Origin of the sequence: Micromonospora sp. A202, assembly GCF_006715105.1 — a bacterium.
Taxonomy (GTDB): domain Bacteria; phylum Actinomycetota; class Actinomycetes; order Mycobacteriales; family Micromonosporaceae; genus Micromonospora; species Micromonospora zamorensis.
The window spans coordinates 2,888,012-3,000,207 of record NZ_VFMP01000001.1; the positions used below are offsets into that span (position 1 = coordinate 2,888,012).

The 112,196-nt window shown below is 70.8% G+C and carries 113 protein-coding genes and 2 pseudogenes (2 of these 115 running past the window's edge); 67 read left to right on the plus strand and 48 right to left on the minus strand.

Features of this window, described 5'->3' with window-relative positions; genetic code table 11:
• From FBZ33_RS13365 to FBZ33_RS13380, 4 genes are all read right to left on the minus strand, one after another.
• A protein-coding gene (locus tag FBZ33_RS13365) for an FtsK/SpoIIIE domain-containing protein (RefSeq protein ID WP_141909296.1) crosses the window boundary here: on the minus strand, positions 1 to 258 show its start. 2,418 nt of this gene lie to the left of the window's left edge; only the first 258 of its 2,676 coding nucleotides appear in the window; the start codon lies at positions 256 to 258; its stop codon lies off the left edge, out of view.
• Positions 251 to 1,417: a hypothetical protein gene (locus tag FBZ33_RS13370; RefSeq protein WP_141909297.1), complete on the minus strand. Its 1,167-nt coding sequence runs from the start codon at positions 1,415 to 1,417 to the stop codon at positions 251 to 253. Before FBZ33_RS13370 ends, FBZ33_RS13365 begins: the two co-directional genes overlap by 8 nt.
• Positions 1,418 to 1,423: 6 nt before the next feature.
• A complete protein-coding gene (locus FBZ33_RS13375) occupies positions 1,424 to 1,684 on the minus strand; it encodes a hypothetical protein (RefSeq protein ID WP_088948039.1) in 261 nt (86 codons plus the stop codon).
• Positions 1,685 to 1,836: 152 nt separating this feature from the next.
• Complete coding sequence (locus FBZ33_RS13380; protein ID WP_185755292.1) at positions 1,837 to 2,229, minus strand: hypothetical protein; 393 nt, start codon at positions 2,227 to 2,229, stop codon at positions 1,837 to 1,839.
• 141 nt (positions 2,230 to 2,370) lie between these two features.
• Between FBZ33_RS13380 and FBZ33_RS13385 the strand changes: the two genes are divergently transcribed.
• Genes FBZ33_RS13385 through FBZ33_RS13395 form a run of 3 tightly spaced genes read left to right on the plus strand, consistent with a single transcriptional unit; the run spans position 2,371 to position 5,476 of the window.
• Entirely contained in the window at positions 2,371 to 4,926 is a 2,556-nt protein-coding gene (locus tag FBZ33_RS13385) for an ATP-dependent Clp protease ATP-binding subunit (protein ID WP_141909298.1), read from the plus strand.
• Positions 4,923 to 5,126, plus strand: coding sequence for a hypothetical protein (locus tag FBZ33_RS13390; RefSeq protein WP_088948042.1), 204 nt, complete (start codon positions 4,923 to 4,925; stop codon positions 5,124 to 5,126). The genes FBZ33_RS13385 and FBZ33_RS13390 overlap by 4 nt, the downstream gene beginning before the upstream one ends.
• Positions 5,126 to 5,476 (plus strand): DUF3140 domain-containing protein, encoded by a 351-nt coding sequence (locus FBZ33_RS13395; protein WP_141909299.1) that lies wholly within the window; start codon positions 5,126 to 5,128, stop codon positions 5,474 to 5,476. Before FBZ33_RS13390 ends, FBZ33_RS13395 begins: the two co-directional genes overlap by 1 nt.
• A 53-nt stretch (positions 5,477 to 5,529) precedes the next feature.
• Here the strand turns inward: FBZ33_RS13395 and FBZ33_RS13400 are convergent, their stop codons facing one another.
• The 3 genes from FBZ33_RS13400 to FBZ33_RS13410 form a co-directional block, all read right to left on the minus strand.
• Positions 5,530 to 5,775 carry a hypothetical protein gene (locus tag FBZ33_RS13400; RefSeq protein ID WP_099853230.1) on the minus strand — a complete coding sequence of 82 codons (246 nt, stop codon included), beginning with the start codon at positions 5,773 to 5,775 and terminating at the stop codon, positions 5,530 to 5,532.
• A 57-nt stretch (positions 5,776 to 5,832) separates the two neighbouring features.
• Positions 5,833 to 6,813, minus strand: coding sequence for a LysR family transcriptional regulator (locus FBZ33_RS13405; RefSeq protein WP_088948045.1), 981 nt, complete (start codon positions 6,811 to 6,813; stop codon positions 5,833 to 5,835).
• A gap of 86 nt (positions 6,814 to 6,899) precedes the next feature.
• A complete protein-coding gene (locus tag FBZ33_RS13410) occupies positions 6,900 to 7,502 on the minus strand; it encodes a hemerythrin domain-containing protein (protein WP_099853234.1) in 603 nt (200 codons plus the stop codon).
• A gap of 205 nt (positions 7,503 to 7,707) precedes the next feature.
• Here FBZ33_RS13410 and FBZ33_RS13415 point away from each other — a divergent pair, with 205 nt between their 5' ends.
• On the plus strand, positions 7,708 to 9,036 hold the full coding sequence (locus FBZ33_RS13415; protein WP_099853237.1) for a M20/M25/M40 family metallo-hydrolase: 1,329 nt from the start codon (positions 7,708 to 7,710) through the stop codon (positions 9,034 to 9,036).
• Positions 9,037 to 9,094: 58 nt separating this feature from the next.
• The gene (locus tag FBZ33_RS13420) at positions 9,095 to 9,757 is read left to right on the plus strand and encodes a hypothetical protein (protein ID WP_141909300.1); all 663 of its coding nucleotides are present in this window, start codon (positions 9,095 to 9,097) and stop codon (positions 9,755 to 9,757) included.
• Positions 9,758 to 9,809: 52 nt separating this feature from the next.
• Here FBZ33_RS13420 and FBZ33_RS13425 read toward each other — a convergent pair whose 3' ends face one another.
• On the minus strand, positions 9,810 to 10,001 hold the full coding sequence (locus tag FBZ33_RS13425) for a DUF5703 family protein (protein WP_013734349.1): 192 nt from the start codon (positions 9,999 to 10,001) through the stop codon (positions 9,810 to 9,812).
• A gap of 259 nt (positions 10,002 to 10,260) precedes the next feature.
• A complete protein-coding gene (locus FBZ33_RS13430; protein ID WP_088948054.1) occupies positions 10,261 to 11,232 on the minus strand; it encodes an aldo/keto reductase in 972 nt (323 codons plus the stop codon).
• A 186-nt stretch (positions 11,233 to 11,418) separates the two neighbouring features.
• Between FBZ33_RS13430 and FBZ33_RS13435 the strand changes: the two genes are divergently transcribed.
• From FBZ33_RS13435 to FBZ33_RS13490, 12 genes and pseudogenes are all read left to right on the plus strand, one after another.
• Positions 11,419 to 12,471, plus strand: a complete 1,053-nt coding sequence (locus FBZ33_RS13435) for an LLM class F420-dependent oxidoreductase (protein WP_030332780.1) — start codon at positions 11,419 to 11,421, stop codon at positions 12,469 to 12,471.
• Positions 12,468 to 13,304 carry an undecaprenyl-diphosphate phosphatase gene (locus FBZ33_RS13440; RefSeq protein ID WP_088948055.1) on the plus strand — a complete coding sequence of 279 codons (837 nt, stop codon included), beginning with the start codon at positions 12,468 to 12,470 and terminating at the stop codon, positions 13,302 to 13,304. The genes FBZ33_RS13435 and FBZ33_RS13440 overlap by 4 nt, the downstream gene beginning before the upstream one ends.
• 171 nt (positions 13,305 to 13,475) lie before the next feature.
• A complete protein-coding gene (locus FBZ33_RS13445; RefSeq protein ID WP_141909301.1) occupies positions 13,476 to 14,933 on the plus strand; it encodes a sugar porter family MFS transporter in 1,458 nt (485 codons plus the stop codon).
• Between the two features lie 173 nt (positions 14,934 to 15,106).
• Positions 15,107 to 15,409, plus strand: a complete 303-nt coding sequence (locus FBZ33_RS13450; RefSeq protein WP_141909302.1) for an urease subunit gamma — start codon at positions 15,107 to 15,109, stop codon at positions 15,407 to 15,409.
• Between the two features lie 43 nt (positions 15,410 to 15,452).
• Positions 15,453 to 15,788 (plus strand): annotated as a pseudogene (locus tag FBZ33_RS13455) (urease subunit beta); the annotation flags it as partial.
• Positions 15,789 to 15,962: 174 nt separating this feature from the next.
• Positions 15,963 to 17,681, plus strand: coding sequence for an urease subunit alpha (locus tag FBZ33_RS13460; RefSeq protein WP_141909303.1), 1,719 nt, complete (start codon positions 15,963 to 15,965; stop codon positions 17,679 to 17,681).
• Positions 17,682 to 17,742: 61 nt separating this feature from the next.
• The gene (gene ureE / locus FBZ33_RS13465) at positions 17,743 to 18,306 is read left to right on the plus strand and encodes a hypothetical protein (RefSeq protein WP_099853254.1); all 564 of its coding nucleotides are present in this window, start codon (positions 17,743 to 17,745) and stop codon (positions 18,304 to 18,306) included.
• Positions 18,307 to 18,328: 22 nt separating this feature from the next.
• Complete coding sequence (locus FBZ33_RS13470) at positions 18,329 to 19,006, plus strand: urease accessory protein UreF (RefSeq protein ID WP_231927378.1); 678 nt, start codon at positions 18,329 to 18,331, stop codon at positions 19,004 to 19,006.
• 66 nt (positions 19,007 to 19,072) lie between these two features.
• A complete protein-coding gene (ureG, locus tag FBZ33_RS13475; protein ID WP_099853259.1) occupies positions 19,073 to 19,702 on the plus strand; it encodes an urease accessory protein UreG in 630 nt (209 codons plus the stop codon).
• On the plus strand, positions 19,699 to 20,616 hold the full coding sequence (locus FBZ33_RS13480; protein WP_141909304.1) for an urease accessory protein UreD: 918 nt from the start codon (positions 19,699 to 19,701) through the stop codon (positions 20,614 to 20,616). Before ureG ends, FBZ33_RS13480 begins: the two co-directional genes overlap by 4 nt.
• Before the next feature lie 21 nt (positions 20,617 to 20,637).
• Positions 20,638 to 21,663 (plus strand): urea transporter, encoded by a 1,026-nt coding sequence (yut, locus tag FBZ33_RS13485; RefSeq protein WP_141909305.1) that lies wholly within the window; start codon positions 20,638 to 20,640, stop codon positions 21,661 to 21,663.
• 27 nt (positions 21,664 to 21,690) lie between these two features.
• Entirely contained in the window at positions 21,691 to 23,352 is a 1,662-nt protein-coding gene (locus FBZ33_RS13490; RefSeq protein WP_255508843.1) for an ammonium transporter, read from the plus strand.
• Between the two features lie 25 nt (positions 23,353 to 23,377).
• Here FBZ33_RS13490 and FBZ33_RS13495 read toward each other — a convergent pair whose 3' ends face one another.
• Positions 23,378 to 24,106, minus strand: a complete 729-nt coding sequence (locus FBZ33_RS13495) for a YoaK family protein (protein ID WP_141909306.1) — start codon at positions 24,104 to 24,106, stop codon at positions 23,378 to 23,380.
• Positions 24,107 to 24,265: 159 nt separating this feature from the next.
• Between FBZ33_RS13495 and FBZ33_RS13500 the strand changes: the two genes are divergently transcribed.
• The 4 genes from FBZ33_RS13500 to mshC all read left to right on the plus strand — a co-directional run bounded on the left by FBZ33_RS13500 (position 24,266) and on the right by mshC (position 27,808).
• The gene (locus tag FBZ33_RS13500) at positions 24,266 to 24,988 is read left to right on the plus strand and encodes an MSMEG_4193 family putative phosphomutase (RefSeq protein WP_141909307.1); all 723 of its coding nucleotides are present in this window, start codon (positions 24,266 to 24,268) and stop codon (positions 24,986 to 24,988) included.
• 115 nt (positions 24,989 to 25,103) lie between these two features.
• Positions 25,104 to 25,688: a DUF3090 domain-containing protein gene (locus FBZ33_RS13505; RefSeq protein ID WP_088948067.1), complete on the plus strand. Its 585-nt coding sequence runs from the start codon at positions 25,104 to 25,106 to the stop codon at positions 25,686 to 25,688.
• Entirely contained in the window at positions 25,685 to 26,503 is an 819-nt protein-coding gene (locus FBZ33_RS13510) for an SCO1664 family protein (RefSeq protein WP_141909308.1), read from the plus strand. Before FBZ33_RS13505 ends, FBZ33_RS13510 begins: the two co-directional genes overlap by 4 nt.
• Positions 26,504 to 26,569: 66 nt before the next feature.
• The gene (mshC, locus tag FBZ33_RS13515; RefSeq protein WP_141909309.1) at positions 26,570 to 27,808 is read left to right on the plus strand and encodes a cysteine--1-D-myo-inosityl 2-amino-2-deoxy-alpha-D-glucopyranoside ligase; all 1,239 of its coding nucleotides are present in this window, start codon (positions 26,570 to 26,572) and stop codon (positions 27,806 to 27,808) included.
• 230 nt (positions 27,809 to 28,038) lie between these two features.
• Here mshC and FBZ33_RS13520 read toward each other — a convergent pair whose 3' ends face one another.
• A complete protein-coding gene (locus FBZ33_RS13520; RefSeq protein ID WP_141909310.1) occupies positions 28,039 to 28,830 on the minus strand; it encodes a GntR family transcriptional regulator in 792 nt (263 codons plus the stop codon).
• A 126-nt stretch (positions 28,831 to 28,956) separates the two neighbouring features.
• Complete coding sequence (locus FBZ33_RS13525; protein WP_030332815.1) at positions 28,957 to 29,826, minus strand: PAC2 family protein; 870 nt, start codon at positions 29,824 to 29,826, stop codon at positions 28,957 to 28,959.
• 277 nt (positions 29,827 to 30,103) lie between these two features.
• Between FBZ33_RS13525 and metH the strand changes: the two genes are divergently transcribed.
• Positions 30,104 to 33,604: a methionine synthase gene (gene metH, locus FBZ33_RS13530; protein ID WP_370453087.1), complete on the plus strand. Its 3,501-nt coding sequence runs from the start codon at positions 30,104 to 30,106 to the stop codon at positions 33,602 to 33,604.
• Between the two features lie 211 nt (positions 33,605 to 33,815).
• On the opposite strand, the gene FBZ33_RS13535 is transcribed toward metH, so the two are convergent.
• Positions 33,816 to 34,250: a hypothetical protein gene (locus tag FBZ33_RS13535; protein WP_141909311.1), complete on the minus strand. Its 435-nt coding sequence runs from the start codon at positions 34,248 to 34,250 to the stop codon at positions 33,816 to 33,818.
• Positions 34,251 to 34,378: 128 nt separating this feature from the next.
• Here FBZ33_RS13535 and FBZ33_RS13540 point away from each other — a divergent pair, with 128 nt between their 5' ends.
• Positions 34,379 to 34,996, plus strand: a complete 618-nt coding sequence (locus FBZ33_RS13540; RefSeq protein ID WP_141909312.1) for a DUF2625 family protein — start codon at positions 34,379 to 34,381, stop codon at positions 34,994 to 34,996.
• On the opposite strand, the gene FBZ33_RS32755 is transcribed toward FBZ33_RS13540, so the two are convergent.
• Positions 34,993 to 35,139, minus strand: coding sequence for a hypothetical protein (locus tag FBZ33_RS32755; protein ID WP_185755294.1), 147 nt, complete (start codon positions 35,137 to 35,139; stop codon positions 34,993 to 34,995). The genes FBZ33_RS13540 and FBZ33_RS32755 overlap by 4 nt on opposite strands.
• A 98-nt stretch (positions 35,140 to 35,237) precedes the next feature.
• Positions 35,238 to 35,696, minus strand: a complete 459-nt coding sequence (locus tag FBZ33_RS13545) for a hypothetical protein (RefSeq protein ID WP_141909313.1) — start codon at positions 35,694 to 35,696, stop codon at positions 35,238 to 35,240.
• A 1,213-nt stretch (positions 35,697 to 36,909) separates the two neighbouring features.
• Here FBZ33_RS13545 and FBZ33_RS13550 point away from each other — a divergent pair.
• The 6 genes from FBZ33_RS13550 (at position 36,910) to FBZ33_RS13575 (ending at position 40,148) form a co-directional block, all read left to right on the plus strand.
• Positions 36,910 to 37,236, plus strand: a complete 327-nt coding sequence (locus FBZ33_RS13550; protein WP_141909314.1) for a hypothetical protein — start codon at positions 36,910 to 36,912, stop codon at positions 37,234 to 37,236.
• Between the two features lie 226 nt (positions 37,237 to 37,462).
• Entirely contained in the window at positions 37,463 to 38,149 is a 687-nt protein-coding gene (locus FBZ33_RS13555; RefSeq protein ID WP_141909315.1) for a Type 1 glutamine amidotransferase-like domain-containing protein, read from the plus strand.
• 330 nt (positions 38,150 to 38,479) lie between these two features.
• Positions 38,480 to 38,836 (plus strand): winged helix-turn-helix domain-containing protein, encoded by a 357-nt coding sequence (locus FBZ33_RS13560; RefSeq protein ID WP_141909316.1) that lies wholly within the window; start codon positions 38,480 to 38,482, stop codon positions 38,834 to 38,836.
• Entirely contained in the window at positions 38,837 to 39,064 is a 228-nt protein-coding gene (locus tag FBZ33_RS13565) for a hypothetical protein (protein ID WP_088948075.1), read from the plus strand.
• Positions 39,061 to 39,651: a CDP-alcohol phosphatidyltransferase family protein gene (locus tag FBZ33_RS13570; protein WP_141909317.1), complete on the plus strand. Its 591-nt coding sequence runs from the start codon at positions 39,061 to 39,063 to the stop codon at positions 39,649 to 39,651. The genes FBZ33_RS13565 and FBZ33_RS13570 overlap by 4 nt, the downstream gene beginning before the upstream one ends.
• The gene (locus FBZ33_RS13575; RefSeq protein WP_141909318.1) at positions 39,648 to 40,148 is read left to right on the plus strand and encodes a hypothetical protein; all 501 of its coding nucleotides are present in this window, start codon (positions 39,648 to 39,650) and stop codon (positions 40,146 to 40,148) included. Before FBZ33_RS13570 ends, FBZ33_RS13575 begins: the two co-directional genes overlap by 4 nt.
• 241 nt (positions 40,149 to 40,389) lie before the next feature.
• Here the strand turns inward: FBZ33_RS13575 and FBZ33_RS13585 are convergent, their stop codons facing one another.
• Positions 40,390 to 40,884, minus strand: coding sequence for a GNAT family N-acetyltransferase (locus tag FBZ33_RS13585; RefSeq protein WP_141909319.1), 495 nt, complete (start codon positions 40,882 to 40,884; stop codon positions 40,390 to 40,392).
• 185 nt (positions 40,885 to 41,069) lie between these two features.
• Here FBZ33_RS13585 and FBZ33_RS13590 point away from each other — a divergent pair, with 185 nt between their 5' ends.
• Positions 41,070 to 41,273, plus strand: coding sequence for a hypothetical protein (locus FBZ33_RS13590; protein WP_141909320.1), 204 nt, complete (start codon positions 41,070 to 41,072; stop codon positions 41,271 to 41,273).
• Positions 41,274 to 41,318: 45 nt separating this feature from the next.
• Positions 41,319 to 41,759, plus strand: a complete 441-nt coding sequence (locus FBZ33_RS13595; RefSeq protein ID WP_141909321.1) for a GNAT family N-acetyltransferase — start codon at positions 41,319 to 41,321, stop codon at positions 41,757 to 41,759.
• On the opposite strand, the gene FBZ33_RS13600 is transcribed toward FBZ33_RS13595, so the two are convergent.
• Complete coding sequence (locus FBZ33_RS13600) at positions 41,756 to 42,670, minus strand: NAD(P)-dependent oxidoreductase (protein WP_141909322.1); 915 nt, start codon at positions 42,668 to 42,670, stop codon at positions 41,756 to 41,758. The two genes, FBZ33_RS13595 and FBZ33_RS13600, sit on opposite strands and share 4 nt — an antisense overlap.
• 272 nt (positions 42,671 to 42,942) lie before the next feature.
• On the opposite strand from FBZ33_RS13600, the gene FBZ33_RS13605 reads away from it, so the two are divergent.
• Positions 42,943 to 43,527: a hypothetical protein gene (locus tag FBZ33_RS13605; RefSeq protein ID WP_088948084.1), complete on the plus strand. Its 585-nt coding sequence runs from the start codon at positions 42,943 to 42,945 to the stop codon at positions 43,525 to 43,527.
• A gap of 119 nt (positions 43,528 to 43,646) precedes the next feature.
• On the opposite strand, the gene FBZ33_RS13610 is transcribed toward FBZ33_RS13605, so the two are convergent.
• From FBZ33_RS13610 to FBZ33_RS13630, 5 genes are all read right to left on the minus strand, one after another.
• Positions 43,647 to 46,475: a PQQ-dependent sugar dehydrogenase gene (locus FBZ33_RS13610; protein ID WP_141909323.1), complete on the minus strand. Its 2,829-nt coding sequence runs from the start codon at positions 46,473 to 46,475 to the stop codon at positions 43,647 to 43,649.
• Positions 46,476 to 46,563: 88 nt separating this feature from the next.
• On the minus strand, positions 46,564 to 47,742 hold the full coding sequence (locus FBZ33_RS13615; RefSeq protein ID WP_141909324.1) for a ThuA domain-containing protein: 1,179 nt from the start codon (positions 47,740 to 47,742) through the stop codon (positions 46,564 to 46,566).
• A gap of 424 nt (positions 47,743 to 48,166) precedes the next feature.
• Positions 48,167 to 49,150, minus strand: coding sequence for an Lrp/AsnC family transcriptional regulator (locus FBZ33_RS13620; RefSeq protein WP_221629464.1), 984 nt, complete (start codon positions 49,148 to 49,150; stop codon positions 48,167 to 48,169).
• 70 nt (positions 49,151 to 49,220) lie between these two features.
• The gene (locus tag FBZ33_RS13625) at positions 49,221 to 50,792 is read right to left on the minus strand and encodes an MFS transporter (RefSeq protein ID WP_141909325.1); all 1,572 of its coding nucleotides are present in this window, start codon (positions 50,790 to 50,792) and stop codon (positions 49,221 to 49,223) included.
• Between the two features lie 224 nt (positions 50,793 to 51,016).
• The gene (locus FBZ33_RS13630; protein WP_141909326.1) at positions 51,017 to 51,637 is read right to left on the minus strand and encodes a TetR/AcrR family transcriptional regulator; all 621 of its coding nucleotides are present in this window, start codon (positions 51,635 to 51,637) and stop codon (positions 51,017 to 51,019) included.
• A gap of 109 nt (positions 51,638 to 51,746) precedes the next feature.
• On the opposite strand from FBZ33_RS13630, the gene FBZ33_RS13635 reads away from it, so the two are divergent.
• The 3 genes from FBZ33_RS13635 (at position 51,747) to FBZ33_RS13645 (ending at position 54,828) form a co-directional block, all read left to right on the plus strand.
• Positions 51,747 to 52,220 carry a MarR family winged helix-turn-helix transcriptional regulator gene (locus FBZ33_RS13635; RefSeq protein WP_221629465.1) on the plus strand — a complete coding sequence of 158 codons (474 nt, stop codon included), beginning with the start codon at positions 51,747 to 51,749 and terminating at the stop codon, positions 52,218 to 52,220.
• Complete coding sequence (locus tag FBZ33_RS13640) at positions 52,217 to 53,860, plus strand: MDR family MFS transporter (protein ID WP_141909327.1); 1,644 nt, start codon at positions 52,217 to 52,219, stop codon at positions 53,858 to 53,860. The genes FBZ33_RS13635 and FBZ33_RS13640 overlap by 4 nt, the downstream gene beginning before the upstream one ends.
• A 104-nt stretch (positions 53,861 to 53,964) precedes the next feature.
• A complete protein-coding gene (locus FBZ33_RS13645) occupies positions 53,965 to 54,828 on the plus strand; it encodes a phosphatase PAP2 family protein (RefSeq protein WP_255508845.1) in 864 nt (287 codons plus the stop codon).
• A 13-nt stretch (positions 54,829 to 54,841) separates the two neighbouring features.
• Here the strand turns inward: FBZ33_RS13645 and FBZ33_RS13650 are convergent, their stop codons facing one another.
• Positions 54,842 to 55,651 carry a CPBP family intramembrane glutamic endopeptidase gene (locus FBZ33_RS13650; RefSeq protein ID WP_185755296.1) on the minus strand — a complete coding sequence of 270 codons (810 nt, stop codon included), beginning with the start codon at positions 55,649 to 55,651 and terminating at the stop codon, positions 54,842 to 54,844.
• A gap of 37 nt (positions 55,652 to 55,688) precedes the next feature.
• Complete coding sequence (locus FBZ33_RS13655; protein ID WP_141909329.1) at positions 55,689 to 56,432, minus strand: cyclopropane-fatty-acyl-phospholipid synthase family protein; 744 nt, start codon at positions 56,430 to 56,432, stop codon at positions 55,689 to 55,691.
• A 76-nt stretch (positions 56,433 to 56,508) separates the two neighbouring features.
• Between FBZ33_RS13655 and mug the strand changes: the two genes are divergently transcribed.
• Positions 56,509 to 57,078, plus strand: a complete 570-nt coding sequence (gene mug / locus FBZ33_RS13660; RefSeq protein WP_141912643.1) for a G/U mismatch-specific DNA glycosylase — start codon at positions 56,509 to 56,511, stop codon at positions 57,076 to 57,078.
• Here the strand turns inward: mug and FBZ33_RS13665 are convergent.
• Positions 57,075 to 57,590, minus strand: a complete 516-nt coding sequence (locus FBZ33_RS13665) for an SRPBCC family protein (protein ID WP_141909330.1) — start codon at positions 57,588 to 57,590, stop codon at positions 57,075 to 57,077. The two genes, mug and FBZ33_RS13665, sit on opposite strands and share 4 nt — an antisense overlap.
• Positions 57,587 to 57,949, minus strand: coding sequence for a metalloregulator ArsR/SmtB family transcription factor (locus tag FBZ33_RS13670; protein ID WP_172862031.1), 363 nt, complete (start codon positions 57,947 to 57,949; stop codon positions 57,587 to 57,589). Before FBZ33_RS13670 ends, FBZ33_RS13665 begins: the two co-directional genes overlap by 4 nt.
• Before the next feature lie 112 nt (positions 57,950 to 58,061).
• On the opposite strand from FBZ33_RS13670, the gene FBZ33_RS13675 reads away from it, so the two are divergent.
• Positions 58,062 to 59,162 carry a calcium:proton antiporter gene (locus tag FBZ33_RS13675; protein ID WP_099853335.1) on the plus strand — a complete coding sequence of 367 codons (1,101 nt, stop codon included), beginning with the start codon at positions 58,062 to 58,064 and terminating at the stop codon, positions 59,160 to 59,162.
• Positions 59,163 to 59,165: 3 nt separating this feature from the next.
• Here FBZ33_RS13675 and FBZ33_RS13680 read toward each other — a convergent pair whose 3' ends face one another.
• Together FBZ33_RS13680 and FBZ33_RS13685 are read right to left on the minus strand one after the other, a co-directional pair.
• The gene (locus FBZ33_RS13680) at positions 59,166 to 60,413 is read right to left on the minus strand and encodes an RNA polymerase sigma factor (protein WP_141909331.1); all 1,248 of its coding nucleotides are present in this window, start codon (positions 60,411 to 60,413) and stop codon (positions 59,166 to 59,168) included.
• 3 nt (positions 60,414 to 60,416) lie between these two features.
• Positions 60,417 to 60,809, minus strand: coding sequence for a YciI family protein (locus tag FBZ33_RS13685; protein WP_231927465.1), 393 nt, complete (start codon positions 60,807 to 60,809; stop codon positions 60,417 to 60,419).
• A 507-nt stretch (positions 60,810 to 61,316) separates the two neighbouring features.
• On the opposite strand from FBZ33_RS13685, the gene FBZ33_RS13690 reads away from it, so the two are divergent.
• Together FBZ33_RS13690 and FBZ33_RS13695 are read left to right on the plus strand one after the other, a co-directional pair.
• Positions 61,317 to 62,060 (plus strand): neutral zinc metallopeptidase, encoded by a 744-nt coding sequence (locus FBZ33_RS13690; protein WP_141909332.1) that lies wholly within the window; start codon positions 61,317 to 61,319, stop codon positions 62,058 to 62,060.
• 120 nt (positions 62,061 to 62,180) lie between these two features.
• Entirely contained in the window at positions 62,181 to 62,837 is a 657-nt protein-coding gene (locus FBZ33_RS13695; protein ID WP_141912645.1) for an HAD family phosphatase, read from the plus strand.
• A gap of 14 nt (positions 62,838 to 62,851) precedes the next feature.
• On the opposite strand, the gene FBZ33_RS13700 is transcribed toward FBZ33_RS13695, so the two are convergent.
• The 5 genes from FBZ33_RS13700 to FBZ33_RS13720 form a co-directional block, all read right to left on the minus strand.
• Complete coding sequence (locus FBZ33_RS13700; RefSeq protein ID WP_088948100.1) at positions 62,852 to 63,229, minus strand: carboxymuconolactone decarboxylase family protein; 378 nt, start codon at positions 63,227 to 63,229, stop codon at positions 62,852 to 62,854.
• Between the two features lie 159 nt (positions 63,230 to 63,388).
• Positions 63,389 to 65,944 carry an ABC transporter permease gene (locus FBZ33_RS13705; RefSeq protein WP_141909333.1) on the minus strand — a complete coding sequence of 852 codons (2,556 nt, stop codon included), beginning with the start codon at positions 65,942 to 65,944 and terminating at the stop codon, positions 63,389 to 63,391.
• A complete protein-coding gene (locus tag FBZ33_RS13710; protein ID WP_141909334.1) occupies positions 65,944 to 66,711 on the minus strand; it encodes an ABC transporter ATP-binding protein in 768 nt (255 codons plus the stop codon). The genes FBZ33_RS13705 and FBZ33_RS13710 overlap by 1 nt, the downstream gene beginning before the upstream one ends.
• Before the next feature lie 361 nt (positions 66,712 to 67,072).
• A complete protein-coding gene (locus FBZ33_RS13715; RefSeq protein WP_141909335.1) occupies positions 67,073 to 67,759 on the minus strand; it encodes a response regulator transcription factor in 687 nt (228 codons plus the stop codon).
• Positions 67,760 to 67,976: 217 nt separating this feature from the next.
• A complete protein-coding gene (locus tag FBZ33_RS13720) occupies positions 67,977 to 68,891 on the minus strand; it encodes a PD-(D/E)XK nuclease family protein (RefSeq protein WP_141909336.1) in 915 nt (304 codons plus the stop codon).
• 140 nt (positions 68,892 to 69,031) lie between these two features.
• On the opposite strand from FBZ33_RS13720, the gene FBZ33_RS13725 reads away from it, so the two are divergent.
• Genes FBZ33_RS13725 through FBZ33_RS13735 form a run of 3 tightly spaced genes read left to right on the plus strand, consistent with a single transcriptional unit; the run spans position 69,032 to position 71,806 of the window.
• The gene (locus FBZ33_RS13725; RefSeq protein ID WP_370453088.1) at positions 69,032 to 70,123 is read left to right on the plus strand and encodes a M50 family metallopeptidase; all 1,092 of its coding nucleotides are present in this window, start codon (positions 69,032 to 69,034) and stop codon (positions 70,121 to 70,123) included.
• Entirely contained in the window at positions 70,120 to 71,187 is a 1,068-nt protein-coding gene (locus FBZ33_RS13730; protein ID WP_141909338.1) for a tRNA (adenine-N1)-methyltransferase, read from the plus strand. Before FBZ33_RS13725 ends, FBZ33_RS13730 begins: the two co-directional genes overlap by 4 nt.
• Before the next feature lie 46 nt (positions 71,188 to 71,233).
• Positions 71,234 to 71,806, plus strand: a complete 573-nt coding sequence (locus FBZ33_RS13735; RefSeq protein WP_088948107.1) for a hypothetical protein — start codon at positions 71,234 to 71,236, stop codon at positions 71,804 to 71,806.
• A gap of 53 nt (positions 71,807 to 71,859) precedes the next feature.
• Here the strand turns inward: FBZ33_RS13735 and FBZ33_RS13740 are convergent, their stop codons facing one another.
• Positions 71,860 to 72,150: a ferredoxin gene (locus tag FBZ33_RS13740; RefSeq protein ID WP_074309704.1), complete on the minus strand. Its 291-nt coding sequence runs from the start codon at positions 72,148 to 72,150 to the stop codon at positions 71,860 to 71,862.
• A 177-nt stretch (positions 72,151 to 72,327) separates the two neighbouring features.
• On the opposite strand from FBZ33_RS13740, the gene arc reads away from it, so the two are divergent.
• The 6 genes from arc (at position 72,328) to prcA (ending at position 78,545) form a co-directional block, all read left to right on the plus strand.
• Positions 72,328 to 74,112 carry a proteasome ATPase gene (arc, locus tag FBZ33_RS13745; protein ID WP_088948109.1) on the plus strand — a complete coding sequence of 595 codons (1,785 nt, stop codon included), beginning with the start codon at positions 72,328 to 72,330 and terminating at the stop codon, positions 74,110 to 74,112.
• 237 nt (positions 74,113 to 74,349) lie between these two features.
• Positions 74,350 to 75,867, plus strand: a complete 1,518-nt coding sequence (gene dop, locus FBZ33_RS13750) for a depupylase/deamidase Dop (protein ID WP_088948110.1) — start codon at positions 74,350 to 74,352, stop codon at positions 75,865 to 75,867.
• Positions 75,868 to 75,971: 104 nt separating this feature from the next.
• Complete coding sequence (locus FBZ33_RS13755; protein WP_030332902.1) at positions 75,972 to 76,187, plus strand: ubiquitin-like protein Pup; 216 nt, start codon at positions 75,972 to 75,974, stop codon at positions 76,185 to 76,187.
• A gap of 186 nt (positions 76,188 to 76,373) precedes the next feature.
• Positions 76,374 to 76,895, plus strand: coding sequence for an endonuclease VII domain-containing protein (locus FBZ33_RS13760; RefSeq protein WP_255508846.1), 522 nt, complete (start codon positions 76,374 to 76,376; stop codon positions 76,893 to 76,895).
• Positions 76,814 to 77,653: a proteasome subunit beta gene (gene prcB / locus FBZ33_RS13765; protein ID WP_185755297.1), complete on the plus strand. Its 840-nt coding sequence runs from the start codon at positions 76,814 to 76,816 to the stop codon at positions 77,651 to 77,653. The genes FBZ33_RS13760 and prcB overlap by 82 nt, the downstream gene beginning before the upstream one ends.
• A 61-nt stretch (positions 77,654 to 77,714) precedes the next feature.
• Positions 77,715 to 78,545: a proteasome subunit alpha gene (gene prcA / locus FBZ33_RS13770; RefSeq protein ID WP_141909341.1), complete on the plus strand. Its 831-nt coding sequence runs from the start codon at positions 77,715 to 77,717 to the stop codon at positions 78,543 to 78,545.
• Between the two features lie 111 nt (positions 78,546 to 78,656).
• Here the strand turns inward: prcA and FBZ33_RS13775 are convergent, their stop codons facing one another.
• Positions 78,657 to 79,142, minus strand: a complete 486-nt coding sequence (locus tag FBZ33_RS13775; RefSeq protein ID WP_141909342.1) for a hypothetical protein — start codon at positions 79,140 to 79,142, stop codon at positions 78,657 to 78,659.
• The gene (gene rfbB / locus FBZ33_RS13780) at positions 79,139 to 80,140 is read right to left on the minus strand and encodes a dTDP-glucose 4,6-dehydratase (RefSeq protein ID WP_141909343.1); all 1,002 of its coding nucleotides are present in this window, start codon (positions 80,138 to 80,140) and stop codon (positions 79,139 to 79,141) included. Before rfbB ends, FBZ33_RS13775 begins: the two co-directional genes overlap by 4 nt.
• Positions 80,141 to 80,210: 70 nt before the next feature.
• Between rfbB and FBZ33_RS13785 the strand changes: the two genes are divergently transcribed.
• From FBZ33_RS13785 to FBZ33_RS13795, 3 genes are all read left to right on the plus strand, one after another.
• Positions 80,211 to 80,396 (plus strand): hypothetical protein, encoded by a 186-nt coding sequence (locus FBZ33_RS13785; RefSeq protein WP_370453007.1) that lies wholly within the window; start codon positions 80,211 to 80,213, stop codon positions 80,394 to 80,396.
• A 68-nt stretch (positions 80,397 to 80,464) separates the two neighbouring features.
• Positions 80,465 to 81,823, plus strand: coding sequence for a Pup--protein ligase (pafA, locus tag FBZ33_RS13790; protein WP_141909344.1), 1,359 nt, complete (start codon positions 80,465 to 80,467; stop codon positions 81,821 to 81,823).
• Positions 81,824 to 81,925: 102 nt separating this feature from the next.
• A complete protein-coding gene (locus tag FBZ33_RS13795; RefSeq protein WP_088948118.1) occupies positions 81,926 to 82,120 on the plus strand; it encodes a hypothetical protein in 195 nt (64 codons plus the stop codon).
• A gap of 28 nt (positions 82,121 to 82,148) precedes the next feature.
• Here FBZ33_RS13795 and FBZ33_RS13800 read toward each other — a convergent pair whose 3' ends face one another.
• The gene (locus FBZ33_RS13800) at positions 82,149 to 83,234 is read right to left on the minus strand and encodes a DUF3866 family protein (RefSeq protein WP_141909345.1); all 1,086 of its coding nucleotides are present in this window, start codon (positions 83,232 to 83,234) and stop codon (positions 82,149 to 82,151) included.
• 61 nt (positions 83,235 to 83,295) lie between these two features.
• The gene (locus FBZ33_RS13805; protein ID WP_141909346.1) at positions 83,296 to 84,303 is read right to left on the minus strand and encodes a cation diffusion facilitator family transporter; all 1,008 of its coding nucleotides are present in this window, start codon (positions 84,301 to 84,303) and stop codon (positions 83,296 to 83,298) included.
• A gap of 117 nt (positions 84,304 to 84,420) precedes the next feature.
• Between FBZ33_RS13805 and FBZ33_RS13810 the strand changes: the two genes are divergently transcribed.
• The 7 genes from FBZ33_RS13810 to FBZ33_RS13840 all read left to right on the plus strand — a co-directional run bounded on the left by FBZ33_RS13810 (position 84,421) and on the right by FBZ33_RS13840 (position 89,667).
• Positions 84,421 to 85,419 carry a YafY family protein gene (locus FBZ33_RS13810; RefSeq protein WP_141909347.1) on the plus strand — a complete coding sequence of 333 codons (999 nt, stop codon included), beginning with the start codon at positions 84,421 to 84,423 and terminating at the stop codon, positions 85,417 to 85,419.
• Positions 85,416 to 86,471, plus strand: a complete 1,056-nt coding sequence (locus tag FBZ33_RS13815) for a YafY family protein (RefSeq protein ID WP_141909348.1) — start codon at positions 85,416 to 85,418, stop codon at positions 86,469 to 86,471. The genes FBZ33_RS13810 and FBZ33_RS13815 overlap by 4 nt, the downstream gene beginning before the upstream one ends.
• Before the next feature lie 10 nt (positions 86,472 to 86,481).
• The gene (locus FBZ33_RS13820) at positions 86,482 to 86,727 is read left to right on the plus strand and encodes a hypothetical protein (RefSeq protein WP_088948122.1); all 246 of its coding nucleotides are present in this window, start codon (positions 86,482 to 86,484) and stop codon (positions 86,725 to 86,727) included.
• A gap of 157 nt (positions 86,728 to 86,884) precedes the next feature.
• The gene (gene tatA / locus FBZ33_RS13825; RefSeq protein ID WP_088948123.1) at positions 86,885 to 87,199 is read left to right on the plus strand and encodes a Sec-independent protein translocase subunit TatA; all 315 of its coding nucleotides are present in this window, start codon (positions 86,885 to 86,887) and stop codon (positions 87,197 to 87,199) included.
• 18 nt (positions 87,200 to 87,217) lie between these two features.
• Positions 87,218 to 88,168: a twin-arginine translocase subunit TatC gene (gene tatC / locus FBZ33_RS13830; protein WP_141909349.1), complete on the plus strand. Its 951-nt coding sequence runs from the start codon at positions 87,218 to 87,220 to the stop codon at positions 88,166 to 88,168.
• 115 nt (positions 88,169 to 88,283) lie between these two features.
• Complete coding sequence (locus tag FBZ33_RS13835; protein ID WP_141909350.1) at positions 88,284 to 88,679, plus strand: DUF3592 domain-containing protein; 396 nt, start codon at positions 88,284 to 88,286, stop codon at positions 88,677 to 88,679.
• 64 nt (positions 88,680 to 88,743) lie between these two features.
• Positions 88,744 to 89,667 (plus strand): diacylglycerol kinase family protein, encoded by a 924-nt coding sequence (locus FBZ33_RS13840; protein WP_141909351.1) that lies wholly within the window; start codon positions 88,744 to 88,746, stop codon positions 89,665 to 89,667.
• Here FBZ33_RS13840 and FBZ33_RS13845 read toward each other — a convergent pair.
• Positions 89,630 to 90,547 (minus strand): DMT family transporter, encoded by a 918-nt coding sequence (locus FBZ33_RS13845; RefSeq protein WP_370453008.1) that lies wholly within the window; start codon positions 90,545 to 90,547, stop codon positions 89,630 to 89,632. The genes FBZ33_RS13840 and FBZ33_RS13845 overlap by 38 nt on opposite strands.
• A 143-nt stretch (positions 90,548 to 90,690) precedes the next feature.
• Between FBZ33_RS13845 and FBZ33_RS13850 the strand changes: the two genes are divergently transcribed.
• On the plus strand, positions 90,691 to 90,999 hold the full coding sequence (locus FBZ33_RS13850; protein ID WP_088948128.1) for a hypothetical protein: 309 nt from the start codon (positions 90,691 to 90,693) through the stop codon (positions 90,997 to 90,999).
• Positions 90,996 to 91,394, plus strand: coding sequence for a PIN domain-containing protein (locus tag FBZ33_RS13855; RefSeq protein ID WP_141909352.1), 399 nt, complete (start codon positions 90,996 to 90,998; stop codon positions 91,392 to 91,394). The genes FBZ33_RS13850 and FBZ33_RS13855 overlap by 4 nt, the downstream gene beginning before the upstream one ends.
• Before the next feature lie 17 nt (positions 91,395 to 91,411).
• Here the strand turns inward: FBZ33_RS13855 and FBZ33_RS13860 are convergent, their stop codons facing one another.
• Positions 91,412 to 92,176, minus strand: a complete 765-nt coding sequence (locus FBZ33_RS13860) for an HAD family hydrolase (RefSeq protein ID WP_088951735.1) — start codon at positions 92,174 to 92,176, stop codon at positions 91,412 to 91,414.
• 86 nt (positions 92,177 to 92,262) lie between these two features.
• Here FBZ33_RS13860 and FBZ33_RS13865 point away from each other — a divergent pair, with 86 nt between their 5' ends.
• Both FBZ33_RS13865 and FBZ33_RS13870 read left to right on the plus strand, forming a co-directional pair.
• Positions 92,263 to 95,064: an RNA helicase gene (locus FBZ33_RS13865; RefSeq protein WP_141909353.1), complete on the plus strand. Its 2,802-nt coding sequence runs from the start codon at positions 92,263 to 92,265 to the stop codon at positions 95,062 to 95,064.
• 164 nt (positions 95,065 to 95,228) lie between these two features.
• A complete protein-coding gene (locus FBZ33_RS13870; protein WP_141909354.1) occupies positions 95,229 to 96,113 on the plus strand; it encodes an MHYT domain-containing protein in 885 nt (294 codons plus the stop codon).
• 30 nt (positions 96,114 to 96,143) lie between these two features.
• Here the strand turns inward: FBZ33_RS13870 and FBZ33_RS13875 are convergent, their stop codons facing one another.
• The 3 genes from FBZ33_RS13875 to FBZ33_RS13885 all read right to left on the minus strand — a co-directional run bounded on the left by FBZ33_RS13875 (position 96,144) and on the right by FBZ33_RS13885 (position 100,575).
• Positions 96,144 to 97,004, minus strand: a complete 861-nt coding sequence (locus tag FBZ33_RS13875) for an endonuclease/exonuclease/phosphatase family protein (RefSeq protein ID WP_255508849.1) — start codon at positions 97,002 to 97,004, stop codon at positions 96,144 to 96,146.
• A 132-nt stretch (positions 97,005 to 97,136) separates the two neighbouring features.
• Positions 97,137 to 98,075, minus strand: coding sequence for a superoxide dismutase (locus FBZ33_RS13880; RefSeq protein WP_141909355.1), 939 nt, complete (start codon positions 98,073 to 98,075; stop codon positions 97,137 to 97,139).
• A 172-nt stretch (positions 98,076 to 98,247) separates the two neighbouring features.
• Complete coding sequence (locus tag FBZ33_RS13885) at positions 98,248 to 100,575, minus strand: beta-L-arabinofuranosidase domain-containing protein (RefSeq protein WP_141909356.1); 2,328 nt, start codon at positions 100,573 to 100,575, stop codon at positions 98,248 to 98,250.
• 739 nt (positions 100,576 to 101,314) lie between these two features.
• Here FBZ33_RS13885 and FBZ33_RS13890 point away from each other — a divergent pair.
• Together FBZ33_RS13890 and FBZ33_RS13895 are read left to right on the plus strand one after the other, a co-directional pair.
• Entirely contained in the window at positions 101,315 to 103,066 is a 1,752-nt protein-coding gene (locus tag FBZ33_RS13890) for a family 43 glycosylhydrolase (protein WP_221629541.1), read from the plus strand.
• A gap of 395 nt (positions 103,067 to 103,461) precedes the next feature.
• A pseudogene (locus FBZ33_RS13895) lies at positions 103,462 to 104,840 on the plus strand (endo-1,4-beta-xylanase).
• A gap of 89 nt (positions 104,841 to 104,929) precedes the next feature.
• Here the strand turns inward: FBZ33_RS13895 and FBZ33_RS13900 are convergent.
• The 3 genes from FBZ33_RS13900 to FBZ33_RS13910 form a co-directional block, all read right to left on the minus strand.
• Positions 104,930 to 107,812 (minus strand): glycosyl hydrolase, encoded by a 2,883-nt coding sequence (locus FBZ33_RS13900; protein WP_141909358.1) that lies wholly within the window; start codon positions 107,810 to 107,812, stop codon positions 104,930 to 104,932.
• 155 nt (positions 107,813 to 107,967) lie between these two features.
• Positions 107,968 to 108,342 carry an MmcQ/YjbR family DNA-binding protein gene (locus FBZ33_RS13905; protein ID WP_141909359.1) on the minus strand — a complete coding sequence of 125 codons (375 nt, stop codon included), beginning with the start codon at positions 108,340 to 108,342 and terminating at the stop codon, positions 107,968 to 107,970.
• 40 nt (positions 108,343 to 108,382) lie between these two features.
• Positions 108,383 to 109,078: a thioredoxin family protein gene (locus FBZ33_RS13910; protein WP_141909360.1), complete on the minus strand. Its 696-nt coding sequence runs from the start codon at positions 109,076 to 109,078 to the stop codon at positions 108,383 to 108,385.
• A gap of 127 nt (positions 109,079 to 109,205) precedes the next feature.
• Between FBZ33_RS13910 and FBZ33_RS13915 the strand changes: the two genes are divergently transcribed.
• Positions 109,206 to 109,508, plus strand: a complete 303-nt coding sequence (locus FBZ33_RS13915; RefSeq protein ID WP_141909361.1) for a GNAT family N-acetyltransferase — start codon at positions 109,206 to 109,208, stop codon at positions 109,506 to 109,508.
• 42 nt (positions 109,509 to 109,550) lie between these two features.
• On the plus strand, positions 109,551 to 110,267 hold the full coding sequence (locus tag FBZ33_RS13920; RefSeq protein ID WP_141909362.1) for an isocitrate lyase/phosphoenolpyruvate mutase family protein: 717 nt from the start codon (positions 109,551 to 109,553) through the stop codon (positions 110,265 to 110,267).
• Positions 110,268 to 110,364: 97 nt separating this feature from the next.
• On the opposite strand, the gene FBZ33_RS13925 is transcribed toward FBZ33_RS13920, so the two are convergent.
• Together FBZ33_RS13925 and FBZ33_RS13930 are read right to left on the minus strand one after the other, a co-directional pair.
• Positions 110,365 to 111,291, minus strand: coding sequence for a 5'-3' exonuclease (locus FBZ33_RS13925; RefSeq protein WP_141909363.1), 927 nt, complete (start codon positions 111,289 to 111,291; stop codon positions 110,365 to 110,367).
• Between the two features lie 59 nt (positions 111,292 to 111,350).
• Positions 111,351 to 111,578 (minus strand): hypothetical protein, encoded by a 228-nt coding sequence (locus tag FBZ33_RS13930; RefSeq protein ID WP_088948142.1) that lies wholly within the window; start codon positions 111,576 to 111,578, stop codon positions 111,351 to 111,353.
• Positions 111,579 to 111,699: 121 nt separating this feature from the next.
• Between FBZ33_RS13930 and FBZ33_RS13935 the strand changes: the two genes are divergently transcribed.
• On the plus strand, positions 111,700 to 112,196 hold the 5' end (the start) of the coding sequence (locus FBZ33_RS13935; protein ID WP_141909364.1) for a DUF4037 domain-containing protein. 571 nt of this gene lie beyond the right edge of the window; the window shows 497 of its 1,068 coding nt (coding positions 1-497); the start codon lies at positions 111,700 to 111,702; its stop codon lies beyond the right edge, outside the window.

Below are 112,196 nucleotides of genomic sequence, written 5' to 3' on the forward strand. Positions count from 1 at the left end.
CCGGGCCGCGTCGGCGGCGCGCCGGGCCAGCTCGGCGATCCGGGTCGAGTAGCGGGCGTCGATCTCGGCGACGCGGCGGTCGCGCTGGGCGCCCACCCGTGCCGGTACGGCCGCAGCCGCCCGCTCGACCCGGGCCAGCCGTTCGCGCCCGGCGGTCAGCTCGGCCTGGGCGGCGGACAGGCGGGTACGGGTCGCGCCCAACGCCTCGGCGAGGGTGTCCCGGACCCGGCTGGCCAACTGGCCGCGCCGGTCAGCCATCGGAGCTCCGTCGAGCCGGCGCGTCCCGCCACGGGCTACCCGAGCGCGGCGGCACACCACCGGAGCGGGGCGGCACACCATCCGTGCGCGGCGGCAGGCCACCGGGCCGCGGCAGCAGGCCACCGGAGCGCTGCGCACCCGGCCGCTGAACAGCACCGCCGACGCGCGCGCCCGCGCCCGCCGACTGTCCGGCCCCGCCCGACTGCCCCGGGCCGGCCGGCCGCCCGGCCCGCGCCGGTTGCCCCGCACCGCCTCGTTGCTCCGCGCCATTCTGTTGCCCCGCGCCGTGCGCTTGTCCCGCGCCCACTGGCTCTTTCACGCCGCCTGCGGGGAGGTCCCGGCCGAGTCGGGCGAGCAGCAGCCCGGTTGCCACCCCGGCGGTGACCGCGGAGTCGGCCGCGTGCGGCGGCTCCCCGGAGGCGCGCGGTGGCGGCATCCGGCACACCCGGGTCAGCAGTGTCTCCAGCACCGGCGGCGGCAGCCCGGGCAGCAGGTCGCGTACCCGCCCGTCCAGCTCACCGCGCAGCCGCCCGAGGTCGGTGGCGCGGGGCGGGTGCCCCAGCAGCTCACCGGCCAGCTCGCGCAGCAGGGGCGGCGCCAGCGCCGCCATGCCCAGCCCCACGTCGGCCGGGGCCCGGCGCAGCTCCTTGCGGAGCCGGTCCCGGTCGCCGGAGCGGACACCACCCACCACTCGGCGCAGCAACTCCTGGGAGTCGTCCACCCGCTCGTCGGGTTCGTCGTCGGTGCCCTCGCGCCCGCCGGTCAGCTCGGCCACCCGCACCGACCACCAGCGGCTCATTCGCACCTGCTCGGCCGGCTCCGGCGCGACCGCTGTGGGCCCGGCGGCCGGCGGTGTGTCGTGGCGGGGGGCGCGTTGTTCGGGGCGGGGCGCCGGGGTGCCGTCCGCGCCCAGCCCGATCGCGGTCAGGTACGCCGAGAGCTGCTCCTGTGCCACCCGCAACGCGTAGCCGGCGCTCTCGGCGTGCTCGGTCGCGGCGGACAGCTCCGGCACCCCCATCGGGTTGGCCGACTCCTGGCGTACCCAGCGCAGTCTCTCCGCGGCCAGGCCGAACTTCTCCAGCGCCTGCCCCAGCAGGGCCACCGGGAACTCCTCGCTGGCGGCACGGACCTGCCCACCGACGTCCTCGATGATGGACATGGTGGCCTACAGGGTGGCGACGTAGAGCTGCGCCTGCTCCACCGCGACCAGTGTCGCGGCGAGACACTCCTCCAGCTCCTGGCTGGCCTGTGTCAGCGACGACTGGGCCGCCTCCACCGTCTCGTGCCCGCTGCCCTCGAGCGCGCCGGCGAGGGTCTGCTGCGCCTCGGACAGTTTCTCGCCGGCCGCCTGCACGGCTGTCTGCCCGTCCCCGATCTGTTGGAGGGCAACATCAATGGCAGCCTTCAACTCGGCGACGCTCGCCACGGCGGAACCTCCTGGGGGCGGGGAGATCTCCATTAGAGCCTATCGGGGGCCGCGAAAGAACATCCGCCCTGTCGGTGTTCCTGCCCGCCTGTCCGGAAGGCCCCCTGAAGTGCCGGGAGTCCGTTCTGTGGGAGTCCCAGTGCGAGAATTTCTCAGGTGTTGGCGGGGGCCTCGCGGAGCCAACGCGGGCCGTACACCTCGGCGCCCAGCGCCGTCACCCGCCCGCGCAGCTCCCGGTCCGCGGTGACCACCAGCCGACGGCGCTCGGGCGCGTCGGCCACCAGCTCGACCACTGTGTCGTCGCCGGAGCCGGCGGCGGAGACCACCCGCACGCCCTCGGTGCCCGGCACGTCCCGCGCCGCACCCTCGACCACCAGCACCACCTCGACCGGGGCGGGCAGCCGTGCCGGCAGCCCGACGGTCGCCACCGGGGCGAGCGAGTCGCGTAGCCGGGCCGCGGCGCCGGCGCGGTCACGCCACCACCCGTTCGGGCGGGAGCCGACAACGTTGGCGCCGTCCACGATCAGCAGCGGGGTCTCAGTCATCCCCTCAGCCTGCCACCAAACGGCCGGCCCCGGCCGGACGCCACTCCCGGAATGCCGGTGCTCCACCACCTGCGGCGTTTGTCGGGGCGCGCGCCGGGTAGCCCCTGCCGACCGTGCCGCGCCCGACTGCGGAGGACAGACATGATGGGACCCGGTGACATCGGCTCCGACCCGTGGGACGAATTCCTGGCCAGATACTTCGGCCGGGGCGAGGGAGGGCGCCGGCCACCGCACCGGGTCGACATCACCCGTCTGATGACGGCCGACGCACGGGAGATGCTGGCCGACGCCGCCCGGCGGGCCGCCCAGCGCCAGAGCAGCGACCTGGACACCGACCACCTGCTCTGGGCGGCGCTGCAACGCGAACCCCTGCGGGACCTCGTACGCCGGGCCGGCGCCGACCCGGACACCCTGCTCAACGCGCTCGGGGGGAAGGGCGACGGCGCACCGCGCGGGGAGGTGCCGCCGAACCTGTCGTTGACCCCCGCCGCCAAGCGGGCGCTGCTCGACGCCCACCAGCTGTCCCGGGCGATGGGCGCCAACTACATCGGCCCTGAGCACATCCTGATGGCGTTGCCGCTCAACCCGGAGTCGCCGGCCGGGCGGATGCTCGCCGCCGGGCGGATCCAACCCGAGTCGTTGCAGGCGGCCAACGCCGAGCGCGGGCCGATGAACGGCCCGAAGCCGGATCGCGGCACGCCCACCCTGGACCAGTACGGGCAGGACCTCACCGACCTGGCCCGCAACGATCAGATCGACCCGGTGATCGGACGGGCCGACGAGATCGAGCAGGCCGTGGAGATCCTGTCCCGGCGTACCAAGAACAACCCGGTGCTGATCGGCGAGGCCGGTGTGGGAAAGACCGCCATCGTCGAGGGGCTGGCCGAGCGGATCTGCGACGGTGACGTCCCGCAGACCCTGCTCGGCAAGCGGGTCGTCCAACTCGACCTGGCCGGTCTGGTCGCCGGCACCCGCTACCGGGGCGACTTCGAGGAGCGGCTGAAGAAGGTGATCGACGAGATCCGGGCGCACCGGGACGAGCTGATCATCTTCATGGACGAGATCCACACCCTGGTCGGGGCGGGTGGCGCCGGCAGCGAGGGCGGGATGGACGCGTCCAACATGCTCAAGCCCGCGCTGGCCCGCGGCGAGCTGCGGGTGATCGGCGCGACGACGCTGGACGAGTACCGCAAGAGCATCGAGAAGGACGCGGCGCTGGCCCGGCGCTTCCAGCCGGTGCTGGTGCCCGAGCCCGGCGTCGACGACACCATCGCCATCCTGCGTGGTCTGCGCGACCGGTACGAGGCGCACCACCAGGTGCGTTTCACCGACGAGGCGCTGGTCGCGGCCGCCGAGCTGTCCGACCGGTACGTCACCGACCGGTTCCTGCCGGACAAGGCCATCGACCTCATCGACCAGGCCGGCGCGCGGGTGCGGCTGCGCACCCGCACGCCCGCCTCCGACGTGCGGGAGCTGGAGCAGGAGCTCGACGAGGTACGCCGGGACAAGGAGCAGGCCGTCAGCGACGAGCAGTACGAGCGGGCCTCCGCGCTGCGCGACCGGATCTCCGAGTTGGAGGAGGAGATCCGTCGGGCGAACGGCGACGACGGGTCGTCCTCGCAGGTGCCCGAGGTGGGTCCGAAGGAGATCGCCGAGGTGGTCTCCCGGGCCACCGGCATTCCGGTCAGCCAGCTCACCGAGGAGGAACGGGACCGGCTGCTGCGCCTGGAGGGGTACCTGCACCAGAAGGTGGTCGGTCAGGACGACGCGGTCACCGCGGTCGCCGAGGCCGTCCGTCGTTCCCGGGCCGGGCTGGCCGACCCGGAGCGGCCGATGGGCAGCTTCCTGTTCCTCGGCCCGACCGGCGTCGGCAAGACCGAGCTGGCCCGCGCGCTGGCCGAGGCGCTGTTCGGCGAGGCGGACCGGATGGTCCGGGTGGACATGAGCGAGTTCCAGGAGCGACACACGGTCAGCCGGCTGGTCGGCGCGCCACCCGGATACGTCGGCTACGAGGAGGCCGGTCAGCTCACCGAGGCGGTGCGTCGCCGCCCGTACGCGGTGGTGCTGCTCGACGAGATCGAGAAGGCCCACCCGGACGTCTTCAACATCCTTCTCCAGGTGCTCGACGACGGGCGGCTGACCGACAGCCAGGGTCGCACTGTGAACTTCAAGAACACCGTACTGATCATGACGAGCAACCTCGGCTCGGAGCTGATCACCGGCGCTCAGCGCTCGGTCGGCTTCGGCAGCGGGGACGTGGGCAGCGAGCAGGAGAGCAACGAACTGCGGGAGCGGCTGATGCGCCGCCTGCAGGAGAACTTCCGCCCGGAGTTCCTCAACCGCATCGACGAGGTCATCATCTTCCGCCGGCTGGAGGCCGAGCAGCTGCGCGACATCACCGCGCTGCTGCTGGAGGAGACCCGCCGCCGCATGCACGCCCAGGACCTCCAGGTGGAGTTCACCACCGCCGGCATCGACTGGCTCGCCGAGCACGGCTACCAGCCGGAGTTCGGCGCCCGACCGCTGCGCCGGGTGATCCAGCGGGAGGTGGACAACCACCTGTCCCGGATGTTGCTGGAGTCGGCGATCTCACCGGGGCAGAAGGTCATTGTGGACGTCCGCGACGGCGCGCTCACCTTCGACGTGACCGCAGGCGAGCGGGGGTACACCGCCGCCACGACCACCCACCCGCGATGAGCGGGCCGGCGCGACGAGACGAGCACGAGGAGCCGCACGAGCCTGCGAAACATCGGGACGAGGAGGACCATCCCGACCCGATCCTGGCGCCGCCCACCGCGAACCCCCGCCGAACGCGGCTGGCAGCCGAGGGCCTGCGTCCGTTGACCGACCAGGACGACCCGGAGACGTCCGGGCCGCCGCCCGGAGAGGAGACCTGATGGTACGCGAAGCGAGGCTCGACCCCGAGGTGGAAGTGCTCTGGGAGGACTTCCACGCCGAGGTCAACGTCCCGTCGGAGCAGCTGCGCACCTGGCTGCTGACCCGTGGTTCCGGGGAGGAGTCGTTCAGCCCGAACCCGAACCTCGACCTGCCCCAGCCGGGCCGGGAGATCCTCAAGGTGCTGAACAAGCGCAAGGTGGACCTCACACCGGAGGACATCGAGGTGATGCGGGAGGCGGTCGAGCGCATCCGCGAGCTGATGGACGCCAAGCCGTCGCGCGGAAACGCCGACGACAACTGGCGGCACTCGTTGCTCGACCTGGGTCACGACCCGCTCGTCGAACGCTGAGCGAACGCACGACGGTGCCGTCCCAGGCGGGGACGGCACCGTTCGGCGTCCTGTTACTGGCCCTGGTCGGATTCCAGGCTGCCGATGGTTAGGCCGGCCGCGTCGGCGGCGGCGTCCCGGTCACCGCGGGTCTGGTCCTCCCGGGTGAGCAGATTGGCGTACTCGGTGACGTCGGCCGGGTCGGGCACCGCCGGTAGGCGGCGCAGGAACGCCTCCACCTGGCGGGTGGCGGCGGTGTGCGCGGCGGCCGCCTGGCGCAGCAGTTCGCGGTCGTCGGCGGGCGGGTAGAGGTCGGTCATGTCCGCCAGATACCCGGCCAACGGCGGTTCGCACCGCCACCGGCAGGGAATACCGGCTCAGACCGGTCGGATCCCGCTGGGTCGCCGCACACCGAACCCAGGATTGCTCAGCAGCCAGGACAGGTATTCCGGATGCGGGGCCAGCGAGTCGACGTACGCCGCCTTGGCCGTCTCCAACACCAGGTCGGCGCCCTGAGCGGCGGGGGAGTCCGGGTGCCAGCCGAGCAGGAGCCGCCAGCGCAGCGGTGTGCCGGCGATCCGGCGGGTCACCAGCCCGGCCACCGGACGGAACGTCGCCTGACACAGCGCCACCGCCACGCCGGCGTCCACCAGGTCGACGCAGCCGCGGATGTCGGTCTCGTACACCTTTCGGGGAGTGAAGCCGGCGCGGGCGCAGGCGGCGGCGAAGCAGTCGCCGAAGCAGCCGTCGCCCGGCGCGGCCACCCACTGCTCGTGGCGCAGGTCGGCCAGGCGCACCTCGTCGCGTTCGGCGAGGGGGTGCGACTCCGGCAGCAGCACCAGCACCGGGTCGATGGCCACCTCCTGCCAGCTCAACCCGAACCCGGCCGACGGGATGGCGTCGCCGCACACACCGGTGAGCGCGAAGTCCAGTCGGCCGCCGGCCACCAACTGCGCCAACTCGTCCACCGACCAGGACGCGAACGTGGTGATCTGGGCGGGCGGGTGTTCGGCCGCCAACCGGTGCACCAGCCGGCCCAGGATCGGGCTGTTGACCCCGCCGAACCGGTAGCACGGCGGTGCCCCGCCGGCGCCGGCCAGCCGGGCCGCCTCGTCCTGAAGCCCCTTCATCGCCGGCAGCAGGACCCGGGCCCGGGCCAGCACCAGCTCGCCGAGCGCGGTGGGCCGGGCGCCGCGCCGGTCCCTGTCGAACAGCGGGCCGCCCAGGGTCCGTTCGATGCGCTGGAGCTGGGCGGTGAGCGCCGGCTGGGCCAGGCCGAGCGCCGACGCCGCCTTCGTCACACTCCCCGTCTCAGCGATCGCGCAGACCACCCGCAGGTGACGCAGCTCCAGGTTCATAGGGTGACGGTAGGACCACGGGTCAGCCGGCGGAATAGCCCGAGCGGATCGGTGATAATGAATGCATTGGCGAGCGTGGCCTTGCCTCAGTCGCGGGGTGGCTCCGGCAGGTCCGCCAGGTAGGTCGGCCGCCGGGTCACCACGTCGAGCACCTTGTCCACCACGCCGACCGCCGGCTCCACGATCCGGTTCCACGGAGGGGTGCCCGGAGTGCCCGGGTGCGGCCGGGTCGGCGCCGCCTCCTCGGCGATCTCCAGCCGGTTGCCCAGGCGGATCAGCTCCTCATCGGTCGCGACCGCGCGCAGCTCCGTGACGAGCCCGCCCACCCCGTCGACGTGCTGACGGACCCGCTCGGCGACCTCGGTCAACGCATCATCCGTCAGCCCCTTCAGGGCGTTCAGCAGACCGGCGTCGGCCGCGATCTCGGCGTCCACGCGCTCGGTCGCGGCCGGCAGGGCGGCACGCACCGCCGGCAGCAGGTACTGCTCCTCGGCGGACAGGTGCCGCGACAGCGCGGCGCTGAGCACCGGCAGCCCTCCCTGCGGTGTGGCGTCCGGGCCGGTCAGCTGGTCCAGCAGCGCCAGCAGTTGCCGGTGCTCCCGGTCCACGATGTCGGCGATGCTGCGACCACCGGGCCGGAAGCCGTCCTCGGGTGCGGGCGGCAACGGCGGCAGGGGAACGGTGGACATGGTGCCCTCCTCGACTGGCGGGCGGAAGCTCCGGCAGGGACGTACGGTCGCAGGCGGCGGTACCCGAACGCGCTCACGGCGAAACCGACCCGTCGATGTGTCGGCGCGTGCGCGACGGGTGCGTGGCCCGGCCGTGCCGCCGCGCCGGCCGGTCCGCGCACGGTGCGCCGGCCTGTCGACCGGCGCGGGCTGGTATGAAGAGGCGATGACGAGCGATGCCGCCTCCGCCCGACCCGACCCCACCGCAGAGGTCGTGGACCTGTGCCGCGACCTGCTGCGCATCGACACCACCAACACCGGGGACAACGACACCAGCGTGGGCGAGCGCCGCGCGGCCGAGTACGTGGCGGAGAAGCTCGCCGAGGTGGGCGTGGAGTCCGTCCTGCACGAGTCCGCGCCGGGCCGGGCGAACGTGGTGGCCCGCATCCCGGGCACCGACCCGAGCCGGGGCGCGCTGCTGGTGCACGGCCACCTGGACGTGGTGCCCGCCGACGCCGACGAATGGTCGGTGCACCCGTTCTCCGGCGAGCAGCGCGACGGCTACCTGTGGGGCCGGGGCGCCATCGACATGAAGGACTTCGACGCGATGGTGCTCGCCGTGGTGCGGCACTGGCAGCGCACCGGCGTACGACCCCCGCGCGACATCGTGCTCGCGTACACCGCTGACGAGGAGGCGGGCAGCGACTACGGCGCGCGCTTCCTGGTGGACAACCACCGTGGCCTCTTCGACGGGTGCACCGAGGCGATCGGCGAGGTCGGCGGCTTCTCCTACTCGGTCAACGACAACCAGCGGCTCTATCTCATCGAGACCGCCGAGAAGGGCATCGACTGGCTGCGGCTGCACGCCAAGGGCCGCCCCGGGCACGGCTCGATGATGCACGACGACAACGCGGTCACCGCGCTCGCCGAGGCGGTCGCCCGGATCGGGCGGCACCGCTTCCCGGTGGTCGTCACCGACACCGTGCGGGCGTTCCTGACGGAGGTCTCCGACCTGCTCGGCATCGAGCTGGACCCGGACGACCCGGAGACGGCCATCGCCAAGCTCGGCCCGATCGCCAACATCATCGGCGCGACGATCCGCAACACCGCCAACCCGACCCGGTTGAGCGCCGGCTACAAGGACAACGTCATCCCCGGCCGGGCCACCGCCACCATCGACTGCCGCAGCCTGCCCGGCCAGTCCGAGCTGCTGGAGCGGCAACTGCGCGAGCTGGTCGGCCCGGACATCGCGATCGAGTACGTCCAGCGGCAGCCCGCCCTGGAGACCACCTTCGACGGTGATCTGGTCGAGGCCATGTCGGCGGCCCTGCGCGCGGAGGACCCGGGAGCACGGCCGGTCCCGTACATGCTCTCCGGCGGCACCGACGCCAAGGCGTTCTCGCAGCTCGGCATCCGCTGCTTCGGGTTCGCCCCGCTCCGGCTGCCCGCCGACCTGAACTTCTCGGCGTTGTTCCACGGCATCGACGAGCGGGTTCCGGTGGACGGACTACAGTTCGGCGTGCGGGTGCTCGACCGGTTCCTCCGCACCTGCTAGCCGTGTCCGGCAGTTGCCGCCGGCGCGCAATCTCCCCATCGTGAAGGGACTGCCCCACATGACCGACCAGCACGGTGAGCTGGACGCCGCTCTCGAGCGCGTGATCGAAGCGGCCCGCCACCACCTGGCCGCCGTACGCGCCGCTCAGGGCCGCGTCGACGACGACGACGTCTGGCAGGCGTACGTGGCGTTGAACAACGCCTCCTTCGCCTACGACGAGCGGTTGCTCGACGCCTTCGGTGAGGTGACGCCGTGGGATGTCGACTCGATCGACCCGGACGAGGCCGACGAGCGTTTCGGCGGCGTCGACGGTGCCGAGGCCAGCGACCCGCACCCGCGGGTGATCTCGGTACGCCAGCGTCGCGACTACCGGGTGCCGAGCGTCGCCGCGCTGCTGCGGGTGGCCGAGGCGGCCCGGCGTGAGGGCACTCCCGAGGACGACGAGCCGGCACCGGTGGAGGGCGTCGGCGAGGCGGTGCTGGAGCTGCTGCAGAGCGGCGACGGTTCGCTCGGCGCGCTGGACGTCCCCGAGCTGGAACCGCTCGACGGGGTGGTCATGGTCAGCGAGGTGGGCACCCCGGTCGACCTGGAGTCGTTCGACGACGACGACGCGGTCGGCCCGTTCCAGCCGGCGGCCGACGACCGGCTGGTCGGTCGGCTCGACGAGCACCCGTTCCTGGAGCTCGACGACGACCACGACCACGCCGGGCACCAGCACTAGGTCGGATCACGCCCGGGGCCCGTTCGGGCCCCGGGCGTTCCTGCCCGACTCTTCAGTACGACAGGCCCGGCTGCGGCTGGTTGACCCGCCGACGACGCAGCACCACCTGCCGCGTGCCGTCGCGGTACAGCCGCACCCGGGCCAACTCCCATCCTGAGAACTCCGCCTGGATCGCCAACTGCGCCGCGGCGGTCAACCGGTCGACGTTCGGCGGCAGCCGCAGCGGCGCGTATTCGTAGTCCATGCCATCCATGCTGCCCAGCCCAGCGGCCATTCGCCACCCCCTCGGGGGTGACCGACGACGCTGCCGTGGGCGGTTCGTGCCGCCCTGTGCGCGCCCGCGCCGAACCGGTACGCGTCGCCTTGCGGCGAATTCGTGATCGACTCGCGTTCTTTGAAATCGGGGTATCGAGCCGTTCCGGATACCCCGGTATTCAGGAAGCCGAGTGGATCAAGGCCAACCCAGGTGCCCTGAGCCGCCCGGGCGCGGCCCTGCTGGCGGGTCAGCCGTCGCGTTCGGGGTAGCCGACCGGCACCGCCGAGACGTCGTCCAGCGCTGTGGTGATCTCCTCGGGCAGTGTGATCCGTTCCACCTGGAGCGCGCCGAGCAGCTGCCCCACGGTCCGGGCGCCGAGGATCGGCGCGGTCACCCCGGGCCGGTCCCGGATCCAGGCCAACGCCACTTCCAGCGGCGACACACCCAGCCCGCCGGCCGCGGTCGCCACCGCCTCCACGATGCTGGAGCACCGCGGGTCCAGGTACGTGGCGACGAAGCGCTCGAAGTGCGGCGACGCGGCCCGCGAATCCGCCGGACGGCCGTGCCGGTACTTGCCGGTCAGCACTCCCCGGCCCAGCGGCGACCAGGGCAGCACGCCGAGACCGAGCGCGTCGCAGGCGGGCAGCACCTCCCGCTCCACACCCCGCTCCAGCAGCGAGTATTCGACCTGGGACGCGACCACCGGCGCCCGCCCCGGCCAGGCGGTCTGCCAGGCGGCGGCCCGCGCGGTCTGCCACCCGGAGAAGTTCGACACCCCGACGTAGCGGACCTTGCCGCTGGCCACCGCGTGGTCCAGGGCGGCCAGGGTCTCCTCCAGCGGGGTGTCCGGGTCGTACCCGTGCACCTGGAACAGGTCGACGTGGTCGGTGCCCAGCCGCCGCAGTGACGCGTCCAACGTCCGCAGCAGGTGCCCCCGGGAGCCGTCCCGGCGCCGGCCGCTGCCCGGGCGCAACCCGGCCTTGGTGGCGATCAGCAGCTCCTCGCGGGGCACCAGGGAGCCCAGCAGTGAGCCGATCACCGACTCGGCGTCGCCGTCGCCGTACACGTCGGCGGTGTCGATCAGGTTGCCGCCCGCGTCCAGGTAACTCTTCAGCTGGGCGGCCGCATCGTCGGCGTCGGTGTCCCGGCCCCAGGTCATGGTGCCGAGCGCGAGCCGGGAAACCGCCAGCCCGCTTCGGCCGAGCGGTCGCTGTTGCATGGGTGAACCTTATTTCGAACCTGCCGCCAGAGATATCCTCGCTCCCGTATCTCTGCCGGTTCTGCCGGTTCCGCCGCCATGGGCTGCCCCGATGGAGGGGGGACCAAAGGTGCCGAGCCGGTGATCGAGTCTGTTATCGGCATTGCGTAACCTGGTGCGACCTGTGCCACGGATGGGGGAGGACCAGTGCGACTCGGGCTCAGTCTCGGATACCAGACGGCGTGGAGCACACCGGCCGACCACCTGGCGTTGGCCCAGGAGGCCGACCGGCTGGGTTACTCGGTGGTGTGGGCGGCGGAGGCCTACGGCTCCGACTCGCCCAGCATGCTCGCCTGGATGGCCGGCCAGACCGAACGGATCGACGTCGGCGCCGCGGTGATGCAGATCCCCGCGCGTACGCCGGCGGCCACCGCCATGACCGCCGCCACCATCGACGCGCTCTCCGGTGGTCGGTTCCGCCTCGGCCTGGGCGTCTCCGGCCCGCAGGTCTCCGAGGGCTGGCACGGTGTGCGGTTCGCCAAGCCACTCGCTCGGACCCGCGAGTTCGTCGACATCGTCAAGCTGGCCATCGCCCGCAAGGAGGTGGCGTACGACGGCGAGCACTACACGCTGCCGCTGCCCGACGGCCCCGGTAAGGCCCTGCGGCTGGGCTTCCACCCGCCACGCGAGCACATTCCGATCTACCTGGCGGCGGTCGGCCCGAAGAACCTGGAGCTGGCCGGCGAGATCGCCGACGGCTGGCTGGCCGTGTTCTACGCCCCGGAGTTCGCCGAGGAGCAGCTCGCCTCGGTCCGCGCCGGGCGGGCCAAGGTCGGCAAGGAACTGGCCGGGTTCGACGTGGTGCCGTCGGTGCCCGTGGTGATCGGTGACGACGTGGCCTCCTGCGCCGAGCTGGTGCGCTGGTACGCGGCGCTGTACGTGGGTGGCATGGGCAGCCGCCAGCAGAACTTCTACAACCAGCTCGCCACCCGGATGGGTTACGGCGACGCCGCCCGCGAGGTGCAGGACCTGTATCTGGCCAAGCGGCAGCGCGACGCCGCCGCCGCCGTACCGATGGAGTTCATCGACCGCACCTCGCTGCTCGGCCCGAAGGAGCGCATCGCCGAGCGGATGCGGGAGTACGCTGCCGCCGGCGTCACCACGCTGTCGGTGACCCTGTTCGTGGCGGACCGGGACAGCGGGGTGCAGACCCTGCGTACCGTCGCCGAGGCGCTCGACCTCTCCGGAGTTGGCGAGTGACCTGGGTCGAGGCCATCGTCCTGGGCATCGTCCAGGGACTGACCGAGTTCCTCCCGGTCAGCTCGTCGGGACATCTGCGGATCACCTCGGCGATCTTCTTCGACCGTGATGCCGGCGCGTCGTTCACAGCGGTCACCCAGCTCGGCACCGAAGCGGCCGTGCTGATCTACTTCGCCAAGGACATCTGGCGGATCACCCGGACGTGGCTGGTCGGCATCAGGGACAAGTCGGTGCGCTCCAGCCTCGACTACCGGATGGGCTGGTACGTGATCGTCGGCTCGATCCCCATCGGGCTGTTCGGCTTCCTGTTCAAGGACCAGATCAAGACCGCTGGGCGCAACCTGTGGGTGGTGGCGACCACGCTGATCGTGTTCGCCTTCGTGCTGGCGTTCGCCGAATACTGGGGGCGGCAGACGCGTACCCTGCAGAACTTCCGGATGAAGGACGGCGTGGTGATGGGCTTCGCCCAGGCCATGGCGCTGGTGCCCGGGGTGTCCCGCTCCGGCGGCACGCTCACCGCCGGTCTGCTGCTCAACCTGACCCGGGAGGCCGCGGCACGCTACTCGTTCCTGCTGGCCATCCCGGCGGTGGTGATGTCCGGTGTGTTCAGCCTCGGGGACGTCTTCGAGCCGTCCGCCCCGGGCACGTCCGTGCCCACCGTGGCGCAGACGATCGTGGCCACCGTCATCGCCTTCGCCATCGGCTACGCGGCCATCGCGTGGCTGTTGCGCTACGTCGCCCACCACACCCTGTACGTCTTCGTGCTGTACCGGGTCGCGCTGGGCACCCTGGTCCTGGCTCTGCTGATGACCGGCACGATCAGCGCCACCTGATCCGCCCGCACCTCGGCCCCCGCCCCTCGCAGAGGGGTGGGGGCCTTTCCGTGGCCAAGGCGGGCCGTTTCCGCTGTTCCGCACAACGAGGACTTAGCGGTTCTATTCTCCTGATATCGGGCTGTCTCCCCGGGCGGGATCTGTCGGTGGCTCGCGTCGGAGAGGGCGACTGTGACTGCCAGCGCTGGCCCGAAGCGTGGCCGGGGGCGGCCACCGAGACGCAACCTCGTCGCGGTCGTCTCGATCGTCGTGCTCTCCGGTGCGTTCTTCGGCTACGACCAGGGCGTCATCAGCGGTGCGCTCCGCGACATTCGCCAGACCTTCCACGCGGACACCTTCGCCGTCGAGGTGGCGGCGAGCTGGGTGACCCCTGGGGCGCTGGTGGGCGCGCTGCTCGGCGGTCACCTCGCGGACCGGATCGGTCGCCGCGGGGCGCTGTGGGTCGCCGCCGCCACGTTCGCGGTGGGCACGATCCTGCAGGCGACCGCACCGGTGATCGGGGTCATGTTCGGCGCGCGGTTGATCCTGGGGCTGGGCATCGGGGTGGCCTCGGTCGCCGGGCCGATGTACGCGGCGGAGGCCGCGCCGGAACGGATCCGCGGCAGCCTCCTGGCGGTCTACCAGTTCTCCACGACGTTCGCCATCTTCATCGGTTACCTGGCCGACGAGCTGTTCGAGGCCGGCGACTCCTGGCGTTACCTGCTGGTGGCGGCGGCGCTGCTGGGTGTGGCCCTCGCCCTGGTCACCACAGTGATCCCCGACTCGGCCGTCTGGTACTTCGGACGGGGGGACCGGCGCCGGGCGGAGGCGTCCCTGCGGGCGACAGTGCCGGAGCGGAATGTGGCCCAGCGACTGCACGCCATCGAGGAGAGCCTCTCGGCCGGCAAGGCGGGCTGGCGGGAGGTGCTGTCGCCGCAGTGGCGGCGCCCGTTGGCGCTCGGTGTCGGCATGGCGCTGTTCCAGCAACTGACCGGGATCAACGGGATCATCTACTACGCCGACGAGATCTTCTCGTCCGCCGGGTTCCACACCCCGCAGGCGCAACTGGCCGCGACCACCTGGGCGATCGGCGGGGTCGACTCACTCTTCACGCTGGTCGCGGTCGCCTTCCTTGACCGGCTCGGTCGCCGGCCGCTGCTGCTGGTCGGGCTGCTGGGCATGGCGGTCTCGCTCGTGGTGGTCAGCATCAGTTTCGCCAGGATGGCCCCGGCGGCGCGGACGGCGGGAGCGACCGGGCACCATCCCACCGACGCGGGCATCTTCCTGCTGATCGGTGTGGTCATGTTCGTGGCGTTCTACGCGATGTCGATCGGGCCGACCGCCTGGACGGTCATCAACGAGATCTTCCCGGGCCGTATCCGGGGCCGGTGCGTCGCGATCGCCTCCGCCACCCACTGGGGCACCGAGTACCTCATCACGCAGTTCTTCCTGAGCATGCTCGACGCCCTGGGGAGATCGGGGGTGTTCGCCCTCTTCGCCGGCACCTGTGTGCTCGGCTTTCTGTTCGTCTGGCGGTACCTGCCGGAGACCAAGGGCAGGACCCTCGAACAGATCCAGCAGATGTGGCAGACCGACGCTCGTGCTCGGCGTCCGCACCGTGCCGATGACCGGTCGGCCGGTACGGCGTGATTCCCGCCTTCTGACCCACGACGCAGGGGTGAGGCGTACGGTCGATCCGAAGCCGCCCAAAACGGATCAGTAGGACAAAGCAGCTCATTAGGGTCAAGCGTAAGCGCTCACCCTGTGGCGAGTCCTCTCGGCGCAATGGCGGCTCCCGACCGACAGTCGCGAAGGACCAGGACGTGCATCTGACACCAAGGGAATTCGACAAGCTGACGATCCTCTCGATGGCCATCGTCGCCAACGCCCGCAAGGCCAGGGGGATCAAGCTGAACCACCCCGAGGCCGTGGCGGTGATCTGCGCCGCGGCCCTGGAGGGGGCCCGGGAGGGCAAGACCGTCGAAGAGGTCATGAACGAGGCCCGCAGCACCCTCAATGCCGACGACGTGATGCCGGGCGTGCCGGACATGCTGCCCATGATCCAGGTCGAGGCGGTCTTCACCGACGGCTCGCGACTGGTCACCGTGCACTCACCGATCCGATAGGCGCAGCCAACCAGAGGCGATCTCCAGGAAGGTGGAGCAGGAAATGGCCAAGCAACATCCCGGCCCCAACTCGAAGCACGTGCGACCCATCGGGGGCTACGTGCTGAGCGACCAGCCGTTGGAGCTGAACGCGGGGCGGCCGGTCACCGAGGTCGTCGTCCAGAACACCGGCGACCGACCGATCCAGGTCGGCTCACACTTCCACTTCTTCGAGGCCAACCGGATGCTCGCCTTCGATCGTGAGGCGGCCTTCGGGCGGCGGTTGAACATCCCGGCGACGACCTCCATCCGCTTCGAGCCGGGCGACAAGAAGACGGTCGAGCTCATCCCCTTCGGCGGACAGCAGCGCGTGTACGGATTCAACGGCCTGGTGCAGGGGTGGAGCGGCAGCGAGTCGACCCCCAGCTACCGGCCGGACCGCACCGAGGCGATCCACAACGCCAGGACGCGGGGCTTCAAGTTCGCCCCGGAGCAGCAGGACAGCCCCAAGGACAAGAAGAAGTAGATCCGCTATCCCGCAGGGCTGCCAGCCTCGGGCAGGAGAGATGATTCGATGAGCCAGATTTCGCGGCAAGAATATTCCGGAATGTACGGCCCGACGACGGGCGACCAGATCAGGCTCGGCGACACCGACCTTTACATCGAGATCGAGAAGGATCTCCGGGTCCTCGGAGACGAGGTGATGTACGGCGGCGGCAAGACCCTGCGCGACGGCATGGGGGTCAACAACCAGTACACCAACGCGCAGGGTGGCCTAGACCTGGTCATCACGAACGTGACGATCGTCGACGCGACCCTCGGCGTGATCAAGGCCGACGTCGGTGTCAAGGACGGCAAGATCGCCGGCATCGGCAAGGCCGGCAACCCGAACATCATGGACGGGGTCACCCCCGAGTTGGTGACCGGTCCGGGCACCGAGGCCATCTCCGGCGAGCACCTCATCCTGACCGCCGGGGGCATCGACACGCACGTGCACCTGGTGACGCCGCTGCAGGCGTACGCCGCCCTGAGCAACGGCGTCACCACCCTGTGGGGCGGCGGCACCGGCCCGACCGACAGCACCAACGGCGTCACCATCACGCCGGGTCCGTGGAACCTCCACGCGATGATGCGGGCCTTCGAGACCATCCCGATCAACATCGGTCTGATGGCGAAGGGCAACAGCACCGGCCGTGCGCCGCTGGTCGAACAGATCATGGCGGGCGCGCCGAGCTTCAAGATCCACGAGGACTGGGGCGCCCCGCCGGCGGTGATCCGGGCCTGCCTGGACGTCGCCGACGAGTTCGACGTCCAGGTCAGCATCCACACCGACACTCTCAACGAGAGCGGCTACCTCGAGGACAGCATCGCCGCGTTCGAGGGCCGGACGATCCACACCTTCCACACCGAGGGCGCCGGTGGTGGGCACGCGCCGGACGTCATCAAGGTCGCCAGCCAGATGAACGTGCTGCCCAGCTCGACCACGCCGACGGTGCCCTACGGCATCAACAGCCAGTCCGAGCTGTACGACATGATCATGGTCTGTCACAACTTCAACCCGCAGGTCCCCTCGGACGTGGCCTTCGTGGAGAGCCGGATCCGGACCGAGACGATCGCGGCCGAGGACGTCCTGCTCGACGAGGGCGTCATCTCGATGATGCAGAGCGACTCGCAGGCCATGGGGCGCGTCGGCGAGACCTGGCTGCGGACCATCCAGCTCGCCGGGCAGATGAAGACCGCGCGCGGCAAGCTCGCCGAGGACTCCAGCGCCAACGACAACTTCCGGGTGCTGCGGTACGTCGCCAAGATGACCATCAACCCGGCCATCACCCAGGGGATCTCGCACGTGCTGGGCTCGGTAACACCGGGCAAGATGGCCGACCTCGTGCTCTGGGAGCCGGCCTTCTTCGGCGCGAAGCCGAAGCTGGTCCTCAAGGGCGGCATGATCGCCTGGTCGATCATGGGCGACCCGAACGCCTCACTGCCGACACCGCAGCCGGTCTACTACCGGCCCTCGTTCGCCGCGTACGGCAGCCAGCTCGCCAAGACCTGCGTGACCTTCGTGTCCCGGGCGGCGCACGAAGCCGGCATCGCCGAGGAGCTCGGCCTGCAACGGCAGGTCATGCCGGTCTACCGGACCCGGGGGCTCACCAAGCGGGACATGGTCCGCAACGACAGGACCCCCAAGCTCGAGGTCGATCCGGAGACGTTCGCCGTGAAGATGGACGGCGTCCACGCGACGGTGCCGCCGGCCCGGAACCTGCCCCTGAGCCAGCTCTACTTCTTCAGCTGACCCCCGTCGGGACCGTCTCGTACGTGCCTGGTCCCGGCACACCGACCGAAAGGAGAGGCCCGTGCTCGTCGAGACGGTGCTGGGCAACATGAACGAGCCCGACTGGACGCTGCGCCTGAAGGAAGCGCGCATCGACGACCTGGTCCTCGACCAGTGGGACGCCCAGAAGAGCCGCATCCGCAAGATGACCAGTTCCGGGGCGGAGCTGTCGGTGGCGCTGGCGCGTGGCGTCCGCCTGCGCGACGGCGACGTCCTCGCCTGGGACGACCTCAGCGCCACCGCGGTGGTGGCCCGGGTGCAGCTGGGCGAGGTGATGGTGGTCCACCTCGACAAGCTGCGCGGCGAGTCAGCCGAGCTGCTCATCCGCTCGGCCGTCGAGCTCGGTCACGCCATCGGCAACCAGCACTGGCCGGCCGTGGTCAAGGGCACGAAGATGTACGTCCCGTTGACCGTGGACCGCAAGGTCATGGACTCGGTGATGCGCACCCACGCCTTCACCGGGATCACCCACGAGTTCGTTCCCGGCACCGAGGTCATCGCGTACCTCGCGCCGCACGAGTCGCGGCGGTTGTTCGGTGGCGCCGACTCGACGCCGCACTCCCACCTCCCCGCCGACCTCAACTGAGCGGGGCCGGACGGTGCGCACCATGGCGGAAACCCTGAAGCTGCTGCAGTTCGGCGACTCGGTCTTCCCGGTCGGCGCCTTCTCCTTCTCCAGCGGCCTGGAGATGGCCGTCCAGCACGGCGTTGTGCACGACCGGGAGACCCTCCAGGACTACGTCCGGACCGTCACCCGGCTCGCCGCCACCGGGGACGGTGTCGCCCTGCTCGCCGGGCACCGTGCCGCCGTCGCGGGAGACCTCGACCGGATCCGGCGTGCCGACGAGGCCGTCCACCTGCGCAAGATCAACGAAGAGATGCGGACGATGTCCGTACGCATGGGGCGCAAGCTGGCGGAGGCCGCGACCCGGATCGTCGGGGAGACCCTGCTCAAGAAGCGGCTCGGCGAATCGGCGTCGGGCGCGCCGGTCACCTACCCGGTCGCGCTCGGGGTGGTCTTCGCCGACCTCGGGGTGCCCGAGGAGGACGCCTTCGCGGCCCACCAGTACGGCGCCGCCTCGACGGTGCTCAGCGCCGCCATCCGGTTGATGCGGGTCGACCACCTCGACGCGCAGTCGATCCTGTTCGCGGTCAACGAGAAGGTCACCGACGACTACCGCGACGTGCGCACCGCCGACCTCGACGACATGCAGACCTTCGGGCCGCACATCGACGTCCTGGCCGGCGCGCACCAGCACATCCACGTGCGGATGTTCATGAGCTGAGGGCTGACCTCCGCGATCCACACGTTTCTGACCCTCAACACGTCTCCCAGAAGGACTGGTCACATCATGAAGTCGGCAAGTCGTATCGGCGTAGGCGGCCCGGTGGGCAGCGGCAAGACCGCGATCATCGAGGCTGTCGTGCCCCGTTTCGTGGAGAACGGGCTGCGCGTACTGGTGATCACGAACGACGTCGTCACCACCGAGGACGCGAAACACGTCCGGCGCGCCCTGACCGGGGTCCTCGTCGAGGAACGGATCCTCGGGGTGGAGACCGGGGCCTGCCCGCACACCGCCGTGCGCGAGGACCCGAGCATGAACCTGGCGGCGGTGGAGGACATGGAGTCCCGGTTCCCGGACAGCGACGTGGTGCTGATCGAGAGCGGCGGCGACAACCTCACGCTGACGTTCAGCCCCGCCCTGGTCGACTACTTCATCTACGTCATCGACGTGGCGGCCGGCGACAAGATCCCGCGCAAGAACGGCCCGGGGATCTCCAAGTCCGACATCCTCGTGATCAACAAGACGGACCTCGCCCCCTACGTGGATGCCGACCTCGAGCTCATGGCCCGCGACGCGGACGTGACGCGCAACGGCAAGCCGGTCATGTTCACCAACTGCAAGACGGGCGAGGGCATCGACGAACTCGTCTCGTTGATCCGCCGCAACGCGCTCTTCGACGCCGAAGTGGTCGCATGATCACACTGGACGGTGCGCGGGAACTGGCGCCGTACCAGGACCAACCGGCACAGCTGCCCGCCGCGTCCAACGGCAAGGTCGGCGTGCTGCGCCTCGGGTTCGAACGGCGCGGTGACCGGACAATCCTGCACGACCTCTACCGGCAGTCACCGCTGCTCGTCCAGCGGGCGCTCTACTGGGACGAGGAGATGCCGCAGCTTCCCTGCGTCATGATCCTCACCACCTCCGGCGGTGTGCTCCAGGGCGACCGCCTGCACATGGACGTCGACCTGGCACCGGGCAGCCAGGCGCACCTGGTCACCCAGGCCGCCACCAAGATCCAGGAGATGGACGCGAACTACGGCTCGCAGATCCAGCGCTTCACCCTGGCCGAGGACACCTACCTCGAATACCTCCCGGAGCCCGTGATCCCGTACCGGGGCAGCCGGTTCGTCACCGACACCCGGGTGCGGCTCCCGGAGAGCGCCACCATGCTCTACGGCGAGGTCCTCCAACCCGGCCGGAAGTACTACCGCGACGGGGAACTCTTCGCCTACGACCTCTTCTCCTCCTCCCTGCGCGCGGAGCGGCCCGACGGCCGGCAGTTGTTCGTGGAGAAGTTCGTGGTGGCTCCCGGGCAGTTCCCGGTGGCGCGGCTCGGCGTCATGGATCGCTTCCACATCTTCGGCAACGTCGTACTCCTCACCAGCCCGGAGCGGGCCGCCCGCGTCTACGAACGGACCTCGACGCCGGTCTGGGACGAGGAGACGCCGCTGGCCAGCGCCGTCAGTCGACTGCCGAACGAGGCGGGCCTCATCTTCAAGGTCCTCGGCCAGGAGACGGAGCCGGTCCGTGCCGCGGTCCGTGCCTTCTGCGTGGCCGCCCGCGAAGAGGTGACCGGCCGGACCTTCCCGCCGGCCTTCAGTTGGCGATGACGGATCCCCGAGGAGAATGCCGTGACGAGCGTGACCCGCAGCTGGGACAGGCTGAGTGACCACAACCCTCTGATCGGGTTCGTCGACGCCTGCCTGCGCGGGCCGGCACAGGTCGTCCTGCAGAACAACCCGCTCACCGGGCTGCTCGTCCTCGTCGCGATCGCCTGGGGAGCGTTCGAGAACGGGCAACCACGGATCCTCGGGGGAGCGGTCCTCGGTCTCGTCGTCGGCACCGTCACGGCCGTCGCCCTGCGGGTGGACGAGCCCTCGTTGCGCAAGGGACTGTTCGGCTTCAGCCCGCTGCTGACCGGGATCGCGGTCCCGACATTCCTCGACGACCGGCCGTTGATGTGGCTCTACCTGGTGCTCGGAGCGATCGCCACGACAGTTGTCACACTGGCCCTGAACGCGATCTTCAAGACCTGGGGCCTGACCGCGTTCACCATGCCGTTCGTGCTGACCACCTGGGTGCTCCTGCTGGCCGCGTACCAGTTCGACCGGTTCACCGTGCTGACCAACCTGAAGCCGATGTTTCCCGGCGAGGGGCAGTTGACCGGTGGCCGCTTCGACTGGAACCTGGTCCCCACCTTCCTGCGCGGGGTCTCCCAGATCTATCTGATCAACAGCTGGGTCACCGGCCTGATCATCCTGGTCGCGCTGCTGGTCAACTCCCGCTGGTCGGCGCTCTTCGCGGTGATCGGCGCGGTCGGCGCGACACTGCTGGCGCTCTGGTTCGGCGCCGACGCGGCCTCGCTGGACAAGGGCCTGTTCGGCTTCAACGCGGTGTTGACGGCGATCGCCGTTGGTGCGGTGCTGCACCGTCCCGGAGCGCTGGTGACCCTCTACACCCTCTTCGGAATCGCCCTGACGCTCTTCGTCCAGATGGCCCTGGCGACAGTGCTCACCCCACTGGCCATCCCGGTGCTCACCGGACCCTTCAACATCGCCACCTGGTTGCTGCTGCTGCCCAAACGGCACTTCGCGCCGGTGCCCAACCACGAACGCGCCAAGGAGACCGTCGTCTCGACGGTGAAGCACTCCATCTGACCGTACCGAGAGGAGAGGTGAGCTTCCGTGCTCGCTCAGGACGCGGTGAACTCGGGCGACACCGCCTGGGTGCTGGTTTGCGCCGGCCTCGTGTTGTTCATGACCCCCGGCCTGGCCGTCTTCTACGGTGGAATGGTCCGCACCCGCAACGTGCTCGCGATGTTGCAGCAGAACATGGTCGCGCTGGGGGTCGTCAGCCTGACCTGGGTGCTGGTCGGCTACACCATCGCCTTCGGAGACGACGCCGGCACCGGCCTCTTCGGCAACCTCGAACTCTTCGGGCTCAACGACCTTCGGGTCCCGCCCGCGCCAAACCTGCACGTGGTCACCGGCCAGGTGACGATCCCGACCCTGGCGTTCGTCGCGTACCAGATGATGTTCGCGGTGATCACGCCCGCGCTCGTCACCGGCGCCACCGCGGGCCGGCTGAAGTTCGCCGGCTGGGTCGCGTTCCTGGCGATCTGGTCCATCGTGGTCTATGCGCCGGTCGCGCACTGGCTCTGGCACCCCGACGGCTGGCTGGCCCGGTTCGGCACCCAGGACTGGGCCGGTGGGATGGTGGTCCACGCCTCCGCGGGAGCCGCGGTGCTCGGCACCCTGCTGGTCGTCGGACGCCGCCGTGGTTGGCCCCGCACCGCGTCCCCGCCCAACTCCATCCCGTTGACCATCCTCGGGGCGGGCATCCTCTGGTTCGGATGGTTCGGCTTCAACGGCGGCGACGGACTCCAGGCCAACGGGCTCGCCGCCCAGGCGCTGATCAACACCCATCTCGCGGCCGCCGCCGGCATGCTCGTCTGGCTGGTGGCGGAGCGGCTGAAGGACGGCCACAGCACCGTCGTGGGTGGCGTTTCCGGCGCTGTCGCGGGACTCGCGACGGTTACCCCCGCCGCCGGGTACGTCAACACGCTCTCCGCCATCGCCATCGGGGCGATCGCCGGAATCGTCTGCCACTTCGCGTTGCGGTTGAAGTATCTGCTCCGGCTCGACGACGCGCTGGACGTCCTCGCGGTCCACTTCGTCGGCGGCATGCTCGGCTCGCTGCTGGTCGGCTTCTTCGGCGACAGTGGCGTCAACCCGCTCGGCAAGGACGGTCTCCTCTTCGGCGGCGGCGGGTCCCTGCTCTGGCACCAGATCGTCGGGGTGGTCGCCGTGGTGGCCTTCTCCTTCGTGCTCAGTTGGGCGATCGCCGCTGGCGTGCAGGCCGTCCTCGGGCTCCGTGCCTCCGCCGACGAGCAGGACAACCTCGACCACGCCCAGCAGGACGCCGACGCGTACCACCTGGGCGGTGTTGCGGGCCTCAACGGCACTGGCGCACCGCAGCGTCGACGCGAACCCGGACGGGAACGCGGCGCCGAACGGCCCGCCCGGCCGGCCCAGAACGCCCGGCTGGTCACCGCGACGGTCAATCCGACCCTGCTGCCGACCACGCGGGAGCTACGGGACGCCCTGGTCGGTGCGGGAGGCACCTCCATCGTGCTCTTCGACGCCACGGTCTCCACCGCCGAACCGACTGCCCGTTCGCTGCCCCGGGGCTACTGGCAGGACCAGGACCTGGTCGGTCGCGCCCGGGTCGAGGTCGTGGTGGAACGCGAGGCGGTGTCCGCCGTGCTGGACGTGCTGGGTCGTTACGGTGCCGAGCGCTCGGAGTGCTTCGTGCAGGACGTCCAGCTCGCGACGGACGTCCGCTGAGCTGGTGCACGTCGGCGGGCCTCGGTCACCTCTTCGACCGGCGGGAACGGAGCAGGATCGACACTGTGGACAGGGCGAGCGTTCCCCAGGCCGGCACCCAGCGTGGTTGTTGCTGCGCCAGCGTTCCGATGCCACCCCCGGTGGCGTAGCAGAGCAGTGCCAGGAGCCCGAGGAAGGTGCCCTGCCGGGCCCGCTTCCGGCGGGTGTCCGGTCCGGCGAGCCAACGCCCGACGCGTTCGCCGATCTTCGCCACCGTGCCCGACTGGTAGGTGATGTGGGTGGTGATCCCGGCCGTGCGGACGAACAGGGTCGCCAGCGCGCCCATGGCGAAGCCACCCGCGGCGGCGAGCGCGATCCGCGGCGGCCCGCCCTGCCGGCCGTGGTGGAGCAGGACGTTGAGCACCGCCCAGAGCGCCAGCGTGGCCACGGCGCAGGCGAGTCCCCGCAAGGACGGCGACCACGGGCTCCGTGCCGCGCGTACCTGTGAGACCACGCCCGTCCCGGCGGCGAACGCGATCAGTGAGGCCGCGGACTCGGGCCAGGCGGCGTGTCGTCCGGCCAGGCCGATGCCCAGGAGGACGGCGTTGCCCGACTGGTTGGCGACGAACGCGCCGTAGCGCAGGAAGGCGAACGCGTCCACGAAGCCGGCGATGCCGGTGGTGAGGGCGAGGACCAGGAGCGGGCGCCGGAACTCCCCGTACACGTCCTGCGGGTCCGAGATGGCCGAGGGCCGCGCGGGTGCCGGGTCGCCCATCGCCTTTCACACCCTCCGGACAGAGGTCCCGGACAACCCGGGCATTCGGTATTTTACCGCCAAAGCAGCGGCTCGATCCGTTTCGCGTCCGATCCCACCGGGCGACGCGGACACGGGCAGGCCGGAGGGCGATGCTGCCGGTCGGACGCAGGTCATAGGGTGGTCCCCGTGGCGACCCTTCTGCTTCTGCGACACGGCCGGACGACCGCGAACGCCGACGGCGGCCTGGCCGGCCGCCAGCCGGTTGAGCTGGACGAGACGGGCCGGGCCCAGGCGGCCGCGGTCGGCGAGCGGCTGCGGTCGGTGCCGCTCGCCGCGGTGGTGACCAGCCCGCTCATCCGGTGCCGGCAGACCCTGGAGCTCGCGCTGCCCGACGCCGACCCGCTCGTGGAGGAGGGCTTGATCGAGTGCGGCTACGGAGCCTGGGAGGGACAGCCACTGAAGAAGCTGGCGAAGGAGCCGCTCTGGCCGGTGGTCCAGCAGCACCCCAGCGCCGTGGTCTTCCCGCAGGGTGAGGCGATGGCGGCGATGGCCGCACGGGCGGTCGCGGCGGTGCGCGGATGGGATGCGCGGATCACGGCCCAGCACGGCCCGGAGGCGGTCTGGCTGGCGTGCAGCCATGGCGACGTGATCAAGGCGATCGTGGCCGACGCGCTCGGCGTACATCTTGATCTTTTTCAGCGGATCGTTGCCGACCCGGCGTCGGTGACGGCGATCCGGTACACGACGCTGCGGCCGTTCCTGCTGCGGCTCAACGACACCGGGGGCGACCTGGCCGCACTGGCGCCGCCGCCACGCAAGCGCCGCCGGACGGCGCGGGCGGCGACGAGCGCGGCCGATTCCGACGCCCCGGTTGGCGGCGGCGCGGGGGCCGGCCGGTGAGCCGGAGTGCGCCACGCCCGGGTGCAAGGGCCGGTGCGCCGGGCGTGGCGGGGACCACGGTGATTCGGGTCGGTGGGGTGCGCGGTGCCATGGCGGGCCGGATAGGGTCGTGGGTATGACCCACCAGGTGCACGCCTTCGAACCGCCGGAGCGGTTCGTCGCCGGGACTGTCGGGCCGCCGGGGGAGCGCACGTTCTTCCTGCAGGCTCGCGGCGGCGGCCGGCTGGTCAGCGTCGCGCTGGAGAAGGTCCAGGTGTCCCTGCTCGCCGAGAAGCTGGAGGAGCTGCTCACCGAGGCACAACGTCGCTTCGGGGTGGATCTGCCCGAGCTGGCGCCGGTGATCGGCGACAACGAGCCACTGGACACTCCGGTCGACGAGGAGTTCCGGGTCGGGACCCTCGGGCTGGCCTTCGACGTGGACACCGCGACCGTGGTGATCGAGGCGATCGCCGCGGGCGAGGTGGAGCCCGAGGTCGAGCTGGGCGACGAGGACGACGAGGACGAAGACGACGACGAGGACGAAGAGCCGGACGAGGACCTGGACCGGCTCCGGGTCCGGCTCACCCCGCAGGCGACCCGCCAGTTCATCGAGCGGGCCCGGCGAGTGGTCAACGCGGGCCGGCCGCCGTGCCCGCTCTGCGGCCAACCGTTGGACCCCGCCGGGCACCTGTGCCCGCGGCACAACGGTTATCACCGGTGACCTCGTCCGGCCTCCAGCCTCGCCAGGACGGCGACGCCGCGCTGCGGCTGCTGCGTGACGGCGTGCTCGACCTGGAAGGTCGGCTGGTCGACGCGTCCAACACGACCCTGCGCGGCATCCTGACCCTGGAGGGGGTCACCGCCCGCTGCGTCTACAAACCGGTCCGGGGCGAGCGCCCACTGTGGGACTTCCCCGACGGCACCCTGGCCGGCCGGGAGGTCTCGGCATACCTGGTCTCCCGGGCGACCGGCTGGGACCTGGTGCCGCCCACCGTGCTGCGCGACGGCCCGTTCGGGCCCGGCTCCTGCCAGCTGTGGATCGACGAGCCGGAGGACGCCGAGCCGCTGGTCGGGTTCCTGCCGGCCGGTGAGCTGCCGCCACGCTGGTTCCCGATCGCCGCGGCCCGCGACGACGACGGCGCCGCGTACGCCCTCGCGCACGCCGACGACCCCCGGCTGGCCCGCCTCGCGGTGCTCGACGCGGTGATCAACAACGCGGACCGCAAGGGCGCTCATGTGCTGGTCGGTGCCGACGACCGGATCTACGGCGTGGACCACGGGGTGAGCTTCCACGTGGAGGACAAGCTGCGTACGGTGCTCTGGGGTTGGGCCGGCAAGCAGCTACCCACGGACGCCGTGGAGATGCTCGACGGGCTCGCCGGGCAGCTCGCCGGCGCGCTCGGCGCGGAGTTGGCCGACCACCTCACCATCAGTGAGGTGACCGAGGTGGCCTCCCGGATCGACCGGTTGCGCGAAACCGGCCGCTTCCCGCAGCCACCGGAGGACTGGCCAGCGATCCCCTGGCCACCCATGTGACCCGTTGTCATCTTGATCACTCGTGAGGCGCTCCGACCTCGTCGTCGGGCTGGCTAGGCTGATCCCATGGAGTCTTGGGCGGGACACGAGGTGCCACGGCTGCCCGGCAGGGGCGAGCCGTTGGCGCTGTACGACTCGGCGCGGCAGGGTGTCCACCCGAGCGAACCGGCCGACGCGGGGAGCATGTACGTCTGCGGCATCACCCCGTACGACGCCACCCACCTCGGCCACGCCGCCACCATGATCACGTTCGACCTGGTGCAGCGGATGTGGCGGGACGCCGGCCGCCCGGTGCGCTACGTGCAGAACGTCACCGACATCGACGACCCGCTGCTGGAGCGGGCCGCCCGCGACGGCGAGGACTGGGTGGTCCTGGCGATGCGGGAGACGGCGCTGTTCCGCGAGGACATGGAGGCGCTGCGGATCATCCCGCCGGAGCACTACGTGGGCGCTGTCGAGTCCATCCCGGACATCGCCGACAAGGTCGAGGTGCTGGTCAAGGACGGCGCCGCGTACCGCCTCGACGACGGCACCGGCGACGTCTACTTCGACATCTCCGCCACGGGCCGGTTCGGCTACGAGTCGAACCTGACCCGCGAGCAGATGCTGGAGATCTTCCCCGAGCGCGGCGGCGACCCCGACCGCGCCGGCAAGCGCGACCCACTGGACCCGCTGCTGTGGCGTGGCGCCCGCGAGGGGGAGCCGTCCTGGCCGGGCGGGGAGCTGGGCCCGGGCCGCCCGGGATGGCACATCGAGTGCGCGGTCATCGCGCTGAACCTGCTCGGCGACCGGATCGACGTCCAGGGCGGCGGCAACGACCTGCTGTTCCCGCACCACGAGGCGTCCGCCGCGCACGCCGAGCGGCTCACCGGTCAGGCGCCGTTCGCCGAGCACTACGTGCACGCCGGGATGATCGGCCTGGACGGCGAAAAGATGTCCAAGTCCCGCGGCAACCTGGTCTTCGTGTCCCGGCTGCGCGCCGACAAGGTGGACCCGATGGCGGTCCGCCTGGCGTTGATCTCCGGGCACTACCGCAGCGACCGCACCTGGACCGACGAGCTGCTCACGACCGCCAAGGAGCGCCTGGACCGTTGGCGGCGGGCCGCCGCCGCGCCGGCCGGGCCGTCCGGGGCGGAGCTGCTGGCCGGCGTACGCGAGCGCCTGGCCGACGACCTCGACACCCCCGGTGCCCTGGCGGTCGCCGACCGCTGGGCCGAGGCGACCCTCGCCGGCGCCACGGACGACGCCGAAGCGCCAGCCCTCTTCGCGAACACGGTGGACGCCCTCCTGGGCATCCGCCTCTGACACCTCTCCCGGCAGACGGCACGCGCGCCGCGGCGGGCGTGATCGACTCGGCTTTCAGGAAGTCGCGGTGTCCGTGCCGGTGGGATGCCCCGATTTCCTGCAACCCGAGTCGATCACCGCGACACCCCCCGTTGATCATGAGGTTGACGGGCGGTTTGATCTCCGCTGGACCCGTCAACCTCATGATCGACGGGGATGGGCGCGGGTCGCGCGGGGTTGGGCGGGGCCGGTCAGCCCAGGACCAGGCCGGGGTCGGGTTCCGGGTCGGGGGTCGGGGCGGGGATCTTGTATTCCTCGGTGAGGGTCGTCATCGGGCCGGGCCAGGTGGCCTGGGCCACCTCGATCGGCTTGTGGTGCGTGTCGTACGCGATGTGCAGCAGGTGCAGCACCGGGGTGTCCGGCCGGATCTGGAGCGTCTCGGCCTCCTCCCGGCTGGGCTGGCGGGCGCTGATCGTGTCGGTGGCGGAGACGTACCGCCGCCCGGTGGCTTCCTCCGCCTCCTGATAGAGGGGGCGGCCGAAGGCCTCGGTGCGCTCCAGCGAGGTTCCGGCGGTGTCGCGGGGCAGGAACCAGGACGCGCCGACCTCGACGGGGGAGTCGTCGGTGCGGACGAGGTGTCGCCGGCAGAGCAGGTTGGTGCCGTCGGGCACCCCGAACGCGTCGGCGACCTCGGCGGGGGCGGGGGAGTGGCCGACCGAGACGAGTTGTTGGCGGTACCGGGCCGCCAGGTCGGTGTGGTAGCCGCGGAAGCCGCCGTACCGCCCTCGGGAGAGTCGGTTGAGTCGGCGGCGGGTGCCCCGGACGTACGTACCGGAGCCGGGTTTGGTGATCAGGATGCCCTCGACCCGCAGCTGGTCGACGGCGCGTTGCACGGTCTGCTTGGCGACGCCGAACATCTCGGCGATGGCCGGGATGGACGGCAGTCGCTCGCCGGGTCCCCAGTCGCCGCGGCGGACCTGGGCCTTGAGCTGCGTGGCAATCTGTCGGTGCGGGAACTCGGCGGCCCCGGGATTGATCTGCACACCCGCCTCCTTGATCACATCTAGGTTCCTAGGATGCCCTAGCGGGTGTGACGGCGCCACCCCGGACACGCCAAAAAACGGGCCCCCGGACCAGAGAAGGTCCGAGGGCCCGCAGTGAACAGTTGGCTACCAGGAGCCGGCGGTCGGGCCGGCTGAACCGCCCCGTCGGCGCAGGTACTTCTCGAACTCCTGGGCGATCTCGTCGCCGGTCAACGGGGTGATGCCCTCGTCGCCGACCCGTTCCTCCAGCTCACGGACGTATTCGCCCAGCTCGGCGTCCTGCTCGGCGGCGCTGCGCACCCGCTGCTCCCACTCGGCGGACTCCTCGGCCAGGTCGGCCATCGGCACCGGCAGGTCGACGACCTCCTCGACCCGGTGCAGCAGGGCGAGGGTGGCCTTGGGGCAGGGCGGGTTGTTGGCGTAGTGCGGCACGTGCACCCAGAACGACACGGCGTCGACCTCGGCGCGGGTGCAGGCGTCGTGCAGCACACCGACGATGCCGGTCGGCCCGTCGTAGCGGGTGGGGGTGAGCTGGTAGCGCTCGGCGGCCTGCGCGTCGGACGCACTGCCGCTGATCGGCAGCGGCCGGGTGTAGGGAACATCGGCCAGCAACGCGCCGAGCAGCACCACCCGTTCGACCTCGAGGCTGTGGCAGATCTCCAGCACCTGCTCGCAGAACGTCCGCCAGCGCATGCTCGGCTCGATGCCGCGGATCAGCACCACGTCGCGGTCGGTGCCCTCCGGGCTGGCCACCATGAACCGGGTCGTCGGCCACTCCACGCGGCGCGTCTCCCCGTCGGCCATGGTGATGGTGGGCCGGCTGACCTGGAAGTCGTAGAAGTCCTCCGGGTCCAGCTCGGCGATCTGCCGCGCGTTCCAGACCTGTTCCAGGTGCTCGACGGCCGCGGTGGACGCGTCGGCGGCATCGTTCCAGCCCTCGAAGGCGGCGATGGCCACCGGGGACCGCAGCACCGGCAGTCCGTCGAACTCGGTCACGCCGTCACCTCACCCTGCTCGTCGCGGTCGGCGCCGGGATCGCGCCCGGTCGTCATACCGTGTGGCACAGCGGCGTCCCTGTTGTCCTTCACGTCCGCCAGCCTACGTGCCGGGCAGGGATGCGGCCCGTCGGCCGCGCCGGTCCACCGGACCGACGACCGGTCATACACGAACGAACCAGACAGGGTGATCCCGCTGACACAATATGGGATCGGGTGCCGAGGGGCGCTGGGTGCGGTGGGGACGGCACTAACCTGAACGGGTGCGGACTTCGTTGATGGATGTGCTGGCCGACCGGATTCTCATCGCCGACGGGGCGATGGGCACGATGCTGCAGGCCGCGGACCTCACGCTCGACGACTTCGACGGCCTCGAAGGGTGCAACGAGATCCTCAACGTCACCCGGCCGGACGTGGTGCGTGGGGTGCACGACGCCTACCTGGCCGCCGGCGCGGACTGCGTGGAGACCAACACGTTCGGCGCCAACCTGGCCAACCTCGCCGAGTACGACATCCCGCAGCGCATCCGGGAGCTGTCCGAGGCGGGCGCCCGCATCGCCCGGGAAGCCGCCGACGCGGCCAGCACCCCGCAGCGGCCCCGGTTCGTGCTCGGGTCGATCGGGCCGGGCACCAAGCTGCCCACCCTCGGGCACGCCGCCTACGCGACCCTGCGCGACGCGTACCAGGAGAACGCCGCCGGTCTGATCGTCGGTGGCGCGGACGCGCTGATCATCGAGACCTGCCAGGACCTGCTCCAGGTCAAGGCGGCCGTGGTCGGGTCGAAGCGGGCGATGGTCGAGCTGGGCCAGTCGGTGCCGATCATCTGCCACGTGGCGGTGGAGACCACCGGCACGATGCTGGTGGGCAGCGAGATCGGTGCGGCCCTGGCGGCGATCGAGCCGCTCGGGGTGGACCTGATCGGGCTCAACTGTTCGACCGGCCCGGCGGAGATGAGCGAGCACCTGCGATACCTGTCGCAGCACTCCCGCATCCCGCTGTCGGTGATGCCGAACGCCGGCCTGCCGGTGCTGACCGCCGACGGGGCATACTTCCCGCTGACTCCCGTGGAGCTGGCCGAGGCCCTGGAGCGGTTCATCACCGAGTACGGCGTGGGGCTGGTCGGCGGCTGCTGCGGCACCACCCCGGAGCACATCCGGGTGTTGTCCGAGCGGCTGCACGGCGTCACCGCCCCGGCCCGCGAGCCCCGGCACGAGGCGGGTGTCTCCTCGGTCTACCACCCGGTGCCGTTCGCCCAGGACGCGTCGGTGCTGATGGTGGGTGAGCGGACCAACGCCAACGGTTCCAAGGCGTTCCGGGACGCGATGCTCGCCGGCGACTGGCGGGCCTGTGTGGAGATCGCCCGCAGTCAGGCCCGCGACGGCTCGCACCTGCTCGACCTGTGCGTGGACTACGTCGGCCGCGACGGCACGCAGGACATGCGCGAGCTTGCTGGCCGGTTCGCCACCGCGTCGACGCTGCCGATCATGTTGGACTCCACCGAGCCGAACGTGGTGGAGGCCGGTCTGGAGATGCTCGGCGGCCGGTGCGTGGTCAACTCGGTGAACTTCGAGGACGGCGACGGCCCCGACTCCCGGTACGCGCGGGTGATGCCGATCGTCCGCGAGCACGGCGCGGCGGTGGTGGCGCTGCTCATCGACGAGGAGGGGCAGGCACGTACCCAGGAGTGGAAGGTCCGGGTCGCCGCGCGGCTGATCGACGACCTGACCGGCCGGTGGGGCCTGGACCGCTCCGACATCCTGATCGACGCGCTGACCTTCCCGATCGCCACCGGCCAGGAGGAGACCCGCCGCGACGGCATCGAGACGATCGAGGCGATCCGGGAGATCACCCGCCGCTACCCGGGCGTCAACTTCACGCTGGGCATCTCGAACATCTCGTTCGGGCTCAACCCGGCCGCCCGGCAGGTGCTCAACTCGGTGTTCCTGCACGAGTGCGTGCAGGCCGGTCTGACGTCGGCGATCGTGCACGCCAGCAAGATCCTGCCGATGTCGAAGATCCCCGAGGAGCAGCGCGAGGTCGCCCTGGACCTGGTCTACGACCGGCGCCGCGAGGGGTACGACCCGGTGCAGCGCTTCCTCGAACTGTTCGAGGGTGTCGACGTGACCAGCGCCCGGGCCAGCCGGGCGCAGGAGTTGGCGGCGCTGCCGCTGGACGAGCGGCTCAAGCGGCGGATCATCGACGGTGAGCGCAACGGCCTGGAAGCCGACCTGGACGAGGCGATGGCCGGCGGCCGGTCCCCGCTGTCGATCATCAACGACATCCTGCTGGACGGCATGAAGGTGGTCGGCGAGCTGTTCGGCTCGGGCCAGATGCAACTGCCGTTCGTGCTCCAGTCCGCCGAGGTGATGAAGACCGCCGTGGCCTACCTGGAGCCACACATGGAGACCGCGGAGGACGGCGGCAAGGGTCGCATCGTGCTCGCCACCGTGCGCGGCGACGTGCACGACATCGGTAAGAACCTGGTCGACATCATCCTGTCCAACAACGGCTACGAGGTGGTGAACATCGGCATCAAGCAGCCGATCAGCGCCATCCTGGACGCCGCCGAGCAGCACCGCGCCGACGCCATCGGCATGTCCGGGCTGCTGGTCAAGAGCACTGTCATCATGAAGGAAAACCTCGCCGAGATGGCCACGCGCGGGGTCGCGGAGCGCTGGCCCGTCCTGCTGGGTGGGGCGGCGCTGACCCGCGCGTACGTCGAGGACGACCTGCGGTCGATGTTCCCCGGGCAGGTGCACTACGCCCGGGACGCCTTCGAGGGGTTGTCCCTGATGGACAAGGTGATGACCGCCAAGCGTGGCGGCGCGCCGGTGATCGACCCGGAGCGGGAAGCGGCGCTCGCGGCGCGGCGGGCCCGCCGGGAACGGCAACGGTCCATGGTCAGCGAGTCCCTGCCGGAGCTGCACGACTCCTCGACCCGCTCCGACGTGGCAGTGGAGGTGGCCGTGCCCACCCCGCCTTTCTTCGGCACGCGGGTGATCAAGGGCGTGCCGATGGCCGACTACGCGGCGCTGCTCGACGAGCGGGCCACCTTCCGTGGGCAGTGGGGGCTGAACGGCGCCCGAGGCGGCAACGGTCCGTCCTACGACGAGCTGGTCGAGACCGAGGGCCGGCCGCGTCTGCGTTACTGGCTGGACCGATTGATCGCCGACCAGGTGCTGGAGGCAGCCGTGGTGTACGGCTACTTCCCCGCGTACTCCGAAGGCAACGACCTGGTGGTGCTCGACGAGAACGGGCACGCGGAGCGCGCCCGGTTCTCGTTCCCCCGCCAGCGCCAGGAGCGGCGGCTCTGCCTGGCGGACTTCTTCAAGCCCAAGGGCGACCAGCTCGATGTGGTCGCGTTGCAACTGGTCACCGTGGGCCAGCCGGTCAGCGAGTACGCGGCGAAGCTGTTCGCCCGCAACGAGTACCGCGACTACCTGGAGGTGCACGGCCTGTCCGTGCAGCTCACCGAGGCGCTCGCGGAGTACTGGCACCGGCGCATCCGGGCGGAGATGACCCTGCCCGACGGCCGTCCGCTGGGCCACGACGACCCGACGGACCTGGCCGGTCTGCTGCGCAACGACTACCGGGGCTGCCGGTACGCGTTCGGCTACCCGGCCTGCCCTGACCTGGAGGACCGGGCGAAGATCGTGGACCTGCTCGGATCGGAGCGGATCGGGGTCGAGCTGTCCGAGGAGTTCCAGTTGATGCCGGAGCAGGCCACCGACGCGATCGTGGTCCACCACCCGGAGGCCAGCTACTTCAACGCCAAGTAACGGGCGCACGTGCCCTGACCTGCGCAGCTGCCGGCCTCTGATCCGACAAGCTGATGTGCGCCGCAAATCCAGGTGAGGTGCGGCAGCTTCAGCACACTAGGCGCGGCAGGATGGGCCGCCGACGTAAGGCCTGCTGTGCCGATGTGGACTCGCTCGCCGTTGGCTGCCGCGACCAACGTCGTGGCGGGCACTGCGGCCCGTTTCGCAGGTCCTAGCTGGGATTGTTTCGTAGCTGCTCGTGGAGCTGGCCGACGGTATTGACCACCGCAACGAAGTCGAACGTCTGAATTTGATCAACGTCAAAACTGCCCGTGACGATCGGCGGTGGCGCGTTGGCGTAGATCTGGCTGGCGTCCAGGTGAAGCCCGCGCCGGTGGTATGCGGCCATGGCGAGAGGTCCCAGGAGGTACCTGTCCTGGCCACCCTCGGTGTCCAATTCGGCGGTTAGATCGGCACCTGAGTCCCACCCACGTACGAGCTGCCCTTCGAAGGTGTCGAGGAACCACCACGCCCCGTCGGCAGACTCAAGGAACACATCGCCGAACAGTGAGGTGAACCGCGGAGCCTTGCCGGCGAGATCCAACCAGCCCCATGACTCCAGCGCCCGAGCGTATTGCTGCTCACTGAACTGCTTGGTGAGTTCCACTGCGCCATTGGATCATGAGGCCGCTCAATCAGCCTCGGGACCGGCGTGACACGCCCGGCTAGACGATCTTGTTTCCCATGTTGCAGGCCTCAGCGTCGCATGGTTGATGCCCCTGGGAGGCTGAGGGGGTGGAAAAGTCTGCGTGGGCCGAGATATCAGCGCTGGTGGCAGCAGCTCCGTATCCGGTGGAGGTGCTGCCGGCCGACCCTGAGCGGGCAACGGCCTGCCTGACGGCCCTGGAAATCACGACCAGGTCGTGGCTCGGCGCGGTGGTGGCCAACAGTGGCGGGCTGGTGATCGATCACGGTTGGCTTCGGGTGCTCGGCGGTGGGCACGACGGGCTGCCGGATGTGGCTGCCGAGATGGATGCCGATGATGGTCGTCTGGTCGTTGCCTACGACGTGATGGGCGGACAGTTCGCGTGGTTGCCGGCAGAGCCAGGCGCGAGGCCGACGGTGCACTACTTCGGCCCGGAGGACCTGGCGTGGCATGATCTTGAGCTCGGGTATGGCGACTGGCTGCATGCGATGCTCGCTGGCGCGGTGACGCAGTTCTATGAGGGTTTGCGCTGGCCGGGGTGGGAAGCCGAGGCGGCCAGCGTCGCTCTGGATGAGGGGATCAGCGCGTTGCCGCCGCCGTGGACCAGGGAGGGGAAGGATCTCTCGGTGGTGTCCCGTAAGCCGATCCGGCTTGCTGAGCTCGTTTCGGTTCACCAGGAGTTTGCGCGTCAGCTCGGCTACCTCTAGAACACCGCTGCCTCTCCGGTCGACGGCCCGAACGCGGTGTCATCGTGGCGTCCTTCGGGCAGGCTCGGGTTGCGGACCTTGAACCGGGCGATCGGTTTGACGGTGGTGCGGGTGACCTCGGTGACGAGTTGGTCGCCGGCCATGCCTGGTCTCGCATGATGGTTGACGGAACGGCGTCGCAGGGATGCTTGACGCAGGATCGTGATCGATTTGATTGGTGTCCTGATGGTATGCCGGCCGGCTAATGCAGGTGCAAAGCGTCGATGAACTGGCTGAGAGTCGGTGTGACCTGCCGCCATGAGAGGTGTTGTTGAGCGAGTGTGGCGGTATCGGTGGCCAACACGCGTGGGTCTATCGGGCTGGTGCGATAGTCCAGCGCCACCGCGATGTCGTCGCCTGCGTAGCGGCATTCGGCGATGAAGACGGCCTGGTCCAGGTCGAGCCACGGCATGGCGATCGGCTGGCCCGCGCCGCCTCGACGGATTTGGAAGAACTGCATCGTGCCGGCGTCCAGCTGGGCGATGAGACGGTTGTGGAGGCACAGCTCGTCGATGGTGGTCATGAAGTCCAGCGGGTCGTCGAGCCAGGGGATCAGCTGGCGGAGGGCGCGGTCGCCAGGGTGCCGCCAGCGGCCGGAGTTGAGCAGGCGGATCAGCGGGCCAGGCAGCGGTAGACCGTTGACCTGCCAATCGTTGTTCACGGTGCGAAGTCCTTTCGGGCGGCGGTGATCTGATGCTGGGCCTTGGTGCGGTTCAGGTCGGTGGTGCTGAGGCGGGGAACGGCCTCGATCGGGGCATCGGCGTCTTAGACGGTGACGGCGTGCTCGCTGCCTCAAGCGCTACATCGTCCGCGACGTCCACACCGCCCTACGCACTGACTTCGCCGCACTCGCCCCTTGACCTCCATAGGAGCAGCGGGATGGCGCAGCGTCGTTGTGGGAGGACCCAGGATCGGTCAGCCTACCCACTGCTGTTCGCTCTGATCCGCCATCGAGCTGCGCTCCAGCCATGGCAGGCTCAGACGTCAGGGCTCCGGCGAAAGTCGGGTCACTAGACTCCGCGCATGCAGCATTGCCGACTTTCCTCCGCCAAACGCCCAGCGATCGGGGCTTTACTGCTGGTCTTGGCCGTAGCCGGCTGCAACTCCAAGGCGGAATCGTCCTCCGATGCCACGTGGTCGAGCCCTGACACCGTCGCTACCACGACCGCCTCCCGCGCTGCTTCCCCGCCAAGTCCCCGTGACGCCGAACCTTCCGCATCTTCCTCCCCCACCGCGGACGAGTCACAGGAGCCCAAAGCGGCACAGAGGACGCAGGCGCCGAGCGGGGGCGGCACCAAGTACAAGGCGTGTGCCGACGGCGACTGCAAAGTGTCCTTCTCCGGTTCGGTCAAATTCCCACTCGGCAGATGGACGGTGTCGTCCTCCGTGGAGGATGGCGGTGTCAGGGTGCGACTGACCGACGCCAATGGCGGGGGCGGCGGTGGCGGCTTCATGGCAGGCCCCGGGTGCAGTGTGGCGATACACGCCGACGGCGGCGGTCGAGTCGGATGCGACCAACCCGGAGCCGAGCCCAAACCGGGAGGGTGGGTCGTACACCTTTTGGAACTGGACGGGAACACCGCGGTCATCCGAGCGATCCTGGGCTGACAGTGCGGATCGCTGTCGCAGCCTGACTGTGCTGGGCTGTGGTCTGGTGGCCGTGCGTGTGACCCTCGGTCTGATTGGCTTCGTGCCTGTGAGCCGACTTGTCCACGCACGGTCACCGGCCCCCGGCCGGCCCCTTTGCCGGGTCCCTCGTCTAGCAGCTGCCATCACCTGTGTCACCACCGCTGCCCCCATCCAGTGGGGGGCTGAGCGGGAAGTCGCCGCACCGTGCTGAGGTTTCGTCGGCCTGGTTGCGGGCAGGCGCAGGCGTGCGCATCAACGTGGAGGAGCCAAGGTCCGCCGAACGGTTCTGGGAAGGGATGCGGGAGGTGGCTGCTGCCGCTGCCCGGCATCAAGACCCCGACCTGTACCACTCGATTGTCAAGATCGGCAGGGCTGCACTGTCTCAGGGCGTCGAGCTGGTGCCGTCGAGTGGACTCTTTCTGGTATGCCCTGTGTGTGAGGTCCTGGCGGGTCAGCGGTGCGTCAACGTGCCCAGGCACCCTCTGCAGGACAACGTTCTTCATGCGGAGCGGACGGAGTTGGCCGAGAAGGCGCTGAGGGGAGAGGTCCCCTTCCCCGATCCGCTTCGCTGACGTCTCCTGCCCGAACCCGCCGCGTGTCACGAGGACCGAGCTGCCACCGGGGCATGCTCGGCTCCTGCCGTGCACCTCGCGGAGCGCTGCGGCCGGAGGCGGTTGACGGTTGGAAGGCCGCCAGCGGATGATCCAGCGGTGTGTCGCTCGGCTCAGCGAGCCGGGAAGCTGGCCTCAATGGACAACATGATCGCCGTCATGTGGTGGCTTCAGGAGAGCGAATTTCATGAAGTTCCTTCTCACCTCGTCGGGCATCTGTAACCCGAGCATCTCGGACGCGCTCGTCGACCTGCTGGGCAAGCCGATCGCCGAATCCACGGCCCTGTTCATCCCCACCGCGGTCTACCCCTTCCCCGGTGGAGCTGAGAGGGCATGGAAGGCGATCCACGGCCAGGCTTCGATCCCGCTGTCCCAGCTCGGTTGGAAATCCCTGGGGATGTTGGAGCTCACCGCGCTGCCGACCATTCGAGAAGAGAACTGGGTCCCGGCGGTCCGGAAGGCTGATGCCCTCCTGGTCTGGGGCGGCGATGTGCTGTACCTGACCTACTGGCTGCGCCAGTCGGGCCTGGCCGACCTTCTGCCGTCGCTGAATGACACGGTTTATGTGGGGGTCAGCGCCGGGAGCATCGCGGTCACCCCGTACAACTGCGACGCCGAATTCGACAGTCAGTTCGTCCCTGACGGCAGCGACATGGCGCAGGACGCCGATCGGGCGCTGGGGCTGGTGGATTTCACGCTGTATCCCCACCTCAACCATCCGGAGATGGAGGACACCGAGCTGTCCAACATCCAGAAATGGGCGTCCGGAATCCCGGTCCCGACTTACGCCATCGACGACAACACCGCCATCAAGGTGGTCGATGGGACAGTTGAGGTCATCTCCGAAGGCGACTGGAGACTGATCAACCCCTGACCGAGACGGGCGTCATGGCCGCTCTCCAACGCCTCACCGATCGGGTAGGGCGCGAAGCCGGGCGGGATGAGCCACCCGCCGTCGGCCCGAAGGCCGGAATGCGCCCCGTCGGCGTACAACCACCAGGCCGGCAGGTCCGGCGGCAGCGGCCGGCCGACTGCCTCCTGCGCCGCCACGAGGTCGGCCTCAGACGCCGGCGGTCGTAGAGCCGCGCCGCCGCCGGACAGCTACCCCTTTGGAACCGGACGGTTGCGTCGAAAATACCCTTGCTGCGCCGCTCGCTCCACCCCGAGTTGACGCTCTGACTTGCGTATGCCAATAATAGTTGGCATGAGCCAAGGTGAGGTATGGGAGCTGAGCGGTGACCGGCTGGTCGAGGTCCTCGCCACGCTGGCCAGCCCGCACCGATTGCGTGTGCTCGCGGCGTTGGCCGGCGAACGCGCCTACGTCTCACAACTCGCCCGCGACCTGGGCATCAGCCGCGCGCTGCTCCAGGTGCACCTCAAGAAGTTGGAAAAGGCCGGGCTGGTCACCGCGCATCTGGAGTTGTCCCCGGACGGCAAGGCACTCAAGTACTACGAGGCCACCCCGTTCTCGCTGCACCTCACGCCCAACGTGGTGGCGGTCGCCGCCACGACCCTGAGCACCGCCGGAGACGGCGACGCCGTACCCAAAGGAAACAGTTAGATGGACATCGCCGCCTCGGTCTTCCTCATCGTCATCGCCGCCGTGGTCATCGCGGCCATCTGGTATGCCGGCGTCCGCAAGCGGGTCGCCGTCTCCGGCGAACTGCAGCGGCAGTACGCGGAGCAGGCCGCCGAGACGCAGCGCCTGCTCGCCGACATGGGCGCGCAGCTGGCCGATCTGAACCGACGCACCGCCGAGATGCACCGCATCCTCAAGGACGCCGAATGACCGCCGTCGGCCTCAGTCCGCCGGTCACGCTGGTCAACGTCCCCAACGCCATCACCGCCGTCCGGACCGCCATCTCGGTGGCGCTCGCCGTGGCGGCGCTGACCCACCGCAGCGTCCACCTGCTCGTCGCCGCATACCTGATCTACTGGATCGGTGACATCCTGGACGGCGCCGCCGCCCGGGCTCTGGGGCAGGAGACGCGCACCGGCGCGGTCTTCGACATCGTCGCCGACCGTGCCTGCACGTCGGCCTGTGCCGCCGCGCTGGTCGTGCTGCGGCCCGACACCGCCCTGCCGGTTGCGGTGTTCCTCGTCCAGTTCATGGTCATCGACCAGCTGCTGAGCCTGATGTTCCTGCGCTGGCCGCTGCTGAGTCCGAACTACTTCGCCAGCGTCGACCGCCGCATCTACCGGTGGAACTGGTCGCCGCCTGCGAAGGCGTTGAACACCGCCGCGGTGGTGATCCTGGCGATCGTCGCCCCGACGGCCGTGGCCGTCACGTTCGCCCTCGCGGTCGCAGCGGTGAAGGTCGTCTCGTTGGTCTGCGCCGCCAAGTTGCCGGCGGGCCTGCCGCACACCCGGCCATGATCGCCGTCCTGGCGGCTGCGGCCGTCGGGCTCCTGTCGGCCTTCCTGCCGTTCACACCGGCCGAGCCGTACCTGATCGCAGCCGTGGCGACGACCAGCGCGCCGTCGGTGGCGCTGGGTGTAGCTGCCGCGGCCGGTCAGACTGCCGGCAAGGTCCTGATCTTCCTCGCCGCGCGCGGCGCGATCCACTCGTCCTGGCTGCAAGGCCGGCTCAGCAAACGCACACCCGCCGTGCGGGAGCCGGCGGGGCGGCTGGCGACGATGCTCGCCCGCCCGAAGGCGGCCGGGGCGCGACTCGTCGAGGTGATGGAACGCCCCCGCCAGGCCACCGGGATGCTGCTGGTCAGCGCCATCACCGGGTTCCCGCCGTTGCTGGCCGCCAGCGTCTACCTGGGCCGTACACCCATGCGTTCCACGGCCTTCGCGGTGACCTGCCTGCTGGGCCGGACGATTCGCTTCGTGACGATCGCGCTGGCCCCGCACTTCGCCGGATACTGAGCGAGCGGCCTGGGCGGGCCGCCACCAGAGCGAATGCCCGAGCAACGGGCGTGGCCCGACGGGGGTTGGCCACTGACTGACGAAACCTGTGTCGAGAACGGCCGGGCGGCTCCGTCCCGGGGGAGGATGCGGCCACGGTACGAGGACATCTTTCGGCTCTGCTACGTCCGCGGTCCCGAGGGCATCATCGTCGGGCTGGCCGAACAGCTCAGGTGAGGGCCCAGCGGGGTGTGCGTGAGCGTCAGGCCTGGATCTCGTCCACCATCGTGTCCGCGTTCTCGAACGACTCGACAGTGCGGAACCCTTCAGCCACGTACAGCCGTCTGGCGACGTTTGCCCGCTCCACGCTCAGCGAGACCGTGTGAACGCCGCGCTCGCGCGCGGCGTTCAGGACGGCGCGCAGGAGGGCGCGGCCCACCCCCTGGCCCCGCCACGACTCCACCACACCGATGGTCAGCTCCGGCACGTCGTCGCTCACGTACCCGTAGCCCGGGTCGGCGGCGGTCAGGTACCGGAACCAGGCCGCCCCGATCGGCCGATCCGCCGGCTCCGTCGCGACCATCCCGAAGTCGTCGGGCCGCATCCAACCGGTGACGTAGTGCGCCAGCGCCGGGTCAGCCAGGATCTGCTCGCGAGGCCAGTTGCGCTCCGGCAACCAGTTCACTGCTGCCGCGAGCATGTCAACCAGGAACGCGCGATCTGCCGAGCTGGCCGCGCGGACACCGAAGTCCTTCACCGCCAAACCCTGCCACAGAGCTGGGCCCTCTGTCGATCATGGAGTTGTGGTGGTCGTGGTACCAACTGATGAGGCCGTTCTCGTTCCCCGCGTCGATGGCACGGCCGACATTCGGGGCCAGGGTGGATGCAGCCTCGCCGCACGGTCGGCGGGGGTCCTGGCAGCACTGTCGAAAGAGGTCGTCCGTGAGCGGGGAAGAGCAGCAGAACGGCAAGTGGGCGCCCTGGTGGATCTACGTCCCCATCATCCTCGGCAGCAACTACGTCAAGCAGTACCTGGTTCGGGACCTGCCCGTGGCGGTCAACGCCGTGATCACTCTTGTGCTGGTCGGCACGCTCTTCCTGATCATCACCGTGGTGTATCGCGGCATGAGACGCGTCGACCGGTAGCGACGTGGGAGCGGCCGCGGCGGGGGTTCTGGTTACGCTCACTGCATGTTCCGTGCGGCTCGGCCTGACGACCTGGCGCAGATCATCCGCCTCTACCGGCAGCTGAACCCGGACGATCCGGTGCTGGACGAGGACTCCGGCGCGGCGGTCTTCCGGCAGATCCTCGGCTCACCGGGGCTGCACCTCTTCGTCATCGAACTGGACGGGGCCGTCGTCGCCTCGACGTACCTCAACGTGATCCCCAACCTGAGCCGGTCGGCGTCCCCGTACGCCGTCATCGAGAACGTCGTCGTGGAGGAATCACGGCGAGGCACCGGTCTGGGGCGGCAGATCATGGCCGACACGCTCCAGGCGGCATGGGACGAGGGCTGCTACAAGGCGATGCTGATGACGGGTTCGCGCAACCCCGCGACGCACGGCTTCTACCGCGCCTGCGGGTTCTCGCCCGACGTCAAGACCGCCTATCTCGCCCGACCACCGGCCTAGGCCTGTCGGGCGAAGGTCTCCCGCAGCGCCGGATCCAGCGGCCGGCCGGTCGTCGGCTTGATGAACAGCTCGGCGAGCAGGAGATCGGCGAGGTAGCTGGGGTTGACGCCCGACTCCTTGCGGGCGAGGGCCTGCAGCGCGCCGCCGAGGCGCAGCGCGGCCTTCGCCGCGCCGGCCGGCAGCCGGGCGACCCGGCGGCGTCGGCCGACCGCGTCCGCGATGCGCGCGATCATGTCGGCCCAGGTCAGGTTCTCGTCGGCGACCGGAATGTCCGCGCCGCTGGCCTGCTCCAGGGCGTCGGCCGCGACCTCGGCCACGCTGCGGGCCGAGGCCGCGGCGCTTCCGCCGGTCGGCGCGACCAGAGGTGTACGGGAGCGGGCCCACCGGTCCAGCGGTCCGGCCCAGTTCGGCAGCCGGTCACCGGCCCGGCCGAAGACGAAGGGCAGTTCGAGGACGGCGACCGGCAGATCCGGGCCGGCTGCCGCGCGCCCCTCGCGGGCCTGCTCCAGCCGGCAACGGATGTACGTGTGACGCTCGGCGAGCCGCCACTGCGGATGCAGCCGGTCGAAATAGGTGTAGTACGACCCCATCACGACCCCGCGGGTGAGGCCCTCCAGGCGGGCGGCGGTGAACAGGCGTACCACCGGTTCGACGTTGTCGCGGCGGAACTCCGGATAGATCGGCTTGGGCAACGGCTTCTGCTCGTCGGTGCGGGTGGCGTACACGACACCGTCGTGCCCGGCGAGCAACGGCCGTAGCTCCTCGATCGAGGCGGACCCGACATCGAGCAGGTGGTCGACGCCCGGATGGGCGGTACGCGCCACAGTGGTGGTGGCGTGGCCGCGCTCGCGCAGCACGTCCACGACATGAGCGCCGACCAGGCCACTGCCACCCACCACGAGAATTCGCACGGTGCATCGTCCACTCTGGATCCGGGTCGTTGTCAAGCCGCCATGACTGCCACCGAGCTTGCAGTGCCGCAAATCCCGCCACCGGTGCCCGGTGCGCTCCGACGTCGCACCGCTCACGCCAAGCGCGAACAGCCGATCCAATGTGGTCAACTCGTGTACGGTCAGTGACGGTTGCCTGACTGCGGCACCCTACGCACCGTGCCGGAAACCGTCCTCACCAACCGGGGCCGGGTGCCGAAGGCGGGGTGCCATCGCGACGAACGGGGGAGACGATGCCGGAGCCGCGCGCCTTCTGGCTGGATGAGCAGTTCGACCGTGAGCACGGCACCGACGGGCGGGGCCGCTACGAGGCCGAGGTGCTGGGGCGGATCGACGAGTTCGCCGTGACCTGGGGTGACATCGCCCCGGTCGAGTTCGCGGCGACGGCCTGGAGGATCGCCGGCGAGCTGTCGCCCGGCTTCGTCCGCTGGCATCGGCGGATCGTGTCGGCGACCTGCACGCGAAGCCCGTGGGACGGCAGCATGGTCTGCGCCGTGACGGTGGTCTCCGGCTGGCCGGCCGAGCTCACCTGGACCAAGCAGTGGCAGCGCGACCGCGGCTGGCGAGACTGGCCCCAGCTGTTCGGCCAGTTCACCACACCGACGGAGCAGGATCAGACGCGAAGCCCGCACCTGCGGGCGATGCTCCAGGTGGAGGCACCGCTCCCGCTCGACGACCTGCCGCCCGCCCCGGACGGTCCGGACGACTCCGTGGCGCTCACCGCGCGCCGAGCCGTGGCGGTGCTGGCCCGGGAGCTCAACGACCTCCTCGCGCCGATGATCGGTCAGCTTGAGGCAGGGGTGCCGGCAGACTCCTGAGTCCGCACCCCGAGACGACGGCGAGAGGAACCGGGGCGGGCGGATGTCACCGCCCGCCCCGGACTCCCACTCTGGATCAGCGGGCCGGCCCGGCCACCGACCAGGCCGGGCTCCGTCGCTCAGCCAGTGAGGACGAACCTCTCCCAGGAGCCGACCGACGTGCGGTTGGCGATCAACGCCCCCGCCCCGGCGTCCTCGGCGGCCACGATCTGGTTGTTGGCCAGTGCCCGCAGGCCGACCGTCCCGTCCGAGTTGGTGATGATCTGGAAGGTCTCCCACGGTCCGACCGTCGTGCGGTTCGCGATCAACGGCTCCGCGCCCTGGTTCTCGGCGCAGACGAACAGCCCGTTGGCGCGTGACCGGAGGGCGATGTTGCCGTTGCCGGCGTCCACCCGGTCGAACTGCTCGGTCGTCGAGACGCTGGCCTTGTTGGCGATCAGCGGGTTGGTGCCGACCGCCGACACGTACTGGTTGTTGACCTGCGCCCGCAGCGTGATCCCCCCGCTGGGGGTGGTGGTGCCGGTGGTGAAGGTGAACGCGTCGACGTCGAACAGGTTGCCCGAGCCACCCTTGAAGACCAGGTACAGCGAGGTCGACGCGCTGGGCGGGTTGCTGATGGCGGTGGAGACGTCGACGAAGGTCTCCCAGCTACCGGTCACCGGCACCGTGGCGGTGCCCAGCAGGGATCCGGTCGCGGAGCCGGCACGGACCTCGATGGTGCCGCCGGCGCCGGCCGAGGAGACCCGGGCGGTGAACCGGGTCGCGTTGGACAGGTTGTACGGCTGGTACGAGATCCAGTCGTTGTTCTCGATGAACCCGGCGGTGCGGCCACCCTCGGCGTTGGTGTGGTCGGTGGGCTGGACGCCGGACTGGGCGCTGAAGTGCTCACCCTGCCGGTGCTTCGGTTGCAGGGTCTTGATGCTGTGCGTGGTGAGCCCACCGTTGTCGGTGTAGGCGGCGTCGAAGACGCCGTAGATGTTGGCCGCCGAGTCGTGCTCCCCGTCGGTCGGCACGGTGATCGAGCCGCTGCACCCGTTCTTCGAGGTGATCTGGTGGGCGTGGCTGTCGTGGCCCAGCGCGTACGTCAGGCTGACCTTGGAGCAGTCGATCGTGCCGTCCTGCGGGTCGCTCACCGAGATTTGGTACGGCACCGTGTCACCGAAGTTGAACAACTGCCCGTCGGTGGGCGCGGTCAGCGTCACCGTCGGGGCCGTGTTGCCGACGGTGATGACCAGGCTCGCCGTGCCGGACAGGCCGGTCGGGTCGGTGACCTTCAACGTGGGGGAGTACGTGCCGTTCGTGGTGTACGTCTTGGTGGGGTTGGCCGCCGTCGACGTGGTGCCGTCGCCGAACGTCCACAGGTAGCTCAGTGCCCCACCCTCGGGGTCGGAGCTGCCGGCCGACGAGAAGGTGATAGTCAACGGGTTGGCCCCCGACGTGGGGTTTGCCGAGGCGACAGCGATCGGGCTGCGGTTGCCACCACCGATGTATTCGATTCGGAACAGCGCCTGGTTGTTCGAGCCGGTGCCGTAGTCCAGCACGTAGAGCGCGCCGTCCGGGCCGAAGGCCATGTCCATGACCTGCGTGCCGCTCCACGGGAAGTTGGAGATCTCCCCCCGGGAGCCGTCGGAGTTGACCGCGATGGCCTTGATCCAGCGGCGGCCGTACTCGCCGGCGAAGAACTGGCCGTTCAGCGACGCCGGGAACTTGATGCTGGAGTTGAGCGAGGCGTCGTACCGGTAGACCGGCCCACCCATCGGCGACTCCGAGCCGCTGCCGAACTCCGACGGTGAGCCGGAGTCACCCGCGTACTTGATCCAGGCCGGCTTCGCCGCGGGCAGCGTGCCGAGCCCGGTGTTGCGGAACGAGTTGTTCGTCGGCCCGCCCGTGCAGTTGTACTTGGACTGCGAGGGCCCGGACGGGAAGGTGTATTCATTGTATGTTTCCGTGCTGGTGTTGGCGCCGGTGCAGTACGGCCAGCCGTAGTTGCCGGGCGCCGCGATGCGGTTGAACTCGACCTGACCCGACGGGCCACGGCTGGAGTTCGTGCTCCCGGCGTCGGGGCCGTAGTCGCCGAGGTAGACGACACCGGTCGCCTTGTCGACGCTCATCCGGAACGGGTTGCGCAGACCCATCGCGTAGATCTCCGGACGGGTGCCCGACGTGCCGGGCGCGAACAGGTTGCCCGACGGGATGGTGTACGTGCCGTCCGCCTGCGGCTTGATCCGCAGCACCTTGCCCCGCAGGTCGTTGGTGTTGCCCGCCGAGCGCTGGGCGTCGAACTGCGGGTTGCGGTTGGTCCGCTCGTCCAGCGGCGCGTAGCCGGACGACTCGAACGGGTTGGTGTCGTCGCCGGTGGTCAGGTACAGGTTGCCGGCGGCGTCGAAGTCCAGGTCACCGCCGACGTGGCAGCACTGCCCACGGTCGTTGGCGACCTGGAGCACGATCTTCTCGCTGCCCAGGTTGATAGTGTCGTCGCTGTTGAGCGTGAACCGGGACAGCCGCAGGTGTCCCTTCCACCGGTCCCAGTCAGACTGCGAGCCGGTGGTCGGTGCGTCCCCGGACGGCGTGCTCAACGTGGGCGAGTAGTACAGGTAGATCCACCGGTTGCTGGCGAAGTTGGGGTCGACGGCGACGCCCTGCAACCCCTCCTCGTCGTGGGTGTAGACCGGCAGGGTGCCGGACACCTTGGTGTTGCCGGCCACGTCGGTCACCCGCAGCACACCGTTGCGGGCGGTGTGGAGCACCGAGCGGTTGGGCAGCACGGCCAGGGACATGGCCTCACCCAGCTCGGCCGAGCCGGTGGCGAGTTTGACCTGCTGATAGTCGGAGGCGGGAATGACCGCCGCCTGGGCGGTCGACGGTGCGGCCACAGCCAGGGTCACGCTCGCGACGGTGGCGACCGCCGCGAGGAGAGCCCGGGGCCAGCGCCGGGGGTACGAAAGCATGATCGTCCTTTCTCGACGACCGGTGGACGGGCGCGCGGGGGCGCACCACGACCAGATGGGGATCGTGGGGAACGTGCGGGGGACCAGGTCAGCCGGTGACGAGGTCGAACTTCTCCCACTGACCGATGGAGGTCCGGTTGGCGATCAGCGCGGAGGCGCCCGCGTTCTCGGCGGCGACGTAACGGTTGTTCACAGTGGCCCGCAGGCTCACCGTGCCGTCGGAGTTGCGCACGAGCTGGAACGTCTCCCACGCGCCAGCGGTGGCCCGGTTGGCGATCAGCGCGGCGGCACCGGCGTTCTCGGCGGCGACGAACTGCCCGTTGCCCTTGGAGCGCAGCGCCACGTTGCCGTTGGCGAGGTTGACCAGGTCGAACCGCTCGGTGGTGCCGACGCTGCTGCGGTTGGCGATCAGCGCGGTGGTGGCGTTGAGCGCGCTGACGTACTGGTTGTTGGCCCGGGCCCGCAGCGTGGAGCCGCTCGGCGGCGGGGTCGTGGTGCGCGGCGAGCAGTCTGCCGTGACGGAGCCCGCGGCGACCTGGAGGCCGCCGAGCAGCATCCGGGTGAAGTTCGGGTCGGTGTACGACGCCTCGGTGTGCCCGAGGCCCGTGTACCAGGCCCGTCCGCCGCCGTACGCCTTGCACCAGGTGATCGGGTGGTCGCCGCTCATGTTGCCGCCGCTGTAGGACGACTCGTCGAGGCTGGCCAGGACCCGCGCGCTGGACCGGGGGTTGGTGCGGTAGTTGTACCACTCGTCGGAGCGGACCCAGGTGTCGCTCAGGTGGGCGGTCGACGGGTTCGTCCGGTCCTCGATCTTCACGGTCGCGGTCTGGATCGCCGGGTGCGAGTCGAACCATGCACCGACCAGCGAGCCGTACCACGGCCAGCTGTACTCGGTGTCGGCGGCTGCGTGCACGCCGACGTACCCGCCACCTTCGGCGATGTACGACTCGAAGGCCGTCTGCTGGCTGGCGTTGAGGACGTCACCGGTCGTCGACAGGAAGACCACCGCCTGGTACTGGGCCAGGTTGCTGGTGGTGAACTGGGCGGCGTCCTCGGTCGAGGTCACGGTGAAGCCGTTGGCCGAGCCGAGCTGCTGGATCGCGGCGATGCCGTTCGGGATGGACGAGTGCCGGAAGCCGGCGGTCTTGCTGAACACCAGGACCTTGGTCAGCGGTGCCGCCGAGGCTGGCGTCGGAAGGGCCACCAGGCTGGTCAGGAACACGGCGAGGCCGGTGACGAGTGCTAACAGACGGGGACGGGAACGCATGCTCTTGCTCCTCTGCTGAGCGTCGACCCGGGCGCGCGTCACGGAGCTGTGGGGGCTCGCCGGGGCCGAGATGGCGGTGGTACGGAGCCGGGCCGCCGATGCTCGGCTGAGATGGTGCGGGGTGGTGCCGTGCCGGTGGGGATCGTCCTGCGGGGGAGCGCGACGCTGCGCAGTGCGGGTTGCCGTGCCGGTGCTCCCCGCCCGCCGAGGGGGGAGCGTCGCGCCGCTGCCGACAGTGCCAGGAGACGGCTGGCGCGACGGCGACGACATGTTCACGATGGCAGCGACGACGACCTCAGTCGGCCAATGTGGACGATCGAAGCTCATCGACATGCATCGCTGACGCAGTAAACCTCCGATGTCTGCGCTCCGTCAAGCCCGTGTCCGTCGGCTACCACCCACTGGGCGGTGCCACCGGGACTCTTCAGCCCGGTACGGCCGCAGGCGCGAGCGCCAGCTGTTTGATCTGGCGCAGCATCAGCGCGGTCTCGACGGTGCGGATGCCGTCCAGAGCGCCGATCTTGTCGTTCAGGTACGCGTACAGCTCCTCGGTGCCACGGCAGCGGACGGCAGCGATGATGTTGGTTTGGCCGGTGGCTGCGGCGGCGAACTCCACCTCCGCGTGCTCGGCGAGCGCGTGCCCGGCCGCGGCCAGCGCGGACGGCGCCACGGTCAGCCACAGCATCGCGCCGATCTCGCGGCCCACGTGTTCCGGCAGATACTGCACGGCGAAGTAGAGCGCGCCGTTGCCGCGCAGCCGGTCCAGGCGGCGCCGCACCACGTCCTCGGACTGGCCGCACGCTCTCTGCAGGTCGGCGAGGCCGGTCCGGCCATCCCGGAACAGCGCGGCGAGCAGCGCCTCGTCGGTGTCGTCGACCGTGACGGTGCCCGGGGCGGCCGCGTCCAGCGGCGCGGGGCGCAGCGCCGCCTCCTGCTCGGCGCTGAGGGCATTGGCCTTCTGCAGCCAGCGCAGGGGACCGCCGTAGAAGCGGTGCAACAGGCAGTGTGCGCTGAACCCGATCACCCGTGGGGTGCGCTGCAACCGGCCCAGCAGCAGTTCGTCGCGGGCGGCGCGACTGCGGGGCCTTATCTCGCAGACCACCTCACTGCCGCCGGAGATCAGCGCGACGTAGGAGGTGTCCGGTCGGCGGGCGAGGGCGTCGGCCAGCCGTTCGGACATGTCCGGGGTGCACCGGAGCCGGACGATCCAGTTGGAGCGGCCGACTCGGCTCTCGTCGGTCATGCCCAGCACGCGTAGCCCCGCCTGGGTTTGCAGGCGGCGGAAACGGCGGGCGACGGTCTGATCCGAGACGCCGAGGGCGGCGGCGATTCGGCTGAAGGGGGCGCGACCGTCGAGTTGCAGGGCCTGCAGCAGTTGCAGGTCGAGCTGGTCCAGGGAAGGAGTCACGGTCTTCCTGATCGTCGTCGGCGTCACCAGCGTAGGAGCCGGTGACGCCGCCGTCCTTCGGTTGGCGAGGTCAGGCCGGGACGGATTCGGGTCGCTGGGCGGCTGGCTGTGGGTCGCGTACCGGGCGCGGGTGGCCCAGCAGGAGGACCGCGGCCAGGGCGGCGATGAGCATCAGCGTGGCCGACACGCTCAGGGACAGGTGGAAGCCGTCGAGGAACGCCTTGTCGAGGGCGTTCAGAGCGACGTCCCGCTGAGCGCCGTAGTCGACGGCGGCGACCGCCTGGAAGCCACTGTCGTCCATCGCCGCGGTCGCGGCCTGCTGGTGGTCGTCGCTGACCCCGGCGTCGGCGAGGTGTCCGGGCAGGGAGCTGGCCGCCCTGCTGGTCAGCAGGGCGCCCAGGACGGCGGGGCCGAGCGCGCCGCCGACCTGGCGGAAGGCGTTGTTTGCCGCCGCGGCCATGCCGGCCAGCTGGAACGGTACGGAGCTGACCGCGGTCGCGGTCATCGGGGTAAGCACCGCGCCGAGGCCCAGCCCGAACAGCGCGAGCCGCCAGCTCAGCTGCCCGAAGGACGTGTCGGCGTCGACGCCGCTGAGGAGGAACAGGGCGATCGCCGCGATGAACAGGCCGGCGCTGAGCAGCCAGCGCACGTGCACGCGGTGCATGAGGCGGCCGATCAGCGGCCCCACGACGACCGGGACCGCCGTGTTGGTCAGCAGCCGCAGCGCCGCTTCCATGGTCGACAGCTGCTGGACCAGGCCGAGGTAGAGGCTGAGCACGAAGATGCTGCCGATCACGCCCATGAAGCTGACCGCGGCGATCACGGCGGTGGCGTTGAACCCGCGGCTGGCGAACAGGGCGGGGCTCAGCATCGGCGAGTCGCTCCGCCGCTCGATCACGAGGAACGCGGCGAGGCTGAGCGCGGCCACGGCGAACGCCAGGAGCACGACGGGGTCGGTGAACGAGCCGGCGCCGCCCTCGATGACGGCGAAGACCAGAGCGACGATGGCCAGGGCGGCGGTGATCTGTCCCGGCCAGTCCAGGTGCCGCTTTCCCGGCGCCCGCGAGTCGGTCACCAGCGGAATGGCGATCAGGGCGGTGAGCAGGGCGAGCGGGATGGCCGGCAGGTAGATCCACCGCCAGGACGCGTGCTCGAGGATCCCCCCTGCGAGGAGTGGGCCGAGCGCGAGGGCGAGCATCAGGGAGGTGGCCCAGAGACTGATGTAGCGGCCGCGCTTCCTCGGGTCCGGCACGGCGTGGCTGATCAGCGCCAGCGTGGCGGGCAGCAGAGCGGCCGCGCCCACACCGGCCAGCGCCTGGCCGACCCAGACCATCGCGATCGACTGCGCCGACAGCGCGACGGACGCGCCGATCGCGCAGAACAGCAGGCCGGCCTGGAAGACCTTCTTGCGCCCGTGCACGTCGCCGAAGACGCCGGCCGTCAGGATCAGGGCGGCCATCGGCAGGACGAAGGCGTCCGACACCCAGGACAGGTCGGCGGTCGACGCGTTCAGCCCTCGTTGAATCGCCGGCAGGCTGACCGACACCGTCGTCACCGGCAGATATGCGACGAACACCCCCAGGCAGGCCATGACCAGTGTCGCGCCGAGCCGGTCTCCCGACGCCTTGTCCGTTGTTGCCATCTGCGCGCAGCTCCTCTTCGGCGGACCGGGTGTCCGGCCGACGTGTCAGCATCCGTGCCGTTGAGGTGCGTCGCCCGCCGATCGCGTCGAATCCCGGAATACCGACGGATCGCCCCCCGGAGGCGAGGCTTTCCGACATTCCCGGGCCGTCGGCGGGAGCTGAGCCCGTGGGCGAACCGGAGGCAGGGGAGTCCTGGGGACTCTGCGGGGATCGGAGAGCGGGGTCAGGTGCCGGTGCTGGTCCGGTGGCCCCGGTGCGACGCCGCGGGAGCAGCTGCGGCGAGTGCGGTCCGGACGGTTTCCGCCATCGGGTCGCCCGGGTGCTCGATCCAGTGCTGGACGGCGACCCGGAGGATGGCCAGGAAGGTCGCGGCCAGGAGGCGGGAGCGCAGTGCCACGTCGTCGTCGGTGAGCCGGTGGGCGAGTTCCGCGGCCAGCTCGCGCTCGATCGCGGCGTACGCCGCCACCTGGTGTGGGGCCAGACCGGGGTGCCCGCGCAGCTTCCGGCGTTGGGTCAGCCAGGAGGGCTCGGAACCGCCGAAGACCTCCTCGGTGAGGCGCTCGGCTGCCCGGCTCAGGACGGTCCACGGCGCCTCGTCAAGGGGCTGTTCGCGGATCAGCTGCAACAGCCGGTGCAGGCGCATGGTGTCGCCGTGGAAGAGGGCCTGCTCCTTGTTCGAGAAGTAGTTGGAGAAGGTCCGCCGCGAGACGTTGGCGGCGTCGGCGATGGCCTCGACCGTCACCGCGTCGATGCCCTCGTCGGCGGCGAGACGGAGGGCCGCCTCGTGCAGGGCGAGACGGGTGGCCGCCTTCTTGCGCTCCCGCAGACCGGTCGTCTCGTCCATCGCACCGAGGGTACGTGCGGGTGAGCGACTTCTCAATGAGCAAACTTGCCTAGTGGGCAAGATCGGTGAATGCTTGCTTGAGGCAACCAACTCTCGTGTGGGAGCAGACGTGGAAAGCGGCGCTAGTGAACTCGGCCTTCGCCTGTACGACCTGGTCAGAAGCGTTCGACTGCTGAAGCAGCGCCGGGCTGACGAACGCCCGGCGATTCCGGCGGGCATGCTCGGCATGCTCGTGCAGATCGATCAGCTCTCCAGCGACTGCCACGCCCGGGACCTGGCCGACCGCACTCGGCTGGACGCGTCGACCGTCAGCCGCTCGGTCGCGGCGCTCGTCGCGCACGGCCTGGTCGAGCGGCGGCCGGACCCGACCGACAGGCGGGCGACCTTCCTGGCGGTCACCCCGGCCGGCCGTGAGGCCCTGGCCGACAGCCACCGCTGGTACGGCGAGGTGCTCGAACGAGCTCTCGCCGACTGGACTCCCGACGAGGTGGCGGCGCTCAGTGCCGCCCTCGGCCGGTTCACCGGCGACATCGAGGTCGCCCTCGGAAACAACGACAACGACAACCTGGAGGCCGCGCGATGAGCGCACCCACCATCACGGCCGGCGCTGAGCCGATGACCCATCGGCGGACACTGGAAGCGCTCAGTGGCCTGCTGCTGGTGCTCTTCGTCGCGATGTTGAGCAGCACGGTCGTCTCGACCGCGCTACCGAAGATCATCGGATCGCTGAACGGCTCGCAGACCCAGTACACCTGGGTGGTCACCGCGACCCTGCTCACCGCGACGGCTACGACCCCGATCTGGGGCAAACTGGCCGACCTGTTCAACAAGAAGCTCCTCATCCAGATCGCCATCGTGGTCTTCCTGGTGGGCTCGGTCATCGCGGGCTTCTCGCAGAGCGCCGGCCAGCTCATCGCCGCCCGCGCGTTCCAGGGCATCGGGGTCGGCGGCCTGCAGGCGCTCGTCCAGGTGGCGATCGCGGCCATGATCCCGCCACGCGAGCGGGGCCGCTACAACGGCTACCTCGGTGGCGTCATGGCGGTCGCGACGGTCGGCGGCCCGCTGCTCGGCGGCCTCATCGTCGACACGTCCTGGCTCGGCTGGCGCTGGTGCTTCTTCGTCGGCGTGCCGGTGGCCGCCATCGCGCTGATCCTGCTCCAGGCCACCCTGCACCTGCCGACCGCACGCCGGGAGAACGTCAAGATCGACTACCTGGGTGCCAGTCTCATCGCCGCTGGCGTCAGTCTGCTGCTGATCTGGATCTCCTTCGTCGACAGCTCGTTCGCCTGGGCCTCCTGGCAGACCGCGGCCATGGTGGGCGGCACGCTCGTCCTGCTGGCACTGGCGGTCTGGGTCGAGTCGCGCGCTGCCGAGCCGGTCGTCCCGCTCGGCATCGTGCGTCAGCACACCACCGCGCTGGCCATCCTCGGCAGCCTCGCGGTCGGCATGGCCATGTTCGGCGGCGCTGTCTTCCTCGGCCAGTACTTCCAGATCGGCCGCGGCTACAGCCCGACCGAGGCAGGCCTGCTCACCATCCCGATGATGGCCGGTGTCCTCGGCTCCTCGATCGTCGCCGGTCGGCTGATCACCAAGAGCGGAAAGATCAAGCCGTACATCGTCGCCGGCTCGATCCTCCTCGTCGCCGGGTTCGCCCTGCTCGGCACCATCGACCACAAGACCTCGCTCGTCCTGGTCGGCGCCGCCATGTTCATCGTCGGTGTCGGCGTCGGTATGACCATGCAGAACCTCGTTCTCGCCGTTCAGAACACGGTCTCGCTCAAGGACATCGGCGCGGCCAGTTCCAGCGTCGCGTTCTTCCGGTCGCTCGGCGGCACCATCGGCGTCTCCGTTCTCGGTGCCGTCCTCGCCCGCCGGGTCAGCGACCAGATCACCCACGACCTCGCCGCCGCCGGGATCCCCACCTCCGGCAGCGCGGGTGGCAGCAGCAACCTCAACATCACCGCCCTGCCCGAGCAGGTCCAGGACATTGTCCGGGCCGCGTACGGTGACGCCACCGGACACATCTTCCTCATCTCCGCCGCCATCGGGGTCGTCGGCATCGTCGCCGCGCTCCTGCTCAAGCCGATCACTTTGCGGACCAGCCTCGACCTGCCGGACGCCGCCACGTCGACGGCCGTCGGTGCCGACGCGATCGACGGCGCTCCCGCCTTCGACCAGGTGCGCGTCGACACCACGGACGACGGATCGACCCCCCGACGCTGACGTCGGGCCGTCCGACCCGGGGCCGCCGCCGTCCGAAGACGGCGGCGGCCCCGGTCTGTCCAGCCAGGGCCGCTACCAGCGAACGTCACCGAATCGAGGGGTCTGTGGATACCGCGGAGCTGCCAGCGGCGCGGCCGGCGGCACCCACCCGGCGAGCCGCCGCACTGCGCCGGGCTCTACGTGAGCTGGGGCTCGTCGCCGCACTGTTTCTCATCTACAAGGCGGCTCGGGTGGCGGGAGCCGACCGGGTGTCGACCGCTGTGGGAAACGGGGAATGGATCTGGCGGGTCGAGCGCCTGTTCCACCTGCCCGACGAGGCCGCCTTCCAACGTCCGCTGCTCTCCCACGAGCTGTTGGTGCACCTGGCCAACGGCTACTACGCGTACGTGCACTTCCCCGCCACGGTCCTCTGTCTGATCTGGCTGTACGTACGACACCCCGTGCGTTATCTCTGGACGCGTCGCATGCTCGCCGGGCTCACCGCAGCCGCACTGGCGCTGCACTTCCTGGTCCCGCTGGCACCGCCGCGACTGACCGCCCTGACCGGCATGGTGGACACGGGCAGCCGTTACGGGCCCGCCGTCTACGGCCCACCCGACACGGACGCGTTGAGCAACCAGTACGCCGCCATGCCCTCCCTGCACGTCGGCTGGGCTCTCGCCGTGGCCGTCGCGCTCATCGCGGTGACCGGCGGACGCCTGCGGTGGCTGTGGCTGGCGCACCCGCTCGCCACCCTGCTGGTGGTGGTGACCACTGGCAACCACTACTGGCTCGACGGCATCGTCGCGGCCGTGCTGCTCGCCATGGTCTGCCTGGTGCTGCCCAGGCCCCGCACCGGCGACCAGCCCACCCACCCGCCGACGCGGCGCCCGGGCGGATGGCCCCGCCAGCGCGTACCGGCTCCGCAGGCGCCGCCCGCTCACCCAGCCGGGCGAGCCGACGCTGGTGACGTCGTGCGAACGCCATGACCGTTGGTGTGCGTCAGCCGACCGGCTCCGGTTCACGTGCCTGCCAGCTCAGGCGGTCGCGGTGCAGCCGTTGCACGGCTGCCCAGCCGAACGTGAACGGTATGGCACCCATGGCGACCAGTCCCAGGACGTCCGATCCGGTCACGTCGAAGACGGCGCCCACGTCGCCGAACAGTTGGGCGACTGTCTGGAAGGCCACGTGGAAGCCGATGCCCGCCCAGATGTCGCCGGTGGCGACCCGGAAGCCACCCAGGAGCAGAGCGAAGACGAAGAACAGCAGCAGTCTGTCGAGGGAGGTGGCGGCGCCGACCAGGAACCCGAACAGGGTGAACAACACGGACTGCCCGAGGACGGCCTGCCAGGCCGGCAACCGGGTGGCGAGGTTGCGCTGGAGGTAGCCGCGGAAGACGAGTTCTTCCGGCAGCGCCTCGTACAGGAAGACGAGGACGACCAGCAGCGCCGCCACGCACAGGGCGTGCGCCGCGGAGGTGCGCAGGCGGATCTCGACCCAACCGAAGCCGAGGCAGAGCGCGAACCCCACGGCGGCGGGGATGAGCCAGCAGGCCATGCCGAGCAGCAGTCGTCGCCAACCGGTGCGCAGGGAGGGCAGCCCGAGACCGGTCCAGGGGCGACGGTCGAGCAGGCGACGGGCGGCCACCACCAGGGGTACGACGAGCACCGTCGTGAGGATGGCCCTGGCCACATGGGTCGGGCGGTCGTAGTCGCCATCGAGAAGAGCCCCGACAAGCAGCCACACCAGCACAGCGCCGACGGACACGACGAGGACCCGCCAGGGCAGGGCGAGACGAGGTCCGGCGCTCACCACGCGCAGCGTAGCCAGCGGTGGCAAGGGCGACCGGTCAGCGCCCGAGGACGAGGTAGGCGAGGCCGAGAACGCCGCGGTAGCCGTCGACGTACTCGCGCAGGCGGTCGTCGAGTTCCGCGCGGACATCGGCCGCCCGGGGGTCCTCCGGGTAGCTGAGCAGCCACTCCTGGCGGCCCGCCAGCCAGGTGGATTCGAAGTCGTCCCACTCCCGTTGGTCGGCGGTGCTCAGGTGCAGCACCCGCCATCCCCGCTCACGGGCGGCCTCGACGAGCCCCGGCAGATCCGTGACCTCCGCTCCGAAGGTCTGCTCGACAGCCGGCGTGGGGGGACGCTCCCAGTACGCCTCACCGAACAGCAGCCTTCCGCCGGGCCGGACCACCCTGGCGAGGGCGTCGAAGGCGGCGTCGGTGCCGCCGAAGGCGTGCGCCGAGCCGATGCAGAGGACCCGGTCGGCGGGCTCCTGCCAGGCCGCCGCTTCGCCCATCACGAAGGCGACGTGCCGGTTCAGGGACCGCCCCGCGGCCAGCCGCCGCCCCCGAGCGAGGGCAGCGTCGTCGGTGTCGACGCCGACGCCCCTCGTCGCGACCGGGCCGGACACGCCTCCGGCGGCGACCGCCCGCAGCAGCAGCTCACCCCAGCCGCAGCCGAGGTCGAGCACGCGCGCGCCGGGGCGGACGTCGAGTCGTTGCAGCAGCAACGCCGCGTGCTCCTGCGACAGCGGAGTGTTCCAGCGCATCCGGGCGTAGCGGCTGGCGGCGAGGTGGTCGGTTGACTGCATGCGTTGAGGGTGTCAAGGCGTGATCGTCGGCGTGCGCCGGGTCCGACACTCCGGCGCGTACGGCAGGATCGGTCAGATGGGCGCGCAGCAGGCGGGGCCGTTTCGGCGGCCGACCCCGCAGGAGGTGGCGGCGGCGGCCGGCCGGGGCCTCGCGGACGTGATCGGCCCCGGCCTGCGGGTGTTGTTCTGTGGCTTCAACCCGGGCCTCTATTCCGCCGCCGTGGGGTTGCCCTTCGCCCGCAAGGGCAGCCGGTTCTGGCCGGCCCTGCACGGCGGCGGCTTCACCGACCGGGAGCTGCACCCGTGGGAACACGACGAGCTGCTGCGCCAGGGCCTGGGCATCACCAGCCTGAGCAACCGGGCCACCGCCCGTGCCGACGAACTGACCCCGGCGGAGCTGGTGGCCGGCGTGACGGGGTTGGCGGTGAAGGCGCAGCGGTATCGGCCGCGGTGGGTGGCCATCCTCGGGGTGACCGCGTACCGGATCGCCTTCGTCCGACCCCGGGCCGGGCTGGGTCCGCAGCCGGACCGGCTGGGCCCGGCCCGGCTCTGGGTGCTGCCCAACCCCAGTGGTCTGAACGCGCACTTTCCGCTGCCGGCGTTGACCGCCGAGTTCGGCAAGCTGCGCCAGGAGATCGACGGTTAGGCGTGCGGGGTGGACGCCTCGGCGACCAGCGCCTGGTAGTAGGGCTGCATCCTGGGGTGGTAGTCGTCGAACTGGGGGAGGGGTGAGCCGTCCCGGGAGGCGACCAGCATGTCCAGGTAGTACTCCCAGCCGGCGCCGACCTCGGCGATGCCCTCCACGCTGGTGAGGTGCTGGACGAACCGCAGCTCGGTGGTGCCGTCGGTCTCGGTCAGCACCATCTCCAGCAGCCAGGTCCCGTAGCTGTCGATCATCGACACGGCGAGGCGTCGCTCTGGTTCGCACGCGTCGATGCGCACGTCACACCAGGGCTGCTGCTCCTCGTACGCCATCTGGACCTGGATGGTCCGTCCGGGCGCGGCGTCGCCCTTCCAGGGGCCGAACCAGCGGGCCGTGCGCTCCGACTCGGTCAGGCTGGCCCAGACGTCCGTCGCCGGGGCGCGGAACGTCCGGGTCAGGACGAGATCGTGGCCGGTGGCGGTGCGAAAAAGGCGTCCGGCGGGTGTACGGGTCATGCCGTGTGCTCCCTTCGGTGCTCCGCCGGGCCGCGGCTGCGGCGCTCTCGGCGGGTGCGATAGACCTCGGTCTCCAACGCGTCGAGGTGCCGCTCCCACCGGTCGGGGGCCGCGAGTGCGGCGAGCCAGTCGACCAGCGGGGCGAGCGGGCGCGGATCGAATCGGTAGATCCTCTGTCGGCCGACCATCTCGTCGTGCACCAGACCGCTCTCGCGCAGCAGCCGCAGGTGGCGGCTGATCGCGGGTCGGCTGATCACGAATCGCTGGGCGATGTCACCCGCGGACAACGGTTCGTCGCGCAGCAGGGTCAGGATGTGCCGTCGTACCGGATCCGCGATCGCGGTGGCCACCTCGTTCACCTGGGAAGCGTAACCTATCGGTTACAGATTAACGTGGTGAAGGCCACGGACGGCCGCATTTCGCGGCGTCGATGGTGGGCACATGATCACTTGACCTGGCACTCTGTAAGGCATGGCCGCCCTCCTTCGCTCCCGCTTGACCGACTGGACGTTTGTCGTACCCGTGCTCGCCGTCCTGATATTGATGGTCACCTGGGGGCGGAGCCTGCCCGGGCCCGTCATCGTGCTCGTCGCGGTGCTGCTGGGCGGCGCGGTGCTCGCGGCGGTGCACCACGCGGAGGTGGTCGCCCACCGGGTGGGGGAGCCGTACGGGTCCTTGGTGCTCGCCGTCGCGGTCACCGTGATCGAGGTGGCTCTGATCGTCACGCTCATGATCAGCGGGCCGGAGAAGACCCAGTCGCTCGCCCGCGACACCGTCTTCGCGGCGGTCATGATCACCTGTAACGGGATACTCGGCCTGTCCCTGCTGCTCGGGGCGCTGCGCCGCCGAGTGGCCGTGTTCAACCCGGAGGGCACCGGGGGTGCGCTGGCCACCGTGATCACCCTGGCCACTCTGAGCCTGGTCATCCCCAGCTTCACCACGGCCCGCCCCGGCCCGGAGTTCAGCCCGGCCCAACTCGTCTTCGCCGCCGTCGCGTCGCTGGCCCTGTACGGGCTGTTCGTGCTCGTGCAGACCGGCCGGCACCGCGACTACTTCCTGCCGGTCGACAGCCGGGGCAAGGTCATCGAGACGGAGGAGCACGCCAAGCCGCCCACGACCCGCGCCGCGCTGGTGAGCCTGGGCCTGCTGTTGGTGGCGCTGGTCGCGGTGGTCGGCGACGCCAAGACGGTCTCCCCGACCATCGAGGCCGGGGTCGCGGCGGCGAACCTGCCGCACGCGTTTGTCGGCGTGATCATCGCCCTGCTGGTGCTGCTGCCGGAGACCCTGGCCGCCGCCCGCGCCGCCCGCCGCGACCGCGTCCAGACCAGCCTGAACCTCGCGCTCGGCTCCGCGATGGCCAGCATCGGCCTGACCATCCCGGCCATCGCGATCGCCTCGATCTGGTTGGACGGCCCGCTGCTGCTCGGCCTCGGCGGCACCCAGCTCACGCTGCTCGCGCTGACCGCCGTGACCGCGGTGCTGACCGTCGTGCCGGGTCGGGCCAACGTGCTGCAGGGTGGCGTACACCTGGTGTTGATGGCCGCCTTCGTCTTCCTTGCCGCGAGCCCCTGACCGTCACACGCTGCCGCCCGCGAGGCGGTCCGCGCGGGCGTTCAGGTAGCGCTGCTGCGCCAGGTTCGTCGACCGGGACGCCGCCATCCGGTACGCCTCCCGCGCCGCGACCCGCTCACCGACCAGCTCCCACAGGTGGGCGCGGGCGGCCGGCAGCCGTGGGTCGTCGGCCAGCCGTGGGTCGTCGGCCAGGTCGGCGAGCAGCGCCAGGCCGGCCGACGGACCGCGGCTCATCGCCACCGCCACCGCGTGGTTGAGCGCCACCACCGGGTTGTCGGACATGTCGAGCAGCACCTCGTACAGGGCGGTGATCTGCGGCCAGTCGGTCGCCGCCGCACTGGGCGCCTCGTCGTGCACCGCCGCGATGGCCGCCTGGAGCTGGTACGGCCCGACGACCCCGCGCGGCAGCGCCCCGGTGATCAGCTCGACCCCCTCGGTGATCTGGTCGGCCCGCCACCGGCCCCGGTCCTGCTCGGCCATCGGCACCAGGTCGCCGTGCGGCCCGAGCCGGGCCGGCGCGCGGGCGTCGGTGAGCAGCATCAACGCGAGCAGCCCGGTGACCTCGGGATCGTCGGGCAGCAGCCGGTGCACCAGGCGGGTCAGCCGGATCGCCTCGGCGGTCAGGTCGGCGCGCAGCAACCCGGGGCCTGCCGTGCGCGCGTACCCCTCGGTGAAGATCAGGTAGAGCACGTGCAGCACGGCGGCGAGCCGGTCCGCGCGCTCCGGGCCGGTCGGCGGCGCGAACCGCAGTCCACTGTCGCGGATCCGTTGCTTTCCCCGGCTGATCCGCCGGGTCATCGTCGCCTCCGGCACCAGGAACGCACGCGCCACCTCGGCGGTGCTCAGCCCGCCCACGGCGCGCAGCGTGAGCGCGATCTGCGACGCCGGCGACAGCGCCGGGTGGCAGCACAGGAAGAGCAGGATGAGCGTGTCGTCCGCGTCGGCCGTCGGCTGGTCGGCCGCCGGAGCGCGCCACTGCTCCGGCAGCACCCACCGCGCCACCGTGTCCTCCCGCCGCCTGCGGGCCTGCTCCCGGCGCAGCAGGTCGGTCAGCCGGCGGGACGCGACGGTGATCAACCAGCCGCGCGGGTTGTCCGGTACGCCGTCGCGCGGCCAACCGCCCGCCGCCGCGATCAGCGCCTCCTGCACCGCGTCCTCGGCGGTGTCGAAATGCCCGTAGCGACGTACCAGCGCGCCGAGGACCTGCGGCGCCAGCTCGCGCAGCAGGTCCTCGACAGGTGTCTGCGGCACCGGTCAGCCGGCCAGGTCCTCGATGCCCTCCAGCACCGGCCGCACGTCCACGTACCCGCCGGGGGCGTTGGGGTCGACCAGACCGGCGGCGATCTCGGTGGCCCGGTCGAAGCTGGCGCACTCCACGATCGTGTAACCCGCCAGGACCTCCTGCGTCTCCGGGTACGGCCCGTCGGTGACCACGGGTGCGCCCTCGCGGACCTGCACCCGGCGCGCGTGCACCGGCTCGCTCAAGCCCTGGGCGTCGACCAGCTCCCCGGACTCGGCCAGCGCCTGGTGGAACGTCTCCATGTGCTGGTGCATCGCCGCGATCTGCTCGGCCGACATCGCGGGCCGGTCGGAAGCCCGCCCCGACAACACGTCGTAGTCCTGCTGCGATCCGTAGAGCAGAATCATGTACTTCACGGGTGCTCCCTCCTGTTGGCTGGTGCCGCCGCGGCACCGCCTCACCAGAAACGTCGAACCCAACCCCCAACCCCGGACACCCACCCCACCGCCAACCCCACCAGATCTGTTGATCATGAGGTTATCGTCACGACACGCCGAGCCGAGTGACGCTAACTTCATGATCACCGAGGGCTGGGAGGGCAGTGGGAGGGTGGTGGGTGGGGTTACCTGGGCGGGACGCCCGGGTGCGGCAGCAGCGGTACGAGGCCGAGCGGCACGGCGACCAGGGTGGCACCTGGCAGCGCGGTCGCGAGTCGGGCGGTTGACCGGCACTGCCCGTAGGACCCGCCCGGGCAGTGCCGCCCGTTGGAGCCGCCGCCCGTAAAGCCCGCCGCCGCCGGTCGAGCCCGCCCCCGTGAACCGTCCGGCCGCGCCACGCGTGAATCCGGTGACGGGGCGTTTCGGTCGCATCGTCGGGGTACTACCACCGCGAGCACCGATGTCTGGGGAGGCACAGTGGGCACATGGTCGAGGCGCGATGCCCGGGGCCCGGTGGCCGCCCTGCTGATCGCCGCGCTGGTGTCACTCGCCTGCGCGGGCGGCGGGCTGGCCGAGCCGGAGGGCGAGCGTCCCGCCCCGGGCCGGTCGCAGGCCTCCCCGGGGCCGAGCACCACCCGGGCCGACAGCACCACCAGCGTCGCCGAGTTCGAGCAGGACGTCGCCGACGCGCAGGAGATCGCCGAGCGCTACTGGGCGGCCCAGTTCAAGGAGTCCGGGCAGCGGTTCCAACCCATCCGGCGGATCACCCCCTACCAGCGGGCGGGTGAGGTGTCCTGCGGCGGTCAGCCGTTGCCCCGCAACAACGCCGTCTACTGCTCGCAGGGCGACTTCATCGCGTACGACGTCGCCTGGTCGGTGGCGGCGTTCCGCCAGGTCGGTGACGCGTTCGTGTTCTACCTGCTCGGCCACGAGTACGCGCACGGCATCCAGGTGCGCCTCGGCATCAACTACAGCTTCACCATCCAGCAGGAGCTGCAGGCCGACTGCATGGCCGGGGCGTACCTCGGTGACTCGGTGCGTGCCGGCGCGCTGACCCTGGCCGAAGGCGACCTGGACGAGTTCCGCGAGGGGGTGGCGGCGGTCGGCGACGACCCCGACCAACCGTGGTTCGCGGAGGGCTCGCACGGCACCGCCGAGCAGCGCACCGACTCGTTCTTCCGCGGCTACGAGCGCTCACTGGAGGCCTGCGACCTGGGATGAGCGGGTTGCCCGGATCACGTCGGCACCCGTCGCGGCCACCCGCGGTGGCCGGGCCTGGCAGGATCGCCGATGTCGGCCACGACCCTGGAGGATCCGCTGAGCAGCCATCACCCCGCCGCCGTGCTCTTCGACATGGACGGCACGCTGGTCGACAGCGAGAAGCTGTGGGACGTCGCGCTGCAGGAACTCGCCCAGGAGTACGGCGGGGAGCTGTCCGAGGACGCCCGCCGCTTGATCGTCGGCACCGCCATGGCCGAGTCGATGCGCATCCTGCACGACGACCTGGGGCAGCCCGAACGGGATCCGGAGATCAGCGGGGCGTGGATCAACGCGCGGATCCTGGAGCTGTTCCGCACCGGCCTGCCCTGGCGGCCCGGCGCGTTCGAGCTGCTGCGCGCGGTCCGCGCGGCGGAAATCCCCACCGCGCTGGTCACCTCCAGCCCTCGGGCGCTGGTCGAGATCGCCCTGGACACCCTGGGTCGGGACAACTTCGACACGGTGGTCGCCGGTGACGAGGTGGTCGCGGCCAAGCCGCACCCGGAGCCCTACCTGACCGCGGCGCGGCTGCTGGGAGTGCCGATCGAGCGTTGTGTGGCGATCGAGGACTCGGCGACCGGGGTGGCCAGCGCGCTCGCGTCCGGCGCGGCGGTGCTGGCCGTACCGGCGGAGGTGGCGCTCGCGAGCACTGTCGGCGTACGCCAGACGGAGAGCCTGACCGGCGTGGACCTGGAGTTTCTCGCGGCGTTGCTGACCGACCGGGCCGCGGCGACCGACTGACGGGTCGACCCGGGTCACGGGCGTTCGGCGAAGACCGCCCCGACCACCTGGTAACTGTCGAACGCTCTCGCGGCCCCCGCGTACGCGGCCAGGTGGATGAACACCTCGACGATCTCTTCCTTGGTCACGCCCGAGCTCAACGCGATGCGCAGCTGGCCCCGCAGCGGCTCGTGGGTGCCGAGGGTGGCGGCGACCGCCACCGAGACGAGGCAGCGGCTGCGCAGGTCCAGGCCCTCCCGGGGCCATGCCTCGCCGAAGGTCTGCACGGTGGCGAGACGACGGAAGTCGTGCCCGACCGGCGGTTCGCCCTCGCCGAGCGGCAGCACCAGTGGCTGACCGAGGAGCCGCTCGGCGTTGTCGAGTGCCCGCTGGTACGCGTCCTGATCGGTCATGTCACCGGCCCCCGCTCACCGCCGTGGTCGCTGGCGGGCCGGTGCCCTGCCGGCACCACCAGCCTGGCAGTCGATTGCTGGCGGCCGCTGTCGAATCGGTCAGCCCGCAACGGCCGATGCCCCCGATCGCCAGGCGACCGGGGGCATCGATGGTGCCGATCAGTCGTGGGCGATGGCGCCCAGCACGTTGATCCGGGCCGCCCGGATGGCCGGCAGCACCGCTGCCACCACCCCGATGATCGCGGCGAGGCCGAGGAAGACACCCATCTGCCCCCAGGGGAGGATCAGGTCGGTGATGCCTTCGTCCTTGAGTGCCTCGACCACCGCGGCGCCGAGGCCGGTGCCGACCACCACGCCCAGCAACGCGCCGAACACGGAGATCACCACCGCCTCCACCGTGATCATGCCCATCGTCTGGCCGCGGCGCAGGCCGATCGCCCGCAGCAGACCCAGCTCGCGGGTCCGCTCCAGCACCGACAGCGCCAGGGTGTTGATGATGCCGAGCACGGCGATGATGATGGCCAGCGCCAACAGGATCTGGATCATCGTGAGCAGGCCGTCGAGCGAACTCGTCTGCTGCTCGATGAACGCGTCCCGGTCGGCCACCGACACCTCGGGGCTGTCCGCGAGGAGCGCCTCCACCTGCGGCTGCACGTCGGACACCCGCGCGCCCGGGGCGAGCTGGATGAAGCCCTGGATGGGCTGCGGGATGGCGAAGTCCTTCGCCGCGGCCGGCGGCAGCGTCACCGGGTTGGTCAGCTGCGACGACTCGTAGATGCCGCTGACCGTGTACGTGCGGACCTCACCGCGGGTCAGCTGCACGTTCACCGTCGAGCCCACCGACCAGCCACGGGACGTGGCGGTGTCCGAGCTGGCCAGCATCTGGGTCGGCCCGAGCCGGTCGATGTCACCGGCGGTGGCCTTCGCGCCGAAGATCTGCCGCAGCGACGCGATGTCGCTGCTCGCCGCGACCCAGGTGCTCTCGCCGTCGACCCTCGCCATGTCGCCGTACTCGCCGTCGACCAGTTGCACGCCCGGCAGGGCCTTGGCCCGGTCCAGCACACCCGGGTCGAAGCTCGGCGGACGCGGACCGCCCTGCTGCCCGGAGATCACCAGCTGGGCCTTGATGGTGTCCTGGGCGAGCGCGCTGATGCTGCCCTTGGCCGAGTCGAGGATCACCGTGACGCCGGTGACCAGCGCGATGCCGACCATCAGCGCCGCGGCGGTGATCGCCGTACGGCGCGGGTTGCGCCCGGAGTTGAGCCGGCCCAGCTTGCCCGGCACCGACCAGGAGAAGATCGCCCCGAGCAGGCTCACCACCGGCCGGCTGATCAGCGGGGTCAGCAGCGCCACGCCGATGAAGGCGAACAGCACCCCACCGAGGATGGTAGCCAGGGTCTGACCGCCGGCATTGCCGCTGAGCCCGAGGAACAGCAGCACCGCGCCGATGCCGGTGACCACCGACCCGGTCACGGTGATCTTGGTCAACGGTCGGTCCGGCGTGGCCACGTCCTGCATCGCCGCGATCGGCGGGATCCGCGATGCCCGCAGCGCCGGCAGCAGCGCCGCCACCACAGTGATGACCAGCCCCACGGCGAACGACCCGATCACCGCAGCCGCCGGCACACCGATCCCGGCCAGGGTCAGGCCGCCGGCCAGCTTGCCGAACAGGAACGCCAGCAGCGCGCCCACCCCGATGCCGGCGGCGAGGCCGAGCACCGAGGCGATCAGACCGACCGCGATGGCCTCCAGCACCACCGAACCGATGATCTGCCGCCCACTGGCCCCGATGGCGCGCATCAGCGCCAACTCGCGGGTGCGCTGGGCCACGATGATCGAGAAGGTGTTGAGGATCAGGAACGTGCCCACCAGCAATGCCACCGCGGCGAAGCCGAGCAGGATCTTGTTGAAGAAGGACAGGCCCTCCTTCAGGCTGGCCGAGGCGTCCGCGGCCACCTGCTCGCCGGTCTTCACGTCGAAGTCCGCGCCCAGGGTGCGGGCCACGTCGTCGCGCAGCTTCTCGTCGGAGACCCCGTTGGCGGCGTTCACGGTGATGCTGCTGAACGTGTCCGGCTCGCCCAGCATCAGCCGCTGCGCCACCGGCGTGGTGAAGAAGACCTCGTTGACCCCGCCGATGGAGTCCCGGTCACCGCTGTAACCGGCGATGCCGACCAGGGTGAAGTCCCGCTTCTTCGACTCGAACGCGGTGAGCACGCCGACCTTCTGGCCGACCTGCACCTTCGCCGTGGTGGCCAGGGACTTGTTGATGACGATCTCGTCCTCGGCCTGCGGCGCGCGGCCCTCGCGCAGCTGCAGCAGGTCGCTCTCGCCGGTCCAGTTCTCGCCCAGCTGCGGCGGACCGAACGAGCTGACGACCTTGCCGTTGCTGCCGATCACCCGCGCGCCGTCGGCGTTCACGATGCCCGTGGCCGAGGCCACGCCCGGCACCTGCTTCACCCGGTCCACCAGGGCGGCCGGCAGGGGAGCGGAGGTCTGCTCGCCCTCCATCTCGTTGAGCTCCACCTTCGGCTTCGCCGCGACGTTCACGTCGATCTCGGAGAAGCCGTCGGCGAAGACCGAGTCGAAGGAACGGCCCAGCGTGTCGGTGAGCACGAAGGCGCCGGACACGAACATGACCCCGAGCACGACCGCCAGCCCGGACAGGATCAGCCGGACCTTGCGGGCCAGCAGACTCTTCAGTGTCGCCCGGAACATCAGTTGCCCACCTCAGCCGGAGTGTCCAGCTTCTTCATGGTGTCCAGCACCGTCTCGGCGGTCGGCTCGATCAGCTCCGAGACGATCTCCCCGTCGGCGAGGAAGACCACCCGGTCGGCGTACGCGGCGGCGGTCGGGTCGTGGGTGACCATGACGATGGTCTGGCCGTGCTCGCGCACCGAATTACGCAGGAAGCCGAGCACCTCCGCGCCGGAGCGCGAGTCCAGGTTGCCGGTCGGCTCGTCCGCGAAGATCACCTCGGGGCGGGAGACCAGGGCCCGCGCACACGCCACCCGCTGCTGCTGCCCGCCGGAGAGCTGCGCCGGCCGGTGGTCCAGCCGGTCCTGCAGACCGACCGTGTTGATCACCGTGTCGTACCAGGCCGGGTCCGGCTTGCGCCCGGCGATCGACAGCGGAAGCAGGATGTTCTCCTTCGCGGTCAGGGTGGGCAGCAGGTTGAACTGCTGGAAGATGAACCCGACCTTGTCGCGGCGCAGCTTCGTCAAACCCGCGTCACCCAGCCCGGTCACGGTCGTCTCACCAATCTGCACCGTCCCCCGGGTCACCGAGTCCAGGCCGGCCAGGCAGTGCATCAGCGTCGACTTGCCGGACCCCGACGGCCCCATGATCGCGGTGAAGCGGCCACGTTCGAACTCCGCGCTGACCCCCCGCAGTGCGATGACCTGAGCCTCGCCGCTGCCGTACACCTTCCACACGTCGTTCGCCCGGGCCGCGGCCTGCGCCTGCTGGCCTACCGTCGCGGTCACGTCATCTACCTCTTCCGTCTGTCCGAAAATGCACGCCGCCCCCCGATGGTCCGGCGCGACTAGTTCAATCATCGGTGCTGCTCACGCCCGCCCCGTCCGCCCAGGGGCTGACCCGGAGCGGATATTCCGCTGCGGGTGCACCCCCATGTCGGATCAGGGTTGCCCCTGACCCGGCGACCGGTCGAGCGTGTTTCCAGCTGGCGAAACCCCCCCGCCGGCTCCGACTGTGTCCCCTCACGTCACAGGAGGGTCAACCGCGCCGGGCCGTCTCCGGTCACGGTAGGTGACGGAGGCAACGGCGGCCGTCACCCCACGGTGGGATCTTCGAGTACGCCGGGTGAGGTAGTCGGGCCGCCGGCGGCTACGCCCTGGGGCGGACCAAGCCCGACTCGTACGCCAGCACGACGGCCTGCACCCGGTCGCGCAGCCGCAGCTTGGTCAGCACGTGCCCGACGTGGGTCTTGATGGTGGTTTCGCTGACCGACAGCACCGCCGCGATCTCGGCGTTGGACAGCCCTCGGGCGACCTGCACCAGCACCTCGCGTTCCCGGTCGGTGAGCGCGTCGAGCGCCGCTGACGGCGTCGCCGCCGGGTCGGGCAGCAGCTCGGCGAACCGGTCCAGCAGTCGCCGCAGGATGCGGGGAGCCACCACCGCGTCCCCACCGGCGACAGTGCGGATCGCCGCGATCAACTCCTCGGCGGGCACGTCCTTGGCCAGGAACCCGCTGGCGCCCGCACGCAACGCGCCCACCACGTACTCGTCCAGGTCGAAGGTGGTCAGCACCAGCACCCGCACCGGGAGTCGGGCGTCGACGATCGCCCGGGTCGCGGCCACCCCGTCCATCCGGGGCATCCGGATGTCCATCAGGACGACGTCGGGCAGCAGCCGGCGGGACAGCTCCACCGCCTCCACGCCGTCACCGGCCTCCGCCACCACGTGCAGGTCGCCCTCGGCGCCCAGCACCATCCGGAACCCGGTACGCAGCAGCGGCTGGTCGTCGGCGAGCAGGATCCGCACCGGCCGCCCCGGTGTCGCCCGTTCGGTCATCTCGCCTCCTGTCCGGCCTGCCGCACCCGGTCATCCTCGCGTACGTCGGCGGGTGCGTCGCGGATCACCGTAGAGGCCGGCCGGTCGCCCTGTCCCGACCGCAGCGGCACCGCTGCGGTCGGGTCCCCAACCGATCGGCGCGGCTCGCCCACCGACCCGAGGAGGCGATCAGCGTCGCCGGAGCCGGACCGACCTCACCGCGACGCGGGGGCGGCTGTCACTCGTCGGCGCCCGGCACCACCGGAACCGACCGGGAGTCGCGCAGCGGGTCGGCACTCGCCACCGCGACCGGGAACGGCGGCGGAGTGCCACCGAAGGTGGGGCAGAGCGCCTGGTGGCTGCACCAGTCGCACAGCTTGCTCGGTCGAGGCCGGAAATCCTGCCGGGCGGTGGCCTGCTCGATGGCCCGCCACAGGGCCACCACCGTGCGCTCGAAGCGGACCAGCTCGTCGGCGTCCGGCGTGTAGTCCAACACCTCGGCGTCGCGCAGGTAGAGCAGCCGCAGCACCCGGGGCACCACCCCCCGGGTGCGCCACAGCACCAGGGCGTAGAACTTGAGCTGGAACAGCGCCCGCGCCTCGAACGCCTCCCGCGGAGCGCCGCCGGTCTTGTAGTCGACCACCCGAAGCGCCCCGTCCGGGGCGACGTCGAGCCGGTCGAGGTAACCCCGGATCAGCAACTCGTCGTCGACCACCGCCGAGATCAGGCTCTCCCGCTCGGCCGGCTCCAACCGGGTCGGGTCCTCCACGGCGAAGTAACCCTCCAGCAGCCCGGCGGCCGAGCGGAGGAACTCCACCGGGTCGGCCGGCTCCGCGCCGTCGAACACCCCGGCCAACTCCGGCTGCTCGGTGACCAGCCGGTCCCACTGTGGGGCCACCAGATCGCCAGCTGCCGCCGGTGTGCGGCCCTGCGCGGGCAGGTCGAACAGGCGCTCCAGCACCGCGTGCACCAGCGTGCCCCGGGCCTGCTCCATGGTGGTGCGCTCGGGCAGCCGGTCGATGCTGCGGAACCGGTAGAGCAGCGGGCAGGTCTTGAAATCCGCCGCACGCGACGGCGACAGCGAGGCCCGCACCGTCGGCGGCGCCTGCGCCGGGGTGGAAGGTTGGGGAGTGGTGACCGGTTCCGCCGTCATGTCGGCAAAGGTTAGGGCACCGGTGTGACACCGACCGCCGCCCGCCCCACACAGCGACGGTCCGTAGCATCGTGGCGATGGAGCAGACATCCCGGCCGCCGCGCCGACCCGACCGGCGCCCCGGCCTGAACGTCGGCCGGGTGTTCGGGGTGCCGCTGCACCTCAACGTCTCCATGGTCCTGTTGGCGGTGCTCATCGCCGTGCTGTACGCCGAGTTCGCCCGCCGGCAGCTGGACCTGCCGCAGATCAGCGGCTATCTGATCGGCTTCGGCTTCGTGGTGTCACTGCTCGGGTCGGTGCTGCTGCACGAGCTGGGTCACGCCCTCACCGCCCGGCGGTACGGCATCGGTGTGCGCGGAATCACCCTGGAACTGCTCGGCGGCTACACCGAGATGGACCGGGACGCCCCGTCCCCCCGTGTCGACCTGCTGGTGTCCCTGGCCGGCCCCGCGGTCTCCGCGGTGCTCGGCGTCCTCGCGGTCGCCGCCACGCTCGCCCTGCCCCAGGGGACAGTGGCCCACCAGCTCGCCTTCCAGCTCGCGGTCAGCAACGTCATCGTCGCGCTGTTCAACAGCCTGCCCGGGCTGCCGCTCGACGGTGGCCGGGCGCTGCGCGCCGCGGTGTGGGGGCTGACCCGCGACCGGCACCTCGGCACCGAGGTCGCCGGCTGGGCCGGCCGTGTCGTCGCCGTCGGCACCACGGTCGTGGTCCTGCTGCTCACCGTCACCGACCGCCTGGCGCCGCTGGCGCTGCCGCTGATGTTGCTGGTCGCCGTCACCCTCTGGCGCGGCGCCGGGCAGTCGATCCGGGCCGCCCGGGTCAGCCGCCGGTTCCCGCTGATCGACCTCTCCCGGCTGGCCCGCCCGGTCTGGCCGGTGAGCACCGGCACGCCCCTGGCCGAGGCGCAGCGCCGACGCGCCGACGCCGCTCAACCCGGCGCCGCCCTGCTGGTCACCGACTCCACCGGCCGACCGGTGGCGCTGGTCGACCCGGCCGCCGCCGAGGCGGTCCCCGTCGAGCGCCGGCCGTGGCTGGCGGTGGACGCCGTGGCCCGGTCCCTGGGCACACTTCCCACGCTCACCCTCGGGTGGGACGGCGAGCGGGTGATGGAGGCCGTACAGACCCACCCGGGCGCGCAGTACGTGGTGACGTCAGGCGAAGATGTCGTCGGCATTCTGCACATCGCGGACCTGGCACAGCTCCTCGAACCCAACCGGAAGATGACACCGTGACCGCAACTCCCTCCACCGTCCCCGCCACCCCGGCGCTGACACCCGTGCACCGAGGGCCGTTCCGGCCCGGCGACCGGGTCCAGTTGACCGACCCCAAGGGGCGGATGCACACCGTGACGCTGGAGCCGGGCAAGGAGTTCCACACCCACCGCGGCATCCTGGCGCACGACACGCTGATCGGGCTCCCCGACGGCAGTGTGGTGACCACCGCCGGTGGCGGCACCGCGTTCCTGGCCCTGCGGCCACTCCTGTCGGACTACGTGCTGTCCATGCCGCGCGGCGCGCAGGTGATCTACCCGAAGGACTCGGCGCAGATCGTCGCGATGGGTGACATCTTCCCCGGCGCGAAGGTCCTCGAGGCCGGCGCCGGCTCCGGCGCGCTGAGCTGCTCCCTGCTGCGCGCCGTCGGCACCGAGGGTGAGCTGCACTCGTTCGAGCTGCGCGACGACTTCGCCCAGATCGCCAAGCGCAACGTCGAGGCGTTCTTCAACGGGCCGCACCCGTCGTGGAATCTGCACGTCGGCGACGTAGCGCAGTGCCAGGAGACCGGCTTCGACCGCATCATCCTGGACATGCTGACCCCCTGGGAGACCCTCGACATGGTCGAGCGGGCTCTGGTGCCCGGCGGGGTGTTCATCGGCTACGTCGCCACCACGCCGCAGCTCTCCGAGCTGGTGGAGGCGCTGCGCGAGCGCGGCGGCTGGACCGAGCCGCGCGCCTGGGAGTCCCTGGTCCGCGACTGGCACGCCGAGGGTCTCGCCGTCCGCCCGGACCACCGGATGATCGCGCACACCGCGTTCCTGGTGTCCGCGCGCAAGCTCGCCCCGGGGGTGACCGCGCCGCCGCGTCGGCGCAAGCCCAGCAAGGGCAACGAGGCGTACGCGCAGCGCCGCCAGGACCTGCGTGAGGCAGAGGCGGCCCGACAGGCCGCCGCCGTCCAGGCCGCCGCCGTCCAGGCCGCCGCCGTCCAGGCCGCCGCCGTCCAGGCCGCCGCCGTCCAGGCCGCCGCCGCCCAGGCGGCCGGTGCGCAGCCCGACGGTACGGGGGAGATGGACAGGCCGTGACCATCGAGCTGGGCGTGGGCACCGCCGAGCCGGGGGAGGCGCCGGCATGAGCCGACCGGGCTACGGCGGCGGTGACCTTCCCGCGGTCTTTCCCGACTGGTCGCCGTACCAGGATCTGGAGTCGGCGGCGCGGGCCTACCTGCGCGACCCGGACGTCGCCCTGGAGGCACTCGGCGGCGTGCTGCGTGGGGCGTCGGTGCTCGGCTTCACCCTGGAACGCTTCGTCAACGAGGTCAACGGCGTGTGGCAGGAGGTCGTCGTCTGCGACGGCAGCCGCCTGATCCTCTGGCACGGGGAGGACGTACCCCCGGAGGAGGGCCCCCCGGGCTCGATGACCTCGTCGCTGCGGGTGGTGCCGGTCTCGACCGTCACCGAGGTCGGCTGTCGGCGGCGACTCAACCGTGCCGAGAGCGGCGAGATCCGGGTCGACAGCATCGACGTCTACCTGCTGCTGACCTCACTGGACGAGGCGCCGCCGACCGAGGAGATGGCCGGCACGCCACGGCACGACGCGTTGCGCTTCGGCAAGACCCTCGACGACGGCGGGGCGGGTCAGATCGCCCGGCTGGAGGAGTTCGCGCGGCTGGTCGCCTCGGTGGTCGGTCGTCCGATGCTCTGAGGCGTACCCCTTTCGGGGCCGGCCGGGCCGCGCGGGCCCGGCCGGTGGGTCGCTCAGTCCTCGGCGTCCGGGCCGGCGACCTCGACACCGTCGCCGCGCACCACGTGGATGCAGTCGCCGGGGCATTCCTTCGCGGAGTCGATCACCTCGAGTCGCAGGTGCTCCGGCACGTCGACGCGGCTGCCCGGCGCCATCCGCAGCTCACCGTCGGCGCCCTTGACGTAGGCGAGACCGTCGATGTCGAACTCGAAAACCTCTGGCGCGTACTGCACGCAGAGCCCGTCGCCTGTGCAGAGATCCTGGTCCACCCAGACCTGCAGCTGATCGGTCGCGACCTCGGCCACGGTGCACCCCCCATGTTCTCCCGTCCTACGCTTCGACGGTACCCGAACGCCGGTAACGGCCCGTCAGGCCACCCTTGGCGATCAAGGTTCGGTGACGAGGGTGTTGCGTGGGACCGAATCGGCCTCATAGCGGCTAGTGTTAGGGCAGAACGTTCAAGCCCCCCGGGGAGGTGGGACGTGGCAGCACGCAGCGACGACGCGGACTCGCGCGCCGCACGGTGGGAGAAGGAAGCCCACGATCTCTCCACGCAGGTCGCGTTCCTTCAGGAGGAACTCGCTCTGGTGCGGCGCAAGTTGACCGAAAGCCCCCGACACGTCCGGCAGCTCGAAGAGCGGCTGGCGGCCACCCAGGCACAGTTGGCGCGGCTGACCGAGAACAACGACCGGCTGGTGAGCACCCTCAAGGAAGCTCGCACGCAGATCGTGACGCTCAAGGAGGAGATCGACCGGCTCGCGCAACCGCCGAGCGGGTACGGCGTCTTCCTGGCCAAGCACGAGGACGGCACGGTGGACGTCTTCACCGGTGGCCGCAAACTACGGGTCGCGGTCTCGCCCTCCCTCGAGGTGGGTGACCTGCGCCGTGGCCAGGAGGTCCTGCTCAACGACGCGCTCAACATCGTCGACGCGTTCGGCTACGAGCGCGTCGGTGAGGTGGTGATGCTCAAGGAGATCCTGGAGGGGCCGAACGGCGGGCCGGGCGACCGGGCGCTGGTGGTCTCCCACTCCGACGAGGAGCGCATCGTGCACCTCGCCGAGACGCTCATCGGCTCGGCGATCCGGGCCGGCGACTCGCTCATGATCGAGCCCCGCTCGGCCTACGCGTACGAGCGGATCCCGAAGAGCGAGGTCGAGGAGCTGGTCCTGGAGGAGGTGCCCGACGTCGACTACGGCGACATCGGTGGCCTTCAGTCGCAGATCGAGCAGATCCGCGACGCGGTGGAGCTTCCCTTCCTACACGCGGACCTGTTCCGTGAGCACCAGCTCCGCCCGCCCAAGGGCATCCTGCTCTACGGCCCGCCCGGCTGTGGCAAGACGCTCATCGCCAAGGCGGTGGCCAACTCGCTGGCCAAGAAGATCGCCGAACGGCAGGGCAAGGAGAAGCACACCAGCTTCTTCCTCAACATCAAGGGCCCTGAGCTGCTCAACAAGTACGTCGGCGAGACCGAGCGGCACATTCGGCTGATCTTCCAGCGGGCACGGGAGAAGGCCGGCGAGGGCACCCCGGTGATCGTGTTCTTCGACGAGATGGACTCGATCTTCCGGACCCGCGGCTCCGGTGTCTCCTCCGACGTGGAGAACACCATCGTCCCGCAGCTGCTCAGCGAGATCGACGGCGTGGAGGGCCTGGAGAACGTCATCGTCATCGGCGCCTCCAACCGGGAAGACATGATCGACCCGGCGATCCTGCGCCCCGGTCGACTCGACGTGAAAATCAAGATCGAGCGACCGGACGCCGAAGCGGCCAAGGACATCTTCTCCAAGTACATCCTCTCCGGGCTGCCCCTGCATCCGGACGACCTGGCCGAGCACGGGGCCGACGCCCAGGCCACCGTGGCGGCCATGATCGACGCCGTGGTGCTGCGGATGTACTCCGAAACCGAGGAGAACCGCTTCCTCGAGGTCACCTACGCCAACGGTGACAAGGAAGTCCTCTACTTCAAGGACTTCAACTCCGGCGCGATGATCCAGAACATCGTCGACCGGAGCAAGAAGATGGCCATCAAGGAGTTCCTCACGTCCGGCCGTAAGGGGCTGCGCCTGCAGCACCTGCTCGACGCCTGCGTCGACGAGTTCCGCGAGAACGAGGACCTCCCCAACACCACCAACCCCGACGACTGGGCCCGCATCTCCGGCAAGAAGGGCGAGCGGATCGTCTACATCCGCACGCTCGTCTCCGGCGGCAAGGGCGCCGAGGCCGGTCGGTCCATCGAGACCGCCAGCAACACCGGCCAGTACCTCTGACCGCCAGCGGCGGCACCGGACCCGTCCGGTGCCGCCGCTGTGTGCGTCCCACCGCGAGACGCCGCTTCGCTGCTTTCCCCGGTGGTCCGGCCCCGTGGTGCCACTCAAACCCGCCAAAGCCCGGTAGTCACGCCGCGCCGACCGACAGCGACGGGCGGTAGGCCACCGCGCAGACTATTCTCGATGGTGTGAGCGGCGGGCACGCCGGCTCCGTGGGCGAGCGAAGCGAGTGGTCGCATGACGGTACGTCGGATCATGGGCACCGAAATCGAGTACGGCATCTCCGTGCCCGGGCAGGCCGGAGCCAACCCGATGGTCACCTCATCGCAGGTGGTCAATGCATATGGCGCACGTCCAGAACTCAACCGGGGCGGGCGAGCCCGCTGGGACTACGAGGAAGAGTCGCCGCTGCGCGACGCCCGCGGCTTCACCTACTCCGGCGCCGCCTACGACCCGGCTGAGGCGTTGGCCGACGAGGACCTTGGCCTCGCCAACGTGATACTCACCAATGGTGCACGGCTCTACGTCGACCACGCCCACCCCGAATACTCCACCCCGGAGGTCACCACCCCTCGCGACGTGGTGCGCTGGGACAAGGCCGGCGAGCGGGTGATGGCCGAGGCGTCCCGCCGGGCCGCCACGATCCCGGGCAGCCAGCCGATCCACCTCTACAAGAACAACACCGACAACAAGGGCGCCAGCTACGGCGCCCACGAGAACTACCTGATGCGTCGGCAGACCCCGTTCGCCGACATCGTGGCTTACCTGACGCCGTTCTTCGTCACCCGCCAGATCGTCTGCGGCGCCGGCCGGGTCGGCATCGGCCAGGACGGCGGGCAGAACGGCTTCCAGATCTCCCAGCGCGCTGACTTCTTCGAGGTCGAGGTAGGCCTGGAGACGACGCTCAAGCGGCCGATCATCAACACCCGCGACGAGCCGCACGCCGACGCCGACAAATACCGCCGGCTGCACGTCATCATCGGCGACGCCAACCTCTCCGAGATCTCCACCTACCTCAAGGTCGGCACCACCGCGCTGATCCTCACCATGATCGAGGAGAAGGCGCTCGGGGCCGATCTCGGCATCGCCGACCCGGTGAGCGAGCTGCGCGCCGTCAGCCACGACCCCACCCTGACGCACCGCATGCGGCTGCGCGACGGCCGCCGGCTCACCGCCCTGGACCTGCAATGGGCCTACCTGGAGCGGGTCCGGTCCTTTGTCGACGACCGGTACGGCACCGATGCCGACGAGCAGACCGTCGACGTACTCGACCGCTGGGAGAGCGTCTTGGACCGGCTGGGCCGGGATCCGATGCTCTGCGCCGACGAGTTGGACTGGGTGGCCAAGCTGCGGCTGCTGGAGGGTTACCGGGAGCGGGAGAAGCTCGCCTGGGGCTCACACAAGCTCCAGCTGGTCGACCTTCAATACTCCGACGTCCGGCCGGAGAAGGGGCTCTACCACCGCCTGGTCAGCCGGGGGGCGATGAAGACGCTGCTCACCGACGACGAGACCCGCTCCGCGATGACGGAGCCGCCGGAGGACACCCGGGCCTACTTCCGTGGCCGCTGCCTGGCCCAGTACGCCTCCGAGGTGGTCGCCGCGAGCTGGGACTCGGTGATCTTCGACGTGGGCCGGGAGTCGCTGGTCCGGGTCCCGATGATGGAGCCGGAGCGGGGCACTCGCGCGCACGTCGGCGCCTTGTTCGACCGCTGCGCTAGCGCCAAGGACCTGCTGGAGACGTTGACCGGGGGCTGAGCACGCGTCCGGATGCCCGTCGTGTGCCGCAAGCCGGCGCGCGGCGGGCTTTTCGTCGCCCGCGCGAGGTAAGTTCATCGCAGACGATCGTGGAGGAGGCAGCAGTGGCCACTCATGACAGCGGCGGCCAGTCGCAGTCCGGCAAGTCCCGTCAGGGCGAGGAAATCGAGGACGTCACCACCGAGGCCAACCCTGAGGTGGCTGAGCGGCACGCCGAGATCACCGAGGATGTCGACGACCTCCTCGACGAGATCGACTCCGTCCTCGAAGAAAACGCAGAGGAGTTCGTGAGGGGTTACGTACAAAAAGGCGGTCAGTGAGCATATAGGGTTAATTCGGGCATGCCTGGAGCGAGCGATGATCGAGACGGGCTTCGTCGCTGCCGAGATTGCAGCGAATGGAAGGCGCTCGATCAGTTCTGTGCGAGCTCCAAGAGGCCGGATGGGCGGGGAAGTTACTGCAAGCCCTGCTTCAACGAGCGGTCAAAGGCAAGCTATGCGCGTCGGGTGAAGGCAAAGTTCGACCGTGAGGTGCGCGAAGGTCGCGTCGTGCCCGAGGGCCACAAGTTCTGTTCGGCCTGCGATGTGGTCAAGCCGTTCGATGCCTTCCCCCGTAACCGGGCGGACAACTCCGGTTATGCCACCTACTGCAAGCCCTGCCACAACGCCAGGACCAGAGAGACCAAAGAGCGGCTGTACGGGGGTAACCGCGAGTACCACCTGCGGCGGCGGTACGGCGTGGGGGAGAAGGAGTTTCAGGAGCTCCTGGCCGAGCAGGGCGGGGTCTGCGCGATCTGTGGCGCTGCCGACCCACAACATCTGGACCACGATCATCGCACCGGATGGGTGCGCGGGATACTCTGCTTCAACTGCAACGGTGGTCTTGGCCAGTTCCGTGACAGTCCCATGAGGCTGGCCAGGGCGATCACGTACCTGAGAGGAACCACGTGGCAGCGGGCTTTGATCCATCCGGGCGTCTACCAGATGTGTTCACCAACGCGGGGACGTCCTCCTTCACCACGTTTCTGAGCCGGGTGGCCCCCGAGATGCTGCCCGGCCGGCGACCGCTGCCGCCGGGCATGGCCGCCGACCTGGCACCACACGCGACGACCATCGTGGCCATCGCGGCTGCGGAGGGCGTGGTGATGGCCGGCGACCGACGGGCGACCATGGGCAACCTGATCGCCCAGCGTGACATCGAGAAGGTGCACCCCGCCGACGCGTACTCGCTGGTCGGCATCGCGGGCACCGCGGGCATCGGGATCGAGCTGATGCGACTGTTCCAGGTGGAGTTGGAGCACTACGAGAAGATCGAGGGCGCGATGCTCTCGCTCGACGGCAAGGCCAACCGGTTGGCCTCGATGATCCGGGGCAACCTGGGCGCGGCCATGCAGGGGCTCGCCGTGGTGCCGCTCTTCGCCGGCTTCGACCTGGCGGCCTCCGACCCGGCGAGAGCCGGTCGGATCTTCAGCTTCGACGTGACCGGTGGTCCGTACGAGGAGACCGGCTACGACGCGATCGGCTCCGGCTCGCTCTTCGCGAAGTCGGCGCTGAAGAAGCGCTTCCGGGCTGGTTTGTCGGTCGATGACGCGACCCGGCTCGCGGTCGAGGCGCTCTACGACGCGGCCGATGACGACACCGCGACCGGCGGGCCCGACTTGACCCGCCGGATCTATCCGGTGGTGATGACAGCTACCGCCGAGGGCACCCGCCGGCTGACCGACACCGAGACGGCGGCGATCGCCGAGGGCGTGGTCGCCGGCCGGATGGAGAACCCGGGCGGTTGAGCCCCGTCCACCCCCACCAGTCAGCAGTCGTCAGCACCGCGCCGTAAGGAGAACCGCCGCCGTGGCCATGCAGTTCTACGCCTCGCCCGAACAGATCATGCGCGACCGCTCCGAGTTGGCCCGCAAGGGCATCGCTCGGGGTCGCAGCGCGGTGGTCCTCAGCTACTCCGGCGGGGTGCTCTTCGTCGCGGAGAACCTCTCCAGCGCCCTGCACAAGGTCAGCGAGATCTACGACCGGATCGGCTTCGCCGCGGTCGGCCGGTACAACGAGTTCGAGAATCTGCGCCGGGCCGGGGTGCGCATGGCCGACCTGAACGGGCTCAGCTACGACCGCCGTGACGTCACCGGCCGGGCTCTGGCCAACGCGTTCGCGCAGACGCTCGGTGCGATCTTCACCGAGCAGTCGAAGCCGTTCGAGGTGGAGATCTGCGTGGCGGAGGTCGGGGCCACTCCGGACGACGACGAGCTCTACCGGCTGACGTACGACGGCTCGGTCAATGACGAGCCGGGGCGGATGGCCATGGGTGGCCAGGCCGAGGCGATCACCGGCGTGCTGAAGTCCAACCACCGGGCGGACATGTCGCTCTCTGAGGCGGTGAAGGTCGCGGTGCAGGCGTTGAGCACGGTTGGTGGTGAGGGCGGCGCCGCCCGGACGATCGCCGCCAACCAGCTGGAGGTGGCGGTGCTGGACCGCCACCGGGTTGGTCGTACGTTCCGTCGGATCACCGGCGCGGCGCTGACCGCGTTGCTGGACAGCGATGTCGCGGCTGCCGAGCAGCCCGAGTCGGCAGGCGGCCCGGACACGCCGACAGCGCCGGCGACGGAGTCGCACAAGCCGACGACGTCGGCGGGGTCCGCCGACCTGGAGGACAAGCCAGCGGACGGCAAGTAACACCGGCCAACGCGGCGGGCGGCAGGAGTTCCGTGGCCGCCCGCCGCCGCACGTCCAGCACGTGGGCGGCGACGCATCGGGGCGGCGAGGCCACCGCCGAGCTGCGGGCGGTCAGTGGCGCTTGAGCAGTGGCTTGGCGAGGGTCCAGTAGCTCCCGGCCAGCATGTTGAAGAGGCCCAGCCCGGGGGCGGCGACGTTGGTGGGAGCGAGCCGGCCGGTCATCAGCTCGGCGATGACGCCGTCGGGCACTCGGTGTTCGGCCTGGAGCTGCCGGCGGCGGGTGCGCAGCCAGCCCCGGTGCTGCCACAGCCAGCGCCATCCGCGAATCTTGTGTCGGGCCCAGCCGCCGGTCAGCGCCTTGGTGAGCATCGCGGCCTCGGTGAGCAGCAGGGCGGGGGCGAGCACCACCAGGGTGCGCATCTGGTAGGTGGCGAGCAGGGTGACCAGCCGGTTGCGTTCGAGCAGGTAGAACCTGAGCGCGCTGCGGGAGAACTCGTAGTGGTGGCGCACCACGGCGTCCGTCACGCCCGGCTGGGCGCGCAGGTCGGCGAGCAGGTCCCGACCCGGTATCCCGCCGGTGACGAGTACTTTGATCATGCGGTCGGTGCCGCCTTCAACGGCTCCCACCAGGCCCGGTTGTCGCGGTACCACTGCACGGTCTGCGCCAGGCCGTCGGCGAGATCGATGCTCGGGGCGTACCCCAGCTCTTCATTGATCTTGGTGATGTCCAGCGAGTAGCGGCGGTCGTGGCCCTTGCGGTCGGTGACCGGTACGACCCGGTCCCAGCCGGCGCCGCAGGCGTCGAGGAGGAGGCCGGCGAGCTCCTTGTTCGTCAACTCGGTGCCGCCGCCGATGTTGTACACCTCGCCGGTGCGGCCCCTCTGCTGGACCAGCGCGATGCCCCGGCAGTGGTCGTGCACGTGCAGCCAGTCCCGGATGTTGCCGCCGTCGCCGTAGAGCGGAACGGTGCCGCCGTCGAGCAGGTTGCTGACGAACAGCGGGATGATCTTCTCCGGGAACTGGTACGGCCCGTAGTTGTTGGAGCAGCGGGTGACCACCACGTCCATGCCGTGGGTGCGGTGGTAGGACAGGGCGAGCAGGTCGGAGCCGGCCTTCGAGGCCGAGTACGGGGAGTTCGGGGCCAGCGGCCAGGTCTCGGTCCACGAGCCCTCGTCGATCGAGCCGTATACCTCGTCGCTGGAGACGTGCACGAAGCGACCGGTGCCATGCCGAAGCGCGGCGTCCAGCAGCGTCTGGGTGCCGAGCACGTTGGTGGTGACGAACGGCGCGGCGCCGGCGATCGACCGGTCGACGTGCGATTCGGCGGCGAAGTGCACGATCACGTCGTGCCCCGCGACCACCTCGTCGACCACCGTCGCGTCGCAGATGTCGCCCCGCACGAAGCGCAGCCGAGGGTCGTCGCGTACCGGGTCGAGGTTGGCGAGGTTGCCCGAGTAGGTGAGCTTGTCGAGCACGGTCACCCCGACGGGCTCGACCGTCGGCACGCCAGAGGCGCTGCCACCAGGCACGCCCAGCAGCATGCGGACGTACTCCGAACCGATGAAGCCGGCACCGCCGGTGACGAGGATCCTCACGGGCCCTGGAGTTTACGCGAAGCGGCGGGCCGGTTGTCGGCGGCGATCGGCGACATGCCGGCGGCGATGGTTGCGGCTGGACGAGGAGTTGGGCATCGAGTGGCCCGCAGACGTCCCACTGCTGTCCGCCCGCGACGACGCGGCGCCGACCCTCGCCCAGGCCCGCGAGCGGGGTCTGCTGCCGGAGTACGACACCTGCCAGCGGTTCGTGGCGAGCCTCGGGCCGGACGGAATGTCGCACTCAACCGGTATGTGACCACGCCCGGAGTACGACCTGTGGTGTGACAGTGACGAACGGGGCCTCCGGGCGGCTAATGTCACACCATGGAGCGGCGAATCTTCGGCCTCGAGACCGAGTACGGCGTCACCTGCACCTATCGCGGGCAGCGGCGGCTGTCCCCGGACGAGGTCGCGCGGTATCTGTTCCGCCGCGTGGTGTCCTGGGGTCGGTCGAGCAATGTCTTCCTGCGTAATGGGGCCCGGCTCTACCTGGACGTCGGGTCGCATCCGGAGTACGCGACTCCGGAGTGCGACTCGGTGACCGATCTTGTCGCCCACGACCGGGCTGGCGAGCGGATCCTGGAGGGCCTGCTGGTCGACGCGGAGAAGCGACTGCACGACGAGGGCATCGCGGGTGAGATCTACCTGTTCAAGAACAACACCGACTCGGCCGGCAACTCGTACGGCTGCCACGAGAACTACCTGGTCTCCCGGCACGGCGAGTTCGGCCGGCTCGCCGACGTACTCATCCCGTTCCTGGTCACCCGGCAGTTGATCTGCGGGGCCGGCAAGGTCCTGCAAACCCCGCGCGGCGCGGTCTACTGCCTGTCGCAGCGGGCCGAGCACATCTGGGAGGGCGTCTCCTCGGCGACCACCCGTAGCCGTCCGATCATCAACACCCGCGACGAGCCGCACGCCGACGCCGAGCGCTACCGGCGGCTGCACGTGATCGTCGGTGACTCCAACATGAACGAGGTCACCACGCTGCTCAAGGTCGGCACCGCCGACATCGTGCTGCGGATGATCGAGGCCGGGGTGGTGATGCGCGACCTGTCCCTGGAGAACCCGATCCGGGCGATCCGGGAGGTGTCGCACGACATCACCGGCCGGCGCAAGGTGCGGCTGGCCAACGGCAAGGAAGTCAGCGCCCTGGACATCCAGCAGGAATACCTGGCCAAGGCCACCGAGTTCGTCGAGCGGCGCGGCGGCGACCAGGCCGCCAAGCGGGTCGTCGAGCTGTGGGGCCGGGTGCTCAACGCGGTGGAGTCCGGCGACCTGGAGCCGGTCTCCCGGGAGATCGACTGGGTCAGCAAACTGCGGCTGATCGAGCGCTACCAGCGCAAGCACGACCTGCCCCTGTCGCACCCCCGCGTGGCGCAGATGGACCTGGCCTACCACGACGTGCGTCGCGGTCGGGGCCTCTACGGGCTGCTGGAGCGCCGCGGCGAGGTCGACCGCGTGACCACCGACCCGGAGATCTTCGAGGCGAAGGAAACCCCGCCGCAGACCACGCGGGCCCGGCTGCGCGGCGAGTTCATCCGGCACGCCCAGGAGAAGCGGCGCGACTTCACCGTCGACTGGGTGCACCTGAAGCTCAACGACCAGGCACAGCGCACCGTCCTCTGCAAGGACCCGTTCCGGGCGTACGACGAGCGGGTGGAGCGGCTGATCGCCAGCATGTGACCGGTGTGCCGACCCCGGCGGTGGTGTGCGCCGGCGGGGTCGGCCTACCCGGCGGGCTCCGCGGCGCTGTCGGCGCGGGGGCCCGCTAAGCTGGGTCCCGCCATGACGACTTCTGGACCTTCCGACCGCTCCGAGCGCGGCACCGAGCGGCAGAACTGGGTCGAACGCCGACGCGAGAAGATCCGCGCCGAGGTCGACCGAAACCGGCGCGGTGAATACACAGTCCCGACGTGGGTGCTGGCCCTGGCGCTGGTGCTCATCGTGGGCGGCTGGCTAGCCCTGATCTTCCTGGCCTGAGCGGCGTCGTCCCGTCGCCCGAGGCTGGTCAGGGCAGCAGGGTGACGGCGTGCCGGCCGGCGGCAGCGGCGGCCAGGAAGTACGCGTGATCGGCGTCGAGACCACGGCCCATGGTGGACAGCGGCACGGCGCTGGCGCGCAGCGCCGCGTCGAGCCCGGTGGTGTGCACCCGGACGATCCGGTGCCGGGCCGTCAGGGGGGCCAGCGACGCGTTCACCTCCGCGAGCAGCACCGGGTCCAGCTCGTCGGGCACCACCAGCTCCGCCGGGGCGAGCGCCACCCGGCCGTACGCGGTGAGGCTGTGATGTGACACCCCCCGGTGCCGTGGGCGGGGGTCGGCGTCGGAGATGCGCAGCGAGCCGACCGCCCGGCCGCCCAGCGTGGCGATCGCGTTGACCGCCTCACCGACGGCGACGCCGGAGAAGCCCCAGCGGGTGCCGGTGCCCAGATTGCCGGGCCCCTGGGCCACGATGGCCACGTCGGCGCCCAGCACGTACCGGGAGGCGAGCAGGCCGCCGTGCAGGGTGGTGGCCTCCAGGTCACCGCCGAAGGCCTGCCCGACGGTGATCGTGCCGGCCAGTTCGGTCCGCAGCCCGGCGAGGGTGCGGGAGAACCACGCCGGCAGCGCCCCACCATCGGTGAGCAGGTACGCCACCCGCGCCTGCGGCGCGTCGGCCCGGATGCCGGCCAGGATCGCCGGCAGCGCCGAGTGCAGGTCGGCGGTGACCACCGGCAGGCCGCCCAGGTCGTCCGCGTCGGCCAGCACGTCGCGGTGCGGGGACGCCTCCTCGTCCACGCCGAGCAGGATCGGCTGCAACGGCGTGTAGCGGGCCTTGACCAGGTGACCGGCGTCGCGGGTGTCGCCGACCTCCGGCGGGTCCGGCGGCAGCCGGTCCGGCAGGGCCACCACCAGGGCGTACCCGCCGGTGCCCAAGCCCATCAGCAGCGCACCGGCGTTGAGCAGCACCCGGTCGCCGGGCTCCGGCGTGCCGACCAACTCGGGGTAGGCCAGCGCCCGCATGCGCGTGCCGTCGGGCAGGTCGACGTCCAGCTCCACCGCCCCGGTCCACTGCCGTCGCAGCGTCGCCACCGTCCCCGTACGCCATCGCACCATGACGGGCACGCTAGCCGCGCGGGCCTGGCGGCCCGCGCCCGGGTGCTGCCGTGCGGTTCGTTCAGGGACGATCGGGTCCGTCGTCGGCCCGCGGGTCCGGCGCGGCCTGGGTGTGCCGGGCCCGGCCGGTGGCGCCGGGCAACGATCGGGTGGGGTCGAGGAACACGTAACGGATCTCCGGGTACAGCCCGGTGAGCCGCCGTTCGGCCTCGTCGGCGGCGGCCTCGATGGCCGCGCCGGTGGCCTCGTCGCTGAAGTCGACCTTGGCGGCGACCAGGATGTCGTCCGGGCCGAGCTGCATGGTCATCAGGGTGTCGATCCGCTCCACCTCGGGTAGCCCGGTCAACTCCTGCTCGATCTCGTGACGCAGCCGCTCCGGGACGGCCCGACCGACCAGCAGCGACAGGTTGTTGGCGGCGAGGATCCCGGCGACAGCCAGCAGCAGGAGCCCGATCAGGATCGACGCGACGCCGTCCCACACCTCGTCGCCGGTGGCGTGGGACAGGCCGACGCCGGCACCGGCCAGCAGCAGACCGATCAGGGCCGCGCTGTCCTCCAGGAAGACCGCCTTGACGGTGGTGTCGGCGGTCAGTCGCAGGAAGCGTCGGGGAGTGGTCTGCCAGCGCCGGGACTCGCTGCGGACCTGCCGCACGGCCCGGGCCAGGGAGATCGACTCGATGACGAACGACACCGCCAGGACGATGTACGAGACCAGGTAGTCGCCGCTGTGCTCGTGCACCAGGATCGTGGTGACGCCGTGGGTGACGGCGAAGCCGGCGCCGGCGACGAAGGTGAACATCGCCGCGAAGAACGCCCAGACGTAGCTTTCCTTGCCGTACCCGAAGGGGCGCCGCTGGTCCGCCGGCCGGGCACCGCGGCGCAGCGCCTGGTAGAGGAGCACCTCGGTGGTGGTGTCCGCGACCGAGTGCGCCGCCTCGGACAGCATGGCGGCCGAGCCGGAGATCACCCCGGCGATCAGCTTGGCGATCGCGATGGCGAGGTTGGCGACACCCGCGACGATCACCGTGCCGACGCTCTCGCTCTCGGGCCTGGCGTCCGCTTGCGACATGAGCCTCACCCTATGACCGGAGACAGCAACGCGCTGGGGGAGGCCCGATCCGAACAAGTGTGCGGCACGCCCGCGCGGGTGCACGTCGTGGGCGTGTCGACTGCTAGCGTCTACCGCGTGTCGCGGACCCGCACCGAACGCCTGGTCAACCTGGTGATCTGCCTGCTGTCCACGCGACGGTTCCTGACCGCCGCGCAGATCGCCGCGACCGTGCCCGGCTACGAGCATGATCCCGATGACGCGCGCGATCACGAAGCGTTCCAGCGCAAGTTCGAGCGCGACAAGGCTGAGCTGCGTGAGCTGGGTGTGCCACTGGAGACCGGCACGGCGAGCGCCTTCGACGCCGAGCCCGGCTACCGGATCGCCCACCGGGAATACGCGCTGCCCGACATCCTCCTGGAACCGGACGAGGCCGCCGCTGTCGGCATCGCCGCACGGCTCTGGCAGCACGCCGGGTTGGCCGCCGCCGCGTCGTCCGGGCTGGCCAAGCTGCGCGCCGCCGGCGTGGACGTCGACCCGCAGGCCACTCTCGGCCTGGAGCCGATGGTCACCGTCGACCCGGCGTTCGCGCCGCTGACCGCCGCCGCCCGGGACCGCCGCGAGGTCGGGTTCGACTACCGGGTGCCCGACCGGGACGCACCCAGCCGCCGTCGGCTGCAACCGTGGGGCGTGGTCTGCTGGCGCGGCCGGTGGTATGTGGTCGGCCACGACCTGGACCGGGCGGCGACCCGCTGCTTCCGGCTGTCCCGCGTCGTCGGCACGGTCCGGGTGACCGGCGCGCCCGGCGCGTACGAGCCGCCGGCCAACGTCGACCTGATCAGCCACGTGGCCCGTTGGTCGGGTCCGGTGGAGCGCACCGGCCGGGCCACCGTGCTGGCCGCCCCGGGCCGTGCCGCCGGGCTGCGCCGCTGGGCGGTGGAGGTGACCGCCGGGCCAAACGGTGACCGGCTCGTCCTGCCGTACGCGGACCCGGACGGGCTGGCCGGCCACCTCGTCGGCTACGGCCCGGACGTGCGGGTGCTCGACCCGCCGGAGGTCCGCGAGGCCGTCATCCAACGACTCAAGGAGATCGCCGTCCGACACGACGAGCTGGCCGTCAGCGGGGGTGCCCGGTGACCCGCCCGGCCGCCCGGGGCGGCTCCCGCGCGTCCGCCGACCGGCTGGCCCGCCTGCTCAACCTGGTGCCCTACCTGCTGGCCCGGCCGGGCATCGAGATCGCCGAGGCGGCCGGTGACCTCGGCGTCACCGAGCGGCAGCTCCGGGAGGACCTGGAGCTGCTCTGGGTGTGCGGGCTGCCCGGTTACGGCCCGGGTGACCTGATCGACATGGCGTTCGACGGCGATCGGGTGACCATCACCTACGACGCCGGCATCGACCGGCCGCTGCGGCTCACCCCCGACGAGGCCCTCGCGTTGGTCGTGGCGTTGCGGATGCTCGCCGAGACGCCCGGGGTGGCCAACCGGGAGGCCGTCGAACGGGCCCTGGCGAAGATCGAGGACGCGGGGGACCTGGTGGGCGCGCCGGTGGCGGTCCGACTGCCCGGCGACACCCGGCGGGTCGAGGCACTGCGCGCCGCCGTCGAGGGCGGCAAGGCACTGCGGATCACCTACTACACCGCTGCCCGGGACGAGACCACCGACCGCGTCATCGACCCGCTGCGGATGCTGATGGTCGGCGGCCGGGCGTACGTGGAGGCGTGGTGTCGGCGCGCGGAGGCGGTCCGCCTGTTCCGGGCCGACCGGATCGACGCGATCACCGAGCTGGCCGAGCCGGCCACCGTGCCGCCGCAGGCCGTTCCGCACGACCTCACCGAGGGGGTCTTCCGCCCCTCGCCCGACCTGCCGCTGATCACGCTGCGCATCGGCCGCAGCGAGCGGTGGATCACCGAGTACTACCCGTGTGAGCGCGTCGAGGCCGGCGACGGCGACCAGTGGCTCGTGTCGCTGCGGGTCACCGACCTGGGGTGGGCTCGCCGGTTCGTGCTGGGTCTCGGCCCGGACGCCACAGTGGTCGCCCCGGTCGAGCTGGCCGAGCAGGTGCGGGCGACGGCGGCCGCCGCTCTGGACGCGTACGCCGTGCCCACCCCGACCGCCGCGCCCCAGCAGCCCGAGGCCGACCCGGCGACCGCCTCGTCGGGCGACCCGGCGGCGGTCGGGCGCACCCAGTAGGCTGACCGCCGTGCTGATCTGGATCGTGCTCGCGGTGGTGCTGCTTCCCCTCGTGGCGCTCGCGTTGGCCGTGCGCCCGGTGCTGACCCGGCTGCCTGGGCTGCGGCGCGCCGCCGTAGCGTTGCAGCGGCGGGCCGCCGAGGCCGAGGCGCTACGGGAGACGGCCGAGTCGTTGCAGCAGCGCGCCGAGGGTGTGCAACGCCAACTCGACACCACGTCTCAGCGGCTCGCGCTGATCAAGGCGAAGCGCGGCTGACCAACCGGTCGTTCGGGTTGTTGACGGATCATCCCGGGTTGGTCAAGACTTCACCCTCCGGGCCAGACCATCACCACCCGGCGGGTGGCGGGCGGCCGATCCGCACGTACGATGGGCTGCGTACCACCCCTCGGACACAGACCGACTGGAGCTTCTCATGGGTGCCCTCAAGCCGTGGCACATCGCTGTTCTCGTGGTTGTGCTGATCCTGCTCTTCGGTGCGAAGCGGCTCCCTGACGCTGCCCGTTCGCTGGGTCGGTCGCTGCGGATCATCAAGGCCGAGACCAAGAGCCTGCAGGACGACGACCGCGACCTCGCCGAGAAGGCCGACGCGCAGTCCGGCTACCAGCCGCTGCCGCCGCACGCCGGGCAGCAGGCGCCATACACCGGGCAGCCGCAGCAGGCGCCCTACCAGCAGGCGCCGACGCAGCAGCCGGTCGTCGACCCGGTGCACCGCGTCCGCGACAACTGACCGAAGGGCCCCACCACCGTGGCCTTCGCACTGCGTAAACGCGCCCCAAAGGCGTTCGAGCGGGCCGCCGACGGCTCGATGACGCTCATCGAGCACGTCCGCGAACTGCGTAATCGTCTGTTCCGCGCGTCTCTGGCGATCCTGATCGGTTTCGGTTTCGGTTTCTGGCTGGCGAAGCCGGTGCTGCACCTGCTCCAGCAGCCCTACTGCGACCTGCCCCAGGCCAGGTATGTCGATGGCAAGTGTGAGTTCGTGCAGCTCGGCCCGGCCGACCTGTTCCTGCTCAACCTGAAGGTCGCGCTCTGGGTCGGGTTGATCGTGGCCGCGCCGATCTGGCTCTACCAGCTCTGGGCGTTCATCGCGCCCGGCCTGCACCGGCACGAGCGTCGCTACGCGTACTTCTTCACCGCCCTTGCGGCGCCGCTGTTCGCGGCCGGCGCGGTGCTGGCGTACTTCGTCACGGCCAAGGGCCTGGAGTTCCTGCTCAGCATCTCGGACAGCGAGATCAGCACGACACTGGAGATCACCAAGTACATCTCCTTCGTCACCAACCTGATCCTGTTGTTCGGTGTGGCGTTCGAGTTCCCGCTCGTCGTGCTGATGCTCAACTTCGTGGGCATCGCCAGCGCGAAGCGGTTGCTCAGCTGGTGGCGGGTGGCGATCTTCGTGTTCTTCGCGTTCTCCGCCGTGGTCACCCCCACCCCGGACCCGTTCGGGATGACCGCCCTGGCGATATGCCTCTCCGCGCTCTACTTCGGCGCGGTGGGCATCGCTTTCCTCAACGACAAGCGGCGTGGTCGGGGCAAGGAGATCTACGCCGGCATCGACGACGACGAGGTGTCGCCGTTGGAGTTCGACAAGGACCCGGTCGTGGCCGGGCAGCGGGTCGACTCGACAGCGCCGATCGGTGTACCCGAGCCGGTCGCCAGGCCGGCACCGATCGAGCGTCGCTACGACGACATGACCTGACGCCTCGGCGTGCTGGTCCACCAACGCCGTCCCCGCCTGGCGGGGACGGCGTTGTCTGTCCTGTGGGCAGACGCCCGGGTCGCGCGACCGTTGCGGCGAAGGGCATCATGCATCCATGAACTCCGGTGCCATCATTACCATTCTCATAGGTGTGTCCGGTGCGTGTGTCGGCGTGGTGCAGGCATGGAGGATCCGGAAGCTGCGCCGAACCGGCGTGGCATCTGTCGGCACAGTGATAGGCCACGAGAGGACCGACGACGACGGCCCGCTCTACGCACCGGTGATCGCCTTCGTCGACGAGAACGGCAGAAAGCGCCAGTTCACGGTCGCCATACGAACCAGCGGACTTGTCCACAGCGTCGGGGAGGAGGTTCCGGTGATCTACCCGCCGGGGCGGCCGAACGACCCGAGACTGGCCTCGTTCAGGCATCACCTGGTGAAGGTCGGTCTGCCGCTGGCAGTGGGCGCGTTATTCGCTGTCCTCGGCGTGCTCGATTTACGGCAGGTCTGAATACCGTTCCGCCGTCCAGGGCCGTCTGAAATGCGGCTTGGCCGGCCGTCGTCCGACCGCTACGGTGCTGCCCGTGACCGCAGAAGATCACCTGAACGGCCCCGTCGCCGTGCTCGCCAACTCGACCGCTGGGCGAGGCCGTTACAGCGCTCTGCTGCCACGGCTGCTGGACGGTCTGGCTGCCGCCGGGCGACCGATCCGGCTGCTGACGGCGACCGGTCCGGCCGAGGCGGAGGCGGCGTGCCGTGCTGCGGTCGCCGACGGCGCGGGCGCGCTGGTTGCGATCGGCGGGGACGGAACCGTGCACCGGGCGTTGCAGGCGGTCGCCGCCACGGATGTGCCGTTCGGCCCGGTCCCGGCCGGCACCGGCAACGACTTCGCCCTGGACACGGGTTTTCCGGCCGACCCCCTCGCAGCGGTGACGGTGATCGCCGACGCCCTGCGCGCCGGCCGGACCAGCGCCGTCGACCTGGCCCGGATGACCGGCGGCGACGGCACCGTGCGCTGGTACGGGGCCGTCCTCGCGGCCGGGTTCGACGCGATCGTCAACGAGCGGGCCAACCGGATGCGCTGGCCGCGGGGCCCCCGCCGTTACGACCTGGCGATCCTGGTCGAGCTGGCCCGGCTGCGCCCCCGCCGCTACACGCTGCGCCTCGACGGGGTGCCGCACGAGTTGGACGCGGTGCTGGTGGCGGTGGGCAACTGCCCGACGTACGGCGGCGGGATGCGGATCTGCCCCGACGCCGACCCGACCGACGGGCTGCTCGACGTGGTGGTGGCGGGCCGGGTCAACCGGCGGACCCTGATCCGGGTGAAGCCGCGCATCTACCAGGGCACCCACGTCAGCCACCCGCTCGTGCGCAGCTTCCGCGCCCGCACTGTGGAGTTGACCGCCGAGGGCATCACCACGTACGCCGACGGGGAACGCTCGTTGGGCCTGCCGGTGACGGTCAGCGCCGTTCCGGGCGCCCTGCGGCTGTTGCGTTGACCCGTACCGCCCCGATGCTGGCCGCGATGACCAGCACGATGGCGGCACACTCCAGCAGGGTCAGGGCCTGTCGCAGCACCAACCACCCGGCGAGCGTGGCGATGGCCGGCCCGAGGCTCATCAGCACGGCGAAGGTGGCGGTGGGCATCCGCCGCAGCGCCAGCAGCTCCAGCGTGTAGGGCAGGCCGGAGGCGAGCACCGCGAGGGCGGTGCCCAGCGCCAGCACCGGCGGGTCGAGCAGCACCGCGCCGCCGTCGACGATGCCCAGCGGCAGGGTGACCAGCGCGGCGAGGGTCAGTGCCAGGGCCAGCCCGTCCGCGCCCGGGAACCGGCTGCCGACGCGCGCGCTCAGCACGATGTACGAGGCCCACATGGCGCCGGCGCCGAACGCGAAGGCCACGCCGACCGGGTCCAGTCGGTCGAAGCCGCCCTGGCCGAGCAGCGCCACCCCGGCCAGGGCGAGTCCCGCCCAGCCCCAGCTTGCCAGTCGTCGGGCGCTGAACACCGACAGCGCCAACGGGCCGAGCACCTCCAGCGTCACCGCCGGACCCAGTGGGATGCGTTCGATGGCCTGGTAGAAGAGCGAGTTCATGCCGGCCAGCGCCAACCCGAACGCGCCCGCCGCGAGCCAGGCCGAACGGTCGTGGCCGCGCAGCCGGGGCCGGCACACGATGAGCAGCAGCACCGCTGAGATCGTCAACCGCAGGGTCACGGCGCCGGCCACCCCGGTGCGCGGGAAGAGCAGCGCGGCCACGGCGGAGCCGAACTGCACCGAGAGGGCCCCGCCGAGCACCAGGCCCACGGCGGCGACGCCACCGCGCCGGGCCGGTGGTGCGTCGGCCGGTGGTGGCGTGGGCAGCAGGATCTCGGTCACGGGCACGACGGTAGGCGGCCCCTTACGGCCAACCTTCGGCGGGTCCACCGGCCGACAAGGGCGAGCCCGTCACTCGACTCGTGCCGAAGCTGGGCCGGCACGGCCGTAAGCAGTCGCCAATGTGGTGCTACCGGCGTACGGTCCCTGGTATGACCAGCGCGATGCGGAAACTGTCCATCTCCGTGCCACCCGACGTGGCCGAGCGTCTGGAGCGCGAAACCAACGCGAGCGCGTACATCACCCAGGCCGTCCGTGACCGGATGCGGCTGGACGCCCTGGACGCGGAGCTGGCCCACCAGGGCATCCCGATCACCGAGCAGGGCGTGGCCGAGGCGCGCGCCCGCCGGGCCGCCGTGGAGGCCGACTGGTCCCCGGAGCGCCGCAGCGCCCTTCGCGAGCGGGTCCGCCAGCACGCGCTGGACGCCGCCGCCGGAACGCCCGAACAACCGGCCGCGTGAGCCCCGAGGACGACCGCCCGGTCCGGCTCGTGCTGGACCGGTCGGCACTGCTGGCGTACCTGGCGGGGTCGGTGCATGTCGGGGAGCCGCTGCACGAGGTCATCCAGGACCGCAACAGGTTCGGCGTCACCGCCGTGACCGCGGCGGAGGCCCTGGCGATCGTCACCGACCCGAAGGAACGAGCGACCCTGCACCGCCTGCTGACCCTGGACGCCTGTGAGGTGCTCTCCACGGAGGGGCACTCCTGGCACGAACTCAGCTTCTGGCGCACGGTGACGGGCCGTGCCGATCTGGCCACCACAGCGCTGGCCGTCCTCGAACACGACGCCTCGATCCTGACCGCTGAGGACCGGTACGGCGACGGCGAGCTACCAGTGATCCACATTCCCCGCTGACGGCACGAAACCGCAGGTCAGGCTGGAAGGGCGAGATCGAGGACGGCGCCCAGCCCGTTCTCCCGACCGGGTTCGGCGGCCGGGAGCACCAGCGCCGCGCAGCCGGCGGTCACCGCGCCCGCGTCGGCTGGTGTGTCACCGACCATCAGCGTCTGTTCCGGGTCGACACCGAGCATCCCGCAGGCGCGCCAGAAGATCGCCGGGTCGGGCTTGCAGCGCCCCACCTCGTAGGAGAGCACGAATGCGCCGACCAGGTCGGTCAAACCCCACGTGTCGAAGTGCGGCCGCAGGTCGAAGCCGATGTTGCTGACCACGGCGACCGGCACCCCGGCGTCGCGCAACGCGGTCAGCGTGGGCGCGGTGTCCGCGTACGGCAGCCAGCCCTCGGCGGTCAGCAGCCGCTCGTAGAGCGCGTCGGCGAAACCCTCGATGCCCGCGTCGACCGTCTCGGCCAGCCCGGTGTACGCGCCCCGGTGGGCGTGTTGGTAGAGGTCCCGATCGGCCCACAGCTCGGCCAACCGTGGTGGCACCCGTGCCGGCAGGGGCCCTCCGGCACGCCCGGCGGTGAGGAGCCGGTCGGCCAGTGAGGTGGCCCGGACCCGGTCCAGGGTGACCCCGCACGCCGCCGCGGCCTCCAGCACCCACTGCCGGGGCTCCTCCACCTGGGCCAGGGTGCCGTGGAAGTCGAAGAGCACCGCCTTCACGGGCCGTCGGGACGCCCGGGGGGCGGCGGCCTCGTTGCCCGGCGAAGGAGTCTGGGTCGGTTCGGCATGGTCCGGCACGCCGTGCACCCTACCGACCGCCCCCGATGGCACCTCCGGACGGCCTTGTGGGGTGTCGTGTCCCGGCACGCACTAATCTTGGTGTCATGTCGAGTCCCGCCGAGCGTTACGCAGCGGCGCGCCGCCGGGCGGCGCAGGCCTCACAGTTTCCCGCGCTGGACGAGTTCGCCCTTGACCTGGGGTTCGACCTCGACGACTTTCAGCGGGAGGCGTGTCAGTCGCTGGAGCGGGGCAGTGGTGTGCTGGTCTGCGCACCCACCGGCGCCGGCAAGACGGTGGTCGGCGAGTTCGCCGTCCACCTGGCGTTGCGTGGGCGGCCCGACGACCCCGTGACCGCCGACGACACGGCGACCCCGCCGCCCCGGCGCAAGTGCTTCTACACCACGCCGATCAAGGCGCTGTCCAACCAGAAGTACCACGACCTGGTCGCCCGGTACGGCGCCGAGCAGGTCGGTCTGCTGACCGGCGACAACGCGATCAACGGCGACGCCCCAGTGGTGGTGATGACCACCGAGGTGCTGCGCAACATGCTCTACGCGGGCTCCAGCACGCTGCAGGGGCTGGCGTACGTGGTGATGGACGAGGTGCACTACCTGGCCGACCGGTTCCGTGGCGGGGTGTGGGAAGAGGTGATCATCCACCTTCCCGAGTCTGTCACCCTGGTCTCGTTGTCGGCGACGGTCTCCAACGCCGAGGAGTTCGCCGACTGGCTGGTCACCGTGCGCGGCGAGACCGCGGTGGTGGTCAGCGAACACCGGCCGGTGCCGTTGTGGCAGCACATGCTGGTCGGCAAGCGGATGTTCGACCTGTTCCACGACGCCGACGCCGCCCGCAAACACGACGTGCACCCGGAGTTGCTGCGCTACACCCGCGAGACCGTGCGGCGGCTGGATCTGGGCGAGGGGCGCAGCGCGGGGCCCGGCGCGGGTCGGCGCGGCCCGCGCTGGCGTGGCCCGATGCGCCCGGACATCGTCGACCGACTGGACCGGGAGGGTCTGCTGCCGGCGATCCTGTTCATCTTCAGTCGTGCCGGCTGCGCCGCCGCGGTGCAGCAGTGCCTCGCCGCCGGGCTGCGGCTGACCTCGGCGGACGAGCGGGCCGAGATCCGCCAGGTGGTCGAGTCCCGGGTCACCGCCATCCCCGGCGAGGACCTGACGGTGCTGGGCTACTGGGAGTGGCTCGACGGCCTGGAGCGCGGCCTCGCCGCCCACCACGCCGGCATGCTGCCGGTGTTCAAGGAGATCGTCGAGGAGTTGTTCGTCCGCGGCCTGGTCAAGGCGGTCTTCGCCACCGAGACCCTGGCCCTGGGCATCAACATGCCGGCCCGCTGCGTGGTCCTGGAACGGCTGGTCAAGTACAACGGCGAGGCGCACGTCGACCTGACCCCGGGGGAATACACGCAGCTCACCGGGCGCGCCGGTCGCCGGGGCATCGACGTGGAGGGGCACGCCGTCGTGGTGTGGTCCCCGGAGACCGACCCACGGCAGGTGGCCGGGCTCGCGTCCACCCGCACCTACCCGCTGCGCTCCAGCTTCCGGCCCTCGTACAACATGGCGGTGAACCTGGTGGGCACTGTCGGCACGGAGCCGGCCCGGGCGCTGCTGGAGTCCTCGTTCGCCCAGTTCCAGGCGGACCGGTCGGTGGTGGGTCTGGCCCGGCAGGTGCAGCGCAACACAGAGACGATCGAGGCGTACGGCGCGGAGGCCGCCTGCCACCACGGCGACTTCGACGAGTACTTCGCGCTGCGGGTGGCGATCGCCGACCGGGAGAAGGCCATCGCCCGGCAGGGGCAGACCCAGCGCAAGGCCGCCGCGGTGGCGTCGCTGGAGCGGCTGCGCGTCGGCGACGTGATCCGGGTGCCGTCGGGCCGTCGGGCCGGGCTGGCCGTCGTGCTGGACCCGGCGACCGGTGGGTTCGGTGAGCCCCGGCCGCTGGTGCTCACCCAGGACCGCTGGGCCGGACGGGTCAGCCCCGGCGACTTCACCACCCCCGCCGAGGTGCTGGCCCGGATCCGGGTGCCCAAGCACTTCAACCACCGTTTACCGGGTGCCCGGCGGGATCTCGCCGCCGAGGTCAGCGGCACCGGTCTGGACCGGCACGGCGGCCGACGGGGTGGCCGTTCCCGACAGGTGTCCGGGGAGGACCACCAGATCACCCAGCTCCGCACCGAGCTGCGTAACCACCCCTGCCACGCCTGCCCGGAGCGGGAGGACCACGCCCGGTGGGCGGAGCGGCGTCGGCGGCTGGAGCGCGACACCGAGGAGCTGCGCGAGCGCGTCTCCGGGCGTACCGGGTCCCTCGCCCGCACCTTCGACCGGATCGTCGCGCTGTTGACCGACCGTGGCTACCTCGCTCGCGACGGCGCAGTCACCGACGCGGGGCGGATGCTCGGCCGGATCTGGACCGAGGCGGACCTGCTGGTCGCCGAGTGCCTGCGCCGGGGAGTGTGGAACGGGCTGTCCCCGGCCGAGTTGGCCGCCGCGGTGTCCGTGGTGGTCTTCGAGGCGCGCCGCGACGTCGACGAGCGGGCGTCGCTGCCTCGCGGGCCGGTGGCCGACGCGGTCGACGAGACGTTGAAGCTGTGGGGGGAGATCGAGGCCGACGAGGCGGCGCGCGGGCTGAACGCGACCCGGGAGCCGGATCTCGGCTTCGCCTGGCCGGTCTACCGGTGGGCCAGGGGCGAGGTGCTGGCCAAGGTGCTCGGCAGCGGTCACGAGATCGACGGTGAGATGCCCGCCGGTGACTTCGTCCGGTGGGCGCGACAGGTGGTCGACCTCCTCGGTCAGCTCGCCGATTCCGGCGGCGCCTCCCCGGAGCTGCGTTCCACGGCACGGCAGGCGATCGCGGCGATCAACCGGGGTGTCCTGGCGTACCACACCTCGGCCTGATCACCACATTCGATCACCATCGGTGACGAATCGACGCATCGGACGGTCACCGCGACAGCACCCCCCGGATAGCCCGGGGGGCGCTGTTGCGCCTGATCACGGCACCCCTGATCATTGCCGGAGCGCCTTGTTGACGCGCCGCTAACAAATGGGGAGAAACCGCCGTGGCGGAGATCAATCACTTTGAGTACGGGTGGATCACGCCCGCGCTGAGCTACGCGCTGTCCGTGCTCGGCTCGATCCTCGGTCTGGTCTGCGCCGGGCGAATTCGCAGGGCGCAGACGAACGGCCAGCGGGCCTGGTGGGGTCTGCTGTCGGCCTGGGCGCTGGGCGGCACCGCCATCTGGGCGATGCACTTCATGGCCATGCTCGGGTTCGCCGTCGAGAACACCCGGATCCGCTACGACGTGCCGCTGACAGTGGCCAGTACGGCGATCGCGGTGGTGGCGGTCGGGATCGGCCTGGCCATCGTGGGCACCGGCCGGTTGAACGCGGTACGACTGATCGCCGGCGGCATCTTCACCGGTGCCGGTGTGGCGTCCATGCACTACACGGGCATGGCGGCGATGCGGCTCAACGGCAGTCTCGATTATGACACCGTCCGGGTCGTGCTCTCCGTGGTCATCGCCGTCGTGGCGTCCACCGTCGCGCTGTGGCTCGCGATGACCGTCCGCCGCGGGTTTGCGATCTTCGCCTCCGCGCTGGTCATGGGTGTCGCCGTGAACGGGATGCACTTCACCGGGATGAGCGCCCTGTCGGTGCACCGCCACGAACGGGCGGGCGAGGTGACCGGCACCGGGGTGAGCACCCTGCTGGTGCCGATCATGCTGGCGGTGATCTTCGGGGTGGTCGGTCTGCTCTACGCCCTGCTCGCCGCCCCGACCGACGACGACCGGGCCGCTGCGGCGTACCTGGACGGGCGTCGGGTCGCGGAACCGGCCGCGGCGACGCCCGTTGCCGCCCCGGACCCGGTCGGTCTGCGCGCCCGCTCCACCCTCGGCCAGCCCGGCACCCCGTTTCCGTCCCGTCGGGACACCCCGCCCCGCTGACCCGCCGCGGGCGGACAGGCCGCCGGAGGCTCAGGTCGGCGGGCGCCCGGGCCGGCTGCCGTCGATGACGACGGTGGCCAGCAGCCCGGGGTGGTCGGTGGCCCCGCTCATGGTCACCGACCTGCGGCAACAGAGGGTGATGCCGGTTGTCGCCACGATGTGTTGTAGTGCGCCGTCGTCGACCCGGGAGTGGCCCGGCGGCGCACAGGAGCGCACGTCGGGGTCGTCGGCCCGCACATTGAGGTCACCAGCGAGCACGGCGGGCCCGGATCCGGTGCCTCCACGGATCGTCGGCAGGATCGTGTCGAGCAGGTGGCCGCACTGGGCGAGCGCGACGCGGTAACCGGTGTTGGCCAGGTGCGTGGTGCAGGCGAGCAGGCCGCCGTCGACGTCGACGCAGAGCCAGGCCCGTTCCTCCGGGTCCGCGAGGTCCTGCGTCGGGTGGATGCCGCTGTACACGACGCGCGGGGTGTCCGGCGTCCGGACGTGGGCCAGCAGCCCGATGCCGTACGGCTGACCGTTGCGACACCTTGTGTCGGCGCCGCTGGGCCGGTCGCCGGCGGCCTGGAACGCGGCCACGACGCTGCGACCCGGGTGGACGGTCTCGAACACGCGCCGCAGGGCGGGCACGTCGTCGTCGCAGATCTCGTTCAGGGTGACCAGGTCGGGGGCCTCGGCCCTGATCACGTCGGAGGCGACGGCGATGGACCGGCCGGTGTAGCAGCCGGCGCGGCCACTGTTGCAGAGGTTCAGCTGGAGCATCCGCAGGACCGTGGGTCTGCTGGTGTCCGTGGAACCGGCCACCGTCGGCCCGGCCGGCAGCCCGGCGGCGACGATCAGGAGGCCCACGGCCAGGGCTCGGCGCGGGAACCGGTGCAGACGATTGGCCACGCGCACTCCGGGTGGGGGAGGCGACGGTCGTCGCCGCGGTGCCCGTGATCGTACTCGCGGCCCGCCGCCGGCCTCACCCCGCGCGGGTGGCCGATGGGGGCACGCGCGGTGCGCGTACCCCCATCGGGCTGGTCAGCGCGCGCGGACCGCGACGACCGTGTACGGCGTGGTCGGGGTCGGTGGGGTGGTGAAGCGGGCGTTGGGCAGGTAGAGCCGGCCGAGCGCCTTGGCGACGGTCGTGGGGACGTCGAAGTTTCCGTCGGTGATGGTGGTGGTGAGCGTTCCGGCGGTGCCGGCGTGGTTGAGCGTGACCACCGCGATCTGGTTGAGGCGGTTCTGCACGACGTAGAGGGTGCGGCCGAGCAGCAGCAGCCCGTCGCCGTTGGTGAAGGTGTGGCCGGGCACGTCCACGACGGTGCTCACGCCGGTCGCCGGGTCGACCCGGAACAGCGTGCCGGTGGTCGACTGGACGACGATCAACGCCTTGCCGTCCGGTGTGGTGGTGATGCCGTTGAGGTTGACGCCGGTGCCGACCTGCTCGTACGAGCCGGTCAGCGCGATGGTGGTGAAGCCGTCGGCGGGCGGCAGTGCGCCACCGCGGCCGAGCGGCAGCCGGTAGAGCACCGGGCGGTTGGAGTCGGTGAAGTATGCGGCGTGGCGGGTCAGGACGACGTCGTTGACGAACGTCGGGGCGGTGGCGAACTGGTAGCGGGCCAGCACCTCGCCGGTGCGGGTGTCGAGCACGCGGGCGTCGCCGGCCGTGCCGCCGGAGACGAACAGCCGGCCGCGTGCGTCGACCTTGAGGCCGAGCGACGGTGTGCCGGTGGGCGCGCCGATCGTCGTGCCCCGGCCGGTGATCAGGTCGACGCGCTGGATGGCGCCCGTCGCGCGGGAGCCGAGGTAGGCGTACCGGCCTGCGGTGGCGATGCCTTCGGGCTGGAACCCGTCGGGTAGGGCGAGGACGGTGGGTGGCCGGACTCCGGGGTGCGCCTGCGCGGGCGCGACGGCGACCGAGGTCAGGAGGGCGGCGGTCAGGGCGCCGCCGAGGGCGGCCCTGAGGGGTCGGTTCACTGTGCTCCTTCCGGGCGGCGAGGCGGCACGAGCCGACCCATCCGCCACGATCACTGGGGCCAGGACCCGATCCACTGTACGACCGCTGCCGTCCGCCCGCCCGGCGTGCGACGCCCGACGTCACCGGGGCGGCCCTCAGGAGCCGCGCCGGTGACGCGTCGAACTGCGGATCTCAGGGGTTGCGGACGAGCCGCCACCGGTTGTCCGCGCTGCCGTTGTCCGAGTCCTGTACGGCCTGCGCGCCCCAGGCGGTCGACCCGTTCAGGATCCCGAGCAGCTTGTTGCTGTTGACGTTGCGGATCTTGTAGGTGCCGTCGCCGTTGTCCACCAGGATCCACCGGTGGTCGGCGGTGCCGTTGTCCGACCATTGCAGGACCCGGGCGTTGTCCGCCGTGGACATGTTCTCCACACCGAGGACCTTGCCGCTGTTGACGTTGCGGAACCGGACCGCGTTGCCGTCGGTCACGATCACCCAGTTGTGGTCGGCGGTGCCGCTGTCGCCCCACTGCACCGCCAGCCCGCCGTCGGCGGTGGACATGTTCTGGACGCCGAGGACCAGCCCGGTGCCGACGTTGACCAGGCGGCTGCTGCCGCCGGTGCTGCCGCCGCCGCTGGTGCTCCAGTAGACGGTGTAGTTGTATCCGTGGGCGTCCTGGAAGGGGGCCAGGTTGACAGTGGACCCGTTGGCGTTCGCGGTGAAGGCGAGTGCCGTGGTGCTGGTCCGGGAGATCGACGAGACGGTGAGTGCCGGCAGGGTGCTCAGGGCGGTGTTGCCGTAGTTGCCGGCCAGCACCGACGGGCCGTACGTGACCGCGGCGACGTTGGCGTTGTCGTTGGCGGCCCGCACGACGACCTGCATCGGCAGGCGCACGGTGATGGTGTCGCCGGCGGCCCAGGTGCGGGTGACCTTGGCGTAGCTGCCCGGTGTGGTGGCGACGTTCTGCACCGTGCCGTTCACGGCGATCGTGGCGCCGTTGGTCCAGGACGGGATCCGCACCCGGATGCTCCACGAGCCGCTCATCGACCCGGACAGGGTCAGCGTGCTGGTGTCACTGACCGGGTAGTTGGTGCTCTGCGTGACCGTGATGCCGCGTTGCGACCAGGTCAGCACCGACGGCGTGAACAGGTTCACGGTGAGCGTCGTGCCGTTGTGGAAGTAGATGGAGTCCATCAACCTCGTGTTGATCTCCAGGCCGGTGCCCTGGCAGCACCAGAACGAGTTGTAGTCCGTGCTCCAGGTGCCGCCGCCCCACGCCGGCCCCACGCCTCGACGACCGCCCGGCCGCAACGGGGTGAAGTAGGTGATGTGGCCGTGGCTGTCCGCCGGGTTCTGTCCGCCGATCAGGTGGTTGATCGTCGCGCGCTCGTAGAAGTCGAAGTAGTCCGCCCGGTTCGGGTCGAGCAGCCACAGCTCCCGGGTCAGCTTGAGCATGTTGTAGGTGTTGCACTGCTCGCAGGTGTCGTTGTTGAGGTACCCGGCGATCGCGTTGGGCGCCCGGAAGTGCTCGGCTTGGCTGTTGCCGCCGATGACGTAGGAGTGCGCGCCGACGGTGATGTTCCACGCGTTGCTGGCGATGTCCCGGTAACGGGTGGTCCCGGTGGCCTTGAACTCGCGGGCGGCGCCCACCCACTTGGGGACCTGGGTGTTGGCGTGCAGGCCGGAGAGCTGGTCCTGGTTGGAGGCCAGGGGGTTGAACACGGCGGCGTGGTCGAAGCGCTGGGCGGCGGTGAGCCACCGGGTGTCGCCGGTCTGCTGGTAGATGTCGGTGAGCACGTCGTTCATGCCGCCGAACTCGGTGCCCAGCATCGACTGCATCTGGCTGGAGCTGAGCCGGGCCGTGCGGGTGTCGACCCAGCCCGCGAGGGACAGCAAGACCGTACGGGCCTGCGTGTTGCCGGTGTAGCGCCAGACGTCGAGCAGCCCGGCGAGGGTCTTGTGGATGCAGTAGTAGGGCACGTTGCCGTTGGACAACGTCCGCGCCTCCAGCGCGGTGAAGTCGGACTCGGGGAAACCGGAGAGGTAACCCGCGCCGAAACCGGCAGCCCCGTTGTTCGCCTGGCACTTGGCCAGCTCGGCCACCATGTAGTTCGCCTTGTCCCGGCAGGTGGTGTCGCCCAGCACCGCGTACGCGTACGCCCAGGCGGTCAGGAAGTGCCCCTGCATGTGGGTCCGGAAGGGGAAGTTCGGCGCGTCCCAGCCGCCGTTGGTGGCGGCACCGTTGGTGGACAGCCGGTGGTTGGCGCGGAAGTTGTAGAGCATGCGGTCGACGTCGACGAACCGCAGGTAGTTGAGCGTCCGTGTCTGGTTGTCCATCCAGCGGCCGCTGGTCAGCCGCACCTGGCCGAGGTCGAACGGGTACGCCGAGACGCCGATGTCCGGCCGGACCGGTGGCACCACGGCCGCAGCCGCGCTGCCGGCGGCGACAGTGGTGCCGGTCGCGGAGAGCACCACTGTGGCTCCGGCGGCCTGGAGCAGGTGTCGGCGGCTGAGGGGTGGCATGGAACCTCCAAAGGGACTTGTGACAGCGGGACGGGTCTGGTGGTGGACGACCGCAACGGCGGGCGGGGCTGGGCGCGCCGGCGGCGGCCGTCGCGGGTGGGGGGTGCTGCCGCTGTGGACTTCCACGTGCTGCCCGGTGTAATCGCTCCACGTCAATGTGATCGCTAACATAGTTGGTCGTTAACATGCCCGCAACCCCCGTGACGCCTGCTGTCCGATCCGGTCGTGCCGACTCGCGCCTCGGACGACTGACAGCGTCGTGTCCCACCTCGACGACGGTCTGAGGGCTCCGATGTGGTCCGAAATAGAGGTTATGGCGGAATGGGCCGAATCGGGAAGTGGCGGATCATGATGACCTGCCCTCCGTTGACGCCCGCCGCACCCCTCAGTACGGTGCATCGTAAAACGTGGATGTCAGCGCTGATACGTCAGCGTTACGGTGAGGTTGCGCCGGTCGTCTCACGCCAGTTCAAAAACCCAGGTCAGAGGCAGTGAAAGGGGGTATTGGCGATCACCTGTTAGCGCTAACAGGATGCCCGTTTGTGCTGCTGGGTCTGGCGACAACGAACGCCCGCTCGATCGGCAGCCGGGTGGCGGCAGTCCGCCGAGTCAGACATCGCGCACCGCGCATTCGGTAGGAGAAATCGTGAAGGTGAAAGATCGCACCAGAACCGGCGCCGGCAGCCGCGCCCGACGCGCCGTCGCCTGGCTGGCGAGCATCGTCTGCGTGCTGGCACTGGTGCCCGGCACGGCCAGGGCCGACAACCCCATCGTCCAGCACATCTACACCGCCGACCCGGCACCCCTGGTGCACAACGGCCGGGTGTACCTCTACACCGGACACGACGAGGACGGCTCCACCTACTTCACCATGCGTGAGTGGCGCGTCTGGTCGTCCGCCGACATGGTCAACTGGACCGACCACGGGTCGCCGATGAGCCTGTCGACCTTTGCCTGGGCGGACGCCAACGCGTGGGCCGGGCAGGTCATCGCCCGCAACGGGAAGTTCTACTGGTACGTGCCGGTGCGCCAGCGCTCGAACGGGCAGATGGTCATCGGAGTGGGGGTGGCGGACAGCCCGACCGGGCCGTTCCGGGACGCCATCGGCCGACCTCTGGTCGGCAACAACGAGATCGACCCGTCGGTGTTCATCGACGACGACGGGCAGGCGTACCTGTACTGGGGCAACCCGGGCCTGTGGTACGTGAAGCTGAACTCGGACATGATCTCCTACTCCGGCAGCGCGACCCGGATCACGCTTACCACGGCGGGGTTCGGCACCCGGACCGGCAACGCGAGTCGGCCCACCCTCTACGAGGAGGGGCCGTGGGTCTTCAAGCGCAACGGGTTGTACTACAACGTGTTCGCGGCCGAGTGCTGCTCGGAGTTCATCGCCTACTCCACTGCGCCGGGCCCGACCGGACCGTGGACGTACCGGGGGACGATCATGCCTCGGCAGGGCGGCAGCTTCACCAACCACGCCGGTGTCATCGACTTCAACGGCGGCTCGTACTTCTTCTACCACAACGGGGCGTTGCCCGGCGGTGGCGGTTACACGCGCTCGGTGGCGGTGGAGAAGTTCAGCTACAACTCCAACGGCACCATCCCGACGATCACCATGAGCACCGCCGGGGCGCCGCAGGTGGGCACGCTGAATCCGTACGGGCGGCAGGAGGCCGAGACGATCGCCTGGGGTTCCGGCATCGAGACGGAACCGTCCAGCGAGGGCGGCATGAACGTCGGCTGGATCGAGAACGGCGACTACGTCAAGGTCAAGGGGGTCGCCTTCGGCGGCGGCGCGACCTCGTTCACCGCCCGGGTCGCCTCGGCGACCAGCGGCGGTCGGATCGAGGTGCGGCTCGACAGCGCCAGCGGCCCGGTCGTCGGCACCTGCACCGTGGGTGGCACCGGCGGCTGGCAGAACTGGGCCACCACCACCTGCGCGGTGAGCGGCGCGACCGGCACGCGTGACCTGTACCTGCGCTTCGCCGGCGGCACCGGCAACCTGTTCAACCTCAACTGGTGGCAGTTCGGTGGCACCGGCGGCAGCGGGAACGTCCTGACCAACGGCAACGTCGAGAGCGGCACGACGGGTTGGGGCGTGAACGGCAGCGGCACGCTCTCCACCAACACCTCGGTCGTGCACGGCGGCAGCGGATCGCTGTCGATCACCGGGCGCACCTCGGCGTGGAACGGCCCCAGCCAGGACGTGACCTCGAAGCTCACCAACGGCAAGAGCTACACCACGAGCGTCTGGGTACGCGCGCAGAGCGGCACACCGTCCGCGAAGGCGACAATCGCGCTGACCGCCAACGGCACGACGAACTACCTTCAGCTGACGCCGACGGCGGACGTGAACGTCAACGGCTGGACCCAGCTCACCGGCACGGCGACCGTCTCGTGGAGCGGCACGCTGACCGGGGCCACGTTCTACGTGGAGACGGCGGCGGGCGCCGACAGCCTCCTCGTCGACGACGCCTCGTTCCAGTGACGCGGTGCCGGAGCCGTGCCCGTACGGCTCCGGCAGTCCGCCGCAGCGCGGGATCGGCGCGAGCCCCACTCGACGCTTGACGAACGGCATGTTATCGCTCACAGTCGATGGGTGAGGGCGGCCGCACCTGTGGCTCACCGGGCGAGCCTGCCGGTCGCGCCTCCGCACACGACGTCCGCCCAGGGCATGCCGGACGTCGTGGCAGGGCTCCCACCAACGGCGCCGTGACGGCCACCGGGCTCTCGCTCGTCACGGTCCCGCCGGTGCTTGGGACGAATCCGCAATCGGCACTGCCGTCGGCACTGACATCGCCGCCGCCGGTCTCTCCGACACTCCCGGGAGCAGATTCGGGCGCTGCACCTCCATCGCTGAACCACCACAGAGAAGGAAGTCGCATGAACCACAAACGAGCCCTGCGAGCGGCGGTGACCATCGCAGTGGCCGGCGCCCTGGCAGCCGGAATGACACTGACGATGACCACCGCGGCCAGCGCCGGCACGACCCTGCGGGCCGCGGCGGCGGAGAAGGGCCGCTATTTCGGTGCGGCCGTCGCGACGGGCAAGCTCTCCACCAGCGCGTACACGACCATCCTGAACCGTGAGTTCAACAGTGTCGTGGCCGAGAACGAGATGAAGTGGGACGCCACCGAGCCGCAGCAGGGCCAGTTCAACTACGGCGGTGGTGATCGGTTGGTCAGTCACTGCGCAGGCCAACTGGCATGAGCGTGCGGGGTCATGCGCTGTTGTGGTATCAGCAGCAGCCGGGCTGGGCGCAGGGGATGTCGGGTAGCGCGTTGCGGAACGCGGCGATCAATCATGTGACGCAAGGTGGCGACGCATTTCCGGGGCAAGATCCACTCGTGGGATGTGGTGAACGAGGCGTTCGCCGACGGTGGTAGTGGTGGGCGTCGTGATTCGAACCTGCAGCGCACCGGTAACGACTGGATCGAGGCGGCGTTCCGGGCGGCGCGGGCGGCGGATCCGGGTGCGAAGTTGTGTTACAACGACTACAACACCGATGGGATCAACGCGAAGTCGACGGGGATCTACAACATGGTGCGGGACTTCAAGTCCCGTGGTGTGCCGATCGATTGTGTGGGTTTCCAGTCGCACCTGGGCACGTCGTTGGCCGGTGACTACCAGGCGAATCTGCAGCGTTTCGCCGACCTCGGTGTGGACGTGCAGATCACCGAGCTGGACGTGATGACCGGCGGCAACCAGGCCAGCATCTACGGTGCGGTCACCCGAGCCTGCCTGGCCTGTCTCGCGTTGCACCGGCATCACCACCTTGGGGCGTACGTGACTGTGACTCGTGGCGGGGTTCGGACAACGCCCTGCTGTTCGACTGCAACGGCAACAAGAAGGCCGCGTACACGGCCGTCCTGAACGCCCTCAACGCCGGCCCGGGCATCCCCACGGACCCGCCGCCGACGACCCCGCCGCCCACCGACCCGCCGCCCACGACCCCGCCGCCGGGGACGCCGGACGGTTGCTCGGCGTCGGTGTCGGTCAACTCGTGGACCGGTGGGTTCGTCGCCACCGTGAAGGTGACCGCCGGTTCCGCCGGGACGAACGGGTGGAACGTCAGCGTTGCGCTTCCCGGTGGCGCGAGTGTCACCAACACCTGGAGTGCGACGGCCAGTGGCACCACCGGCACGGTCCGGTTCACCAACGTGGACTACAACGGTCGGCTGGGTACCGGCCAGGTCACCGAGTTCGGTTTCCAGGGCAACGGCAGCGCCTCCGGCCTGACGCCCACCTGCACCGCTTCCTGAGCACACGATGACCGACTGACGTTGGCCGGTGCGGAGAACCACGACGGTCCTCCGCACCGGCCGACATCAGGTCACGCGGTGCGGGTCGATCAGGAGTACGGAAGCCGCAGCACCGACTGGTTGCCGATGCCCACGGTGCTCGGGTTGTTGCCGATCGCCGACCAGACCTCCACCCGGACCGTGCCGTTGCTCAGTGCGCCCAACGTGCCGGTCGCCGAGGACAGGCCGGCGTTCTGGGTGTAGTGCTCGTAGCCGGGGACCGGGTCGGTGGCGAAGTAGCGCAGGGTCTCCACCCGCTCCCAACTGCCGTTGCCCGTGAGGTCGTAGGAGATCCGCACCTGCACGCCGTTGCCGACGGCCGTCCCGGCGTCCACGAACAGGTCGAACGTGGTCTGCCCGCCGGCGTAGGCGAGGTTGAGGCCGGTGGCCGTGAAGACCTGCGCGTTGGTGGGCGTACCGTCGCGGTTTCCGTTGGCCGCCGCGACAGTCGTCGTGGCCGCGCCACCGGCGGCGCCCAACCCGCCTCCGGGCAGCAGGTACCGCGTCGGACCGCCCGTGGCCGGCGGCGGGGTGGTCGTCGGCGGGGGGTCCGTCGGCGGGGGGTCCGTCGGCGTCGTCGGGGGAACGCCGCCGGCCGCGTTGCCGCCGCTCCAGGTGTACGCCCCGGTGGTGGCCGTCTTGCCGGCCCCCACGGTGAGCGTGGCGCCGTTGGAGAAGGTCACCGTGATCGGCGCGGCGGTCGGGTTCGAAGCCACGTAGGTGCGGGCACCGTTGCGCGAGAAGACCGCCGACAGCGGATGGTTGCCGGTCACCGTCGTGTCGACATTGCCCAGGGCCGCGAGGTTGCGGATCCAGTGGAACGTGTGCGCCCGGCTCTCGCCCTCCTCCGGGGTGTAGCCCGGGTTCGCGCGGAGGTTCGCCAGCGCCGCGTCGGGGTCGCCGAGGGCCTGGAACTGCCAGAGGATGTCCTGCCACACCGTCGGTTGTCCGCCGTTGTTGCGGACGAGCTCGGCGTAGTTGGTCCGCACGTACGCCGGATTGTTGCCCAGGTAGAGGTGACCGCCGGTGACCGGCAGCAGGTTGATGCCCTGGATCATCTCCGGCTCGGCGCTGAACCAGGTGGCGTACGCGCCGCCGTCACCCCAGACCATGCCGACCGTCGAGTGCCCGAACGCGGCGGGGAAGTTCTGGTCGCTGACGTCGAACCAGTATTCCTGGATCGCCGCGGCCTGAGTGGTGTAGAGGAAGACACCCGCGTCGCGGACGGCGGTGTCGCCGGTCGTCTGCCCCCACTGGATCAGGGCGCTCGCGAAGTTCATCCCCTCCGACGAGGACTCCTGGTTGTTGCCGGAGCCGAACGAGCCGTGCCCGGACGCCCAGTCGTGGCCGGCGTAGATGTCGAAGTCCCGCAGGTACGGGAAGCGGGTGTCGTCGCGACGGTAGTTGTTGGCGTCCCGGATCAGCAGGTCGACCATGCCGCCGTAACGGCTGGTGGCCGCCCAGGTCGGGTCGAACTTCGCCAGGGTCGCCGCGGCGGCGATGTAGTAGCCGTAGTGGAAATGGTGGTCGTTGAGCTCGTGGTCGGACCCGTACGACGCCGGGTAGCCGATCAGGGTGCCCCAGGTGTTGTCGTAGTAGAAGACCCTGCTGGTCTTGCCGCTGGACGCGGTGAACCAGTCGGTGAGCGTGCTACGGATCGCGTTCAGCGCGCTGTCGCGCGTCGTGGTGTCGTTGACCTGGTCGGCGATCTCGGCGATCCGCGCGGCGCGGCCGAGGCCCTTGCCCGTCCAGTAGGTGTCGTTGCCCCGCTGGTCCATCGGGTTGGCGCGGGTGGCCGCCAGGTGCCCGGTGAGCGTCGACAGGTCACCGCCGCTGCCGTCGCCGACGGCCGGCAGCTCCGGCAGGATGCCCTGGAACTTCATGGCGGTGCGGAACTGGTTGACGCCGGTGAGCACCTTCATCCGGCCGCGCGCCGACGGGTAGGTCGGCGTGATCGCGGTGGAGCCGCTCAGCGACTTCCACTGGTGCGGGTAGAGGCTCACCACGGTCTGCGTGGCGGTGCCCTCCCGGGCGGTCGTGGTGAACGCGTACGTGGTGGTCAGGCCGCTGGTCGCGGGGTTGTAGGCGTACGAGACCTGGGTGCCGGTCACGTGGGCGTGCGCGTACTGACCGTAGGTGGCGGCCAGCGCGGCGCGCTCGGTCGCGCTGGACGTCGGCGGCAGGAGGGCGACGGAGAAGTAGCCGCGACCGGCCAGGGTGGACGAGATCCGGCCCGACGCCACGGTCCAGCTGGCGCCGCTGGGGGCGAACCCGACGTAGTCGTGGCCGTTGACCCGGAAACCGATGGTGGCGCCGCTGTTGGACCAGACGTCGGGGGTGCCGGCGGTGCTGATCTGCGCGTTACCGCCGGTGGTCTGGAAGTACGCGAAGGGCAGACCGTGGCCGATGGTGGCGCGCATGGTGCGCGTGCCGTCGCTCCAGTGCGGGCTGACCGTCCAGTCCGTCCAGCCGTCGACCTTCACCAGGGGAGCGGCGAGCCCGGCCACGCCGACCCGGATGTCCTGCACGTACGGGTAGTGGAACTCCCCGACGCCGGTGGCGGTGCCGCTGATGGCGGGCGTGGAGTTGCCGGAGAAGCCGAGCCCGTCACCGAACGTGTCGTACGAGATCGGGTGGGCGTGCAGCGGCTCACTGAACGAGCAGTCGGTGCGCTTCCACAGCAGGGAGGACCACCAGTCGTTTGTGGGTATCGGACCGGTGGGCGCGTTGGCGGTGGCGAACTGCCGGGGGTTGCTGGACATCGCGCCGCACCCGCTCGGCAGCGGACCGACGGGGGTGGTGGTGTAGCTGCCGGCGCCGACGGGCGCGGCTTCGGCGGAGCGGGTGACGGGGATCGCGAGGCCGCCGACGACCAGGGCCAGCGCGGTGGTGGCGGCCAGGACCCATCGGCGGTGGGGGACGGGAGGTTTCATGGTGCCTCCATCGCGCGTCGGGTGCGGCCCTTGCCGGCTCCGACGCGTTGCGTCTGAATTGGGGGGAAGGTCGGGTGAGAGAGCGCTCTCACGGCCACGGTAGTGGAGGACCTAGATCCCCGTCAATGTGTCCATCCTGTTGCGTACTGATGTCGCTATTTGCCGGCGCCCTCACGCTCGCTCAGCAGCGTCTCCGGCGCGCGCATCCGCCACGCGTCCGTCACCAGCTCGTCCAGGCGTCCGAGGTCGATCTCCGCCAGGCGCAGCAGCACAAGGGGCAGGCCGTCGTAACCGGGCGCGGTGAAGAAGACGTCCGGTTCGCCGAGCAGGAGAGCCTGCTTCTCCGCCTCGTCCCCGACGAACAGCACCGCGATGTCGAGTCGGATCACCCGCGGCCGGCCCGGCACCCGCTCCGGATAGGACCACACGAAGCCCTTGTCGGCCACCCGGAAATCGAAGCCGTCACTGGCGATCTCCACCACGTGCGGCAGGGCCAGCGCCACCCGGCGTACGTCCTCCGCGTCAACCACCGGGACCCCTCACACCGCGTACCGTCCGCATGTGCCGAGATTACGCGGTGGACAGGCCGATCGCGGTCGCCCCGATGACGGCCCGGGTGCCGCTCTCCTGCACGTAGCCGACGACCATGGCACCGCGCGGATCGAGATCGGGCGGCACCGTCAGCTCCATCCGTCCGCCCTCGGCGTCCGCTCCCACCGACGTGAAGGCCCGTACGACGTTGTCCTGCCGTAGCGTCCGCCCGGCGTTCTCCCCCCGGGCGATCTCGCTGTCCAGGCCGCGTTGCACGATCGCCACGTTCAGCACCGCACCCTCCGGTGGCTGATTGACCTGGTAGTCCAGCACCACCCGCGGCCCGCCGACGTCCGGTGCGGACAGCGTGAGGGTGGTGGCGGCGGTCGTGGCAAGGGCGGACGCGATCGCACCGGCCGCCCGTCGACGATCGGACCCGACGAACTCGACGGTGCCGTTGACGACCATCTGCGGCGTGTACAGACGTCCGGAGCCGAAGGCCCGGGCGTACGCCTCCTGCCGCGCGGTGTAGGCAGCGTCGGCGAACTGGTCGGGCCAGCCCAGATCGTCCCAGTAGTCGACGTGGAACCCGAGGCCGAAGACAGGTTGACCCCGTTCCCGGGCGTCACTCTCGATCTCGGTCAGCAACTCCTCGGCGGGAGGGCAACTGGAGCAGCCCTGTGAGGTGAACATCTCCACGACCGCGAAGCCGCCGTCCGTCGATGGGTTCGTCATGTGGCGTGTCTCCTCCCACGTGCCGGCTGCGGCGCTGCGTTTCCCGTTCCGGCCCGGACAATGCGCGGCGGGTGTCTCCTGCTGGCCTCCGGGGAGGCGTCACCGGCGCGGGTGGTTGGATGGTCGGGTGCAGTTCACCGTGACAGACGCGCCGGAGCGGGAGCGCTTCGAGGCGCGCGACGAGGCGGGCCTGGTCGCCGGGTTCGTCACCTATCAGCTGACCGGCTCGATCATCGCCTACACCCACACCGAGGTCGACCCGGCGTTCGAGGGCCGGGGCGTCGGGTCGACGCTGGCTCGCGCCGTGATGGACGACGCGCGCGCAAAGCGCCGGACCGTCGTGCCGATCTGCCCGTTCCTCGCCGACTGGCTGGTCAAGCACCCGGAGTACGAGGGCATCGTGGTCCGCTCGACCCGCAAGGTCAAGTAGACCGCCCCCTTCCGCCCTTCATCCCGTCGGGAGACGTGCACGATGACAGCTCAGACCTTCCGGGCGCTGCACCACGGCCGCGCCCTCGGAGACCCGCTCGTCCTCCCCGGTCCCTGGGACGCGGCCAGCGCGCTGGCCTTCGCCGAGGCCGGCTATCCCGCGCTCGCCATCCCCAGCGCCGGGGTCGCCGCCTCGCTCGGCTACGAGGACGGCGCGACCCCGCCCGACGAGATGTTCGCCGCGGTGGCGCGGATCGTCCGGGCCGTCTCCGTCCCGGTGTCCGCCGATGTCGAGGGCGGGTACGGCCTCACCCCCGGCGAGCTGGTCGGGCGGCTCCTGGAGACGGGCGCCGTCGGCTGCAACCTGGAGGACTCCGAGGGAGGCGCCACGCTGAAGGATCCGCAGCGGCACGCGGACTGGCTGGCCGAGGTCCGCGCGGAGGCTGGCGACGCGCTCGTCATCAACGCGCGCGTCGACACGTTCCTCGTCGGCGCGGGTGACCCGGCCGACGCGGTGGCACGAGCCCGCCTCTACACGGCCGCCGGCGCCGACTGCGTGTACCCCATCCTGGCGCCGCCGGAGCTGCTGCCGGTGCTGCGCGAGGGCATCACCGGCCCGATCAACATGGTCGCCGGCGCGGACAGCGAGTCTGTGGCCGAGTTGGCGCGCTGGGGCGCGACGCGCATCACCTTCGGGCCGGCCATGCAGCGGTACGCCATCGGGGCGGTCGGCGACCTCGCGGCACGACTGCGCGCCTGAGCCCGCCCGCCGTCCCGGGAATGATCAAGCGCCAGCCGCGATCGGTCGGGCGCCAGCGGCGCGGCGATCGGTCGGGCGCCAGCCGCGCGGTGGTCGGTCAGGCGTCGGCGCGGGCGGCGAGGGCGTCCACCAGGCGGCGGGCCGAGCCGGCCAGGTTCCACCGTCCGGCCAGGTCGAGCAGCCGCTCCGGGTCGACCGGGGCGGCCGGCAGCGCGGTGGGCAGCTCCGGCAGTGGCACGTCCAGGGCGACCCGGACCACCGTCGGCGCCACGGCCAGGTAGTCGCGGGCCGCGGCCAGCTTGGTGCGCAGGCCCGGTGCGAAGGACGAGTCGGAGTCGTCCAGCGCGGCCAGGATGCCGGCGATGCTGCCGTACCGCTCGATGAGCCGGGCGGCGGTCTTCTCACCGACGCCGGCGACCCCGGGCAGCCCGTCGCTGGGGTCGCCGCGCAGCGCGGCGAAGTCGGCGTACCGGTCGGCCGGGACGCCGTAGCGTGTCCGCACTGCGGCGTCGTCGCAGTCGTCCAGCTTGGCGACGCCGCGCCCCACGTAGAGCAGCCGGACCGGCCGGGTGTCGTCGATGAGCTGGAACAGGTCCCGGTCGCCGGAGACCACCTCGACCGGGCCGGGTTGGGTCACCGAGAGCGTGCCGAGCACGTCGTCGGCCTCGTAGCCGGTCGCGCCGACCGCGGTGATGCCCACGGCGGTCAGCACCTCCAGGATCATCGGCACCTGCGGGGAGAGCGTGTCCGGGACGATCTCGCCGCCCTGCGGGGCCACCCGGTGCGCCTTGTACGACGGCAGCAGGTCGACCCGCCACGCCGGGCGCCAGTCGTAGTCGAGGGCGCAGACCATCCGGTCGGCGCCCCGCACGCGAATCAGGGTGGCGAGCATGTCGAGGAAACCGCGTACCGCGTTGACCGGGGTGCCGTCCTCGGCCTTGGCTGCGGACTCCGGAATGCCGAAGTAGGCCCGGAAGTAGAGGCTCGCTGCGTCGATCAGCAGGATCGGGGGTCGGTGTGCCACGCCGGACAGCCTGGCACAGCCGTCCGACGATCCGGGGTACCCCCGGCCGCCCGGTGCCGTCAGCGCTGGTCGTCGTGCCGGTAGACGGTCTCCCGCCGGGCCAGGTGCTGCACGACGTAACTGGTCACCAGCAGCAGGATCGCGACCAGCACCTCGACCCAGGCCGCGACGCCGTCGGCGACGGTGAGCCCGATGATCAGCAGAGCCAGGCCGACGAGCGCGAGGACCCCCGCCCACAGTTGGCGGCGACGGCGTGTCGCCGCCCGGTTCGCCTCGTTCCCTGCCACGTCGGTCCTCCCGGTCGGGGTCGCCCGCGCGGGACCCCGATCCCAGGCTAGGGCCGCGGGGGACGCGCCGGGCCGGAAAACGACCGTGCGGGCTGGTCGCCGCGCGGCGCAGACTGCCGGTATGGCGTTTCTTCCCGGCCTGACGTTGGCCCGTCGCTACCACGACGAGGTGGTCGCGCCGATCCTGCGCCGCCGGTGTCCCGACCTGCCGTACGCGGCCGGACTGCTCGACGGCGGCTCGGAGTTGCTCGGCCTGGACACCGTGCGGTCCACCGACCACGACTGGGGGCCACGCGTGCAGCTGTTCGTCCCGGCAGCCGAGGCGGCCCGGGTCCCCGCGCTGCGCGCCGCGCTCGACGCCGACCTGCCGGTGGAGTTTCTGGGTTGGCCGACCCGTTTCGTCGGCGAGGACGGGCGGCTGGGCGTCTCCGACCCGGCGGGCAGCCGGCACGGGGTCGACGTCGCCGAACTGGCCGGCTGGTGGCGCGACCGGCTCGGCTTCGACCCGGCTGCCGGGGTCACCACGGCGGACTGGCTCGCCACCCCGACCCAGCGGTTGGCGGAGGTGACCGGGGGCGCGGTCTTCCATGACGGTCTCGGTGGGGCGCTGACGGCCCG

Excerpts from the sequence above, each read along its gene's own strand:
- FBZ33_RS13370 (WP_141909297.1), bottom strand. The coding sequence starts at position 1,417 with ATGTCCATCATCGAGGACGTCGGTGGGCAGGTCCGTGCCGCCAGCGAG.
- FBZ33_RS13380 (WP_185755292.1), bottom strand. The coding sequence starts at position 2,229 with ATGACTGAGACCCCGCTGCTGATCGTGGACGGCGCCAACGTTGTCGGC.
- FBZ33_RS13385 (WP_141909298.1), top strand. The coding sequence starts at position 2,371 with ATGATGGGACCCGGTGACATCGGCTCCGACCCGTGGGACGAATTCCTG.
- FBZ33_RS13390 (WP_088948042.1), top strand. The coding sequence starts at position 4,923 with ATGAGCGGGCCGGCGCGACGAGACGAGCACGAGGAGCCGCACGAGCCT.
- FBZ33_RS13395 (WP_141909299.1), top strand. The coding sequence starts at position 5,126 with ATGGTACGCGAAGCGAGGCTCGACCCCGAGGTGGAAGTGCTCTGGGAG.
- FBZ33_RS13400 (WP_099853230.1), bottom strand. The coding sequence starts at position 5,775 with ATGACCGACCTCTACCCGCCCGCCGACGACCGCGAACTGCTGCGCCAG.
- FBZ33_RS13405 (WP_088948045.1), bottom strand. The coding sequence starts at position 6,813 with ATGAACCTGGAGCTGCGTCACCTGCGGGTGGTCTGCGCGATCGCTGAG.
- FBZ33_RS13410 (WP_099853234.1), bottom strand. The coding sequence starts at position 7,502 with ATGTCCACCGTTCCCCTGCCGCCGTTGCCGCCCGCACCCGAGGACGGC.
- FBZ33_RS13415 (WP_099853237.1), top strand. The coding sequence starts at position 7,708 with ATGACGAGCGATGCCGCCTCCGCCCGACCCGACCCCACCGCAGAGGTC.
- FBZ33_RS13420 (WP_141909300.1), top strand. The coding sequence starts at position 9,095 with ATGACCGACCAGCACGGTGAGCTGGACGCCGCTCTCGAGCGCGTGATC.
- FBZ33_RS13425 (WP_013734349.1), bottom strand. The coding sequence starts at position 10,001 with ATGGACTACGAATACGCGCCGCTGCGGCTGCCGCCGAACGTCGACCGG.
- FBZ33_RS13430 (WP_088948054.1), bottom strand. The coding sequence starts at position 11,232 with ATGCAACAGCGACCGCTCGGCCGAAGCGGGCTGGCGGTTTCCCGGCTC.
- FBZ33_RS13460 (WP_141909303.1), top strand. The coding sequence starts at position 15,963 with ATGAGCCAGATTTCGCGGCAAGAATATTCCGGAATGTACGGCCCGACG.
- FBZ33_RS13470 (WP_231927378.1), top strand. The coding sequence starts at position 18,329 with ATGGCGGAAACCCTGAAGCTGCTGCAGTTCGGCGACTCGGTCTTCCCG.
- ureG (WP_099853259.1), top strand. The coding sequence starts at position 19,073 with ATGAAGTCGGCAAGTCGTATCGGCGTAGGCGGCCCGGTGGGCAGCGGC.
- FBZ33_RS13480 (WP_141909304.1), top strand. The coding sequence starts at position 19,699 with ATGATCACACTGGACGGTGCGCGGGAACTGGCGCCGTACCAGGACCAA.
- FBZ33_RS13495 (WP_141909306.1), bottom strand. The coding sequence starts at position 24,106 with ATGGGCGACCCGGCACCCGCGCGGCCCTCGGCCATCTCGGACCCGCAG.
- FBZ33_RS13505 (WP_088948067.1), top strand. The coding sequence starts at position 25,104 with ATGACCCACCAGGTGCACGCCTTCGAACCGCCGGAGCGGTTCGTCGCC.
- mshC (WP_141909309.1), top strand. The coding sequence starts at position 26,570 with ATGGAGTCTTGGGCGGGACACGAGGTGCCACGGCTGCCCGGCAGGGGC.
- metH (WP_370453087.1), top strand. The coding sequence starts at position 30,104 with ATGGATGTGCTGGCCGACCGGATTCTCATCGCCGACGGGGCGATGGGC.
- FBZ33_RS32755 (WP_185755294.1), bottom strand. The coding sequence starts at position 35,139 with ATGGCCGGCGACCAACTCGTCACCGAGGTCACCCGCACCACCGTCAAA.
- FBZ33_RS13555 (WP_141909315.1), top strand. The coding sequence starts at position 37,463 with ATGAAGTTCCTTCTCACCTCGTCGGGCATCTGTAACCCGAGCATCTCG.
- FBZ33_RS13560 (WP_141909316.1), top strand. The coding sequence starts at position 38,480 with ATGAGCCAAGGTGAGGTATGGGAGCTGAGCGGTGACCGGCTGGTCGAG.
- FBZ33_RS13565 (WP_088948075.1), top strand. The coding sequence starts at position 38,837 with ATGGACATCGCCGCCTCGGTCTTCCTCATCGTCATCGCCGCCGTGGTC.
- FBZ33_RS13570 (WP_141909317.1), top strand. The coding sequence starts at position 39,061 with ATGACCGCCGTCGGCCTCAGTCCGCCGGTCACGCTGGTCAACGTCCCC.
- FBZ33_RS13575 (WP_141909318.1), top strand. The coding sequence starts at position 39,648 with ATGATCGCCGTCCTGGCGGCTGCGGCCGTCGGGCTCCTGTCGGCCTTC.
- FBZ33_RS13595 (WP_141909321.1), top strand. The coding sequence starts at position 41,319 with ATGTTCCGTGCGGCTCGGCCTGACGACCTGGCGCAGATCATCCGCCTC.
- FBZ33_RS13605 (WP_088948084.1), top strand. The coding sequence starts at position 42,943 with ATGCCGGAGCCGCGCGCCTTCTGGCTGGATGAGCAGTTCGACCGTGAG.
- FBZ33_RS13610 (WP_141909323.1), bottom strand. The coding sequence starts at position 46,475 with ATGCTTTCGTACCCCCGGCGCTGGCCCCGGGCTCTCCTCGCGGCGGTC.
- FBZ33_RS13615 (WP_141909324.1), bottom strand. The coding sequence starts at position 47,742 with ATGCGTTCCCGTCCCCGTCTGTTAGCACTCGTCACCGGCCTCGCCGTG.
- FBZ33_RS13625 (WP_141909325.1), bottom strand. The coding sequence starts at position 50,792 with ATGGCAACAACGGACAAGGCGTCGGGAGACCGGCTCGGCGCGACACTG.
- FBZ33_RS13630 (WP_141909326.1), bottom strand. The coding sequence starts at position 51,637 with ATGGACGAGACGACCGGTCTGCGGGAGCGCAAGAAGGCGGCCACCCGT.
- FBZ33_RS13640 (WP_141909327.1), top strand. The coding sequence starts at position 52,217 with ATGAGCGCACCCACCATCACGGCCGGCGCTGAGCCGATGACCCATCGG.
- FBZ33_RS13655 (WP_141909329.1), bottom strand. The coding sequence starts at position 56,432 with ATGCAGTCAACCGACCACCTCGCCGCCAGCCGCTACGCCCGGATGCGC.
- mug (WP_141912643.1), top strand. The coding sequence starts at position 56,509 with ATGGGCGCGCAGCAGGCGGGGCCGTTTCGGCGGCCGACCCCGCAGGAG.
- FBZ33_RS13665 (WP_141909330.1), bottom strand. The coding sequence starts at position 57,590 with ATGACCCGTACACCCGCCGGACGCCTTTTTCGCACCGCCACCGGCCAC.
- FBZ33_RS13675 (WP_099853335.1), top strand. The coding sequence starts at position 58,062 with ATGGCCGCCCTCCTTCGCTCCCGCTTGACCGACTGGACGTTTGTCGTA.
- FBZ33_RS13685 (WP_231927465.1), bottom strand. The coding sequence starts at position 60,809 with ATGATTCTGCTCTACGGATCGCAGCAGGACTACGACGTGTTGTCGGGG.
- FBZ33_RS13700 (WP_088948100.1), bottom strand. The coding sequence starts at position 63,229 with ATGACCGATCAGGACGCGTACCAGCGGGCACTCGACAACGCCGAGCGG.
- FBZ33_RS13705 (WP_141909333.1), bottom strand. The coding sequence starts at position 65,944 with ATGTTCCGGGCGACACTGAAGAGTCTGCTGGCCCGCAAGGTCCGGCTG.
- FBZ33_RS13715 (WP_141909335.1), bottom strand. The coding sequence starts at position 67,759 with ATGACCGAACGGGCGACACCGGGGCGGCCGGTGCGGATCCTGCTCGCC.
- FBZ33_RS13720 (WP_141909336.1), bottom strand. The coding sequence starts at position 68,891 with ATGACGGCGGAACCGGTCACCACTCCCCAACCTTCCACCCCGGCGCAG.
- FBZ33_RS13735 (WP_088948107.1), top strand. The coding sequence starts at position 71,234 with ATGAGCCGACCGGGCTACGGCGGCGGTGACCTTCCCGCGGTCTTTCCC.
- dop (WP_088948110.1), top strand. The coding sequence starts at position 74,350 with ATGACGGTACGTCGGATCATGGGCACCGAAATCGAGTACGGCATCTCC.
- FBZ33_RS13775 (WP_141909342.1), bottom strand. The coding sequence starts at position 79,142 with ATGATCAAAGTACTCGTCACCGGCGGGATACCGGGTCGGGACCTGCTC.
- pafA (WP_141909344.1), top strand. The coding sequence starts at position 80,465 with ATGGAGCGGCGAATCTTCGGCCTCGAGACCGAGTACGGCGTCACCTGC.
- FBZ33_RS13795 (WP_088948118.1), top strand. The coding sequence starts at position 81,926 with ATGACGACTTCTGGACCTTCCGACCGCTCCGAGCGCGGCACCGAGCGG.
- FBZ33_RS13800 (WP_141909345.1), bottom strand. The coding sequence starts at position 83,234 with ATGGTGCGATGGCGTACGGGGACGGTGGCGACGCTGCGACGGCAGTGG.
- FBZ33_RS13805 (WP_141909346.1), bottom strand. The coding sequence starts at position 84,303 with ATGTCGCAAGCGGACGCCAGGCCCGAGAGCGAGAGCGTCGGCACGGTG.
- tatA (WP_088948123.1), top strand. The coding sequence starts at position 86,885 with ATGGGTGCCCTCAAGCCGTGGCACATCGCTGTTCTCGTGGTTGTGCTG.
- FBZ33_RS13835 (WP_141909350.1), top strand. The coding sequence starts at position 88,284 with ATGAACTCCGGTGCCATCATTACCATTCTCATAGGTGTGTCCGGTGCG.
- FBZ33_RS13850 (WP_088948128.1), top strand. The coding sequence starts at position 90,691 with ATGACCAGCGCGATGCGGAAACTGTCCATCTCCGTGCCACCCGACGTG.
- FBZ33_RS13865 (WP_141909353.1), top strand. The coding sequence starts at position 92,263 with ATGTCGAGTCCCGCCGAGCGTTACGCAGCGGCGCGCCGCCGGGCGGCG.
- FBZ33_RS13885 (WP_141909356.1), bottom strand. The coding sequence starts at position 100,575 with ATGCCACCCCTCAGCCGCCGACACCTGCTCCAGGCCGCCGGAGCCACA.
- FBZ33_RS13900 (WP_141909358.1), bottom strand. The coding sequence starts at position 107,812 with ATGAAACCTCCCGTCCCCCACCGCCGATGGGTCCTGGCCGCCACCACC.
- FBZ33_RS13910 (WP_141909360.1), bottom strand. The coding sequence starts at position 109,078 with ATGACGAACCCATCGACGGACGGCGGCTTCGCGGTCGTGGAGATGTTC.
- FBZ33_RS13920 (WP_141909362.1), top strand. The coding sequence starts at position 109,551 with ATGACAGCTCAGACCTTCCGGGCGCTGCACCACGGCCGCGCCCTCGGA.